Genomic DNA, 115,343 nt, shown 5'->3' with positions numbered 1-115,343 from the left:
AAGGTTACCACACCCTTTTCATCCGTCTTCGCACTTGCAATCACCTTGTCTCCTTGACGAAGTTCAAAGGTCACGCCTGCCAAGGCTTCACCCGTATCAAGGTCTGTCTTGGTAAGGACAACTGTTGAGCGTTTGAAGCCATTTTCTACCTCACCAAGGTCAATGGTGGCACCATCTTCTGTCACGCTGACTTCAAGCGGCTTGTCTAATAAAGCATAACTATCAAGGGTCTTGGTTTCAACGACTGTGTAGTCGCCATAAGCTACATCTTTAAAGGTCAACATTCCCTCTTCATCGGTCACTTGGGTGTCGATGACCTTGTCTCCTTGGCGGAGTTCAAAGGTTACACCTGCCAAGACTTGCTTACTGGTTGCATCAACCTTCTTCAAGACAACAGAAGATTTCTTCTGACGGTTGGTCATGGTCTTTTCAACTACTGCCTTGTCTTCTGTCACAGAAACAGAAATCGGATCAGCATCAAGAACATAACCTGCAAGCGTTTCGGTTTCAATCAATTGGTAGTCGCCATAAGCTACATCCTTAAAGGTTGCCATACCCTTTTCATCAGTCACTTGTGTGTCGATGACCTTGTCTCCTTGACGAAGTTCAAAGGTCACGCCTGCCAAGGCTTCACTCGTATCAACGTCTGTCTTGGTAAGGACAACTGTTGAGCGTTTGAAGTTGTTGACGACATTTACGCTGACTTCTGGTTTTTCAAGGCTGATGGTCACTTCTTTTTCCTTCGTATCAAGGACATAGGCATCACCTGTCTTGTCCTCGATCAAGGTATAGGTTCCGAAGTCCAGACCATCTGCGGTCGCTTCACCCTTGTCGTCAGTCGTCAATTTGACTGAAAAATCACCCTTCTTCAAGGTAAAGACAACATCTTTCAATGCTTGTTTGTTCTCATCTACCTTGACGACTTTGATACTACCTTTTGGTAGGATTCCGACATTGCGGGTTGCAAGAAGGCTGTTAGCTGTCTCTCTGACAAGTGTCGTAAACTCTTCTTTGCTGGTATCTGCTGTACGGTCTGGAATGTTGGTTGGATTAACACTTAAGCTGCGAGTTTTACCGATTGCGGCATTGTCTGCATCTTGGCTCGCATCATTTCCAACAAGCTGATCTTTTTCAAGACGAGTGCCTGTCTTATCATAAAGAACTGTAAACTCTTCATTTTTGTGTTTTTTCACAATTTGAACATAGTAATTACCACGTTTGTAAACATTCATATGATAGTAACCATTTTCATCTGTTTCAGCAGTAATCTTTTGTCCTTGCTGATCAAGCGCTTCTGTACCATCTTCGTTCATCAACTGAACTTGGTAGCCTTTTAACAAGGCCTCATCATCGCTGCGTTCACCATCACGGTTGGCATCGTAGAAGAAGGTTCCATCGACTTCATACTTGATGATTGGCGAACTTACTTGGTTTCCTTCGATGTAGTCTACCTTGTTGAGGCTGACTGCTTCGGAGTTGTTGGCAGCTGAGAAATTATCCAATTTCTCATCGTATGGTAATGTCCCATGGAGAATAAATTCAGCTTCTTCCTTGACGGATAGGACTTGTCCTGGTTTCAAGACAAGCTTGACAAGTTTGACTTGCGTAAAGTCCGCAATGCTAGCTGCCGGAACAAAGTTGGCATCACGAGCACTTGCTAAGGATGGTCCTTGTGCATCTGTCGAATAAAGGACGTCAAATTTTTGTAGCACAGCTGCATTTTCTGCAACAGCTTCGAGACTTTCTACCAACTGCACAGGGAAGACTGACTCACGCGGAAGGTAGTCGCCTGCATCGTTTGGTACAATCTTGTGGTCACCTACATATGGAAGTGCATCGAGAACGGACACATCATTCAAATCAATCAAGGAGTTGTTCAAGACGCTGAGCTTGTAATAGACATCTTGACCTAGATCCGCATACGGAGAAGTCAGGAGCCAATTGGATTTATCAAGTGACACAAACTTCTTAACGAGGACTTCGCGTGGCGGGATAAAGTTGATATTATTGGTAGCACGGAGGAATACTTCATCTGTATCTCCATCTCCATCCAAGTCGAGGTCATCTTTATACTCTCCTTTGCCGTACCATCTTTTGTATTCATCATTGTTATCCCAAGTGACAAAATGTTCAATTTCATTTGTCCCTGTCTGAGCATAGAGGGTCGTGTTAACATCAAAGTCAACTGCCTTACTATGATTGCGAATGACATCTCCGAAACCATAGATAACGGCTGTCTTGCCGGTATTCTTATAATTTGGAATTACTGTTGCCTTGTTTTTAAAATCAGACTGCTGCTCACTGCCTGGGACAAACTCAATTCCCGGCGGAAGGAGGGTAATATGCTTGACATTTTTCAAGACATAGTTAATCTCTGGATTTTGAGCAGTAATCGGAGCTAATTTCCCATCAATAGCTACTGAACCATAGAGACGTCGAACATTATTATCCGAATAAGGAACCGTATAATCACTTCCATTGTAACTAGTAATTCCTAATTGTTCGTCACGGAAGAAATTCGATCCATCTTCGAAATATGAGCTGAGCGCCCCATCTTTACTAGAAGAGGCACGAACCTCAAGAGAATTGAAAAGCCTGCGTGCTTGATCTTTTCCATAAGGCACATCATCTCGTCCTACACCTGTCTCCTGCCATTGCTTCCAGATGTCTTCCTTAACGATCGTCCCTAATTCAAATCGTATACCAGCATTATTCCTAGAGAGAGGAATCGCTTCGTTGAAGACGACCACAATCTTTTCATACTGATCTGCAGTGTCATTAATTTCTTGTTTAGTAGATACATCGCCATCAAAGAGGAAGTCTCTACTACCGTCTGCTTTTTCCCCATAGACCTTATAGCCCACTTTCGCAACTAGGTCTATGAGGCCAGAACTAGAATCATACCACTTGATGTAATTGTAGTACAGGCGATCATCTAGTCCATAGTCCACTACTTCTTTGACATAAGAAGTGTACTCTTGACCGTTATCATCTACTACACCATTTGTTCTATTGTAGAAACTTAAATAATATCTCACATTTACATCGGTATTCTGATTCTTTTTATTGAAAGCAGTCCCCCCAGAAGGATACTCCGCAAATCCTCCTTTAGAAATATCCAATCTTCCACTTGGTTCCTGCACTTTGACATTAAATTTAATTTTTTCTCTGACAGAAGCAAGAGTTACCTCATCGTCTGTTCCTGGCTCAGCTATAATAATCGCCTCATTAACATGCGTCATGTCATAGGATTGAGCTGGAAAGGCTAATTTAATTGGAACTGCTTGATAGATATTGCCATATTGTGAATATTCGCTTAGCGGTCCTTGATAGGTTGCTGTATGGGTCGCTTGATCATAGAGCCACTTCCCACTGTTATAATTATAAAATCCATTCGCATCAGGCTCACCAAACATCACCGCTCCTGCAGGGAGCTTCTCTGTGATTTTCACTTCAGTAGGGCTGTACTTCCCATAACTACCACTTCCATTTTGAACACCGATTAGGTATTCAACCCAGGGAGCCCTGTCTCCCGTAGCAGTCTGCTGAGTTGCTTCTTGACTAGCTACTGAAATGTCAGACATGATGACGGTTTCGCCATTTACATCGACCCGCATCTTATTGTTACCACTCATGCTAGAATCTACACCCGAATAGCCTCGAGAAGCATTGACAATCTTAACCGAATCTGCACCATTGGTCTTACCAATATAGGTATTTGAGGCTTCTTTTAAGAGCTTACCTTCTCCATCAAAGAGTTCATACTTGATTAGCACCTTAAAGCCGTCTGGCGTGGTTGGCTGCTTCATACGAAACGGCATTGGTACCGCAACAAGCTGGCCACCTGTAAGGTTGTCAAAGCTATACTCAACATACCAGTTGTCCGCGTCCTCTGTTATTTTCCAGCTAGAAGCCGACGCTGCCTTTGTAAACTGAGGTATTCCATCAATATTCTTTTTCGGGAAGGTTATCCGCGTCTTAGCATTTTTGATGTTGACACCCGTACCCGAAATTCGGAACTCGGCGTAAGGGTTAATCCCTTCACCAGTGAGGTATTCCAATTTTTCAGTTCCATCTGGATTTGTGTCTTCTGTAAAGACCCGCACTTCTGCCGCAAATGTTCCATCAACTGCTGGCTCTGCTGCGAGAGTCGTATCTGATGCTACACGAAAGGCTGCACTAGGAGCAGTTGATCTAGATGCTACTGAACTACTTGAGCTAGCAGTGCTTGTCGCTGCTGAAGCGCTATCCTCTGTAGTAGAAGAACTGCTACTCGTTGGTGTAGGCTCCTCTGCTACGCTACTAGAACTGGACGAGCTAGCGACTGTTTCACCTGTATCACTACTGGGTGCCACTACAGGTTCCTCCGATGATGTTACTGTTGTGACAGTATTATTTGTACCTTCTTGCGCAAGTACAGTTGCAGCTGGAAGGATATTTCCTGTAATCAACAGCACATACATGAAAGCATGAAATACCCGTAGGAATTTCTTTTTCATAATGATTTTCTCCTTTTTAAAATTACATATATACGATAGTTTGAAGAAGTATATATTTATCTTTTATGGTACCTCACCCTTAGCTATTTGTCAAGTATTCTATCCTTTAGAATATATATACATATATGGATAAGACGAAAAGATTTTGATTTTTGAGATTCTGTATCATCAAATCTTCAAATTGATAAATGAGATACCAAAAGCGAACAAAACAGGATTCTGAGTGTCAGAAAACTAGTTTTGTTCGCTTTTTATATTTAGGGTTGGACTTTCTCCCAGTATCATATATAAGCAAGCATTTACAAACGTTCATTCACCCGCCTTGAGGGCCTCTAGCATATCGAGTTTCCTTAAATGGTGATCGACATACCGGCCCAAGATGACTAGGATGCCGAGAATCGCACCAATTGGCACCAGATAGACACTGCTCGATACGGTCGGAGCAAAGAGGATAGCGGGAGAGGCAATGACGATGAGCAGCAGACGATGGAGGAAGAATCCTACCACTAAGCCTAGGATAATACCCAAGACGGATAACATCATGGTTTCTCGGTAGATATAAAAGGTCACTTCTCGGTCATAAAATCCGAGAACTTTAATGGTAGACAATTCCCGAACCCGTTCTGCCATATTGATATTGGTCAAGTTGTAGAGAATCACGATTCCAAGGAGAACTGACAGAACAATCAAGATAATCATGACAGACTGGAGCGACTGGACGATGGTTTCAAGCAAGGCTATCAAGGAGGTGTTTTGAACAACTGCTACCACTCCTTTCATGGCAAGAAAGTCTGTCGCAGCTGTCTCAAGCGCTCTTGTCTGGTCATCAGCCAAGACTACGAGAGCTGCGTTTGGCTGATAGGCCTTACCTGCTGCCTCTTGGTAAGCTGCGGCGGATAGGTAGATGAAATGCCCTGCATACATCTCTGCAATGCCTGCCACCTGAATGGTGATAGGCTCTTGATTGACCGTAACAGTCATCCTATCTCCAACTTCAACCTGGTAAAGTCGGGCTAATTTTTCAGAGACAATGGCTCCCTTTTCTGGAAGTGACAGGGATTGACCCGTTGCAGGATTGCGCAGGGCGACAAAGGAAGACAAATCCTTTTCTGGGCTGACAAAAAGACTAATGGCAAGGGCTTCTTCCTGCCCTTTAACCGTCTCATTTAAGCCATAGTAGGCGACAGGGAGGGTCTCTTTGATGTCTCTTGAATGGAGCGCTGCTTCTACCTCGGCCTTTTCTTCCTTGCTGGCTCTGGTCTGCTCGACCACGACCAGATGATAATGGAGGAGCTGTCCAAATTGCTGATCGATGACTCGCGAAATCGAGGAGCGAATCCCTAGACCTGCAAATAAGAGAGCAACCGAACCGGCTACGCCCACAATAGTCATCAGCATTCGTTTTTTATAACGCAGGATATTGCGTGCAGTCACCTTTTGAGTGAAGCTCAAGCGTCTCCAGATAAAAGGGAAAAATTCCAAGAAAATCTTGGCCCCTGACACAGGAGGTTTTGCTTGCAACAACTGGGCTGGCTTTTCTCTTAATTCCCGACGTGCTACCAAATAGGCTGGTAACACTGAAGAAAGAAGAGAAAAGAAGATGGCAAGAATCATCCAAAAAGGATAGAGATGCAACTGGCTCTGACCGATGACCGTTGTATCTGTCATAATCCGACTAATCATCGGAGCAAGGAGGAAATTCCCCAAGAGAATCCCCGCAATCGTCCCCGAAAGACCAGCAGTCAAGCCATAGATGACAAACTTCATCATAATCTGTTCATCGGTGTAGCCGAGCGCCTTGAAAATCCCTACGTTCGATCGTTCTTCATCCACAAAGCGGGTCATGGTCATAAAGGTCACAAGAGCGGCCACTAGATAGAGGACTGCTGGGAAAATATTCCCCACAGCTGAAATGCTCTTGGTGCTACTGTCATAATTGGCATAGCCATTTCCACCAGGTAGGCTATCCCTTGTATAACTCCTGTATTCTGGCGTATTGAGACGGGCTAGGTCAGCCTGTGCTACTTGGAGTTCTTTCCTTGCAGTCTTCACCTGTTTTTCGACTTCTACCCGCTTGGTCTCAAAATCTTTCCGACCTTGTTGCAGTTCTGTTTGACCTCTGGTTAATTCTGCCTCTTTCTCTGCCAAACTAGCTCGTGCATTCTCTAACTGCTCCTGCCCATTTTCATACGCAAGTCGACCAGATTCATACTCAGCAAGACCTGTTTCATAGGCGCTTTTCCCCTCCTGATAGCGATCTAAGGCTGTTTGGTACTGAGCCACGCCGTATTCATACTGCTCCTTAGCAACTCTGTAGGTAGCTTCCTGTTGCTGGTATTGAGCCTTTCCTGTCTCATAGGCGATTTGGCCTGTCTGATAGGCCTGTTGCAGGGTAGCAATGTCGGTTTCTAATTGCCTTAAGCGATGCTCGAGTTCAACCAGTTCTGGGATTTCACCTTCTTGGCCTGTAGTTGCTGCAAAGGCAATTTGATCCTGAATAGCCTGAATCGTTGCTGCATAATCGCTTCTTGCTTGATCGATTCTAGCAACGAATTGCGCTAATTCCTCTTCTTGGGCTTTTAAAGTGGAACGGGCTGAGAAAAGCTGCGCCTCTGCCTGCTCCAATTCCCGCTTGCTTTTGTCCAGACTAGCACGGTTACTATCTAGTTCTTTTTTGGCTACCTGCAATTGACTGTAGTGACTGTCCAATTCCTTTTTGGCAGTTGCCAGATCTGTTGCAGTCAACTCTAGGCTGATGGCTTGCAGTTCAAGCTCTTCCTGCCCTTTCTCCAGCTGCTCTTTGGCTTGCTGCAAACCTTCTTCATTGGCGGTGAGCTGGCTGGCTGCTTCTTCCAGTTGCTGCTGGGCATCCTGAAGCTTTTGCTCGCTCTCCTGAATCTTTGTGTTGCCGTCCTTTTTAATAGTTGCTAAGCGTTCCTTGCCGTTGTCTGCCAAGAGCTGATTGAGTTTGTCTTGGTGGGCAAGGATTTTTTGCTTATAGGCTGCTTGATAATAAGGAATGGTTGCCACATCATCATAGCGAATACGGGCGATCATATAGACTTCAGAATCAAAGGCCTCTTCTGGTACAAAGGCATAGGCGGTTAGCTGACCCGCCCCTGTACTGGCTGGTCCGAGATTGATTTTCCCCCAGATTTCAGACGAATCCGCAAAACCTGTCACGATAAACTCTGTCTCTTTTAAGACTGAGGCCTGTTTATTTCCTTCCTTGACCCTAATCTTGTCGCCGATATGGTACTCCCCGTCCAGATTGGTCGACAGAAGGATTTCCTTGGCGGATGTAGGGCCCTTGCCCCGCTTTAGCTGATACTGGGAAATGGTCTTAGGAATCGAAAATAGGCGAATAGCCTGCGTTCCCGTCCCAAGGGTCACATCCTTGAAATAGGCATATTCAATCGTGGCATCTGTTATGCCGTCCAATTCTGCCTTGTCTGCCTGACTGATACCGAGGTCCGACATGACTGCCAAATCCATCATCTGCCCTTGATCAATATAATGCTGGGCTGTTTTTTCCATATTCGGCGCTGTTGCTTTTAGTCCTATAAAGGCCATCGAGCCAATCAGCATTAGATTAAAAATAGAGAAAAAACGCCCCTTCGAGGACAGCAAGGATAGGCGAATGGTTTTCCAATAAATCCTCTTTTTCATCTTGTCTTCCTAATATTCTAAGGTCATGATGTCCTGTGGTTCGGGATTGACCTGAATGGAGTGTACACTGGCATCGCGCATCTGAATGACCTTGTCTGCGATGGGGGCTAGAGCTGCGTTGTGGGTCACAATCACAACGGTCGCCCCTTCTTTTTTGGACATATCCTGCAAGATTTGCAGGACCTGCTTGCCCGTCTGGTAATCAAGGGCGCCAGTCGGCTCATCACACAAGAGCATCTTGGGGCGTTTCGCTACTGCACGCGCTATCGCAACCCGCTGTTGTTCACCTCCTGACAGTTGTGCTGGGAAATTATCTAAGCGGTTCCCCAAGCCCACTTTTTCCAAGATCTCAATCGGATTCATGGCATCGCGCACGATTTCAGAAGCCAATTCCACATTTTCTTTTGCAGTAAGGTTTGCCACCAAGTTATAAAATTGAAAGACAAAGCCAACATCCTCTCTGCGGTACTTGGTCAACTGCCTGGCGCTAAACTGGGCAATATCCACCCCATCAATCTGAACCACTCCCTCATCATTGGTATCCATACCGCCCAAAATGTTGAGCAAGGTTGACTTCCCAGCACCAGAAGAGCCCAGAATGATGACCAATTCTCCCTTTTCAATCTCAAAGGAAATATCCTTGTTGGCCACAATGCGATTGTTGCCCATAGTATAGGATTTCGAACTGTTTCGTACTTCTATATAAGCCATAGCCTACCTCTTTTCTTCTTCCCTTTATTATACCATGTTTTCGTTGAAGATGTGACGACGTGTAAAAAACGAATGAAAATAGGAAGACAGCGCTGTGTGCGATGCACACAAGGTGGCTTATCCCTAAAGGGATTCTCAGCTGTAACTCACTAAAGCGAGAACAGCTGCCTACCCACTAAAGGGATTCTCAGCTGTAACTCACTAAAGCGAGAACAGCTGCCTATCTTTTTTCCGAAGTTTTTAGTCGGAACAAAGACTGTTAGCAGCTGCTAGAGCGGCATCGTAATTGGGATGTTCATTGACATTGTCCAGGTATTCCACATAGACAATCTCGTTGCGTTCATTGAGAACAAAGACTGCACGCGCTAGTAAATTCCATTCTCGCATCAGGAGCCCGTAGGATTTTCCAAAAGCATGGTCATAATAGTCCGATAGGGTCACTGCGCCATCCAGTCCTGCTGTGCCACACCAACGAGCCTGAGCAAAGGGCAAGTCTGCTGAAACAGTAATGACAACCATATTATCTGTATCTGCCAGATCTTGATTGAAGCGACGGGTCTGCGTGTCACAAATGCCTGTATCAATGGATGGAACGACACTGATTACCTTGCGTTTCTTCCCAAAATCATTGAGGCTTTTAAGAGTCAAATCATTTGCCATGAGGACAAAATCAGGGGCTTGATCTCCTACGCGTAAGTGAGGTCCGACAAGAGTCACTGGTTTTCCGATAAATGTTGTCATAGTAGGCTCCTTTTTCTAAGCGTTTTGATTTAGTACTAGGCAACGGTCCAAACATAAATGAAGTTAGGTAAAGCGCGTTAACGACGTAATAGACTAAAACAAAATGACTATACCTCTATTGTAAGCGTTTTGCCTCAAAAATGCTAGTGTTTTGATTGCGCTTTATGATTCTTTTGCAAAATGATCGTTCAAAACTGGCTCTGGTTGTTTTGTAGTGGATTGAGAAAGGAATAGGATAGGGCAAGAAGCTACAGGTAGAACCGGCGTTCAGCAAAGCGACTAAACGGTGCCCTAAGCTTTATTCCATCCACCATAGCTTGACAGACGGGAATGTTTCAAACGTAGGGCGTTGGCTAGGACCGATACCGAACTGAGCGACATGGCTGCTCCTGCCAGCATAGGATTGAGTAAGGGACCACCAAATAAGTGTAAAGCACCCATGGCAATCGGAATGCCAATGACATTATAGGCAAAAGCCCAGAACAGATTTTGCTTGATGACCCGCATAGTGGCCTGACTTAATTGAATCGTGCGCGCCACATCAAGCAGGTCGCTCCGCACCAGCACAATATCCGCTGATTCAATGGCAACATCTGTGCCAGATCCGATGGCAATACCGACATCGGCCTGTGCCAGCGCTGGGGCGTCATTGATCCCATCACCGACCATGGCAACCCTCCTGCCTGTTTTCTGCCACTCTTTGACAACAGCCGCCTTATCTTCTGGTAAGACCTGACTGATAACCTCTTGGATCCCAGCTTGAGCTGCAATGGCTTCCGCTGTCTCTTTGGTATCTCCCGTCAACATGACCACTTCGATTCCCTTGTCTTGTAGCTCCTTCATGGCTTGAGGACTGGTTTTCTTTATTCTATCCGCAATTCCAAGAACACCGACCACCTGTTTTTCCATGGCCAGAAAGACGGGTGTTTTCCCACTTTGAGAAAGAAGGCGGCTATCTTCTTCTGCCTGTCCCAACTCTACTTCATAGGCTGTCATTAAGGCCAGATTGCCAAGGAGCACGTCTTGTCCATCGACTGTTCCAACAACGCCCTGTCCAGAAAGAGACTGAAAATCAGCGACTGGGGAGAGAGCAAGTTCCTTTTCTTGAGCAAAAAAGCGAATAGCCTCCCCCAGCGGATGCTCCGAATAATACTCCAGACTCGCTGCTATTTGTAGGATAGTCTCCTCAGATTTTCCATGATAGCTTATCCTATCTGTCACCCGTGGCTTGCCTTCTGTCAACGTCCCTGTCTTATCGACAATAATCGTATCGAGCTTCTGCGCCCGCTCCAGGACCTCACCTGACTTGATAAGTATGCCGTGTTCCGCACCTTTTCCAGTTCCTACCATAATAGCTGTCGGTGTCGCAAGTCCCAAGGCGCAGGGACAGGCAATGATTAAGACCGCAATCATAATGGAGAGTGAAAAGGCCCATGATTCTCCTGCTATGAGCCAGAAAAGCCCCGCACTAAGAGCAAGGAGCATGACCACCGGAACAAAGACTGCTGCTACCTGATCAGCCAGCTTCGCAATTGGAGCCTTCGACCCTTGCGCTTCTTCGACCAAGCGGATAATCTGTGCCAGAGCTGTGTCCTTTCCAACCTTGGTAGCCCTCATGTGAAAGGTCCCATTTTTATTTATAGAGCCACCAAATACAGCATCACCTACTGCTTTTGACACAGGGAGACTTTCTCCCGTCAGCATAGACTCATCTACCGTTGATTGCCCCTCTAGCAACTCACCATCAACAGGAATTTTTTCCCCGGGACGTACCACTAACTGCTCCCCCACCATGACTAGGTCAAGCGCAACCTCCCTTTCTTGTCCATTTCGAATGACACGGGCTGTCGGAGGAGTCAAGGCCATCAAGTGCTGAATGGCTGCTGACGTCCGACTTTTTGATACGGTTTCGAGGTATTTTCCAAGCGTAATCAAGGTCAAAATGACTGCTACTGACTCCAAATACAGTTCCGCATGACCGCCGTGCGTTACCTCAACCCTGCCTGACCACAATAGACCTGCCATGACAATCCCCTGAATCAAGGCCGCACCTGTCCCAATCGCAATCAAGGAATCCATATTGGGATGTCCCCCCAACAAGGTTTTTGTCCCCTTTTGATAAAAGGAACGCCCCAGATAGACAATCGGCAGAACTAAGATCAGCTGAATCAGAGCAGACACAGACGCCTCATGGAAAATCGCTGGTAGAAGAACGTTCCCCCAAGGTAACATCGGAACCATGGCTAGATAGACCAAAGGAAGGGCAAAGACGGCTGACCAAATAAAGCGTTGCCACAATTTTTTAGCCTGTTCTTCTTGCTCCACAGCCCTATCTACCTGTTGCCCCGCCTCTTCTAAAAAGGCTTCGTAACCTGCTTTTGCCACCGCTTGCTGAATGGCGGAAGTAGACTGCATAGTAGCATCATAGCGAACATAGAGGCTTTCTCTTGCCAGATTGACCGTAGCTTCTTCTACTCCGTCAAGACCTGCAACACTACGCTCAACAGCCATGGCGCAAGAAGCACAGCTCATGCCTTTAATCTGATAGGTCTGCTCGATAGCAGTTGAGTGCAAACGATAGCCTGCTTTTGCTACGGCATCGATCAATTCCGCTTCTCCCACTTCTCCTGCCTCATAGGCAACTGTTGCCTGCTCCGTAGCTAGATTGACGCTGGCTGCTGTCACACCCGTTAGGGACTGGAGTGTTTTTTCAACTGTCATCGCACAGGAAGCGCAACTCATACCCTCTACCTCATAGGTTTTCTTCATATTCTTCTCTCCTTCCGTCTACATTTGTAATCTTCAACCCTAGTATATCGCTTTTGACTACATTTGTAAACAAATATGGTTTTAAAAAGCAGGAACATGCTCATTTTCCTGCTTCCTCTATCCTTATTTACGGGTTTACGGTTTACGGGCCAGCATGGTCGCAAAGCGAAACCGTAAGAAGTTCCCCTGCTCATCTCGACGATGAAGTTGACCAACATCCTCGTTGTACTTGATGAGCTCCCAATCCTTGTAGTAATGCTTTAGCTCGTCACGATCAAAAGTAAAGGAAAAGTTCATGGGACACGGCGCATCGTCTGTACTCATGGCAGCGACAATCAGATTGTAGCCACCGCTATTGGTCTGGGCTTGCATATTGTTTATAATCGCAGGAATCCGATCGCACTCTAAAAACATCAGAACCACCGTCGAAATAATCCAGTCATATCGCTGCTCAAGACTGGCCTGATTGATGTCGTACTGACCGACCTGCAAGTCCAAGTCTTCAGCTTCCATGACGGTTAATAGGGTCTCAAGACTCGGTAAATGATGATCTACAGCCGTCACATCAAAACCTTTTTGAGCCAGATAAAGCGCATTACGCCCCTGTCCACATCCTAGATCCAAGACCTTGCACGGCTCGGTAATAGTCTCAAGTGCCTCTATCACTTCCGAATGCGTTCTCGTAAAGCCATATTTTTTAGCCAAATAATCCTCTGGTCTACAAAAAAATTCCACAAAAAAACTGGTATCGTCTGTCATCAGGGTCACCCGATGCCAAGCCTGGGACTCGACCATGGGAATATCGTCTGTCGCTCGATAATAGTGGATGGCAGTAATCTCATTGTCACCTGAGATGGCTTCGTACTTGAGTTCACCATTCAAGACCTTAATCTTGCCCCACGTTCCAACCTTGGTATTGTGCTTATGAGTGATTTCTGTGGGGACCGTCTCCTTGGTCCAAACAGGCATCCGTTTGTAGGCTACTAAGTCTGACATATCTGTTCTCCTTTCTTTCTATTGTAGGAAATTATGGACATCCATGCAACTATTTCCAGTATTTTCAAAAGAAAAACGCCTAGAAATATTTTTCTAAGCGTCTAACGATAGAGTAAGAGGAATCGTCTATTCTTTGTCTTCTCTCTTACTTTTACCAAGTGCTAGGAAGCCTGCCAGACCAAGAGCTACTAAACCGTAAACTCCTTTAGTTGAAGTTTCCGTACCTGTCTTAGGAAGTGCTCCTTTAGATGGTTTTACAGTAGTTGAACCTGCTGGCCCTGACTGACCTGACATTGGAGGCTGACCAGCTCCTGGGTCGGTCGTTTGGTTTGGTTTAGCAACCGTTGAGCCTTTTGCAACATTTCCCTTGGCATCCTTACCGGTTGCTGTGACAGTTGACCCATCCTCAACTTTATTGGCTGGGATTGTAACTGTTCCATCCTTATCAACCGTGACGCCATCTGGAAGCGTGCCTTTTGGCGTCCATTCACCTGTCGTAGGGTCTTTCACAATTGTTACGGTTTGCTGAGAGCCGTCTTCACCAGTATAGTGAATCGTACCTGTTGTGTTATCCTCACCTACCTTGACAGTTACTGAACCGTCTTCATTAGCCGTCACACTTGGTTTGTCGGCTGTGGTATCTTTATCCGTATCAGAAGCCGGCTTGCTGTTTGGATCTTTCGAATCTGTTCCTGCATCCTTTTCTGCGTCATCAGTAAATCCATCATTGTCATCATCTGGATCCATGGCATCTGGCTGTCACACTACGGAAACCTATCCTCATAGGGAGAGGATTATGAATTTCTGTTGTTGAAGGAGTTGAAACTACTGTATCTAAATCATTTGCTGATACAGTTGTTGCCAAACTCACCATCATGGCTATTCCAAGAAGAACACTAGCAGCACCAAAATAATATTTGCGGATTGAAAAACGTTGGCTCAAACCATACCAGTCAAACTTGTTTTTCTTAGTCTTTCTCACAAATAAACACCCCTTTATCATTTTTAATATATAATACATGGATTCAGTACCTAAAATAAGCACAAAGTCTCAGCATTACTTCTTTTATTATACCCCCTTTCCTCCGTCTGCAATCTACGTTTTGTGTGTTAATTGTCTGTAGTGCCACTTGGTAACTACTATTTTCCTAAAAATAAAATAAGTTTGAAGCCAAAGGACTCCAAACTCACTAAATAAACCTTCCTACTATATGACTATGGAGATATACGATATCTCCTTAATAACCTAAAACAAGAGCTTGATAAGGTTCTAAGTATAGTTCCAAACCGCCTTGATTTATACTCTCAAGATTATTTACGAGAAGCTCGGTATATGCTTCCTCAAGAGTGATTCGTTGTTCTTGATTTGAGAAATTAATCAAAACTTGAACTCGCCTATCTCCCACCCGCTCATAAGCAATCAGATGATCAACAGATTCATAGACTGGACGAAACACTCCTGAACGAATGCTTTCACCATAAAGGGCATGGCGATACAAAGCCGTTAATTTCTTATAGTAAGATAGGACAGAGGTAGCATCGTTGATTTGTGAGGCAACATTTATCTGACGATTTGGATGACTAGATAAGAGCCATGGTTTCACTTGAGAAAAACCAAAATACTCCTGATCTGTCCACTGCATCGGGGTTCTTGCATTATCCCGACTATACTTTTGAACAGCATGTAAAGCATCTTCATCTGTCAATCCATCACTAATGGCCACATGGTACTCATTGATCGTATTGATATCATCATATTCTTGAATGGTATCAAAGGTTTGATTCTCCATTCCAATCTCTTGTCCCTGATAAATAAACGGGATTCCTTTACGCAAAATTTGAAGAGTTGCAAGGGCTTTTTTACTGGTATCAGATATATCTTCCGCAGGAATAAAACGGGTTGCTCCTCTAGCTTCATCATGATTTTCAATAATAGTAGAAAGAATTCCGATCGAATCCGTCAACTTGTGTGTTTTATAAATCGTTTCCTTCAAAGCATTTGCCGACGATTGCTCAAATGTATACCAACGCTTCCCTTTACGGTCAAGAAGAATAGGCCTAAAATCAAAAATTGAAGAAAACATTCCATTTTCACCAATCAAAAATTGCAATTCGTCCCCAGTTTCATCAAACACTTCGCCGACTGTGAATGCATTATACCGATCAAATGTTTTTTCTTTTAACTCTGTCAAAAAAGGCTCGATTGGCTGAGCATATGCCAATACCTCGTCAACTGTCACCAAACCATCTTCTTCACCATCTGAAGGCAAAGAAGACCATGACAAATCTTTTTTGATATTCATAATGGCATCCACCCGAAAACCAGCAATCCCCTTTTCCAACCACCAATTAACCATATTAAATAGTTTTTCACGAACGACTGGATTTTGCCAATTCAAGTCCGGCTGTGCCTTGTGAAATGAATGTAGGTAATATTTATTGGTTCCTGGAACTTTGTCCCACACACTCCCACCAAAGTAGCTACGCCAGTTATTTGGTACGCCATTCTCACTTTCAACAAAGTAGAAATACTCTGCATACTCCCCATTCGGATCGGCTAAAGCTTTCTGGAACCATTCATGCTGATCTGAACAGTGATTGATGACTAAGTCCATAATAATGGAAATCCCACGTTTTTTAGCCTCCATAATCAGCTCGTCCATATCATCCATGGTGCCAAAAATCGGATCAATTGCATAATAATCCGCAATGTCATACCCTTGATCGACAAAAGGACTCTTATAAACTGGCGATAACCACAAAATATCAATTCCTAGGTCTTGTAGATAATCTAATTTTTCTGTAATACCCTTTAAATCACCAACTCCATCGTTATTGCTATCATTAAAACTTTTAGGATAAATTTGGTATGCTACCTTACCCTTCCACCAATTTTTTTCCATTTTCACGCTACTTTCTATTGTATACTTTATAAAAATCAAAATCTGACTACCTTCCACAATTGAGAATTGTGGAAGGTAAGAAATAGAGCGATCATAGATCGTCTTCACTGAACCACTAGTTCGGACCAATGGTGGCTGACAGTCCACACTTTACACCAAGAAGAAAGCAAAGCTACACTTTGCCATATTTCCCGATTGAAATAGTTCCCCGAACTTCAACCTTCAACAGTCCACCGGACTAATGTTAAAGGTGAGTTAACGACATCAGGTTTTGATTTTTGACGAGTAGTAATCAAAATAAATTTGAAAACAACTTATGCCCCTTGCCACACTTCTTGGAGGTAGGAATACGTTAAATAACGAGTATCCGGTACAAGTGCAATCTCTCGGCCTAAATCTTCTGCTCTTCCAACACCAATAGGTAGGGCTCCTGCCGCTTGAATCGCTACGATACCAGCAACGGCATCTTCTATGCCGATAGCATCTTCAATTCTCACTCCTACTTGTTCTGCAGCAGCTAGAAATAGATCTGGTGCTGGCTTTGAAGCACCAACTTTCTCTGGATCAGCAACCGTATCAAAATAGGATTTCAGTCCCATCTGTTCTAATAAAAATAGTCCATTCTTAGAGGCAGAGGCCAACGCTATCTTGATACCATTGGCTTTTAAATCTTGTAAAAGTTCTAAAATCCCCGGATAGATGTCCTTCGGAGATATCGCTTGAATCATCTCTACATAGTGATCATTTTTTTTATTGGCCAAGGCTTCAAATTCTTGGTCTGTAACCTGGAGGTTACCCAGGGCAAGAATCTTACAAAGAGAATCGTTCCTCGATACTCCCTTTAACTGCTCGTTAAACGAACGATCCACACCTTTGATCCCCAATTCTTCCGCTAACGTTTTCCAAGCCAAGTAGTGATACTCAGCCGTATCTGTAATCACACCATCTAAGTCAAATAATACTGCTTTAAACATTTTTCACCCTCTTTTAAACTAACGAGATAGACTAAATAAACTCCCTAACTTCTTGCTCCAGCAACTATTGTTAAGATAGATAAACCAATAGCATCCAACTGCATATTTCCCTAAAATCAGTCGCTAAACACTGCATATTATTTCTTATTTTTCACCGTCCATACGAACCCCTTGAAGGAAATAACGGTTAAAGATAATATATAAAACAATAATTGGAAGAATGGTTAACACAGAAGCCGCCATCACTCGGTTCCACATTTGCCCCCCTTGATCAGCTTTTTGTAACAGCTGCAACCCAACCGTCAAAGTAAATTTGCTCTGTGTCTTCAAATAGAGCATCGGTGCCATAAAATTATTCCAAAATCCCATAAAGACAAAAACGGATTGCGTTGCAATAGAGGGGCGTGCCAGAGGCATCACAATACGGAAGAATGTCCCTGTACGACTTAAACCGTCGATACTAGCTGCCTCTTCTATATCTGTTGGGAAGCTCAGGAAAAATTGACGCATCATAAAAATATTCCCAATGTTAACCGCAGCAGGTAAAACCAGAGCCCAGTAAGAATCTAGCAATCCCAAATTTGAAATAATCAAATAGTTTGGAATCAAAAGTACTTGCGTCGGTACCATCATCATGGCTAAGATACCATAATAGATCCGAGAACGTCCTGGATATCGCAAGCGAGCTAGACTATACCCAGCCATTGTATTTAAAAAGAGATTAATAGCTGTTCCAATTGTTGAAATAATCAACGAATTGAGAAACCACTGTACAAACATAGAACCAGATTCAGGACTAAAAAGATAGCGGTATTGCTCTACTGTAAATTCTTTAGATAAGATGGATAAGTCACCACTAGTAATCTCTGACAAGGGTTTAAAGGATGCTGAAACTGCCCACATGAATGGGTAGAAAGTAACAAAGGCGTATCCGATAAGAATGACATATAACAGGACTTTAAAAGCCTGACTGGTTTTAGTTGTTTTCAATACCGTTACCTCCATTTATTTTTTCAGCAATCCGTGTGACAATAAAAATGATGATGGCTAGTAAGATTGCCAAAACAGATGCATAGCCCATTTGATTATTTTGTCCAAAGGCATATTGATAAATCAAGAGAGAAACTGTCAACGTTGAATTAACTGGACCACCTGTCCCTCCAGAGAAGATATAAGACTGGTCAAACATTTGAAACGTACCAATAATCCCAGATAAAATAACATAAGTCGTGATATGATGCAAATAAGGGATCGTCACAAAACGCAATTTTTGGAAAGCATTCGCACCATCAATTTCTGCCGCCTCATACAGAGAATAAGGCAAGTCCACTAGAGCTGCTAGATAGATGGTCATAAAGTAGGGAACAGTTGACCAAACATTCATAGCCATAATGACTTTTAAGGTCCACTTGGCATCATTTATAAAATTAATTGGTGCATCTGTCATGTGGGTTGCCATCAAGAAATGGTTGATTGGGCCATTTTGATTAAAAATAAACATAAAAATGAGAGTCAAGGCTGCCGAGCTAGTCAAGGTAGGTAAGAAATAAATTAAACGAAATAGTTTCTTACCTTTCACATTACGGCTAGCTAAGACATAGGCCATCACTAGCGAAATAATCGTTTGCGCCGGTACTACTACAAGAGCAAAGAAACCTGTATTTTGCAATGCACGAATCAACTGTTTATCGGTGAGAATACTTTTGAAATTTCGAAAATGATTCCATTCAAAGGTACGAGCGATTAGGTTCACGTTATGAAAGGTCAGATAAATCGCAAACAAGATGGACAGAATAAAGAAAACAAAAATGACAAGTAGAGCTGGTGCTAAAAAGCCATATCCCTGAATCATCTCTGCTAGTTGCCTTTTGGAAGGTTTGGTTTTTGCTACTGCCATAGAAAATCTCCAATTGAACTATTATTAAAAAGAGAGAGGTAATCCCCTCTCTAAACTACTTTTTACTTGCTGAGTTTACTATTTGCATCTTCATCAATTAATTGTAATGCCTTCACTAAATCAGCTTTAGTTGCTCCTTTTTTGAAGACATCTGAAATGAAGTTGCCGTATGAACTTACAAGTGTTGGTAGATTAGTACCATCTTGCCATGCAATCGCATATTCGATAGCATTTTGGTGGACTTGAAGGCGTGGATTATCTGCAAGGAATTGCGAACCTTCGGCAACGTCCGGACGAGTTGCAAGTGTACCCACTCCTTCTGTCCAAGAAGTCATTCCTTCTTTACCAGATACATATTGGATCCATTTATCTGCTAAATCTTTTGATTTTGTATGTTTATATTCTCCCCATCCAACAGTAAACTGCATGGTTGATTTGTTACCAAGGAACGTCATATTGGGAATAATATCAAAGTCAATGTCCTTGTATTCTTGTTGGAACACTTTATAGTTCCAGTTACCTGTCAGCGTAAGGGCAAATTTACCCGTACCGAAACCTGCTCCTTCATCACCCGCACCAATATCCTGTGGCACAGCAAAGGCACCTGTGTTAAACAAATCAATTGCAATTCCAAGATTTTTAAGAATCGTTTGATTTGACATATTTACTTTGCCATCTTTATCAATCGGATCTTGACCTTCTGCAACAACAAATGGCCAGTTACGTGGAAGGTCTGCATTGAAGTTCATCAAATAGACATTTCCAGCGCCATAAGCCGCATCAATTTTTGCCTGCGCTTCTGGTGCCCATTTGATTAATTCTTCGTATGAAGTTGGAATGTCTGCTACCTTCAAACCAGCTTTTTCAAAAATCTTTTTATTCACATATACTGCTAGTGTTGATACATCTTTTGGCGCTGCATAGATTTTTCCATCTGTTTCAAAGGCTTGTGCAATCGTTGAGTAGAAGTCATCTTTGTTAATGACATCAGATAAATCGTTCAAAACTCCTTCTTTTTGTAAATATGGATAAAAGCTTGAATCGATATAGAAAACATCCGGTGCCGTTCCGCCTGCTAAGTCTGTCGGCAATTGCGTCGTGATGTCTGTATAGACTTTTGACTCTACTTTTGCATCATGATCTTTTTCAAACTGCTTAATCAATTTATCAAGTGCTGCATTTTCAGTATCATTGCCTTTCCAATAACCAATGGTGATCGTTTTACTATCCGCTGATTTTGAAGAACTGCCTGAACAAGCAACAAGCGTGCTAGCTGTAAGAACAAGTGCTCCTGCACCTAAAACTTTTTTCCAAGTTTTCATAAGAAAATCCTCCAAGATTTATAAATTTATTGTAACCGAATTAATAAGTTTATGAGTTTGTTCTTTGTTGATAAACTCAATCACAGGTCCTTCCGATTTATCAATTGTAACAGAAGTTTGAGTAACATGAACAGATACTGATTGGCCTTGATAATCAAAACCAAAATCTAAACTCGTCCACTCTTTAGGCAAATGTGGCTCTATGCGGAGTTTTCCGTTTACGATGCGTACACCACCATATCCAAAGACAACCATCTGCCAAATACCACCAAGACTTGCCGCATGAATCCCCGGGTCCGATGATTTCATATATTCGCCCATATCAATATTGCTAGCTTGTTTAAAGAAATCATAAGATTGATCTAATCTCCCAAGGTCAGCCGCTAAAATGGCATGAGTTGATAAACTAAGAGAAGAATCATGAGTTGTTTTAGGCTCGTAATAATCAAAGTTCTTTTCTTTCAGTTCTTTTTCAAATAACCCTTCAAACAAGAGAAGTAAGAGAAGTACATCGGCTTGTTTGGTAATCTGCATCTCGTTAACTTGGTCTAAATTGTAATCATGAAAGAGCGAATCCACACCATCTGATTCTTTGTATTTGCGTAAATGAATCACGGCCTTTGACAAATACGAATCATCTTGAGGAAGAATACTCTCTTCTGTCGGTTGAGGTAAGAACATCTTTTGTGATTTTTCAGTTAACGTTTCCACTAAGTCTGCCAACTTAAATGTTGCATCCAACTTAGCATAAACATCTGCCTGATTGATTTTTAAATCCTCAATAAGAGTTAACACATAAGCCATATTCCAGTGAGCTGTGTAGTTGGTATAACTGTTATTATTTACATGTTCTTTATACTCATCGGGACCGATAATATCATTGATCTCGTAAACCTCTTTTTCAGGATTGTATTCCAATCGACTAGCCCAAAATTTAGCTGTATCAATGAGAATCTCATAGCCTTTTTCTCTAGCAAACTGGTCATCACCTGTCACATCCAGATATTGCTTCACGCCGAAAGCAACATCAGAGGTGATATGCTGTTCGATAAAGCCTGACCAAATTTTTGTTGCTTGACCAGTAACAATATCTGCAGCACCCCAAACAGGAGTAACTTCACCATCGGTTGGCCACGCAGCTTCCCATGGGTACTGAGCACCTTCATAACCATTGCTAGCAGCCTTTTTTCGAGCACCCTCCAGTCCAAGGTAGCGATAGGTCACTAAACTTTTAGCGATTTCAGGATGCGTAAAGTTGAAGTAAGGCAACATAAAAATTTCTGTATCCCAAAAAGTATGTCCTTTGTACCCCTCCCCAGAAAGCCCCTTGGCACCGATATTCATACGTTGATCATGAGCAGGGGTCATGACATGCAAGTGATATTGTGCAAAACGAATAGCCAACTGGTCTCTGTAATCTGAACTCTCAATACGAATCGGATGCTTGTTCCAAATTTTTTCCCATTCTTGAGCTGATTCCTGCAATAAATCATCAAAAGAGTTCGATTCAATTTGTTTCAGTTCTTCAACTGCTACCCGACGCATGGTGGCTGTATCATGATCTTCCAAGTCATTATCGATTGAAGTATAGATAGACCCTCGCTTTTCAATCTTGCATGATTTTCCAGCTTGCACATCAAAACGGTAATTCATGAAAAAACCACGTCGAGCAGTCTCAGGTCGATGTTCTGCCAGCTTTGCATCTAAAAACATATGTTCAACAGTTTGCACAAATTGAATATGAGATTGAGTCGTTTTCGGCATCATCTGGATGAAGCGCCCATCCATCAAGCCTTTTTCACCATCTGTAAAATGCTGGCTACCTTCATTACTAAGTTGACCATTGATTCCTGAACGAATCCTCGCTTTTATATCTTGCTGGCTCAGATTTTCTATCGTTACTTGACTTGCGAAAAAATGACGACGGGCTTTTGATATAAAGCGACGGAAGGTCAACTTGACATGGATGTCTTCCAACTGCCAAACAAATTGTCTAACCAATTCCCCCGTTTTAAGGTTCAAGGTTTTGGTATAGTCACTGACCTGCCCTTGTACCAGAGATAAATTGCGATTATTAAAGAGAAAACTCATTCCTAGCATATCAGGAACATTCGGTAATTCTGTTACCTCATTTTCATCAAAAGCGTTGAAAGTCCCTGCAACAAAAGTGTCACGAACTTCCCCGACATAAGATTCTTCTTCACTGCTACGCGAAGCCATATAGCCATTTCCCAAAACCATGATACTCTCTGTTTTGCCAAGAAATGTCTGATCGAACCCTTTTTGTTGAATTTGCCAGAGCCTATCTGGACTATAATGCATTAAAGTTTCCATAAGGTCCTTTCTATTTATCAAAATACGTTTGATTTCTAAAAATCAATACAATAAAACCAAATAGAAACAATCCAATTGACAATATCCAAGGAACCTGCCAAAAGATGCTTGCTATACAAATACAAGTAGCTATCACGGCATAGACTACTAATGGTTTTATCATGTCATACTGATGTCTAAAAAACCAAGCAACTCCATAAGCACACATCCACACCAGTAGAAAACTAATGAAGAGTGGTATTGTTTTCAGTTCTTCCAAACACTCTCACCTCACTTCTCCCAACGATATCATGCAGAAATCTCTGTTTCTTGCTATAAATAGCAAGGGAAATTACTATAAAGATTAGACCCACAAAGTGTGGTAAAAAATATAGTAGCTTTGCAGCTTCTCTTTGTCCCATTTCCGCAAATGAGTTAACATCTGGATACACTTGTAATTTCGCAAAATATTTGCCTAACGTTTGACCTTTGAATGTAGTCGTACAGACCACATTGTAAATCAAGAAAAGGACTTGAGCCATCCACAGGTAATGTCCCATTTGTCCTTTAAAAAGAACGAATAACACAAATTGTAGCGGAAGGTAAATCACAATCATATCAATTAAAGCTGCTAAAATTCGCTGGATAAATATCAAAACTGACATTGCTGAAATCTTTCTAAAACGTTTTAGTCAATCTCATTATATAGTAAGCGATTTCATTTGTCAATATAAAAATAACATTTTCTATCAGATGTAGCACATTTTTATGTTCACCTACTATCTGAGTATAGAACTCTCGCCACAGATAGCTTGAGTTCATAGGTGAAAGTTCCCTAGATATAGACATTTCGTTTACATTTAGTATCTTTTGGTATTTCCCGATTGAAATAGTTCCCCGAACTATTTCAACCTCCTACGGAGTTTCATCCCTCATTTTTGAGACAAAGGTCTCAAAAATCCCGTCCTAGACACGAACAACAGTATTGTCCAGGATACCACTATATCGGGAAATATCTTTAAAATGCTCGCTTCGCTCGCGTCTTATTTGATAGGTAACTACTTATTCAAATGTACTGTTTATGAACTAAAGTAGTATATAGAGTATAAAAAGAATAGAAACAAAAAAGAAGCTAGAACCAACGTACTAGCCTCTTCAGATTTTATTGAATGGAACATTTTAACCTAGTAACTATTAAATGTTAATCAGTCAACATGATACAAATAGTATCAACCTTGAATGATATACATTCAGATCATTCAGCAGACTATTTTAGTCCAAGATAAACGATAAGAGTGAAAGAGCACCATGTCTCTAGCATCACAGTCTGCATCCCATTTCCTTTTATATATCATTTCCTACTCTTTATCGCAAGTGAGGATTTCTTTAAATACATGCACTTTCTCTAATACAAATCCTATGCGGAATCAGACGGTGATGAATCTCCCCTGTTTCAATTTGAGTGAGAAGATCTTTGACAGCATTTTGTGAAATCAGCTTCATATCTTGCCGAACGGTAGTCAGACTTGGTGTCACATAACTCGCTAAAGCAATATCATCAAATCCAACAACAGAAATTTCATTTTGCAAGCCTCTTAACTTTAATGCATTAATAATCCCTATCGCCATCAAATCACTGGCTGCAAAAATGGCATCAAATCGCTCTAAGTCCTTTAAATTTAAAATTAAATTGAAAGCTTCTTCTTCTGAATATTGAGCATACAATACGGTAGCTTCTTTTACTTGAGACCGATAGCCCGCCTCGCGTTTTTGAGAGACCTCTGCTTCCTTTGTCCCATTGATAAAGAGGATATTGGGATGACCAGTTGCTATCAAACGTCTGGTTACCTCAGCAGCTGCTGCTTGATTGTCAATCGAAATCGTCCCAATGGCTCCATTATCCACTTTTAAATCAATCGCTACCGTTGGAAGCGTAATACTATCTAGCTCCTTGTAGTAGGGATCTGTTGTTTTCAATCCTTGAATGATAATACCGTCAATACTATGCTCCGAACAAAATTGTTCTAGAGATTTCTCACCTTGTTTTTTGGCTGTCGTCGCATAAAAAACAAATTCATAGTCTGTCTCATCTAGATAATTACTGACTTCACTCAAAATTTCAAAGGGCATCGTTAAACCTTTAACAACTTTAATTTCATTCAAGATCAGAGCGATAATTTTGGTGTTCTTACTGGACAGTTGCCTAGCCGCTTGACTAGGGATATAATTCAGTTTCTTTGCCGCCTCATAAACTTTTATTTTAGTCTCTTCACTAATATCACCGTAATGATTGAATACTTTGGAGACTGCACTGACTGAAACTTTTGCTACTCTAGCAACATCTCTAATGGTGATTGCTTTCTTGCCCATTTCTCTTCCTATTTCGTCTACATAATTTGTTACATATTTTACTATAAAGTAGCATCCATGTCTACATCCAAGCCGATAAAATCCCGTCTTCCCTCTATTTTTGAAAACTACGATGATAGCCATCACTATTAAAGATACTCTATAAAAATCGAATTCTGACTAGCTTCCACAATTGAGAATTGTGGAAGGTTGGAAATAGAACGAGCATAGCTCGCCCCTTACAATTGAGAATTGTGGAAGGTGAGAAATAGGGCGAGCTTAGCTCGTTTCCACTGAACCATTAGTGCGGACTGTTGCTGACAGTCCACACTCTACACCAAGAAGAAAGCAAAGCTACACTTTGCCGTATTTCCCGATTGAAATAGTTCCCCGAACTATTTCAACCTTCAACAGTCCACTGGACTGTTGAAGCAAGGTAAGTTAACAACGTCAGAGTTTGATTTTTGACGAGTATGAGAATTCGGATAATATGCTGTTTGTGCTTTTGAGTCCGTTCTACCTCGCATTCATTGCCTTCATCATGCGGGCAATGTCGCGGTTTTGTTCGCGGCGTTTGATGGACTCGCGCTTGTCGTAGTCGTGTTTTCCCTTGGCAAGGCCAATCAAAATCTTGGCAAAGCCGTCTTTGAGGTAGACCTTGAGAGGCACAAGGGTCATCCCTGTTCCCTTGACTTCCTGTTCAAGGCTTTCAATCTGCTTCTTACGTAGGAGCAATTTGCGCGTTCTGGTCGGATCTTGATTCCAGATATTGCCCTCATCGTAAGGGGAAATGTGGACATTATTGAGCCAGGCCTCGCCTTTTCGAATCTGGGCAAAGCCGTCTTTGAGATTGATTCGACCTGCTCGGATAGACTTAATTTCCGTCCCAGTCAAGACCAGCCCTGCTTCAATGGTATCCACAATGCTATAGTCATGACGGGCTTTCTTATTTTGTGCGAGGACCTTTCCTTCACCCTTTGCCATCTCTATCTCCTTTTTTTGCGTTTTGGTTTCGCCACTTCCTTATAAAATGACTTCTTTTTCTTGTCTTTTCTTTTTTTATTGGAAGCATGAAGCGCTCCCTCTTGCTTGTGTCCCTTGCCTTTACCACGACCTGTCCTATCTGAACGATCCCGATTGGCATGGCTCTTGCTTTTGCGGACTGCTTTGAGTGGCGACTCCAGTACATCCAGTTCAGACGGTACATGGGCAAAATCAATCTCACCTGTCAGCTTGTCTGCCCGCGTCAGCTTGATGCGAATGCTTTGACCCACACGAAAGACACGTCCTGATTTTTCCCCCTTTAGCGTCAAGGTTCTTTCATTGTAATGGTAAAATTCAGGCAGGTTTTGAATGTGAATCAAGCCCTCGACCGTATTTGGCAACTCGACAAAGAGACCAAACTTGACAATGCTGGACACCACACCGTCAAATTCCTGCTCCACAAATTCCTGCATGTATTCGGCTTTTTTCATGGCTTCCACTTCGCGCTCAGCCTCAATCGCACGGCGCTCCAAGCTCGATGTTTGCTTGGCAATGGCAGGAATGGTAGCTTCAAAATGCGCCACCACTTCTGGCGTAAGATTGCCATATTCCCGCACCATGCGGTGCACCAAGAGGTCAGGATAGCGCCGAATCGGGCTGGTAAAATGCGTGTAGTAATCCGCACCTAAGCCGTAGTGTCCGTGGTTATGCTCCGAATAGCGAGCCTGCTGCATCGAACGCAACAACATCATATTGAGGACATCGGCATAGGATTCCCCTGCCACACGCTCCATCAACTCCTGCAAGGCCTCGGAGCTAATGGAGCTAGCTGTCCCTCCAATTCCAAGACCAAAGCTGCTGGCGTAATCGATGAACTTCTGTAATTTATCTGCCTTTGGCTCCTCGTGAATTCGATAGATAAAAGGTAGGTCTAACTTGCTAAAATGCTCTGCAACCGTTTCATTTGCGACCAGCATAAAGGACTCAATCATTCGCTCTGCAATACCACGCTGGCGCAGTTGAATGTCGACTGGCAGACCGTCCTTATTGACGATGATCTTGGCTTCATGGGTATCAAAGTTGAGCGCACCACGCTTGACCCGCATCGCTTCCAGGGTTTCATGGAGCAAGACCATCTTCTCCACACTCGGCACGATTTTTGAAAATGCTTCTAATTTCGCCTTGTCCCCTGCAATCATCCAATTGACATCGGCATAGGTCATACGATAAGTCGTCTTGATGACGGTCTGTCCAATCCAATACTTCACCACGCGCCCCTTGCGGTCAATCTCCATAATAGCCGACTGGGTGAGGCGGTCCACATGAGGATTCAGAGAACAAATCCCATTTGACAAGCGCTCAGGCAACATAGGCACGACACGGTCTGTCACGTAGACCGATGTCCCACGATGGAGCGCTTCTTGATCAAGCGCTGAGCCTTCTGTCACATAGTGGGAGACATCTGCGATATGGACCCCGAGCTCTAGATGACCATTTTTTAGTTGCTTGATATGGACCGCATCGTCCAAGTCCTTGGCATCTGCCCCGTCAATGGTAAAAATAATCTCCTGACGCAAATCCAAGCGTCCTTCATAGTCCTTTTCTGATGGCTGATCTGGGATTTGATTGGCTTCCGCCAAGACCTCCTCTGGAAATTCAGAGAGAATATCCATGGATTCGAGCACTTCCAGAACATCAATCCCCACGTCGCCCTTGTGTCCGATGACGTCACGAATCGTCGCTACAAAATAATCCCGTTTTTTGTTAGGATATTGCTCGATATCGACCTTGACAATCTCTGTCCCATCTAAAACAAGAGCTGATTTTTTTAGGTAAATCGGCTGGTTAATCTTTTGATTTTTCGACTTGATGTAACCCGCGTATTCCTTTTTATCTTCATCAAAAATGACCTGACCGACAGCTGTCTTGAGACTATGCTCTAAGATGTCGATCACTTCTGCTTCGGCTACCGTCCCCTTGAGACGGTCCGCCACTTTTTTAATCGCTACTTCAACCCTATCGCCCTCAATGGCATGGTTGACATCATTGCGCCCAATAAAGAGGTCATCTTCTGCTTCATCCACCGTGACAAAGCCAAAGCCATTTTTATTGGCACGGAAAATACCTGTCAGGGTCACGCAATTCTTTTTCTTCTTTTCTGGCAAAGCAATTCTGCCCTGATCATCAAAACGTAATTGTCGGCGCCCCTCCATACTGGACACCTGCTTGACCAAAGCTGTGAATTCTTTGGCAGACCTTACTTGAAAATGGTCTGCTAGTTGATCCATGGTCACAGGACCAACTGTTTCAATATAGTCAATGATTTCTTTTTTCATGTTTCTCTTTTCGGTGTATATAATACTCAAAGAAAATCAAAAAGCAAACTAGGAAGCAAGCCGAAGGCTGTACTGGAGTACGGCAAGGCGACGCTGACAACGTTTGAATTTGATTTTCAAAGAGTAAAAGCTATTTGAATCTAGTCTGTTCCCTCTCCATGATAAAAAAGAGACCAAGAACAAGTCCCAGTCTTTTTACTTACTTGAAATAATTACCAAGGCCAGCGCAATCAACATCCAGCAAAAGACGAGAATAGCGGTCAAACGCTGCATCACAGCCTCGAAGCCCCGCGCCTTTGTACGTTCAAAGAGGGCTCCTGAACTGGCGTCAAATACGTTGCTCGATTGATTTTTAGCTGGTTGCATAAAGATTGCGATAATAATAATAGCAGATAAAATTAAAAGAATGGTCAATAAAACGTTATACATATTTTTTCTCTTTCTTTAAGAACTCCCAACAGTATACCATAAAACTCATTTCGTTTCAAGGTGCAACGTTACTTTTCTCTCTTTTGGACAATATTTTAACACTTCAATTTTCTGCGGATGCGTTTTGCTGTTCTTACTGGTCAAGTAATTTTTACTGCCACATTCTGAACATTGTAAATTGATTTTAACTCTCACTAAATTTCCCTTACTTTCAAGTAATTTCTAAAGCTAAAGAGAGACCAGATCAGATTGACCATGACAAGGCTACAGGTCACATAAAAGACCCAGCGATAACCTAGATAGGTGGCAACTCCTGACCCCAGCATAGGACCCAAGACAGAACCCATATACATAAAGGTTTGATTAAAGGAGAAAATCCGTGAAATACCCTCTTTAGGCGTTAATTTTGCCAGCAAGGAATTGACAGATGGCAGGAGCGCTCCTGTCCCAAAGCCATATAAAAAGCGCATGACACCTAGTTGTAAAGGCGTTGTAGCATGGGCATTGAACCAATTCATCACAAAACTGTAGAGCAAGGCTAGCAGTAACAAGCGATGATTTCCAACCTTATCCCCTAATTTTCCAAGCTGAGGAGAACTAACCATGGAAGAGACTCCCATAGCAGAAATAATCATTCCTGAAACAAATAAAAGATTTTCTGTTTGCCCCAAATGACGAATATAAAGGGTCAATATCGGCACCACTGACTGGGCCGCCATTTGAATAATCATGCTGGTCACAAACAAACTCAGTACAATCTGCTTGTCTTTAATCTGATGAAAGACCTCTCCTAAGCACATCTCCTGACCTGCCTTAATCGGTGTGAAATCTTCCTTGATGTAAAAGTAGGTCACAACGGTCACCAGTAATAATAGAACCCCTACAATCAAAAAGACCAGTCGCATGCCAACAACTTCTGCTAAAAAGCCTCCGAGCATGGGGCCAATCAAGGTTCCTGCGACCAGACCTGTGGATAGGGTTCCAAGAGCGTAACCTGTTTTCTCCTTGGGAACTTGACTAGCAATCAAGGCGGTCGAGTTAGGCACATAGCCTGCAAACACTCCAGTCATAATCCGCAAGAGAATCAACCAAAAGACATTGGGGACAAAAGCCAGTCCGCCCATACTGAGAACCATGACTGAACTCGCACGAACCATCATTGGTTTTCGGCCGTAGCGGTCCGCCAAACTCCCCCAAATCGGCGACATAATCGCTGACGCCAAGGCAGTGGTTGATACCGCTAGACCGGCATAAAACTCCACCTGATATTGCGGGGCTCCTAATTCCTCGACAAATACAGAGATAAAGGGCATGACCATGGAAAAGCTAGCCCCCATCAACACATTTCCGACCCAAGCAATTTTTAAATTCTGTTTCCAAATTTCCTTATTAAAAATATCATCATCTTCTTTCTATACGCTGTAAAAGCTGATCAACTTGTTCATAAGTTGCAAGCCTTTCTCCACCATTATCAATCTGATATGGGGTTCGCTTTTTCTTTTCTTCCAGAGGCATTTGCGCAGCTAACCGCTGTTTCGCTGCCTCCTGATCTAGGTGATTGCGCTTCATTAGCCGCTCCATTTGTAGCTCGGACTCAAGTACAACAAGCCAGATCTCGGACACGACCTCCTCATAGCCCAGTTCAAAGAGCAAGGGAATATCCATGAATAGTACCGCCTCATGCTCGGCTAGCCGATCACGCTCAGCTAATAAGGCCTGCCGAATAATCCTATCCTGCAAGTAGGAGAGACGCTCACGGACCTCTACTTGCTCAAATACCAAGCACCCCAGTTGCTGGCGATTCAGCTCCCCATCTTTGGCTAGAATGTCTGTACCAAATTCATCTACCAATACCTGATAGAGCTCGCCCCCCTTTTGTTGCAACTGGTGGACGATTTGATCCGCATCAATCACCTGATAGCCACGTTTTCGTAAGTAGCTGGTCACCGTGGATTTGCCCGAAGCAATCCCCCCTGTTATCCCGATTACTTGTGTCATGGCGCCACCTGACACTGGGGACAGACATGCGTTCCACGACCAGATAACTGGAACTTGACAATTTCTGTCTGACAGTTGGGGCAAGCCTGTCCCTGCTTTCCATAGACTTGTAGATAATCCTGCATGGTGCCGTCCATACCAAGCGCATTTTTGTAGGTCCGAATGGTCGAACCTCCTTTTTCAATGGCTAATTGCAGGACGGCAATAATGGCTTGGTGCAAGGCTTTGCTTTCCTTGACGGAAAGACTGTGGCTCGTCCGTGCAGGATGAACCCCAGCTTGAAACAAGGCTTCATCTACGTAGATATTCCCCAACCCCACGACCAATGTCTGATCTAAGAGATGCGCCTTAATCGGCTTTTTCGATTTGGCTAGCCGCTCCTTAAATCTGGCATAAGTGAAATCTTCTACGGTCGGCTCTGGCCCTAATTTTTTAGAGAGGAAATAATCCTCCACCTGCTCCTTGCCCAGCAATTCCAGCGTGCCGAATTTCCGCACATCTTGGTAGACCAAGTGGCTACCGTCGGTAAAGGTGAAAAAGGCGTGAAAATGCTTATTTTCTGGCACCTTATCGGGGAAATAATTGTACTTTCCCTCCATGCGCAAATGAGAAATCAGGACAAAATCTGTCATGTAAAACAGGAGGTATTTCCCCCGGCGCTTGATTTCACAACATTCTTGACCGACGAGTACCTCACAGAGGACATCTGCTCCTGTCAAGACCATGCGTGGATAAGCAATCTCCACTTTCTGAATTCTTTTTCCAACAACCAGTCTTTCTAGCCCTTGACGGACCGTCTCGACCTCTGGTAATTCTGGCATAGGGCTCCTTTCATATTTCTACGATATAATGAATACTTCGGCCTACTTCGCGAAAGCCAATCTTGTGATGAAATTCCTGACTGGTAGTATTGTTTAAGGCACAATCTGAAGCTAATTGAGAGCACCCCTGCTCTTTAGCCCATTGTTTGGCAAACGTGAGCAATTCTCGTGCGATTCCTTGCTTTCTAGCTTGCGGTAACACAGCAATTCCTTCCAAGTAGGCAATCGGTAGGCTAGAGCAGCCCTCCACATATTCTCTTCGGATAGATAAACTGAGCCAAGCAAGAGCTTTTCCTGACTTCCAGTATAGAAATTCATAGGGAAAGTCTTCTTTCAGAAAGCGCACTCGGAGTTGCTCTAGATTACTTGTCCATACTTTGCTGGCAAACGATAACCAAACATCCACTTCATCTGGCTGAACGCTTTTGATTTCTACCTGCACTCCTTACTCCTTCCTGATTCAAACTCAATGTCCCATGGCAAAGGAATCGTTTAGAAATTCATCTAACATTAGACGATGTTTTGCAGAAATTGTATCCAAACCAGTGATTTCTGCTGGCGAGAAAAAACGAAGTTCCAAGGTTTCCGCATTGCGAAAATCCGTAATCTCAACCGTTTTCTGAGCCGCAACTTCATAGAGAAAAACCACCGTCTGCACCTGATCCCCATTGGGATAAACTTCCTCAAAATTAGTATAGGCATTCAAAAAGCGAACGGGCTCTACCACGACGCCCGTCTCTTCTAAGAATTCACGCTTGAGGGTATCAACCGACGATTCGCCTAACTCCATGGCACCACCTGAAATCGCCCATGTTTTCTTATCCCCACGCAACTGCAGGAGAACTTCACCTGCGGAATTGGTCAAGATTCCTCCTGCAAAGGTGAGAATAATCTTCTCATGCCCAACTTTTGAACGGATATAGGAAATGTAATCCATCACTTTTCTCCTTAGGCCTCATTGATAAGTATTAATACTCTTTTTGATTATAGCCAAAGTCTGCGAGATCCAGTTTCTTGTCGCGCCAGTTCTTCTTGACCTTGACCCAAGTTTCTAAGAAGACCTTGTCTCCTAGCATCAACTCGATGTCACGGCGGGCCATGGATCCAATCTTCTTGAGCATGGAACCAGCCTTGCCAATGACAATCCCCTTCTGACTATCACGCTCCACCATAATAGTGGCACGAATATGGATCTTATCTGTGTCCTCGTCTCGCTTCATGCTGTCAATGACCACAGCGACTGAATGCGGAATTTCCTCTCGGGTCAGGTGAAGCACTTTCTCCCGAATCATCTCAGACACCAAAAAGCGCTCTGGGTGATCTGTAATCTGGTCTGCTGGAAAATATTGGAAGCCTTCGTCAAGGTTGTCTTTCAAGATTTCCATAAGACGGTTGACATTATTGCCCTGAGTGGCAGAAATTGGGACAATTTCCTTGAAGTTCATCTGCTGTCTAAAATCATCAATCTGCTCCAAAAGCTGGTCTGGATGCACCTTGTCAATCTTATTGACCACCAAGATAACAGGAACCTTAGCCGCTTTTAGGCGCTCGATAATCATATCGTCTCCCTTGCCTCTTGGCTCATCGGCAGGCACCATAAAGAGAACAGTGTCCACTTCGCGCAAGGTGCTGTAAGCAGATTCCACCATAAAATCCCCCAAGGCTGTCTTGGGCTTATGGATTCCCGGCGTATCAATAAAGACAATCTGCTCAGTCTCTGTCGTATAAATTCCCATGATTTTATTGCGCGTTGTCTGTGCCTTGTCACTCATAATGGCAATTTTTTGCCCCATTACATAGTTGAGAAAGGTTGATTTCCCAACATTTGGACGTCCTAAAATAGCTACAAAGCCTGATTTAAATGTCATACATACCTCTTAAAAAATCACATTCCAAATTTTTGGAAGAAAAATCAGTAGCCCCGTCAAAAGAGCAAAACCTGATACAAACAAAACCGCACCTGCTGCCATGTCCTTAGCATTTTTGGCCAACATGGAGAAGTGATAACCTGACGCCAAGTCCACCACATTTTCAATAGCAGAATTGACGATTTCAAAGGCGATAACCAGACTAATACTCAAGAGCAAAAACAGCCACTCGGTCATCGACACTTGAAAAATAAATCCCGCTATCACAACCAAAATCGCAGATACGAGATGTTTGCGCATATTACGCTCTTCCTTAAAAGCCGTAAAAAGACCTGTCACCGCAAATTCAAGGCTGGCAACCAGATCTCTATTTTTCCATTTTTTTTGTGAATTATTCTCGTGTAAGTCCATAAGCTGTCAGTATTTCTTCTTGTAATCCAAACATTTCTGCTTCCTCTTCGGGGGTATAGTGGTCATACCCGTTGATATGCAGAAAACCGTGCACAGCTAAAAAGCCCATTTCTCGTTCAAAACTATGGCCATACTCTTTTGCTTGCTCATGTGCCTTGTCAATTGAAATATACAATTCACCGATATAGGCGTCAAAATCCTCTAGCATCTTGCTCAGCTCAGGATTATCTAGCAGATCGTCCTCATCAAAGATAATCTGCGTTTCGGGCTTGTACTCTAGGCTTACCACATCTGTCGGACGGTCGATACCGCGGTATTTTAGATTCACCTCATGCACACGCGCATTGTCTACAAAGGTCACGACCATTTCTTTTTGCTCTTTGCCAATCTTTTGAGCTGCAAACTCAAGCAAGTCTCGGATCTGCGTTTGCATCTCCTCTGGCACCTGCTTTGTCTCATCTACCATTTCAATATACATGCATCACCACATTCTTTCTTGATTTTATTATATCACAAAGCAGAGAGAAAGGAAAAAGTGCTAGTCTATCTTTTGCAAGAAGAAGTTCAAAAGCCCTAACCGTACCACTGCGATACCAAGTGCTAGCCCTGCTATATTTAGGAGCATGTCCCCTGTATCGCAAATCCCAAGACTACAGGTATATTGGAGAAGTTCCACCCCTATCACGCCTAGACAGGAAAAGGCAAAGTGTTTCTTGCTGGTAAGCAGTGTCCCTAGAGGCACAAAGAGAAGAACATTCATCAAGGGAACAAAAACGCTTCCCGCCTGAATGTCTCGCAATGTTTCAACTGGATTTAGCCCAAACCCTCTAATGCCAATATTTTTAAAGAACAGTAGATAAGCTAAACAGGCAAAATAAAGAACGTAGAGCGCTCCAATCTTCTTCCTACTCACTCTTTCTCGATAGAAAAAGCTCAGCAAGACAAATACACTATAGCTCATGACGAGAATGACCAGCAATGGGCCCACAACATCAATCTCAGGCATACCTACTACTATCCGAGAATAATATTGGAAATAAAGATAGTGCATGAAGATGTAGCGACATACTAGAAATGAGACAAGGGCATTGACACTATCGAGTAGAAGCTCTCTTTTATCCCATCCACTTTCCTCCGTTGAAAAACTAAACCTTAACGACTGGCTAGCTTCTGAATCACACCGAGCAGATTTTGGCGTTTCTCAACGACCGCATCTGCTTGATAGGGACTGTCGGGAGCCTGACGTTTTCTGTGATTGAGCCAAATGACTTGCCAGCCTGCCCCTTTAGCACTGACAACATCATTTTCAAAGGCATCACCCACATAGCACATGTCCTCCGGTCGGAGCTGCAAGCGCTCTGCCGTCAAGTCAAAAATCGCCTTTGAGGGCTTAGCTATCCCTACTTGACCTGAAATAATGGTCGCATCCTCTGAAATCCAGTTGGTCATCTCCAAAGCCTGCAACTTACGCAACTGATGAAGGTGTGGACCATTGGTAATAATCCCCAGACGAATCTTCTTCTCGCGACAATAATCAAAAATAGCTGGTATTTCTGGACTGAGTTCGAGCTTTCCTTGGTTGTCCTGATACTCTTTTTGAATAGTCAGCGCCAATTCATCTGAAACAGCATACCCAAAGTCTGCCAAAGCCTCTTTCATACGGTAAATGTGGCTGGCTTCAAGGGTCATTTCCCCCGTACTTGCCGCCTCAAATACCTCATCGGCATGAAGTCGGAAAGCGATATAGAGGGCTTCCATTTGCTCGTCAGGGACGGAAAGGTAGAGCTGCACAGCACGCTTAAAGGGCTCTTCCTGATCATACAAGGTATCGTCTAAATCAAAAATCAATGCTTTCATGCTTCTATTCTAGCAAAAATCCAAATATATTGCTGAGATGAGACGATAATACTCACAGAAAATCAAAAATAGATGAAGAAACGCAATTGAAGATAGAACTGGGGTTCATCAAAATCAGTTGATGACTAGGTTGATAAAGTAACCTTTTGATGTTCAAAGAGTATAAAATGACAAAAGAAAGGAATCAGACACTAGGCTGGCATAAAGAAAAGCATAAAATCTTCTGGTGAAACACCTTGATTTTATGCTTTTTCGATTAGGTCACAGCCAGTGATAGTAGAAAGGTGAGAATGAGGCAAAACTCAGCCATTTCTTAGAGAGCGACTAAGCTCGCTTTCCTATTTATAGGCTCGGGCTAAAATCATCCACTGGATGATTTTAGTCCCCTACTTCTACCTTATTTGCTGCAATAACAAATGGCGTCCAGATGAGAAAGGCGATAAAGACATTAACTAAGGAAATGATACCTGCTAAGACATTCCCACCTGTTGCAAGGAAGGCATAAAGGCCTGGAGGGGTAATCCATGGGATGGATACGTAGACTGGTGGAATCAAGCCAAGAGCTGTCGCTGCATAGGCAATACCACAACAGATTGGCGGAACAATCAGCCACGGAATGACAAAGAGTGGATTCAAGACCATTGGAATACCAAAGGTAACTGGTTCATTGATATTGAAAATCCCCATCGGTGCTGATAATTTAGCAACAGCACGGTATTCTTGGCGTTTTGAAAAGAGGAAGACTGCAATGATAAAGGCAATGGTCACACCTGAACCACCCATTTGCCCGTAAGCATCGAAAGAGCCACGAGTCCAGATGTAAGGAAGGGCCTTGCCAGCTTCATGCGCTGCTGTATTTTCAAGGAGAGCAGGTAGGTAGATACCATCCAACACAGGTCCCAATACGTTGTGTCCATGAAGTCCGAAGAACCAGAACAATTGTACAAGGAAAGAAAGCAAGACAACGCTGAACCAACCTTGAGATAGACCAAGTAATGGTTTTTGAATGTAGGCTGATACCAAGTCGTTCAAGGATTGACCAGATAATTGTACTGCCATAAAGCCGATAAAGGCTGAAACGTAGATGGCTACAATCCCTGGAATCATGGAAGCAAATGCCTTGTTAACAGCTGGCGGTACCGTATCTGGCATCTTGATGATGATTTTCTTTTTCATCAAGAAGCAGTAAATTTCTGCTGAGAGTAGACCGATAATCATAGCAGTAAACAAGCCAGTCGCACCTGCATAGGCAACCTTGATGGCACCCCACTCAGAAGTTTCCAAACCGCTTTCTGAGATGGTCAAACCAAAATCTACCAAGGCTTTCACAACAGACTTATCAAGACCTGCCACATCTGTCACAATGGTCATGGTTTGTGGAATAGTCGAGATGAAGGCTGCAAAAGAAACCAAGCCTCCTGCAATCGGATTGAGCTTTTCATGTTGAGCTCGGTTGTAACCAAGGGCAAAGACGAAGGCAAACGCCATAATGGCAATCGTTCCAAAGTAAACACAACCATTTAAGGTGATGAGAGGTTGCATGCTTTCTGCAAAGCCGGTATTCCCCATGCTGTTTGGAATGTCACGCACCAAGACATTGATTAAGACTGCAATCGCCCCTGCCATGGTCAGTGGAAACATGGCGAGAAAGGCATCCCGAATGGCAACTAGGTGCTTCTGCGAGCCCAGTTTTCCTGAAATTTTCATAAATGTGTCCATTTAATGAACCTCCTTTTTTGTTGCAAATTCTGCAAATTTTTTAATTTGAAGAAGCATGCGCTTCTCTAAACTCCGTTTCATAAGAGGAAGCAATAATTTATAGTTGAGCTTGTTCCAGCGCCCTTCTGGCAGATAATCTTCGGTGTAGACAATTTCTACCTGATGATCTCCCACCTCTTCCAAGCGGTAGGTCAAAAACTGCACACCGCGGTTTGATTGAATCGCAACGGCGTAGCACTCCTTTTCCATCAACTGCTGCAAGGTCACTTTGACGGACTGACCCTCTTTTTTTCCGAAACGCTTGACGTAACTCAAGCCCTCTCTTATCTCAGACAGCGGAAGGGACTTGCCTGTTGCTCTTTGATAGTCCTCCTGAAACAATTCTAGGTATAAGGCATAAAAGGCTTCCAGTTGACCTGTTACTGTCAGACGAGCTTCCATCTACTGTCCTCCGATTTCCTCTATTCTGCGGTATAAATCAATCGTTTCCTTGGCCATATCCAAGAAGGTAATGGCATTCATCAAGTGGTCTTGACCATGGACCATTAAAAGGGAAACTTCGATTGACTGCCCAGCTGCTTCTTCTGCTAATAAGGCCGTTTGTGATTTATGGGCAATATTCAGAGCATGGTGGGCTTTTTCAAGGAAGCTTGCTGCTGCATCAAAATCCCCTTTTTTAGCTGCACGAATGGCTTCGACCGCATTGCCCTTAGCATCGCCCCCGTGCATAATGAGCCCCATAATCGCTTCAAGATTTGCTGGTTCTCCCATCGGCTACTCTCCTAATAATTTCAAGGCAAAGTCCAAGACGTTGGCTCCATTCATAGTGCCGTAGTCGACCATATTGATATCGCCAACCTTGATGTCTGGCTCGTAATTTTCCTTGTACTCGTCCAACATAAATTTGACCTGAGGTCCGACGAGCAAGACATCAATTGTTTTATTGGCTACCTCATCTGCAACTTCAGAAATCGGAACAGCCCAAATATTTACTTCTATGCCTTTGTCGCTTGCTGCTTTGAGCATTTTGGTTACTAACATACTAGTAGACATACCAGCATTACATACTAACATGATATTTTTCATTGTTTTCCTCCTTCCCTATAGTAAAGGGATAAATAGTTCTTTGAATTGTTGGACAGTTGGATTGTCCTGTAGTTTTTTCTGTAAATCAGGCGCATGTACAAAAGATGCGAGGGCTGGTGTGACCAGCTTCATCCGCTCATTTTTCCCTGTTGAGGGAGATAGCAGAAAGACAAAACGCACCTGGTCATACTCCTTATCCCAGTAAATCGGATAACGGCAAACAGCTATCACTACCTGTTCTTTTTGAGTCAGCGCCTTTGGCGGATGCGGAAAGGCGAGGACTTCCTCATAGACAACGGAGCTAAGATTTTCCCGAATCGCAATCTGCTTGCGGAAATCCTGTCGAAAGCGTGGGTCTCCTCCTTCTTCCAAGCAGTGAATCATCTGGGATAAGACCCTCTCCTTGTCCACCTGCTGATCAAAATACAAGAATTGCGATTCCTGAAATAATTGGGCTACATCTCCTAGCGGGCAAGCCTGTTTTTCTAGGCTCCTTTTGGTCACAGTTGGCTCTTCCCTCGTCCAGACCCTCTTGGTCATGTGGCTACGAATACGGGTAATGTCTTGCGGTTGCAACAAAACGCTGACCTTGACCACCGGAACGAGAAAGACCACACTACTCAAGTCCACCGAGGAGATGATAAAATCAATGCCTGTCAAGTCTTGCTCGGTCAAATCGAGATAACTCGCAACTTCTACAATGTCTAATTCTGCTGGAAATTCATTTTCCAGTCGCTGTTTCAACATCCTAGCACTTCCGTAGCCACTTGCACAAACGACTAGGACACGGTAGCGGACCTGTCCGCTCATTTTCTCCAAAGACGCCAAGACATGCAAACTAATATAGGCATATTCATCTTCTGTGATGGCTTGACCTTGTAATTCAGGCATAGAAGAGAACACTTCCTTGACTGCCGCAAGAACCTCGGGATACTGGGCTACAATCTCTTCTGTCAAGGGATTGACTAGCTGAATGCCATTGTGAATCCGATGCAGGAAGGGAATAAAATGCACCTTCAATGAATCGAGCAGATGTACATCCAGCTCTAAGGGAGTAGCTAGCTGCTGACCCAGTTTTTCCAAGCGCTCTCGTAGGTGTCTTGTCACGCTATCTGCTGTTTGATGGCTACCTGTTTCTTCTTTTCCTCCATGCAAGTGAATGGAGATATAGGCTGCTTCTTTCTCCGGAAATTCGATGGAAAAGCGTTCTGCTAAGCGTCCTAAAATCCTTGTTGCCACTTGGTATTCTGGACTCTTTCTATCTTCTTGATGGGAAACCAACTGGACTGGATTGCCCAGACGAATCCTGCTCATCATCAAAGCTAAGTGAACCACTAGATTATGCAAGACGAAGTCAGGCAATTGCAGCTGACCGTTTCGGCATTCATCGATGACAATCATGATAATATCCGAAAAATGACTTTCTTCAAGAACATCGTGCTGGAGTAGAGAAAAAACGGAATTTTGGAAGCTATCCATAAAGAAATAATCTTTGATAAAGTGGCGGATAGCAAGCTCGCTTCCTACGACCTGAATGCCTTTTCTGCTAATCTGAATCTCAAGTCTATAGGGGCGAACCAAGTCCTTTATTTCTGTCAACAGCTGAGACACGCTAGTCTTACTCAGGTATAACTCTTGGGATAGGGCCAAAATGGTCGGACTACCTGCCTCCAAAAAAAGTTTATGAATAATGTAGTGACGCCTATCTGTCGCTTCCTCCAGTTGGCTTACGTCCTTGACCAACTTATCCGACTGCTGCCACTCCTGCCAGTAGAGCTGAAACTGCTCCTCATCTCGAAAGGACAACTGGTAGCCATAGCCTGATTTGGAAATCAGCTCTACCCCTCTTTTAGCAATTTTATCCTTGATGATTTGCAGATACTTTCGGACGGTGCGGTCGCTCATGCCAATGGCTGCTGCAATCTTTTGACTGGAAATATAGGTTCCCTCATGCCGTAGCAAGACCTGCACAATCGCCGCCTCTTTTTTCGTTAGCATTTCTCACCTCCGATCTTTTTGTAAGCCTTTTCTTACTTTCTATTGTACCAAATATTCATCAAGCCTTCACACTCCTTTTTTCCGCAATACTGATGAAAATAGACGATACGAGTCCGTTAAAAACTCAAAGCGCACCCTGTTTGAAGAAACAATCCACTGGATTATTTCTTCTGTATCTGTAAAGCAGGCATAGCCTGCAACAGCTACAGCAAAATAGGAAATACGACGAGTGAAAAGCTCCAGTGGAGGTTTTCAGCCCAATCTCTAAAGGTAGCCACACCTGTAATCGGCTAAAGCTGGAACAGCTGCCTATCCACTAAAGGGATTCTCAGCTGTAACTCGCTAAAGCGAGAACAGCTGCCTATCTTTTTTACACAGCTCTTAGTCCGTGTTCAATTAAACAAATGAAATGTAGGGAATATCCAGCTAGCTACCGCCAACATGGAAGGATGACTTAACCAAGTTACGATAGCTTTTTCAAATGGACCTCGCTTTCTTATTTTTCACACAGTGCTTCGCTCGAGTTCAATTAAGTAGTGAGATTGTCCAAAAAAGTCCTAACGAAAATAGGAGATTGCTGCCGTGTTTAACGTAAACACAAGGCAAGCTATCTTTTTCATAGTGACTTTTAGCTCGAACACAATTCAGATTTCCACAAGATACGAGAGCGTTTGTCACAAGAATCGCTCGTTTTATTTCCAACCTTCAACAGTCTATTCCCAAACTGTTGAAGTGAGCAAGGCAAAAATAGGAGTTTTCACTCACCGAGGCGAGTTGACAAAGGAGCTGTTTGATTTTTGAAGAGTATTAAAAAACTAGGTCGGACAGACCTAGTTCTCACTCGTTTCTAAGCTAGCTTCTTTCAGCCGAAAGTCCTGCCACGGTTGCAGATACTCCAAAATCAGCAAGCTCCACGGTGTAAGTCGGGCGACAATATTGGCTTTCTCACTGACGGTAAAGGATTTGAGGGCAATCTGCAATTCCCCCTTGTAGCGCAGGTAGGCATCGTTATCAACGACAATTGTCCCTCTTGTGACCTCCTTGGACTGCGTACGTGGTGGAATACTGGCCTCCCGGTAGCGCACACGAGGCTCGATCGAGCGAATGACAAAGTCAGATACATCTCCCCGATACCGATGCGGAAAATCAAGGACAGCCTGTTCTACAGCGGTCAACTCTACCAAAAGCTCGTAGGCGAGCTCAATACTGTCTTGCTCCAAGACCTCAACTAGACCTGCCAGTTCTGTTTCTGTGATGAATTGATTGGAAATCAAGACCGTATCAAACAAGCCTGTTGCTTTCATCACCTCAGCCTGAACCGCCAAGGGCGCATGACGGATTTCTTCCAAGGTCGGAAGGCCTTCTGTCACAGGCCATGGGCCTTCTGTTGCAGTCGCTGCACTCAGAAAAACTGCGGTCTCAATCCCTCTTTCGTGATAGAAAGTGGACATGTCTAAGAAATGCTTGCGCGAAAGTCCTGTAAATTCATGGGGATAAAAATTGTGGCAGGCAATGATATTCTCCACATCTGCCCCTGCTTCTAATAACGCTGTCAGCAAGTGCTTATCCGTACTCATATTGAGTTCGATTTTGAGACCAGCCGTATTCTGCGTCAAGAGTACCATCTCAGCTAGTGGCAACGCCTCATCCAGACGAACACCTGCTAAGCCAAATTCTCGGCATTTTTCCACCAAACAATCGTGCCAGCCATTGGCCGCTAAAAAGGCTGGACTGATATCTGCAATCACTCGAATCCCCTTGCGATTCGCATAGGCAATAATGTCTTGATAGAGTTGGCCACAATCTGCCATGCCGTCTGACAGTTGCAAAAGGCTCATAAAAAGTCGCTTAGCCCCATACTTGGCAAGTAAATCAATATAAGCCAAGGACTGCTTGATGTCGTATTTCTCAGGATAGAGCGAAAATCCAAGTGCTAGCATAGCGCCTCCTATCTCTCAAAACCGTTGTTTTGACTTAGTTCTTTAAACCAATGACCTGATTTTTTGATCGTCCGCTCTTGGGTACCTAGATTCAGTTCAATTAGGCCATAGCGATTCTTATAGGCATTGAGCCAAGACCAGCAATCGATAAAGGTCCATAGCATATATCCCTTACAGTTAGTCCCAGCTTCTATCGCCCTGTGGAGCTCCACCAAATGGTCGGCGATAAAGTCAATGCGATAATCATCTTGAATCACGCCGTTCTCGCGGAATTTGTCCTCACCTTCCACTCCCATACCATTTTCCGTCACCAGCCATTCAATATTGCCATAATGCTCCTTGAGGTTCATGCCAATATCGTAAATGCCTTTTTCATAGATTTCCCAGCCACGGTGCGGATTGATTTTCTTGCCAGGCATATCGTAAGGCTCGTAGTAATAATGCGGTGTCAAAGGCTCGTCTTCACTTGGCTGACTGCTTCTAGCTTGCACACGCAGAGGTTGATAGTAGTTCACCCCTAGAAAATCAACCGTGTTTTCCTTGATGATGGTCAATTCTTCTTGCGTTGCTAACGGTAGGATGCCATGGTTCTCTAAGATGTCCACCAATTCAGGCGGGTAAACACCTAGAACAGATGGATCTAGGAAACTCTTGGTTTGGAACAGTTCGGCAATCCGTGCGGCATCTTGGTCTTCTTTGCTGTCACTGCGTGGATAGGCTGGAGTCAAATTCAAGACAATGCAAATCCGGTGGTCTGGATGCGCTTCATGACAGGCCTTGACAGCTAATGAACTTGCCAACTGCGTATGATAGGCAACCAAGGCGGCCGCCTTGGCATCGATCACACCTGGCAGATGAAAATCTCCCAAATACCCACATTCGACAGGAACAATCGGCTCATTGAAGGTTATCCAAGTGTCTACGATATCACCAAACAAGTCAAAACAGGTCCTTGCATAGCGCTCATAGGCATAGACCGTCTCCTTGTTTTCCCAGCCGCCACGCTCCTGAAGAGCGTATGGTAAATCAAAATGATAGAGATTGACAATCAGCTTGATTCCCTCATTCACAATGCTCTTAAAGACCTGATGGTAGAAGGCAACCGCTTGCTCATTGACTTCGCCTGTCCCGTCTGCAATCAAACGTGACCACTGAATGGAGGTCCGAAAAACCGTGTGCCCTGTTTCTTTCAGAAGCTGGATATCCTTTCGGAAATGCTGGTAAAAAGTAGAGGTCTTTTCAGGACCTACCTGATCAAAAAAACATTCTGGCTCCCTTTCATACCAAGCGTCCCAGTTGCTTTTGGTCTTACCATCTCCAGCCACAATCCCCTCACTCTGTGGGCCAGAAGTCGAACTCCCCCACAAAAATCCTTCTGGAAAACGATAGAGTGTTTTTACTGTTTCTGACATAGTGTCTCCTTTATGACTTGTTTTATTTCTAGTATAATCCTCCCACTTCCCTTTGTAAATGTTTTCAAAAAAGATATTTTTCCACATTCTTAAGGAAAGCAAACGAGTCATACTCGTCAAAAAAAGCTGAGTAAGCATTACTCAACTTCTCGCATTATTGATGAAAGACACCTTATTCGGATTCTTTTTTCTTGATTCCCATAAGACCAAGGGCTGTTACCAAGGCACCCATTCCAAGTACGGCTGTACCCGTATGCTCACTGCTACCTGTTTTCGGCAAGGTAGTCTTCGGCACAACTTTTTGCTGTCCTCCTTGAGGCTGTTCCTCATTCGTGTCCTTACCGTTAGCAACAACCTTGACGATCACAGCTTGCTACCGTCTGCGTAAGTCACGACAACAACTGCTGGCTTATCACCCACTGTGCTGGTATCGACTGGCTCTTTGTAAGCTACAGTTGCACCTGCAGGAACTGATACGAGAGATGCGCTGGCATCTGGAGTTGCTCCAAGATTTACCGTTTAGACTTGACCTGCTGGGTCGTTCTTGTCAGCGTCTGTTGAAGAATTTTTTCCTCTTCGGAGCGGTTATCTTCTACAATCACCTCAGCCGGAATTTCATCACTGTCGCCATTTGGATAGTTGATGACTACTACCACAGACTGCTGAATCGCCTGCATCTGGGCATAGATACCACCTAAGGCTAGTAGTTGCTCGTGGTTTCCTCGCTCGACAATTTCTCCCTTGTCCAGTACCAAAATCTGGTCTGCATTTTGAATCGTAGAAAGCCGATGGGCAATGATAAAGGTCGTCCGTCCCTCCTTGACCACTTCCATAGCGTGCTGGATCATTTCCTCGGTCTCTGTATCAATATGCGAGGTCGCTTCATCCAAAATCAAAATCTTGGGATCGGAGTAGAGGGTGCGAGCAAAGGCAATCAACTGCCGTTCCCCACTTGAAAAGGCGGCTCCCTTTTCGACTACAGGCTCATCGATCCCCTGCTCTAGTCGGCTCAGTAAATCGCTCGCTCCAACTTTTTCCAGAGATTCCAAAATCTTCTGACGATCCATTTCCTCGTCATTCATACTGACATTCGTTGCGATAGTACCGGTAAAGAGGTAGGGGTCTTGAAGGACAATCCCCATGTGACTACGGACACTTTCACGCGCATAGTCTCTGATATTTTGCCCATCAATAAAGACACCACCTTCTTGCGGATCATAAAAGCGATAAAGGAGGTTCATGATGGAGGTCTTACCTGATCCAGTATGACCAACAAGGGCAATGGTCTCACCTTTTTCTACCTCAAAGGAAATATCCTGCAAAATAGGCTTGCCTTCTTCATAGGCAAAGTGAACACGGTCAAAAACCACTCGACCGTCTGTCACGACCAACTCAGCCTCACCATCTTCTTCTACAGGCTCTTCCAACAAGGCCAACAAGCGTTTCCCTGTCTCCAAGGAACGCAGCATATTGGGAAATTGCTGGACTAGACGCCCCATCGCATCAAACACATCTGCGGTATAGTTGATATAGATAAAGAGAATCCCCGCTGTCAACTGCCACTGACCTGCTAGGAAACGCTGACCTGCAATGGTTAGGACTACGGTAATCACCAAGTACTTGATGAGCTCAGTCATGTTCCAAGTCGCAATAGACTGCGCCCAGATAATCCGATTTTCAGCCGCTCTCATCCTATTAGCAGTCTGTTCAAAATCCTGCATCACTGCTTCTTCTTGACCATAAAGCTGAATCAGGCTTGCTCCATTCATGGTTTCATTGACCTTGGTATTGATGTCACTTCTCGCATCATAAAACTCTTTCATGGGCTGGTCCGTCAAGCCTTTGTAAAAGACTTGCAAGGCATAAAATACCGGCAACAGTGCCAGTAACACCAAGCCTAAAATCAGATTCATATAGAAAATAATACCATAGGTAAAGACGAGACGTATCAGGCTATTAAAAATATAGACCAAGGTCGCATAAAATTGATTGCGCAGGGTTTCCGTATCATTGACAATCCGTGTCGCAATTTTTCCTGCTGGCTTATCATCAAAATAAGAAATGGGTAGCCGTTGCATTTGATCGTAGGCACGATTGCGCAAGATTTCCGCAATCCGATTGGCACAGTGCATCAAGATGCGCGTTGAAAGATAAAAGAAGAGGCCACCTATCACGTTTAAGCCCAGATAGGCTGCTAATTGCCAGAGAAAAGCTGCTTGATCAAAGGCCAAACCCTTGCTCAAATCTGTTATCGGTCCGTCAATGATGCGCTGCAAGAGAATCGGCGAAAGGCGTACCAAGGTTGACGCACCAAGATAGATGAGAACGCCAAAGCCAAACAAGCCCTTGACATGACGAATTTCTTTTAATAGGACAATGACTACTCTCATTCTTCATCTCCTTCCTGACTTTGCTGGCGTTGGTACTGCTCATAGTACCAACCCTCTTGGGCGATGAGTTGTGCGGGTGTTCCTTCTTCGACAATCCGACCGTCCTCTAGCACCAAGACCCAATCCGCATGATGCACCGCAGACAGGCGGTGGGTCACGATGATATTGGTCTTACCCTTGCGCTCCCGCTGGATATTTTCAATAATCTGACGTTCAGTTCTCGCATCAACCGCTGATAGGGAGTCATCTAAGATCAGCAGATCTGGATTTCGTAAGAAGGCTCGAGCAATGGAAATCCGTTGCTTCTGTCCACCCGAAATCGACACTCCGCGTTCTCCAATCATGGTCTCCATCCCCTCTGACATCCGCTCCAAATCCTTGGTAAAGTCTGCTGTTTCAATGGCTTGAACAATCTCCTCTAGTTGACTGCTGACCTTGCCGAGGGCGATATTTTCACGGACGCTTTTTGAAAACAGAACATGCTCCTGCGGTACATAGCCAATCTTTTGTTCGATAGATGACCGCTTAAATTCCAGTATTGATTGTCCATTGAGGGTGAAGTTGCCACTCCCGACTGGATATTGGCGTAAAAACTGGCGAATCAAGGTCGTTTTTCCAGAACCTGTCTTACCGACAATTCCGACTGTCTGACCTGCCTTCAAAGTCCAGGAAATGCCTGTCAAACTATTGCGCTCCGCCTGAGGATAGGAAAAATCGTAATTCTCAAAAACCAATTCCTCGAGGTCAGCAAGCAACACCCTGCCATCTTCTTCCATATCATCACCCGTGTCCACCAACTCCTGCAATTTCGCAAAAGAGGTCTTGCCTGTCTGATAGACCAAGATAAAGTCCGACAGCAGCCAAAAGGGTTCTAAGAGTGACACCGTGTAGAGTTGCAGGGCAATCACCTGACCGAGTGACACCTGTCCCCGCTCTAAAAAGATCGCTCCCATCCCTAAAATGGCTATGGTCGCAAGTCCCAGTAAAATGGTCGCTAGGGGATTGTACAAAGATTGCAACGCCATGATATTGTCGCCGCCACGAGCAAGCGCTCGGGTTCGCTCCTGAAACTTACGCTCCTGCCGTTCTTTCTTGCTGTAGGCGCGCGTGACACGAATTCCTTCAACCACTTCCAAGACCTCATCATTGAGACCAGCGACTGCTTCACGGTTGACTTCAACAGCCTTGTCCTGCTTTTGACCGACAAAGTAAATGGCTGCAACCAAGACAGTCATCGGAATCAAGGCCACAAGGCTAATCTGCCAAGAGATGAAAAACATGGTCGGAATGATAAAGGCAATCATCCCACCAGCATAGACGACAATCATGAGCCCGTAGCCCACCATGTCCATCAAGCCTTCCACATCCGTTGAAAAGCGGGTCATTACATCGCCCGAGCGAAATTTCTCATAAAATGGCGTCCGCATGACCACCAATTTCCGAAAAGAACGCTGCTGCATATCAAATTTAAACTGCACCGATGACTGGAACAACTTCAAATGCCAAATGTAGGCCATCACATAGGTCAAAATGGTCACTCCGAGCAACCGCAGCATATCCTGCATCAAGCCCGCTCCCGTCAAGCTCCCCTGACCAATCTTGTCCACCAAGCCCTGAATAATCTTGGTCGGTATCAACAAACACGCATCATAAACAATCAGCATAATCGCAACCAGTAAATACAGCCACTTGTGCTGCTTTACATAGCGAAAAATCAATCCTATCATTTTCTCCTCCTTAAAATCCCATCGTCTTTCCGTTTTGATTTTGTACAAGTCAAGACGCGTAAACGACATAGCAAATCAAAACGAAAAGACTCGAAAGCATACAAAAAAAACCGAGATAGAACAGCTCCATCCCGAGTCCCTCAAGTCCACAAAAAGACACTAAGACTGATACTTAGAAAGGAGGCTATTCTGAAAAACACAACTGTTCATTCCAACACTGTTGACCATTACAACATTACTCATCAATACTACATGGTTGTTCATTGTTTTTTCTCCTTTCACTAAGATACGAGGGCGTTTGAAAAATAGGAGACTGACGATGTGTCCCAGGACACAAGGACGTCTATCTTTTTTCCGAGCTTTTAGCCCGAGTTCAATTAATCGTTATATATCTACCATTCTAACAGAATATATAAGGATGTCAAGAATTACTTTGATTTTTTGGAAATAATTCGTATTCGGATAAGCCAGAAAAAGTCGGGAAGCTCACTCCCAACTTCTCTCTCGCTTATTTTTGTAAGGCTTTGATACGGCTCGTTACCCCTTTTAGATTGTAACACTCCGCATAATCCCGAATCGGACGCTTAATGTGGTCAATGACATAGCGTTTCCCGTCAATATGATAGGCTGCTAAATTGGTATATAGTTTCTCGATTTGTTCCTTGACTTCCACGTCATTAAAGGTATAATGACCTGCTATGTCTAGGATTTCTTCTTGCAACTCCTGATTGCCTCCTTCTAAGATTTGCTCAACCGTCAAATCTTTCTGGTCTCCCATCATCCACTTTCTCCATCGCTCACTTTGAATGGCATGTAGGAGAAGGGTTTGACGAATGGTTGACGGTTCAGAAATCAAGCCTTGCTCGACTAATATTTCTTCGACTTTTCCTAGATTGAGATAAGCCCGTGTCTCCTCTGTTCCATATTGAGGAGCTACATTGGTTGCGGTAATCGCCGATGGGATATGCTCTAGCAAGGTAACATCATCGAGATAATCCCCATTATGCTCCTTCAACCCAACACCATATTTCTTGGCCATCTGTGCCAAATCATAGGCATTTTGGAAATTAAAGTGGCCAACTTGTTCCGTCTTACGTGTCAAGGTCCCTGTCTGACCGACAATAAAGGTTGGCATCGGCAACTGGCGTTTGCCTAACTCTTCCTGCAACCGTTGAATGAAGGTTTCATAGGTCTCCGTAGAAGTCAAACCACCATTTGTTTCTTCTGTTCCAACCTCGTAGCCAATTTCTGGCAATCCGCGTTTTTTACGCTCCTCTTCACAGAAGGCAATCAAGTCAACCGTCCGATCCAATACGACATCAAGTGGAATCACCTTGCCAACCTCAAAAGGATCCTTAGTCGGGTCAATCATCAGCAAATCAAAGCCTGCTTCAATGTCTCCCACATAGGACTGCTGGCCTAGGCGCATGGCTTCCTCTACTGGTAAATGATCATTTCTTTCTTTATCCCGCTGCCAAGGACCACCATGGTCTCGGCAAAGATAATAGAGATTATCATAGCCAATTTCTTCTGCCACTTCTTCTACTGCTTTGGCAAAGCTAAACTGGTTCCAGCCATTGACATAGCCTCCACCTAATTCATCCAAATCGACCTGATTTCGGCTAGCGATAAACATGACCGGATAGTCATCTTCTTTTGACAATTCGAGCGTTGCCTGTACACAATTGCGTGACATAGGGCCAATCCCTAACAAGGTGGCAGATTCTCCCTGACTTTGCAAAGCTAGCAAGCCTTCGACGACTGATTTAATGGACAATTTCGACATAGTTTTCTCCTTATTTTACTTCTTCATCCGCTAGATTTGGTTTTGTGAAGTGGATGATTGCAACAGATACCAGCGTTCCAATCAACATGGCAAGGAAATACCACAACTTCCCGTTGACAACTGGCAAAATAATCAAGCCTCCGTGCGGTACCAGTGCTTCAACATTGTTCATCATGCCCAAGGCACCACCCACAGCACTTCCAATGATAATCGCTGGCAATACCCGTTTCATGTCTTTTACTGCAAAGGGAATCGCCCCTTCTGTAATACCGATAAGCCCCATAAAGAAGGCTGACATCCCCAAATCCCGATCCTCTTTGGTATATTTTTTCCGATCAATAAAGGTTGAGATGGCAACTGCAAGCGGAGGAATCGCAACCGCGATTCGGTGAGCGCCATTTGGTGCATAGATACCTTCTGCCATCAGAGCAAGTGTAAAAGCTGTCGCTGTCTTGTTGATTGGGCCTCCCATATCAACAGCAGTCATCGCTCCAATAATGAGCCCAAGTACAATGGCACTGCCCCCTTGCAATTCACCTAGAGTAGCGACCAGCCATGTCATCGCTGCACCAATCGGAACAGAAATGACATAAATGTAGAGCATTCCCAATAAAAAGACGGTTAGAATAGGGATGATTAAGATAGGCATCAAGGTACGAATGGTTGGGGTTACTTTCCAGGTTTTACACCACTTTACAAAGTAACCTGTCAGCACACCTAGCAACATCGCTCCTAAAAAACCAGTCTTAACTTGAGCAGAACCGATTGGATTATTGGCAACATAACCCAAAATCATGGCAGGTGCAAGAGCAGGTTTGCCTGCGATAGAATAGGCGATATAGCCTGCAAGTAGCGGAATCATGATGGAAAATCCTGCCACTCCCAAATCCAGCAAATCCTGCATGAATTGGCCGCTAACTTCCATTCCTCCTTCACCAGGCTTTCCGGTCGCTAAGGATAGGGCAATAAAGACCCCACCTACGACAACCGAGGGCAGCATATACGATACCCCAGTATTAAAGGCTTTTTGCAAGTCTTTCCACAATGTCTTCTCCATGGTTATTCTCCTTTTGTGTTTATAGTGCTTCTGCTTGGTCTAAGACCTGATCTGGATGACGGATGGCTTCGCCTGGATCAACCAGCAACACCTTGCCTTCCTCACGCTTTTCATCAAAGCGATCCTGACCTTCAATCTCAACGGCGATGGCTAAAATCACAACATCTGCTTGATCAATCTGATCTTGCTCCAATTCCTGCTCAATGCCCATGCCTCCTTGTGTCTCCACTTGAACCTCATACCCCCGCTTCCGACACTCTTTTTCAATTGCTTCTTGAGCCATATAAGTATGGGCGATGCCTGTCGGACAGGCTGTTACAGCAACGACTTTCATACTATTTCCTCCTAAATGTCTATCGAACGCAATCGTTCGAAGAGAGTTGTTTTGTTACCAATGCTTAGTAATTGATGACGAAAGTCTTCGTCTAGCAATTTTTTACTGACTTGCGAAATAAAGCGCAAGTGTAATTTTTCTGTTCCCGTCTGAGGAACTCCGATGAGAAAGATGAGCTGGACCGCTTCCTCGTGTCCTTGTGTCCACTCAAAGGGCGCTCCTGTCCTTAAAAAAGCAATGAAAGGTTTTGCAACTGCATCTGTTTTGCCATGAGGAATGGCAATCCCATATCCAATCGCTGTCGGCACCTCTTCTTCACGCGCCAGCACAGCATCCATAAATATAGTTCCGTCTGTCACATATCCCAGCTGATGTGCCTGAACTGTAATCGCTTGAATCACTCCTTTTTTCGTTGCCAACTCCTCATCCATAAAAATCAATTCTTCATGTAGAATACTATGCTCTTTCATACACAATTTTTAAAACCTCCGTTCTATTTTTCGCATGGCGCAAAGCAGTCAGCCTTTCATCTGTATGAATCAATTCATAAATACCAGAGATGATTGATTTGGTCTTGGACATATCACTGGGGCTAATCCCAATAATAAAAATCAAATCAACAAAATAATCTTTCCATTTAAATTTTTTTGAACTCTTTACAATCGCAACAAATGTCTGCTGTACCTCTTGCGGTTTTCCATGAGGAATCGCAACGCCAATCGGCAAATCTGTATTGCCAAATTCTTCTCGGTCTAACATGGTCTGTTGAAAGCCCTCTGTTACAAAGCCTCTATCTGCTAAGGTATGACTCAAGGCTTGAATGGCCTCTGCCGAAGAATGATAATGATCGTGATAAAAAATAAGATTCTCTGACAGATAGGCAGCTAAATTGGAAGGCTTTCTCTTTGAACTGAAAGATGTTCTAGTCGTGTGAGCATTCAGAAGCTTTGATAATTCCTGCTCACTGATTAAAGGCGAAACGAAATAAATATGCGATGCTTTCTGCTGTAAAGGAATCGTTGTCAGAATGATATCATAGGCTTCCAAGTCCAACTGGGCCGCCTCCATCGATGAAGCTACCTCCACCTTGTCAAGCGATGGTAGATTATTTTTGATCCGATGAATCAATAATTCAGAAGTGACAATTCCAGTTGAACAGACCACCAGGATTTTGCGACTCACTCCAATTTTTTCCAAGGCTAATTGGAAGTAAATGGTTAAAAAAGCAATCTCATCTTCATTAAATTCCTGACCAATCGTTTCACTAAAATCTGAAACAGCCAGCCATAAGACATTGAAGACAATCGAACATTCCAGTTTTATCTGCTCGGTAAAGGGATTTTTGACAAGGGTATGCGAGCGTAAGCGTGACAACATGGGTGGAATATGCACTGTCAATTGTTCTAGTAGAGTCGTATCGTTTGAAAAATCGACATGTAAAGCCTGAGAGACCCGTTCAATCAAGCCCGTCACTAGCTTACTATCTACATACTGCCTTGGCATGGGTTCAAAGCGATAGAGTAGCAATTTTTGAGAAAGATACTCCACATCTTCATTGGCATATTCTACATCCAACCTGAGAGAAATCTTATGGAGAATCCTCACTGCACTATCCATGTAAAAGGCATCTGCCTTCTGATGAAACAAGGAGGCTTTTCCTACACTATGCTCACCTTGGCTCAGTTGATAAACTTGAGCAATTAGAAAGGTTAGACAATGCTGGATATAAACTTCTGAGATGGCATGGACATTTTCCCTAACATAGGTATAGAGTACATTGGAACAAACCTGAATCATCTCTCTAGTATAATAAGGAAGCAGACTATTGATAATATCCGGCGTCTTCGTCCCATTTGCAAAGTCATTCTGTTCAATGATATATTGGTTAAAATTTACAAATGCTGTGATCTTGTCCTCTGTCGTTGGAAAGACCAATCGAGTTCCATGGTGATTACTTAACAGCTCGCCACTCGTTCCACGAAGTAGCATCAAGGTAATCGTTTCTAGATCTTGCTTGATGGAACTTTTACTGACAAAGTATCGCTCTGCTAAATCATTAAAGCTCGTTTGCTTGTTTTGAAATAACAAGTCTTGCATGATATCAATACGGCGCGTAACTTGACAATCATGAACATCTACTCCCTCCAGTAAATCTTCAGAGCTCACTAGGGAGATTCCTACGCCTCTCCGTTTTTCAAATACGATTCCCCTCTGTTCTAGATGACGAATCTCTTTATGGATTGTCCTCACCGAAACACCTAGCTTACTTGCAAAATAAGCTGCTTGCTTGGGACTTCGTTCTCCTTTCATCATTCTCACTAATTTTATCTGTCTTTGGGTAAGCATTTCTCACCTCCATCATCACTCAGCGCTGCTTGCTTATATACAAATTGTAACCGCTATCAATGTCTTTGTAAATAACAAAAAGCTGCAAGAACTTCTTGCAGCAAATCAGACACCGATTATAACATATGACTTGAGGTCTGTGATCAAAAAAACTCGTACAAAACGAGTCTGACGTTCAGTAGTCAAAATCATCTAAATTCACACACCTCATAGAAGTTAAAAACGGCAGTTGTCCGTTTTTTTTTTATCTATATTTTCTCTCAGAATAAGTATTCCATATAAAATTTATTAAGGTTATTGACGAATTAACAACTAAAGTATCGTATCTTGATGGTAGTTCTTTGAAAGCAACCCTCTTTCCGTGACCATCTCCCTTATCATTTCGAAGGTTATTTATACCACCTATTATTTGATTTAATCCGCTCAAAACTCGTTTTACGTCATCGTTATTCTTAGCAGAAATATTATGACTTGTATCAAGATTTAATAACTTGAATACTTTCTTTTGAAGAGTTGAAATATTAGTATGTTTAGTATTTATTTAGTATTTTTTGTTAGCATTTGTCTTAATGTAATGTAGGCGGAAGCGACCTCCTTCGGAGTTCCATTCCTTCCTGGCAAGCCTAGCTCTTGCCAAGCCTCTCACACTAAAACGTAATCGTTTTAGTGTTTTCACCACTGCGGAAAGTGCTAGCTGTGACGACTTCGCCGCCTGTAATCATTGCAGAAAATACCAGCAATGGGACATTATGAAGCAACCATATATGGAAGGCAAATGAATGGTAACACCGATACAATTTATCTTACTATTTTAAAACCAAATCATTATAGCAGAGTTACTATATTCAATATTTTCTCGATCTAATATATGTTTGAAACACAACTCCAACAGTTCCTTTGCTTTACCGATTGAATTTGAAGGAGATTCTTTTATCATACTCAGCATAATTGAAATTTGCTTATCTATATAAGAACTATCAAAGTAAGAAGACAAGTTTTGTGTAATCTCTGAAAAATATTCAGTAGCAATATCTGGATAATATAGAAGACGTTTCTTGAGTCTTTCGAATCGAGTATTTCTTTCGTCGTTTTTCTCCAATGATGATTCCGGAAGATTTTCATAGTATTGAAGTAAATCTAAAGATAATTTTAGGACTAAGTCATCGAGATCTTCATCTATAAATGTTTCAAAAGATTTTCCTTTCGATAATTGATATTTTCCTTGAATATCGATAACTATAGAGTCAAAAGTGAAACTGATAATAGTCGAATTAGAAAAATCAAGAACATACCCTCTTTGATTAAAAAATACCTTAATAAAAGATTTATCTTTAAAATCAATCTTCATTGCCATATAGCATCATGAGTTATTTCTTAAATAGTTCATATAAAAATTCCTCTTTCAGCATACTCAAGTTAAAAACATTTTGAATATGCCCAAAAGCTTCCGAGAGCGGTAAGCGAGCAGTTTTCCAACCTTGTCCGTCTGTTACCCAAACAAATTCAACATCATCTTTTGAGTTTTTAACAAACTGACTAAGTTCAGTAAATTCACCAGCAACAGCCTTAAGCTTGCTTCCACCACCGCCATAGTAATTTGTTTCAATAAGCCAAACTTTATGACGCTCCTTAGAATAAACAGCGACATCAAAGCGTCGCTCCGATTTATCAACAGGTACCTCAATATTCCAATTTGACTTAATGAATGGAGCGGTTGCTTGAGCTTTCCATTCAAGTCCTTGTTCTTTAGCTATCTTCGCAACATGCCGCTCTAAGATCCCCTCCATAGTTGTACCGCTACGATTTTTACGAGCGTTACTATCCAAGCCAGCTTCAACTCCATAAACATAATCTACTAGAGAGCGATTTGCTTTATTTTGGAGAAAGTTAAGCAAACCGGATTGTTCTGCAAAATCAACATAATCTACAATTCGGTCTTTAGTTATCTTAGAAAAGTTTAGCCTCTCAAAACTCATTTCATCACTATCATCAATACTTAATATATCCAAGATTGTATCTCGACTAGCAATCAAACTTGGAATAGCTTTTAATAACTCTGGTTGTTTAGTGAATAACATCAGGGCTTCATTATAGATGTCTTTTTTACCGATTAGATAATTTAGGGTATTTAATTCTATCTCAAATTTTCGTGTCTCTCGTTCAACTTTCGCCCAATTAACATAGTATTCTGGCGTTCGATTAGTAATCGATAATGAGTTTAGAAAGATAGATAATCTCTCATCTGGTGTCCTTGTTATATAATTTTGGAATGTCATTATTAGTTTTCCTCCTTTAATGGTAGCGGTAACCCAATTACATCCAGTGGAATAAAATTAAAATAGTATTTACAGCCAACACTTATTATATAGTCTAAAACATCTTTATATCTAGATTGCTCAAACCAATCTTTGTCTAATAAGTAGCTGTAGTTCGCCTCTTTGTTCAAGGGAGAAAACAATTTTTTATATTGCTTTAATTTAAAATCACAAGTTTGCAACTTCTCATCAACACTTCCGCCGCCACTTTGCGTTTTCTTTTCGATAATATAGACAGTGTTACTATTAATTACGAATATTGCTTCATCTGGTAGTAATTTAGCTGATATAATTTTAGTGTAATCGTAACCATCAATTTCATCAAAATACCTATAGAGGCCATCTTTTTGAAAAATTTGTCCGACCTCTTCACCTAAAAAGCTAATCTTCCACCGAAGAGGTTTCGAACGTAGTTTAGTGCCTCTAATAATTGTCCCGTCGTTTCTCCTTGTTGTATTATAGTCTATATTTTCAATACTATAACCTGATTGTTGATTTAAGAATGTTGGGAAGTCCGTCTTTAATTCGAAAGCTAATCCCGTTTTAGTATTTGCTCCTCCAATACCGCCTTTTTTCATATTTTCCTTTCCAATCTTAACTTAGCTATTTTTAAGTAATCTAGTTCAGCATCAATCCCAATAAATCTGCGACCTAATTTCTTTGCTACTACTCCTGTCGTTCCACTACCAACAAAAGGATCTAGAATATAGTCATTTTCTTTTGTGCTAGCTAAGATTATTCGCTCTAAAAGATATTCTGGTTTTTGGGTTGGATGCTTGCCAGCCCATTTTTCTGATTTTGCTGTTAATCCACCCGTCCAGACATCTTTCATCTGCTTTCCGCCATTCAGCTCTTTCATCAAATCATAATTATAGTAGTGACGAGCTTTTTTGTCATCTTTTCTTGCCCAAAGAATCGTCTCCGTAGAATGTGTGAAGTAGCGACACGAAAGATTAGGTGCGGGATTTGTTTTCTGCCATGTTATATTATTCAGTATCTTGAAACCTTCTTGCTCTAACGCCATTCCTACAGAATAGATATTGTGAAAACTTCCTGAAATCCAAATAGTTCCATTGGGTTTTAGAGCTTGTTTAGCTAATCGAATCCAGCGACGATTAAAGTTATGTTTTTCTTCAAGTGATGATATTTTATCCCAGTCCCCCTTATTAACAGAAACAACTCGTCCTCCCGAATTTGACATCCCTCCATTACTCAAAAAGTAAGGTGGGTCGGCAAATATCATATCCATGCTTTCGGACTTCATTTTTTCTAAAAATTCAAAGGTATCGGCATGAACGAGAATGGCATTTTCTTTATGGTAGTATGGCTTGGTCATTAAAATACCTCCATACTTATATTCGTTATTTGACATAGTTGGTTACAATAATTTCTGAAATTTTTCCACGACTGGAAGATTTAGCCCCATTAGTTCGAATAGCTTCAATTTTATGAATGTTAAAATCCTTATATAATTCTTCAACTATTGGACTTGAAGAATTAGAGAGCATTACGAATGCGCCTTTTTCGTTTAATTTCTTAAAGCAATCCCGTAATCTTATCTGGTCATCATAAGAAAAACCTTCGTGAGTATAGGACGTAAAAGAACTTGTCTCAGAAAGAGGAATGTACGGTGGGTCAAAATAGACAAAATCTCCACACTTTACAGCTTCAACTGACTTTTCAAAATCTCCTGTCAAAATCTTAATATTGTTACTATTTAGATATTGAGAAATAGACAAAATCAAATCACTGTCAACAATCTTAGGATTTTTGTACCTACCATAAGGTACATTGAACTGATTTTTTGAATTAACACGATATAAACCATTAAAGTCAACTCGCAACATATACATAATGCGAGCAGCACGTTCCACTTTGGTCATTGTATCAATCCTGCCATCCCTATCGACAGAGCGTAACTCTAAATAATATTCTTTAGAGTTATTCTCTTTGTGTCTAATCAATAATTCAATGAGCTTTTTAGGACTCTCCTTTATCTGCTGATAACAGTTGATAAGTTCATGGTTAAAATCATTAATAACTGCTTTTTCTGGAGAAAGTTCAAAAAATAGTGCCCCTCCACCAATAAATGGCTCAAAATAACTATTATAATTGTCTGGTATAAGAGGTTTAATAGCTGGAAGCAGTTGACGCTTCCCGCCAGTCCATTTCGTAAAAGGCTGTAAAGCCGTTTGATTTTTTTGTAATAATTTCATAATGACATTATACCACACCATAAACAAGGTTTGAAAAATTACCTTATTCCAGATCCTCTACATCATAAATCTCCGTAACAGTCCTATCCCCAGCAAAACATTCTTTATACTTATTCAACTTCAAAAATTACTTTTTGCTTCTTCCATGAAAAGTGCAGACGCAAGCAACCTCCTTCGGAGTTTCATTGCTACTTTTTGAGCCTAAGGTCTCAAAAAAAGTCCGTTCTTATCATAATGATAAGAATACCACTATAGCGAAAGAAGCGTTAGGAGGCTAATTTTGATTTTGAATGAGTCTTAAATGTATCCAGCAAATTTCGGAAGAAATCATCATTAGTTTCAATCTGTGGAATCTCTATTAAGACTTTGGCTACATCGGTTAAATAAAATGCACTATATTCAAAAGTTAAATCATCATCAGAATCAGTAGTAAAGCCAGACTGCCACCGAATCGAAATTGGTTTGAAGCCTATTTCCGCTAGCCGCAATGTGGAGAAACTGCCATATTTAAGGACAAAAGAACTATTGACCTTCCAAGAAAAGATTGGCTGATTTTCAAAAATATTCATGAAGCGATTATAGACCAAGAAACTTTCGATATTATCCAGAAAAAGCGAGTCAAACGGATTGACTCGCTACTATTAATCTCTACTGCTAGGTGTCAGCTCGTACGAAACGAGCTTTTTTCATTTATTTATCCAAATTCGTATCTGGTTTCCAGACAAAACTAGCTAGATAGCTAAAGAGGTAGGTCAAGCCCAAGATAAGAGCAACAAGGATTAGGACTGGCACACGGTAAATGAAGGTCCAGTAAGGCAAGCGTTTCTTGCCTGTCTGGGCAGAGCAGGCAAGGTCGTCCAAGCGATTAAATTCTGTCTCAATGCGGTTGGTGACTTCTGCGATACCTGCATCATCCAAGCGTTTAATATCTGAAATATCGATTGGATTTCCAAAAGCAACATCAATCCGATCTCCCAACAATAGATTTTTCAGGGACATTGGTCCAATGTAGGTTGCAGGCATAATCTTAACCTTGGCAGTCTTTGCAATGACAGCTACACCACCCTTTAATTCACTGGAATGGCGACTACCTGATGGGAACATCACCAAGGAACGATTGCTTTTTTTCAACATTTTGACGGGGTATTTAATAGCTGCAGTTCCCGGATTATCCCGGTCAATGGGAAAGGCACCACACTTACTAATCCACCAACCAAAGCCTCGATCCTTGAACAATTCTTTTTTAGCCATAAAAATAAACTGTTTAGGTGCTGAAGCATAGCCTAAAAAGACAGGATCCCAAAAGGTTCGATGGGGTGCTACCAAGATATAATTTTGATCTGGAGGCAAAATTTTCTCCCTATCATGATAATGAATATTGCCATTGACAGCCCATAGTAAAAAGACTAATAAACTTCGTAGGTAGGAATAAAACATCATACTCTCCTTTGCTAATTTCCCTCCTATTATACCATATTTTGGAAGCTAGCAAAGATTTTTCATCCGCCGTAACAATATGCTATAATAGATGAATGAACAAAGCACTATTACAAGCTGGAGAGAGGATTGATCAGCTCTTTTCCACCGATGTCAAGATTATACAAAATAAGGAAGTCTTTAGCTACTCTATTGATAGCGTTCTTTTATCGCGCTTTCCAAAATTGCCCCAAAAAGGGCTTATCGTGGATTTATGTAGCGGAAATGGGGCAGTCGGTCTCTTTGCTTCTACTCAAACCAAGGCCAAGATTACTCTGATTGAAATCCAAGGACGCTTGGCAGATATGGCAAGACGCTCGATCGCTCTCAATCAATTAGAGGAACAGGTCGAGATGGTGCATGACGATCTCAAACACCTGCTAGATTATGTGCCACGTTCGCAGGTCGACCTGATTCTCTGTAACCCACCCTATTTCAAGATTGAACAACAACCCAACCTAAAAGCCAGTGAGCATTATGTATTAGCCCGCCATGAAATCACCACCAATCTAGAAGAAATTTGTGCGGTCAGCCGTCATGCGCTCAAATCAAATGGACGCTTGGCTATGGTACATCGACCCGATCGCTTCCTTGAGATTATTGATACCATGAAGGCTTATAACCTAGCTCCCAAGCGGATTCAGTTTATCCACCCAAAGGCGAATAAGGATGCCAATATGCTCCTGATCGAGGCTATAAAAGACGGTTCTTTGGAGGGCTTAAAGATTTTACCGCCTCTGGTTGTTCATCAAGCAGATGGAAACTATACAGCAGAAATCGAGGAAATTTACTTTGGAAAAAGCTAGTCATTATATGTATGTCCTCACCTGCGCAGATGGTAGCCTCTACACCGGTTACACGACAGACCTTGATAAACGGATTGCGACCCACAACAGCGGAAAAGGCGCCAAGTACACCCGCATCAAAAGCCGCAGACCTGTTGAGCTTCTCTACTACGAACGTTTTCCCGATAAGCCCAGCGCCATGTCTGCTGAAGCCCTCTTCAAGCGCAAAACACGCCAGCAAAAATTGCACTATATTGCAGAAAACCTCACTCCCAATAAGGAGTGAGGCGTTTTTATAGTTGCATGAATGAGCCTATACTCGTCAAAAATCAAATTCTGACTAGGCAATGAAACCGCAGGTAGAACTGAAGTTCTCCAAGTTGAGCTGACAACCAATCGTTTTGATGTTTGAAGAGTATTAAGTCAAGGAACAGTGACACAGGCAGTACTTGGATACGGCAAGTCAAAACGGCACTGTATCCAAGTTCAGTCAATGATTAGATCATTTCAAATAGGTATAGGCTACGCAGTCTAGTTCATCAACTGCTCTAAATCCTAGGGATTCGTAAAAAGCCTTTGTCTTTTCTTCTTTTCCTGTCAAAAGATGTAGTTGATAGATATTCGGATAGATTGCTAGAAGCCTCTCCATGAGCTGGCGTCCAATGCCCATTCTCTGATAGTCTGGCAAAACCAGAATATCTTGCACGAATACGATCGAATAGCCATCACCGACAGCCCGTATCAGTCCCACGAGCCTTTCTTCATCAAAAGCAGCAATGACCTGTAAACTATTTTTCAGGGCCTGTTCTAACATCCCAGCTTGCTCGGTATAATTGCTCCATTCAACTGCTTCATAGAGGGCGAGCACTGCTTTCATATCCAATTTTCCTTGTGTCGTATAAGTAATCATCTTCTTCTCCTTTTTATTGGTAATCGTTTAGAGTGATGATGCTTTGTCCAAATTCCTGATTCCCATCTAAACCTCCTTATTTACTGATCTTCTTATCTATATCTGCTGTCTACTGCCCTATTCCTCTCTCATATAAAATGAGAGTACAGAAGAGGTTGAACACTGGTCTAAAGCCTATTGCTCGTGCTCCTATAACTCTTTAACCCCACACATATACTCCAGCTGATGACAAGAACTATAAAGACTATTCCCACCATCAGAGATACAATCGGGGCAAAAAAGAGGCTGAGAAGAAGAGCGAACGCTCCGCTTATAAACAGATAGGCTGTTTTCTTTCGATCCATCAATGTTTTGGAATCTGTCATACCTGCCACATCTTTTGGCAGATAGTTTCCCAGTAATAGATATATTAGTGCCAAAAGGGCTACAACTAGGCGCCGAACATCTATCTGATTGCCTGCATTATACACCAAAATCAGTCCCGTTTCAAGCGTTGTAAAGATAGGGATTACCCACTTCACCACCTTTGCGACAGGAAGTCTCCCACTCTTTGTCACATCAAGACCGATACACAAGGCAAGGTGGACGACAACTAACAAAATAGGAGTTAAAACGAGCGCTATCCATTTGTCACTCATCTCATTTGCCTGACTATCAATTCCAAAATGTGTGTATAAGACAGCTGGCAGCTGTCCGTAGTAGATAAGGATTAGAGCCAATGGTATCAAGAAGATACTGCTGGTTACAATAAGCAATTTCCAATCAATTTTTTTCATCTGTTCCTCCTCCAAAGCTGGCAATCCAAACCAGCACTTCTTCAAATACGGTATAGTTTAGTCGGTAATAGATAAAATTCTTCTGCCTTTCTTCTAAAATGAGACTTGCCTTCTTCAAGACAGATAAGTGGTGCGATACCGTAGCACCACTTAAGTGAAATAGCTCTACAATCTCACCTGCAGACTTGGGACCCGACTTCAAGCTATCCAAAATCTGTCTACGAATCGGGGCTGAAATTGCCTTTAAGGTTTCTGATAATGCCATATCGTCTCCTTTCATTTTCTATTTAGGAATATTTCTAAATATCATTCTACTCCCTTTGTTTGGTGATGTCAAGAACTATTTAGAAAAAAATAAAAATAGCTCTCGTACTCTATAAAAATCAAACAAAAAGAGAGTGGGACAGACACTCATGATGTCTATCCCACTCTCTAAAACTTCCTACTTATCTCCCTTATTGCGAATGACAAATCCTGCCTTTTTCTCGCTTGAAATACGTTTGCGTGGTTTTTTGTTGTCTTTTCCGAAATGGTCACGGTCGTTGAAACGACGCTTTTCCTTGTAATCATGACGACCACCACGACGATCCTCTCCGCGGCGATTATGTGATGATCTGTTGCTATTCTTGCCAGATCGACCACGACCGCCACCTTTATCACCTGGGACATACTTAAACGGCAATGGTTTTTCGCGCGCAATATCCACTTCTGGCATTGATTCTGGATCTTGTACGGTCAGACTTAAAATGTACATCGCCAACTCTTCTGGCGAGAATTCACTCGCAAGTTTCAGAGCATCCTTACCAAATTTAGCAAAGTTCTTGCGGATTGTTTCATCTGCAAAATCACGTTCGATTTTCTTCAGAGCAATTTTTTTCTTGGCTTGAAAGGCTTCTTCTGCTGTCGCAGGTTTCATGCCAGTCATGCGTTTCTTGGTCAAATCCTCAATAATCTTGAGGTAACCCATCTCATTAGGTGAGACAAAAGTAATGGATTGACCAGTTTTTCCTGCACGACCTGTTCGACCGATACGGTGAACATAGCTTTCAGGGTCTTGTGGAATATCGTAGTTGTAGACATGGGTCACCCCTGAAATATCCAAACCACGAGCCGCAACATCCGTTGCAACTAGGACATCTAGGCCACCTGTCTTGAAATCACGTAGCACACGTAGACGCTTACTTTGATCCAAGTCACCATGAATGCCTTCTGCACGGAAACCACGAATCTTTAAACCACGCGTTAATTCATCCACACGGCGCTTCGTCCGACCAAAGACGATTGCTAATTCTGGCTGAGCCACGTCCATAAGGCGGGTCATCGTATCAAACTTCTCCTGCTCTTTGACACGGATATAGTACTGATCGACCAGTTCCGTTGTTAGCTCCTTGGCCTCAATTTGCACATGCTCGGGATTATTCATAAACTGAACACCGATACGTTTTATCGGAGCTGGCATGGTCGCTGAAAAGAGGAGGGTTTGACGGGCTTCTGGAACTCGGGAGATGATCGCCTCAATGTCTTCTAAGAAGCCCATGTTGAGCATTTCGTCAGCTTCATCTAGGATAAGCGTCTCAACATGATGGAGTTTCAAAGCCTTACGTTTGATCAAGTCAAGGAGACGACCGGGTGTTCCAACGACGATATGAGCGCCTGACTTGAGCGCCTTGATTTGCTTTTCAATACTTGAGCCTCCGTAGACAGAGCGTACCTTGACACCCTTGCTACGCCCGAATCGAAAGAGCTCTTCCTGACTTTGAACCGCCAACTCCCGCGTTGGGGCAATGACCAAAGCTTGAATCGTCCCCTCGTCTGTACGGATTTTTTCAAGAGTAGGCAGACCAAAGGCCGCTGTTTTTCCTGTTCCTGTTTGAGCCTGACCAATCACATCCTTGCCTTCAAGGGCGAGTGGAATCGTCTTTTCTTGAATCGGACTTGCCTCTACAAAGCCCGCTGTTTCGATTTCTGCTAGTAAGTCAGCAGATAATTGGAATTCATTAAATTTCATATTCTTCTTTCTAAGTTGGGAACATCCCAACATCACCAATGGGACATCCGCCCTCGTCTAAAAATAAAAACCGTCTAACACTCTTCGAACATCAAAACGAAACTTTGTCAAGAGTCTTGATGGACAGTTTTTAGACATCATTCTGGTTCAAGAAGTGGAGCTTATTTCCCATATATACCATTCTGTTGCATGCAACCTACCTAGTATATCACAAAGCGGGGGCAAAAGATAGTGAAAGTTATTATTTTTCTTACAAATACATGTTCATCCTTCTCTCAACCTTCTCTAAGAACATTCTTAAAAATAAAAAAATGACCAAAAGATCATTTTTCATCGTTTATTCGCCACCCATTTTAAAATCTGGGCAAGGACAACCCACAAAACAGCACTGAGAATAATGATATAAATCCAGGCGCGGTTATCATCGGTCCAAGGAAGCGGGACATTCATGCCGAAAAAGCCTGTAATAACGGCAATAACAGCTAGTAAAATGGAAATAATAGTCAAGAGTGTCAAGTTATCATTCAAATTGTTGTTCAAGACATTGTTGTAAGAACTGGACAACTGCTGCAAGACCTGAGAAACCAAATCAGTCATGGCAACCAACTGCTTGGCTTCAATCATAGCATCGTCAAATTGTTCATTTTCAATCTCATCAAAGCCACGGTAAATAGCATGTCCTCTGATATGCTCAAGCAACATCAGATTTTGCTTGGCTGCTGCAAGCAGGTAGACCATACTGGTTTCCAAGTCAGACAGGGCAAACAAGTGCTTTTTGGTTGTCGTTTGGCGCAGCAGCATATTGATTTCATCCTTGGTCTTGTCCATTTTCTCAATGACAGGATAGTAGGAATTACTGATCAGCTCGATACTGGCAAAGAGGAATTTATAGACGGTGACAGGCTCATGGTGTTCGATGTAGCGAACCATATTACGCGTCACATAGGCATTATCCTGGTCGGTAATGGTAATGAGACGGTCTGTTTGGACAATGAAGGTCATGGGAATGGTTTCATAGTAGTCCTTTTCGCGCTCTAAATCAAGGACATTGTAGATAAAGACAACTGTCCCGTCTTCACGATTATAGTCCATGTGGGCACGTTCATTCTTATCCAGTGCATATTCGACTGTTTCCGTATCGATATGGTATTTTTTATATAATTCTGGCGTTTGGTGCAGACTCTCGGCATCGAGGTTAATCCAAGACATGCCATTCTTCAAGCTTTTTTCAATGAACATTCTCCACCTCCACTTTTTCTTCTGTCTTATTATACTATAAATCCACTCTAATCGTGCTTTCCAAAGACGATATTTGACAGAAAAAAGGGGATATGGTACAATATTCAAGTATCAAACAAAAGGAGTTTTTATGGAAAATCAACAGTTAGACCCTCTTGCAACAATGGTCGAAACCAACAAGAAAAAGCGTAAGCGTGTCTTGAAAATTGTTTTCGGAATTATCGGAAGCCTCTTTTTAGTAGCTGCCGTTGCTGGATTTATCTTCTATCGCAATGGAAATATTACAGGTGATTGGGAAAATCCAAAGCTTGCTGCGGAAATACGAAAATCCGCTATTCAGGAGATTGGAAGTGGTTTTGAGGGCTTGAAGCTTGACCCCGAAGAAGTTGTTGGAGACACAGGCGTAACATTTGAAGTCAAGGACAACAAAGCAGTCGCTACGACCTATTCCACCATTAATAAAGATGCTTTTCTAACTGCTTTTGATAAAGCTGTCCAAGAAGAATATACTAAAGTCATTACACAAGTCGAACAAGAAGCGCAAAAGTATGGAATCAGCAAAGAAGATTTGCTAAAAGAAGCATTTGGTGAAAACTATGAAGCGAAAATCAAGGAAGGCTTCCCTAAGCGTGAAGAAGTTGAAAAACAACTCGATGACATGATGACCAAAGAAATAGCAGATAGTAGCCAGGGCCAGTATGATTCTGCAACTGGTAAATTCTCTGCTGTCTACTTTGAAGGGGAAGTAAACCCACTCACTCACACCATCAAAGTCACCAAGGTCAATACTGGATCTGCATTTGCGTCATCTGCTTCCGATTTCCAAGTCGGAGACATTCTATTGTATACACATAGCGGTGATACCCTCACCTTTATCGGTGACGAAGAATACCCATTTAAAGCTATGAAATAAAAATGATTGAGAGAATTCTCTCAATCATTTTTATTGTATCGTCATTTCGTTTATACCTAAAGGTAACCACAGCTGTAATCGGCTAAAGCCGAAACAGCTGCCTATCTTTTTCGCTTTGAGTTTTTTACGCTCTCGTATCTTATTTAACTGAACTCGGGCTACGAGCTGTGCAAAAAAGATAGATTTCCTTGTGTTCATCGAACACCTCGTCAATCTCCTATTTTTGCTTTGCTCGCTTCACGCCCTCGTATCTTAATCCTACATCTTCTCTTCCAGTACTACATCTGGGTACTTGTCCGCAAACCAGCGCAGGGCAAAGTCATTTTCAAAGAGGAAAACAGGATGGTCGAAGCGGTCTTTAGCAAGGATATTGCGGCTAGAGGACATCCGCTCGTCCAACTGGTCTGGAGCAATCCAACGCACGGTCTTTTTCCCCATTGGCGTCATGACCACTTCTGCATTGTATTCATTTTCCATACGGTGTTTAAAGACCTCAAACTGGAGTTGTCCGACCGCTCCCAGCATATACTCGCCTGTCTGGTAGTTGGTGTAGAGCTGGATAGCCCCCTCTTGCACCAGCTGCTCAATGCCTTTGTGGAAAGATTTTTGTTTCATGACATTTTTAGCAGAAACTTTCATGAAAATTTCAGGAGTAAAGGTTGGTAGCGGTTCAAATTCAAACTTGTTCTTGCCAACAGTCAACGTGTCTCCGACTTGGTAGGTGCCTGTATCATAGACCCCGATAATATCTCCTGCCACGGCATTTTCGACATTCTCCCGCGCTTCCGCCATGAACTGGGTGACATTGGACAGCTTCACTTTCTTGCCTGTCCGCGTCAAATTGACATCCATTCCGCGCTCAAACTCGCCTGAAACGATACGAACAAAGGCAATACGGTCGCGGTGACGAGGGTCCATATTGGCTTGGATTTTAAAGACAAATCCTGAAAAATCATTGGATAAAGGCTCCACCACTTCCCCGTCTGTTTTCAAATGTCCATGCGGTTCTGGCGCAAATTGCAAGAAAGTTTCAAGGAAAGTCTGCACCCCAAAGTTGGTCAAGGCAGAGCCGAAGAAAACGGGTGTTAGTTTTCCTTCTAAAATCGCTTCTTCCGAAAATTCATTGCCCGCTTCGCTCAAAAGCTCAATGTCTTCTAAGACCTGCGCGTAGAAAGGATTGCTGCCAAAGAGGGCTTCGCCCTCATCAAAACTGGCAAAGCGCTCCTCACTGCGGTAGAGTTCCAAACGCTTGTTGTGCAAGTCATACAAACCTTCAAAGGATTTTCCCATACCGATTGGCCAGTTCATCGGAAAACTGGCAATGCCAAGGACTTCTTCTAATTCTTCCAAGAGGTCAAGTGGTTCCCGACCGTCTCGGTCTAGCTTGTTGATAAAGGTAAAGACTGGGATATTGCGGTGTTTGACAACCTCAAATAATTTCTTGGTCTGGGCTTCAATCCCCTTGGCTGAGTCGATTACCATGACCGCAGCATCAACCGCCATCAGCGTCCGATAGGTATCTTCTGAAAAATCCTCATGCCCTGGGGTATCAAGGATATTGACCCGCTTGCCATCATAGTCGAACTGCATCACCGAAGAAGTCACCGAAATTCCCCGTTGTTTCTCAATGTCCATCCAGTCAGACTTAGCAAAGTTTCCCGTCTTTTTCCCCTTGACCGTACCAGCCTCACGAATCTCCCCACCGAAGTAGAGCAACTGCTCTGTAATCGTGGTTTTCCCCGCATCCGGGTGGGAGATAATAGCAAAGGTGCGGCGTTTTATTATTTCATCTTGTAGTGTCATCTGTTTCTCCTTGTTTATTATTGGTTGCTTTCTTTGTTATTCACTTCCTACATCGGACAGCTCCTTTTTTCTCTAACCTATCTAGTATAGCTGATTTTAACCATTTTTTCAATGATTTGCTTGGGCACCTTTTCGCTTAGATATTTCTATGCTATACTAGAATATATATATAAACGAAAGGACTATCTTATGTATCCGGATTTTAGACTTCTTGCGCTGTTCACTGTCTATTCTTATATTTTTTTCATTCCCTTCCTCGTCTTTGGATTTTCCTTTCCGTGGGTCCAGAAACATCCCAAACTCGGACTCTTGCTTCTCTTCTTTATCACTCCACTACTTGGTTGCCCAATGTTGCTAATCTTGTTTTATAAACTATTTTCAGGAGATAGCTATTTCTTATACTACTTTGGGCTCCTTGCTATCATACTGATTATTTGGACTATTTTAAACTACAGTAAGTGGGGACGCAGCCATATCCGAAAAGTTGCACTTTATTGCTTGGTTACCATGCTGAGCATTGCCGCTATTCTCTTTGGACTTTACCACAATCCAACAGTCTATCTCCACAATGTATATTTTAAAACGAGTTCAGTAGAGAAAACTTACTGGAATAAGGATATCCTCAACCTCCTCAAACAGAATGAGGAACTCATTGCCTTAGATATTTTAGATAGAATTGACAAGGTGGAGTCCATTGACTTTCAAGATGTGAGGGAAGATCCTGAATCTCGACGCTTGGAATCAGGCAACTTACAATTCAACACTCGCATTCTCATCAATGGCCAACGGGAAATTTATTATTCATTTAATCTAGCTCCTAAACATACATTAAATGAGCCAGATATTGAATGAAACGATTGGTCACTCGAAAATACTGGATTGAAATTGCGTGAACCTACAACTGTCCATTCCTATACCTACCAATCCTTGGATTCAAAAGAAGTACAAGAAAAACTCACTACTATCCCGATTCGGTATTATTTAAAATCAGATATTTATAAAGATTCTTTCCACAAATAAAGAAAACCACTCTGATTAGGTGGTTTTTCTACTATTTCTTGCTTGCTTTTCAAACTACGAACGAGCCAGATTTTTCAAAACAGAGTGATACAAAAGAAGCTCGTCAGCTCCTTTTGTATTCTGGTTTTTCAACCTGTCGAGATTCCTGTAGCACTTAGAAGAGTTTTAAGAAAGCTGTTAGAATGGCTGTAAACAGGAGTGTTTCAATCACGTAATTCCATACCAAGCCATAATCGCCACCTGTCACCACATCGACCAGCAAGATGAAGGTATTGACCCCAAAGGTGATCGCCGCAATCCTTCCTGGACTTAACTGGTAAGACGGTTGACGCAAGAGGTAGTTCAGGGCATTTCCTAAAAGAGCCAAATGACCGACGATAAAGGAAAAGATGGTCACATGAAACCAAGGAAAGGGGTCAAAGACAGGATAGATCAAGGCGCACATGGACCCGAATACCCCTATCAAAGAAAAATACTCCTTGTACGCTGCATCATCTGGAGCCAGCAGTAGGACAAACATGGCCATGCGACAATGGTAGAGCGGTAGCGATTGGGAAATCGGTACCATAGTGGCAAGATACCAGCTGTAAAGCAGTATCAATTGGAGAACCTGCATTCCTTTAAAAGTCCGCTGCCAGGCCTTGTTTTCATGGTATTTGATTGCTCCAATCACTACCAATAGGAGGCTGAGCAGGAGCATACTATGCCCAACAAGCCCCAGAACAGGGGGAAAACTGGGCTGATTACTAAAAAATTCTTTCATTGTTTTTTCTTTTTATGCTACTTCTTACGCCATAGCTTCCAAAGTTGCGACCAGCTGGTCAAGGTGCATGGAATTGCTACCTTTTAGCAAAATCTGGTCTTGTGGCTCGACACAGGCTTTGACACGGGCAACTAGCTCCTCAAACTGATCTTCTGCATCATTTTTTCTAAAAAAATACACCTTTCCGATTGGGAACATCTGTGCAGCTAATTGGGCCAAGCCTTCAATATCCTGTCCGTAGAAGAATAGGGTGTCCAGACAATCGGGCGACAGGCTCGTAACCATCTCTTGATGGAGGGCAACCGATTGCTCTCCCAATTCTTTCATGTCCGCTAACACAACTAGTTTCTTACCATTTTCATTTGCGGGAATAGTGGAAAAGGTTTCTAATATCAGACGCATGGCTGTCGGATTGGCATTGTAGACATCACTTAATATATCCGCACCATTTCCTGCTTTTTTCCATTCCGTCCGATTGCGGGTCAGCTTCAGATTGGCAAGGGCTTCTCTAATCGCTGTATCTGAAACACCCAAGCATTTACCCACATAGCTGGCTAGCATGGCATTGGTCGCATTGTACTTGCCTGTAATAGGTAAGAAAATATCCCCGTCCATGAAGTTGACCTGAAAGGTCAGACTGTCCTTGCTCTCCACTAGGCTCGTCACTTGCAAATCCCCTCCCTCACCAAAGCGTACCAGTTGCTGTTGGCTAGGCAGATGAGCAGCTGCAATCGGATCATTGGGTACCAATAAGGTTGCTCCTTCTGGCATCCCATCTGCAATCTGTAATTTCCCTTGGGCAATCTGCTCCCGTGAGCCGAAAAATGCCAGATGGGCTTCACCAAACAGGGTAACCACAGCTAAACTTGGTTTTGCGATTTCTGACAGAAGATGAATGTCACCTAGGTGATCCTGCCCCATTTCAAGGACTAGCTTTTCTGTATCATCTGGCATGTGCAACGCCGTATAAGGCAGACCGATTTCATTATTGTAATTCCCTTGGGTCTTATAGGTAGCAAAGGTTGTGGCCAAAACATCGTGAATCATGTCCTTGGTGGTCGTCTTACCATTTGAACCCGTCACAGCGATGACCTCTACCTGCATTTTCTCTAGGTAATAGGTGGCCAAGGTCTGAAAGGCTAGCAGGCAGTCATCCACTAGGATATGGGGAACAGGCACTTTATTTTCTGATAGGGTGACCGCGCAACCATTTTCAAAAGCCACGGAAATAAACTCATGCCCATCTCGTGCCCCTTTGAGCGGGATAAAGAGGTCACCTTCTGCTATCAAACGGCTATCAAATTCTGCCTTTTGTAGGGCTTGATTCTCATATATGGTCACATCGTTTTTCGCTCCGACAACTTGAGCAACTTCATATAGTGTTAATCTCATCTTTTTCTCCAAAAACGCTCTTATCTATTAGGGGAGTCTTCATCTTTTAGCTTGAAGCAAAATAAAAAGAGCCTATGCTCTCTTTATTATATCATATTTTTTAACTAGTATCCTATCGAACCTGTGTCAAGACACCGTCTTTCATCTCATAGACCTTGTCACACTGCTCAATCATGCGGTGATCATGGGTAACCATGATAATAGCCTTGTTGCGTTCTTTACTTTCTTTGGCAAGAAGCGCTACCACTTCAAAGGCGCGTTCCGTGTCCAAACTCGCTGTCGGCTCATCGGCCAAAATAAGAGCCGGATCATTGTATAAGGCGCGAGCAATCGCCACTCGCTGGCGCTCTCCTCCAGATAAATCTTTGGGAAACTTGGTTTTTAAATGCGCCACATCTAGGTCTGCGAGCAACTCTTTCTGCTTTTCTTTGTTGGAGCGTCTGTTGACACGATCCACCAATTCCAACTGTTTTTCCACCGTTAAAAAAGGAATCAGATTCGAAGATTGTAGAATAAAACCAATATCCTTGTAGCGAAGCTGAGCCCGTTTCTTTTCAGGCAGGTCTGAATAATCCGCCTGATTGATGGTAATGCGGCCTGCTGACGGCGTTTGTAGTCCTCCAGCCAAGGTCAAAAAGGTGCTTTTCCCAGACCCAGACGGCCCGATAATAGCGACAAACTCTCCAGCTTCCACACTAAAATTGGTGGGCTTGAGTGCGGTAATCGTCTGGTCTCCGTCCTTGAATTGTTTACTGATATTTTCAAATACTAAGGTACTCATGTTCTTCCTCCTAGGACAAATTTTGTAAGGGGTCAACCTTGAAGATGGAGCGAACAGAGAAGCTCGCACCAAGCAGGGCAAAGACCACTAAGGCAAGGCTAACACCTCCATAGAAGAACCAGTTATTCTCAAACGGTACAGCACTTGGTAGGGCGAGAGAAGACAGATAGGTTAGCGAGAGACCTAAGAGCGTTCCAAGGCTAGAAAGCAGGAAGGTCTGTGCCACAACGCTAGCTGAAATAAAGCCATTTGACAAGCCATGAATCTTCATCAACCCAAAAATCGGCGCCTTCTGAGTAGTCAAAACATAGATGAAAATCGCAATCACAATGGCTGCAATCACCACTAAAAAGCCAATCATAAAGGCGAAGGTCAAGTTTTGTGCTTGATAGCCCGGCAAGTGTTCGATGAAATCAGCTACTGTTAATTTTTCCAACTCATCTTCAGGATAGCTTGTCACATCACCACGAACAATCACCCCGCTGATAGAGATGACATCGTCCTGGCCTGGAATCTTCGTGGTTGTATCCAAATCATCAAAGTCCATGTAGACAACAGGTGCTACGCCAAAAGCCGCATTTTCTGTATAGCCGACAATGGTCACTGGCCCATCAAAAACAGATAGATGAACGGTCTCTCCGATTTCAAATCCTTCTTTCTCACCGAGGGTTTTGTCAATTACCACCTCGTGTGCTTGTTCAAACAAACGTCCTTCGACAATATCCGGCTCTATAAACGTCCCTTTTTCAATGGCAAAAATAGTGATTTTTTCCTTGTCGTCAGACCCTGCATCCTCCTTTACCCAAGCCGCACCTGCTTGCTGCTTGAGAAGAGCCTTTTCCTTTGCACTCACCTCATCAGCTAGCTGCATATCTAGGTGGGACGCAGTAATCAATTTATTCGCTTCTGATGATAATAAAATCGAATCTGCCTGCCATTTATCAACCGCTGTTCGATTCTGCTGCATCAATCCATAAGCCAGCCCTGTCAAGAAAAAGACGAGGTAGGCAATCAATACCAATAAGCCCAAGACCAAGCCGTAACGAAGCTTACTCTGGCGCATTTCTTCAATTGCTAAAAACATAGATCCTCATTTCTATTCATTACAAATTCATTCTGATATTTTCTCTTTTTATCCTATATTGACGACTAGGTCGGTCTTTCAAATAACTACCACATCCTCCTATCCTCTCTTTTTAATTCTCATGAGAACTATTTTAGTTCTTATGAGAATAAATTGCAAGAATGTTGCTCATGGTATAAAAAATGAATGACCGTTCGTTCGGTCATTCATTCAGATTGAAGAAAAAATTATTTGTATACTTTTCTTAGGTGGTGCGGACGGTAGCGACTTCCTGCGGAGTAAAATAATCCAGTGGATTATTTTAGCCCGAGCCCAGAAACTAAAAAGCGAGGATAATCGATTTCAACGAAATCACGACTTCTGTCACACTCCCACTTTTACCACAGCGAAACGTATCTGATGAGGATTGCTCTGCTCGCAAAAATTGTCAAATGGAATCTTCCGTTAGCAGGGCTGTTTCACTTGTTTAAATAGTTCTTAGGTTTCTCAACGTTCTGAAATGAGGCTGGACAAAAGTACCCAACCTTCGTAGTTTTATCATTTGAACGACGTAACGCAGTTTAGCACCATAGGAAAACGTTAAACAGCGCAGCTCTAAACCGTAGAAAATTTTTCTGTGAGATTTCGGAATCGCGCCATTCGTTCCAACCGATTCCTTATATTCTATTTTATTAGACCATATGTTTAGTGATTAAGACAGCATCTTGTTGAGGAACGCAATGTTTCCTGTTCTAATAAGAACTCTAGGAAAAGGAAGAAAGCCAACTCCTCTCACTTCTATCTTCTACTCTATTAAATCAAATGTTGTTCGCGTTTGGCAAAGGTTTCCTTGGCTAGAGTTACCAAAGTTTCAATCAAATCAGGATAGGCAAGACCCATATTGTCCCACAAGAGAGGGTACATAGACCACTGGGTAAAGCCGGGCATGGTGTTTAACTCGTTGAGGAAGATGTCTCCTTCTTCTGTCAGGAAGAAATCACAACGCGACAGACCGCAACCACCAATTGCACGGAAGGCACTAGCTGCGTAAGATCGCATCTGCTCCGCAGTAGCAGATGGGATTTCCGCTGGAATCGCCATGGTAATTTTATTGTCAATGTATTTAGCGTCGTAATCATAGAAAGCAACGTCCTTGACGACTTCGCCTGGCAGGGTTGTCTGCACATCTGCATTGCCTAGTAGGCCAACTTCAATTTCACGAGCATTGACTCCCTGCTCCACCAAGAGACGACTATCGTAGTGGAAGGCAAGCTCAATGGCTGAGCGCAACTCAGCTTGATTTTCTGCTTTTGAAATCCCGACACTTGATCCCATATTGGCTGGTTTGACAAAGACTGGATAGGCTAAGTTGGCTTCTACTGCATGGATTTTTGCTTCGACATCTTCGCCCTCTATCACCGTTTCAAATGCTACTTGGGGAATCCCCTCTGAGGCCAGTACCTGCTTGGTTGTAATCTTATCCATGGCCACACTAGAAGCCAGAACATTTGTCCCTACATAAGGCAGACGCAACACTTCTAGGAAACCTTGGATAGAGCCATCCTCTCCCATGGGACCGTGAAGCACTGGAAATACCACCGCATTTCCCTCATAAATATCACTTGGACGGATCCGTTGGCTCAGCATCATCGTACTGTTGGTCATCAAGCGTTCATCTGCAGATGGTGTACTGTCAAATTCTTGCGTCTTGATAAAATCACCATTTTGCGCAATAAAGTAGGTTTTAACAAAAAACTTCTCATAGTTAATCGCCCGCATAATGCTTTCGGCAGACAAAACCGACACTTCACGCTCGGCAGAACGACCGCCATAAAGGAGGATAATGGTTTCTTTTGACATGGATGTTTCCTAACTTTCTATACTAATTCTTGATAATGCTTGTTTTACAGAACTATAGCTCGGTACGATTTTCAATCGCTCGCAGGAGCGTTACTTCATCTGCGTATTCAATGTCCGATCCGACTGCGAGTCCCCGCGCCAAACGAGTCACCTTGATTCCGGCAGGTTTTAGCACTCTTGAAATATACATAGAAGTTGCCTCACCATCAGCTGTTGCATTAGTTGCAATGATGACTTCTGTCACCTCATTTTCCATCAAGCGTGTCAACAAGGTCTTGAGATTGATGTCATCAGGACCCACCCCATTCATGGGGGAAATCAGACCGTGGAGAACATGGTACAAGCCGTGGTATTCCTGGATATTTTCCATGGCAGACACATCACGGCTATCTTCTACCACTAAAATGGTAGACAAGTCCCGCGTCTGATCTTGGCAGATAGCACAAGTCTCCTCTTCTGCAAGATTGCCACAAACTTGACAATAGGCCAAATCACGCTTGGCTGCTAGGAGATTTTTGGCAAATTCATTGACCACATCTTCTTCCATACCAATCGTATAAAAGGCTAGTCGAGTCGCTGTCTTAATACCAATTCCGGGGAGTTTTGTATAACTCTCAATCAATTTCGCAATGGGTGTTGGGTATAACAATGTTGGTTTCTATCTTTCTACTATATTCATTTCGTTTATACCTAAAGGTAGCACAGGGTTTAAGGTTTAGGGCGCGTTCAATTATAAGATACGAGGGCGTTAAGAGCACACAGTGTACTCAAGAGTATCCGTATCTGTAAAGCAGGCATAGCCTGCTTTACAGATACGGAAAAATAGGCGGCCGAAGTATTGAGGAGAGTTTGCTCCACAAACTCCTATTTCTCACCTTCAAAGGTATACTATACCTTTGAAGCTAGCAACTTCGTTGTGAGACCCCGGCGAGGATAGCTAGATTAGTCACAAATGAAATGCAGAGAATAACCAGCTAGCTACCGCCAACATAGAACTATACCTTAACCAAGCTGCGATAGCTTTTTCATAAGGAAATCTATCCACTAAAGGGATTCTCATCTGTAATCGGCTAAAGCCGAAACAGCTGCCTATCCACTAAAGGGATTCTCATCTGTAACTAGCTAAAGCGAGGACAGCTGCCTATCTATTTTCCGAGCTTTTAGCCCGAATTCAATTACTAAGATACAAAAGCCCATTGACACGAGCATTGCTCGTCTTATTTCCAACCTCCAACAGTCTTCTAGACTATTGGAGCGAGTCCTAAACGACTATATCCTTCAATTCGCTAGAAGCTCTAGGCTATTTCTATCCTCCATTATATCACAAAATGAATTTATCCAGCAAAAAAAGAACCAGCCTTCAAGGCTGGTTCTTTTCGGAGATTATGAAAAATTTTAGGATTGACTATAGTATACTCCAAACTAGATGTTCTGACATCGGTCTTAAGATGGAGATTTACAACGAATCACCTAAAACGGAACTATTTCTTCCTAATTCATCGGGTGAAGGGAGTGATAGAGATTGATAATCTCTGTCGTGATGGATTTACTTGTAGCTGAATTTAAGTCCGTCAAATTCGGTAGAATAACCGCTACTGCAATTTTAGGATTGGAGCTTGGTGCATAAGAAACAATGTTGGTATTAACTGCGTTCAAGACCTGTCCTGTCTCTGTTGTGACAAAAGTTTCGGCCGTACCAGTCTTGGCACTGATGGACACACTAGCACCTTCTGAAATGCCTCTTCCTGTCGTCAGACCGCTTCCGCCATTCACCACCATGTAAAATCCTTGCTGGATAAGCGCCATCTCTTCTGCTGAGAGATTAACCTGATTCACCTCTTTTCCAGAAATCGCCTCAATCTTCTCACCGAGCCCTCCCTCTGCACTATTGGCATAAATCCCTTCTGCTATATGCGGACTCACTCGCCGACCACCATTTGCCACTGTAGCTACATATTGGGCCATCTGCATCGGTGTATAGTTGTCAAACTGTCCAAAAGAATTGGTCAGATAGTTTGCAATTGAATACTCTTTCGGGATAAACCCAGTTGATTCAAGCGGTAGGTCAATTCCTGTTGGTGCACCGAGACCGTATTCTCCAAAGGTCGTGCGCAATTTTTCCATAGAAGTATTGAGGGAGTCATTTTCCTTTAAAAGCATACCAGGAACATAGGGTTGTCCTAGCATGTCAAGAGCAATCTGAACCATATAGGTATTGGAGGAATATTGCAGGGCTTCGACTGCGTTAATGTTGCGGTTGCCATACAGGGTAAACCAAGAAGTAATAGGAGCAGAACCTGCGAATTGAATCGGCTGGTCAAGTAGCACCTGATTGCCTGCAATCACTCCTTCCTCCCATCCTGCTGTCAGGGTCGCTCCCTTGACAATGGACCCCGGTACAAAGGTATTGGTGATGGTGCCCAAGGCATTTTCCTTGACTTCATTGGTCTTGGTATCATGGCTATAGCCTGCCATGGCAAGAACTGCCCCTGTCTCGGGCTCAAGCGCAACGGCATAGACCCCTTCTGAATAGCGGGCGCTGCCTGTCGCTAGCTCACTATCAAAATAACGCTTCAAAATAGCATTGACTCCGTCTTGAAAGGCTAAATCAATCGTTAATTTTACATTTTTTCCCTTGTTCCCTTCCTGAATGGTCGTAATACTTTCGACATTCCCATTGCGGTCGAGATTGATTTCTTTCTTCTCCCGTTGACCCTGCAACACTTCTTCGTATTGTTTTTCCAGATAGGCTGTTCCCACTCGGTCATTGAGCGAATAGCCTTTGGCCAAATACTCTTTGGCATCTTCTTCTGGCAAACCTACCTGTTGCGTCGTGACGGTTCCGATGATGGAAGCAAGCGAGGTTGGCGCTACCACCCGTTTCCAACTGCTTGCCGTAGAAATCCCTGGCAATTCAGCTTCATTTGCGGCAATCATGGCAATCTGCTCAGCTGTCAGCGGATCGGTAACGAGATTGACCGTTTCAAAATAGGCAGCAGCATTCATTTGCGAAAAGAGTTCTACGACCTTTAATTCATCTTCTGGATAAGCCGTCTGCTCTTCTGTCAAACTGGCAACAGCATTGTTATAAATGACCGCTTCATCTAAGCTGTTACCGTCTGTGTCCAAACGCTGGCCCTTGGGTAATGTTTTTACGACTTCCGCATAAACTTCTGGGTCTGCCAGATAATAATCCGCTCGCTCCCGCGGTGTGACATCTACATCAGTCAAGGTCACCCATTGCAAGAGTTTAGCTGCAATTTCTTTCATTTGACGGGCAGTCATTTTATTGGAACGGGTAAAGGTTGCGACCTGCTCGACCTGATTTTCCACCAAAGCAAGGCCCTTGGCATCATAAATCTGTCCACGAACGGAGCTATTAGTAATCACTTTTTGACTGGCTTTGGCGAGTTTATCAGTGTAAAAATCTTTGTTGATGATCTGCATATAGGCCAAGCGCGAAATCAAGACCGAAAACAGGACAATGACAATGGCAAATAAAATAGTCAATCGTTGAGGAATAAAGGCATCCTCGCGCCCCTTGCGGGAAGGTCGTTTTTTCGTCACTCTCAGCACCTCATTCTAGAAAATTCCTCTCTATTATATCATATCAAGATACGAGGGCGTGGAAAAAACTCAAAGCGAAAATAGGAAATTTTCGGACAGAGTTTAGAACGTGTTCAATTACACAAGATGTGAGAGCGTAAAAAGCATAAAGTGTACTCAAGAGTATCCGTATCTGTAAAGCAGGCATAGCCTGCAACAGCTACGGCAAAATAGGAAATCTGACGAAGAGTTTGTAGACTCTAGGAAGATTTGTCTTTTTCACACAGTGCTTAGCTCGAACTCAGTTAGACAAGATACGAGGGCGTTAAAAAAGCGACCGAAAAATAGGAGCCTAACGTAGTGTTCGATGAACACAAGGAGGGCCATCCCCAAGGGGATTCTCAGCTGTAATCGGCTAAAGCCGAAACAGCTGCCTATCTTTTTTCGCACAGAGTTTAGGGCGTGTTCAATTACACAAAATGTGAGAGCGTAAAAAGCACAAAGTGCACCCTGTTTGAAGAAACAATCCACTGGATTATTTCTTCTGTATCTGTAAAACGAGCAAGCTCGTAACAGCTACAGCAAAAAAAGGAAATTCAACGAGTGAAGAGCTCCAGTGGAGGTTTTCAGCCTAATCTCTAAAGGTACAGTCATTTCGTTTACATTTAGTCTCTTTTGCTATTTCCCGATTGAAATAGTTCCCCGAACTATTTCAACCTCCTACGGAGTTTCATCCCACATTTTTGAGCCAAAGGTCTCAAAAATCCCGTCCTAGACACGAACAACAGTATTGTCTAGGATACCACTATATCGGGAAATATCTTTTAAATGCTCGCTTCACTCGCGTCTTGTTTGATAGGTAACTACTTATTCAGACACACTATTTATAAACTAAAGGTAGTATATACTACCTTTAGAGCTAGAAGAATTTATACCTAAATGACAATATAATAAAAACCACACAGACTTTGCAAAGTCTATATGGTTCGCTTCGCTTTAAATAGTGGTGAGGGGTGTTGCAGTGTCTGGCGATGTATCATAGATTTGAAAATCAATTCCGACACCCAAGTCAGCTTGGGCTAGCTGATTAACCATGGTCATGTGGGCCAGCTCTTTGATATTATTTTCTTTGCTGAGATGGCCTAGATAGATCTTCTTGGTGCGATTTCCAAGAGAGCGAATCATGGCATCTGCCCCATCTTCATTACAAAGGTGCCCCTTATCAGACAAAATGCGCTGCTTGAGATTCCATGAGTAGGAACCTGACCGCAGAATCTCAACATCATGGTTGGATTCAATCAAGTATCCGTCAGCATTTTCGATAATCCCTGCTAGACGATCGCTGACATAGCCCGTATCCGTCAGCATGACAAAGCTCTTATCATCCTTCATAAAGCGATAAAATTGTGGACAAGCCGCATCATGGCTGACACCGAAGCTTTCAATATCCAAGTCCCCAAAGGTCTTGGTCACCCCCAACTCAAAAATATGCTTTTGCTCAAGGGCAATCTTCCCTAGCTTTCCCTCCATGGCCTGCCAAGTTGCCTCATTGGCATAGATGTCCATGCCATATTTGCGAGCTAAAACGCCAATGCCATGGATATGATCACTATGCTCGTGCGTCACTAAAATGGCATCCAACTCCTCGGGTCTGCGATCAATTTCTGCTAATAAACTCGTAATTTTCTTGCCGGACAAGCCAGCATCTACTAAAATCTTTTTCTTCTCTGTCTCCAAGTAAAAGGAATTTCCACTTGAACCAGAGGCTAAAATACTATATCGAAATCCTCTTTCTCCCATACACTCCTATTCTTCCTCTTCTGCGTCCTCCCACTCATCAGCTGTTATATCTTTAATGTATGGTAGCACAATGGTGAAGGTTGACCCATGTCCATATTCACTCTTCGCCCAGATAAAGCCCTTATGCTGCTTGACAATTTCTTTGGCAATGGCAAGACCAAGTCCTGTACCACCTTGCGCTCGTGAACGGGCCTTATCCACCCGATAAAAGCGGTCAAAAATCCGTGGTAAATCAGCCTTGGGAATGCCCAAACCCTCATCAGAAATGGAGACAACCAACTGAGTATCTGTCGTTTTCATGCTAAAGGTGATTTTCCCACCGTCTGGTGAATACTTAATGGCGTTATTTAAAATATTATCCATGACTTGCGTCATCTTATCCGTATCAATCTCAATCCAAATCGGTGTAATCTGGTAATCACGGACAATGGTATATTCCTTACCGTTTTCCTGCTGACTCTTCATCTGATCAAAGCGGTTTAAGATAAAGGTCACAAAGGCTGTAAAGTTAATCAACTCCACATCCGCTGAACTAACCTGATTGTCAATGCGTGACAGGCTCAACAAATCTGAAATCATCCGCATCATGCGGTTGGTCTCATCGAGCGACACCTTGACAAAGCTCGGTGCGACTGATTCGGTCAAGGCGCCATCATCAAGGGCTTCCAGATAGGATTTGACCGAAGTCAGCGGGGTCCGCAATTCGTGGCTGACGTTTGAAACAAACAAGCGCCGCTCCCGCTCTTCCTTTGCCTGCTCGGTCATATCATGCAAGACAACAACGAGTCCTGAAATCAAGCCACTTTCGCTACGAATGGTCGCAAAATTGGCCCGCAAGGTCAGAAATTCACCATTTTCATTATCGTGTTCGATGACGATTTCAGGCGTCTGCGCTAGCAAATCCCGAAAACTGTACTCCTCACGAATGCCTAGAATTTCCAACAAATCCCGCTGCTCAGCCGTTTTAGAAGCAAGCCCCAACTGCTTTTGGGCAGTTTCATTGACCATGATGACCCGCCCCATGCGGTCTGCCGCCATCACCCCATCACTCATATAGGCAAGAATGGAGGATAGACGCGTCTTTTCCTGCTCCAAATGGTCATGGGTCAGGCGAATCACCTCAGACAAATCGTTGAGCGAATTCGCCATCTCTGTGATTTCAGGGCTACCGCGCATATCTAGAACATCGGAGTAGTCCAGCTCAATTAACCGTTTGACCTTTTGATTGAGTTTTTTGATTTGCTGATTATCCCGGTAATTTTCAATCAGTAAGACTGTCAATGTAATGACAAAACCAATCAAGATGACTACAAACCAAAACTCAGGTGTCGTTATTAAATACCGTAATTGATTAATCATTTCCCTTTATATAATATCCTACACCACGCCGTGTCAAGATGTATTCTGGACGGCTCGGTGTATCTTCAATCTTCTCACGGAGACGACGAACCGTCACATCCACCGTCCGCACATCTCCGAAGTAGTCATATCCCCACACGGTTTCCAACAAATGCTCTCGCGTCATGACCTGTCCCAAGTGCTTAGACAAATGGTGGAGCAACTCAAATTCACGATGGGTCAACTCCAACTCCTTGCCATGCTTTTTAGCCACAAAGGCATCTGGAAGAATAACCAAATCTCGAATGGTCAACTCAGGCGTTCCAGTGGTTTCCATATCAATCTGGGTTTCAGACAACTCACTGCGGCGCAACAGGGCCCTGACCCGCGCTTGCAATTCCCGATTAGAGAAGGGCTTGGTCACGTAGTCATCTGCTCCAATCTCAAGACCGATGACCTTGTCAAATTCACTATCTTTGGCAGAGAGCATCAAAATCGGCACATTGCTGGTCTTGCGAATGGTCCGCGCTACTTCCAGCCCATCAATCTCTGGCAGCATCAAATCCAAAATCACGATATCTGGAAATTCGGCTTCAAATACCGCCAAGGCTTCCCGACCATCAAAAGCCGTCACCACTTCATACCCTTCTCGTGTCATATTAAATTTGATAATATCTGAAATCGGCTTCTCATCATCTACAATCAAGATTTTTTTCATCTTTTCTCACCTCGTCATTCTAATGCCCATTATACCAAAACTCCCCCGAATTCGCATGACAGAAGCGTGGAAAGTGGCTACAGAAGTCCTACTTGACAATCTTCAAAAAATAAGATAGTAAAAATAGTAGCCCCACACCTGATACAAATGACCAACAGATAGATGCTTGGGAACAGCGGGAGTTGGGGGATACTGGTACATTTTTATCGTCAAATTGACAAGATTCAGAAATTATTTTCAAATTTTTAGAAATAATGGTTAATTTTTGATTTTCTTTGAGTATTACTATATTTTTAAAGAAAACACAGAATCTCCCTACCAGTCGCTTTTTCCCTAACTATTAAAAAGCGACCCCCTAGGCAAAAACCGCTGAAGACATACAGTTCTTCAACGGCTTCTTTTTTTCAGTAATTGTTTAAACTCCCGCACGACCAGCTTGGTCTGTTGGTGATTGGAGAGACCTTTTTCTGCGTATAGTCCCTGCGGGTTAAAGTAGCTGCGGTCATATTCCGCCTCCCCTCGTCCACTTCGGTTGGGAGCCCGAAAGCCTTGCGTTACCTGATTGCGAAAGGCGGGGTCATGAGGTCTGACCGTATCGACATCCAAGTCCCAGTGGCGTTTGCCCGCTTTTCCATAGTTGAAACTAGCTCCATTGACGATGCCAATCTCGGTAACTTCTTGCGCATCCAGTTCATTGAGGAAATTCCCTCGACTGTCAAGGATAAACTCTGTATGAAAATGAATCAGAATCTTGATATTAAAAGAGGGATAGGCTGACGGATAGCGTTTAGTCCCCTGTTCAAACTTGAGTTTGTTGTGCAATCGCGCAGAACTTCCAATGGTGTAGTCCTTCTTCCAATGCCACCATGGATAGACTTTCCGTAGATAACGAGCCAGCGCCTGACGATCTGTCTCGCCCGATCGTTTAAACTGCTGACGGACATACTCTGCCTGCTGGCTGGAAATCACATAGCGGAGTTGGTGCAGTTGCCGTGCAAGCAAGTCCTGTTGGCTCATGGTCTGACAGGGAAAGGCTTGGTCAACCAGCTGGGAAAGTTCCCACCAAAAGGAATCGTGGGGAGCGAGATTTGGATAAAACCGTGCCACGAGTGCTTGATTCTCTGCTCGTTCTCCTGTGACATCCTCTGGCATACCGACTATAGCAACCAGCAAGTCCAAGAGCTGTCTGGGAGATTTGAACTGCTTCTCTAAGCGCCAAAGCGTGAAAAACAAGGGAGAGCCTATCCGACTGTCACTCAAGTCCAATTGTCTAGCGACTGCCCTGCCCAAGCTATCATCAGACCAACCCTGCTCCCTTAGCAATAGCAGTCGCTTGGCTACACGATAGCGTTCTACTATCCCTTTCTGCGTAAAAGGGTATCTGTGTTCAGACCAGAATTTCCCCATCTTTGCCTCCTTTTCCCTTCATCTACCCAACGAGATATCCCTCCTACTGATGGTTTTTTCACCTCGTCAGATAGTGATGTTTGAACGAGGGAGGGACAGGCGACCTGTTTCCCTTTCAAACATAGAAATCGATAGAAAATAGGAGCTTGATCCCAGCCCCTATCTTCATCCTTTTTAAAAGTCACTCCTATCAGCTAACTGCTACTTACACATCTTTTGGGGTACGTGAATAGTTAGCAATATCTGTAAGTATCTGATCGGTAAAGGCTGCGAGGCTGACTGTCTGTGTTTCCTTGTGTCCATAGCGGCGGACATTGACAGCACGGTCTTCTACTTCCTTATCTCCGACAATCAACTGATACGGGATTTTTCCTGTTTGACTTTGGCGAATCTTGTACTGCATTTTTTCATTGCGCTCATCCACAACGGCACGTACACCATGGTTTTGCAATTCTTTCGCCACTTCCCAAGCGTAGTCTACGTGTTTTTCATTGGACACTGGAATCACGGTTACTTGGGTTGGAGCGAGCCAGGTCGGGAAAGCACCTTTGTAGGTTTCAATCAGAATCGCGGTGAAGCGTTCCATGGTTGAAATCACGCCACGGTGAATCATGACAGGGCGGTGTTCCTCTCCATCAGCCCCGATATAATGGAGGTCAAAGCGCTCTGGCAAGAGGAAATCCAGCTGAATAGTAGATAGGGTCTCCTCATTTCCAAGGGCTGTTTTCACCTGAATATCCAATTTCGGACCGTAGAAGGCTGCTTCTCCCTCTGCCTCAAAGTAATCCAAGCCCATATCATCCATAGCACCTTTCAACATGGCTTGGGCATTTTCCCACATCTCGTCATTGTCATAATATTTATGCTTATCTTCTGGATCACGATAGGAGAGACGGAAACGGTAATCCGTCAAGTTGAAGTCCGCATATACGTCAATAATCAACTGAAGCGCACGTTTAAATTCTTCTTGAATTTGCTCTGGAGCAACGAAGATATGCCCGTCATTCAAGGTCATCTCACGCACCCGTTGAAGTCCTGAAAGTGCGCCTGATTTTTCATAGCGGTGCATCATGCCAAGCTCGGCAATACGGACTGGCAATTCGCGGTAAGAGCGCACATGGTTTTTGTAGACTTGAATGTGGTGCGGACAGTTCATTGGACGTAGGACAAATTCCTCCCCGTCCCCCATGTCCATTGGTGGGAACATATCCTCTGAATAATGCTCCCAGTGACCAGAGGTCTTGTACAACTCGACAGATGCGAGCGGCGGTGTATAAACGTGTTGATAGCCAGATGCCAGCTCCTTATCCGTAATGTAGCGCTCCAAGGTGCGACGGATAGTCGCGCCATTTGGCAACCAGAACGGCAAGCCTTGACCAACCTCTTGACTAATCATGAACAAATCAAGTTCTTTTCCAAGTTTACGGTGGTCACGTTCCTTGGCTTCTTCCCGCATTTGAATATAGTTTTTCAAATCTTTTTTGTCAAACCAAGCCGTACCATAGACCCGTTGCATCATGGCATTATCGCTATTTCCACGCCAGTAAGCACCCGCTACATTGAGCAACTGAAAGACTTGAATGCGACCTGTGGACGGCACATGGGGACCACGGCAGAGGTCTACATATTCACCTTGGCGATAAATGGTCAAGCCCCCCTCATCCTCGGAATGCTCTTCAATCAATTCCAATTTATAAGGGTCATTTTTGAAAATCTCCCGCGCTTCATCTTTGGACACTTCCTCGCGAATGCTTGGGAAATTCTCCTTGACAATCTTCCGCATCTCTTCTTCAATGGCTGCCAAATCTTCATTTGAAATCTGTCCTGCTTCATTATCCGTGTCATAGTAGAAACCGTCTTGAATCGCAGGACCAACTCCTAGGTGAATGTCTGGGAAATGGCGGCGAGCCGCTTGCGCAAACAAGTGGGCTGCTGAGTGGCGCAAGATGTCAAGCGCGTCTTCATGGTCTGGAGTGACAATTTCCAGTGACCCGTCCTCTGTAATCGCACGGGTTGTATCAATCAATTTGCCGTTCAATTTACCAGCAAGTGCCTTTTTGGCAAGAGAATTGCTAATGGATTGGGCAATCTCAAAAGTTGTTACACCAGATTCAAATTCGCGTACAGCGCCGTCTGGGAAAGTAATGTGAATCATATCGTTCTCCTTTTTTCTAATATCTTTATTTTGGGTTTAGGTGCATGCCACATCGCTTGGGGAGTAGCACTCACCCTATCTTACATCATACCAACTCATCAGGTGCCTGCCCGTCATGGGCTAGCCACTGACATTCACCGACAGACATATCGGTAAAACGGGCAGTGAAGGATGAAGCCTCTGGGCTACAAGCATATAGCCCAAATGAAATCCTTGCATTTGCCGCATGCAGATGACAAATCCGCATTTGTTGAAACTGCTTGCCGTCGGTTGAACATTCCAAACGGAAATCCTGCCCACGACGACTGAGACGGTACCACATTTCCTTGATACTGGCTGCAATCTCCGTCGTTGCCCAGTCTGAGTAGCCTTGATTGGTGACCACACTTCCCAGATGCTGTATCGTCTCATTTTCGTATTCAATAGAGGCCTTGAGCCAATTATCGCTATCCAGATAGACCACCACTCCGCACTGATCAAAACGATGCTTGCTGTCAAACTCCGTCTTGACCACAAAGGAAAAATACTCCTCCTCCGTCTCCAGTTGCAAAACGGGCGCATTGTCATTGCGGAAATGATAGTAGGTCCGCTGCCAAAGGTCCGTATGGGGAAGAGTTGTCATCGTGATTTCTTCATCCGACACGCTATAACGATCAGGCTCCCGCGTCCATTTAAGATTAGCCGCTATAAATTGTTCCATGATTGCCTCCTTTATCTGATATGCCAAAGCGGTCCTCCTTATCAGATAGGAATTGTTCCAATTCTGCCTCAAGGTCAATACCTAGACGCTGAGAAAGTTCCACCAGCCACCAAATGTTTTCAGCCAACTTCTGCTCCAAGTGATAGGGTGTTTCATCATAGTAGCGCCCCTGTTTGGTCATTACAAGGCGGTTGAGATTACCAATATCGTTAGACAAGCCCAGCAAATCCTCCTCAATCGTCCACTCACTTCCGTGGTGCGTGACTTCCAGTTCACGGTAGACCTCTCGAATTGCAAGGCTACGCTCCAGTAGTTCTTGAATAGTCATGCAGCCTCCCTTTCTGATACTTACTTCGTCAAAACAAAAGCGACCCCCTAAAAAGGACGTCGCAACGTGGTTCCACCTTCATTCGTGCCCTCTGTCTACTTCAAATCAGACCAGAGCAAGCACCTCGAATTAGCTATATCGTAGCAACCGTTTTATGTTTTCATAAAAATGCACAGAGGAGTATCTCATCAAGCTTTTTATGCGTTTGCAGCAACCACGCACTCTCTTGAAAAAAGTTCCTAAGAGACTTGTCTCTGATTGCTATTATAGCACCTTCAGACAAAATTTCAAGTATTTATTCTGATTTTCAGGAAGAAAGCGGGCATAACACCTAAATATATATTACATAACCTCTAATAGTTTCATAGCATATCACTCCTCAAAATAATTCCGAATAGACTTGACCTGCTCAACGGATTTTTTAACGATAGTAGCTGTTGTATCAGACGATTTGACAAAGGCGCGCTTAGGCAGGCTAATAGCCTCTTTCAGCAGCGTTTCAGCTGTGCTATCATCGTTGATATGTTCACGCCTAAAATCATAGGAAATTTTCAAGTCCAGATAGTATTCATAGACCCTACGACCAAAATTTTCAGCCGAGATGTCATACAACTTTTTCGCTAGGTGATGCGGGCTCATGTCAGGGGTCACTACAATGGCATCCAAAACAGCATCGGCTAGCTCCGCCTCATGCTTGTACAAGGTACCAAACATCTTGTCGGTCACGACATTTTCCAAGTAAGGATTCCACTCGGCAATGACAGGTGTGCCAGAAGCCAGACTTTCAAGATAGGTCAAGCCCTGCGTTTCACTGGTAGAGGCTGAGACGAAGAAATCCGCCGCCTTATAGTAGAGAGCCGTCTCGCTCGGTGCAATCATTCCCGTCATCACGACCCGCTCCTCCAGCTCCAAGTCTTTAATCTGCTGCGCCAATTCCTCAGCGTATGGTCCACCCCCTGCAATAATCAGCTTAACCTTCTCATTTTCGGCGAGAATGCGTGGCATAGCCGCGATAATGGCTTGAATATTTTTTTCATAGGAAATCCGCGACAGGCTGAGCAACATGGTCTCATCTGGCTGAATGCCCAACTGTCCTCGTAGTTCTAAGATGGTCTCGTTGGTAATCTCTGGGCGGTCAAACTTGGCTAGTTCAATCCCTGTCGGAATCACCCGTTTGGAAATCAGGACATTGTATTCTGTCAGGAGATTTTCGACAATTTCACTGGGACAAATCACCCCGTCCAAATCGTTTAAAAAGGCACGAACCAGATACTTGACCATGCTGGGACGAATCAATTTTCCCTTGGCAATATAGCGGACATAATCTTCATACTGGGTGTGGTAGGTATGCACCACGGGAATATCCAGCTCCCGCGCAATCATTTTCCCCAAAATCCCTAAGGAAAATTCTGTCTGGGTGTGGATAATATCCAAATCGTAACGCCCTGCAATTTTTAGGGCGTCAGCAAATCCACGATAGGCCACCCGACGATCCTTAAAGGCAAAAAAGGGCACGCTCGGAATCCGAATAATCTCCCAATCCTCATAGCGATTGACGTCCTTGTCAGTCGTCGTAAAGATAAAGACGCGGTGTCCCTGCTTTTCTAACTCGGTCTTGAGCGTCTTAATCGAGGTCGCTACACCTGATACTTGCGGAAAATAGGTATCTGTAAATAGTCCAATTCTCATCTATAACTCCATTACTTGACGGTAGGCATCGACCAATTGATGTGATACCTTATCCATTGAGCGACTTTCTGCTACCTTGTAACCAGCCTCTCTCTTGTCCACCTCTTTGTCCAAGATTTTCTGGATAGAGGCTACAAAGTCTTCAACGGTGTGCCCTAACTCAGCACTGGTCTCATTAATCCACCCCTCATAGACAGGAATATCACGGAGCACGACCTGTTGGTGACTAGCAAGAGCTTCTAGAACCACAATACCTTCTGTCTCCTCATACGAAGGGAAGAAAAAGGCATCTGCTCCACTCATCGCCCCTTGAAAGACAGCTCCCTTGAAATAGCCAGGAAAAGACACATTTGCTGGATGCTTGCCTTTGACAATTTTACGAATATACGAAGGGATAATCCACTTATTGACACTTCCCAGCCAAATAAAACGAACATGGGGCATACGCTCTGCTACCTTGACAAAGTCTTCAATCCCTTTGCGACGGAAATAAAGACCTGCACAGACCACCACAGGCTGGCCTTCTTCAATTCCAAAATGCTCGCGAAAAATAGCTTCTTTCCGAGGGTCTTTTTGATATTTTCTCAAGTCAATTCCATTTGAGACTGCAACAATCGGGGTTGTCACGCCATACCCTTGAATCAACTTCTTGGAGTATTCAGACGGCGTAATTACAAAATCAGCCTGTTGGTACATGCTGGCCAGGTATTTACCCACTAGTGGAGCTAAGAGATTGGATCCGATAAAGGAATTCCGAAAATCTTCCATAGTCGAATGTCCATGCAAAATCACCTTTTTCCCACGACGCTTGGCAGCCCGTAGCAAGAGCCAACTGCGCGGTCCATACGTATTGATATGGACAACATCGTAGTCTCCTAAGAGGTCCGTGGTATAGGGAATGCCTGCCAAATCAAGCGCCTCCATCTGATGGTAGAGTGCCCGCCCAATTCCTGATTTTTCTAAAACTGTCTTTCCTTCTAAATACAATAGCACTTTCATGCCCTTATTATACCACAAAATCTATTTTTTCCATGCTCCTAAACTGTAGAGAGAATAGAAAAAGAAGCCAAGGCTCGCTTAGCTTCTCTCTTCTGTTCTTATTTCGTTGATTTACGCTCTTTAATACCGTGGTTCAAGATGACTTCACGTGTATCCAATTCTTCCTTGTGCATGATTTTTGTCAACATCCGCATGGCAATCGCACCGATGTCATACAAAGGTTGACTCACAGAGGTCAAGTTTGGATTGGTGAATTTTGTGACCAATGAGTCATCACTTGTGATAATCTCAAAGTCTTCTGGCACCTTGATGCCCTTGTCAACAATCCCATTTAACAAGCCTGCAGCAATTTCATCTTCTGCTACATAGGCTGCAGTTGCACCTGCATTTAAGATGCGATCTGCGAGGGCATAGCCTTCTTCGTACTTGTATTTGGATTCAAAGACAAGGCCTTCGTTAAAGGTCAAGCCATTTTCTTTCAAGCCATCTTTGTAGCCTGCAAAACGGACTTTGCCATTGATGTCATCCACTAGTGGTCCTGAAACAAAAGCGATTTTTTCATTATGTTTCGCTAGCAAGTTCACCGCATCCTTGCTTGCCTTTGCATAATCGATGTTCACACTTGGCAACTGGTGCTCCAAATCAACCGTTCCTGCAAGCACAATCGGTGTCCGTGAACGAGAAAACTCGGCGCGAATCTTGTCTGTCAAGTGGTAGCCCATGAAAATGATCCCGTCCACCTGTTTTGAAAACAGGGTATTGACCACATTGATTTCTTTTTCATCATTTTCATCGCTGTTTGCTAGGACAATATTGTACTTATACATGTCTGCGATGTCGTCAATTCCTTTAGCCAAGGTTGCAAAATAAGCATTGGCAATATTTGGAATCACAACGCCAACGGTTGTGGTTTTCTTACTTGCCAAGCCACGCGCCACAGCATTTGGACGATAATCCAAGCGATCAATCACTTCCAATACTTTTTTACGCGTGTTTTCTTTCACATTCTTATTGCCATTCACCACTCGGCTGACCGTTGCCATCGAAACACCCGCTTCACGAGCAACGTCATAAATGGTTACTGTATCATCCGTATTCAACATATCGTAAATTCCTTTCAATTTCTTTTTTTATGAAAATTACGCTTTCACCCTCTTTGTAGTGTATCATTTTTTGAAATCCCTTTCAAGCGATATCCCACATTTTTTTGAAAAATTTTGAGAAATCAGAGAAAATGATTGCAAATCGAAAAAAAGACTGAACAGATACGCGGATTTTCTGCAATAAGCTCTTGATTTTTTCGCTCTTTTCTGACACAATGAAACAAATAGAAAGAAGGTATTTTTATGAGCAAAATCACAGCTATTCGCACACAGTTACAAACAGCAGAATTGGACATAGCCGTCTTTTCAGATCCTGTTTCCATTTCCTATCTCACAGGCTTTTACAGCGACCCGCACGAACGCCAGATGTTCCTCTTTGTCAGCCCAGAAGATGCACCGCTCCTCTTTGTGCCAGCCTTGGACGCAGAACGGGCGAAAAAGAGTGTCGACTTTGCGGTGGTAGGCTATGTCGACTCTGAAAATCCTTGGGAAAAAATCAAGTCAGCCCTGCCAGAGAAACACTACAGACGCATTGGGCTTGAGTTTGACAACCTCATCCTCACCAAATACCAAGGCTTGAAAACCGTCTTTGAACAGGCTACATTTGACAATCTTACACCTATCATCAACCACATGCGCTTGATTAAGTCCGCTGATGAAATTCAAAAAATGATGATTGCAGGAAAATGGGCAGACAAGGCTGTGCAGTTAGGTTTTGAGGCCATTTCGCTCGGCAAAACAGAAACCGACATTATTGCAGAGATTGAATTCGCCATGAAGCGCGAGGGGCTTGAAATGAGCTTTGAAACCATGGTCTTAACAGGCACTAACGCTGCTAACCCACACGGAATTCCTGGCCCTCACAAGGTCGAAAATGATGCGCTTCTCCTCTTTGACCTCGGGGTGATGGCAAATGGCTATGCCAGCGATATGACGAGAACCGTTGCGGTTGGTCAGCCTGACCAGTTCAAAAAAGACATCTACGCCCTAACCCTTGAAGCCCAGCAGGCAGCGCTTGGGATGATTAAACCTGGTGTGACAGCTCACGATGTGGACCGCGCAGCTCGTGAAGTGATTGAAAAAGCTGGCTACGGCGAGTATTTCAACCACCGCTTAGGACACGGAATCGGCATGGATGTTCATGAATTCCCATCCATCATGGAAGGAAACGACCTCGTCCTTGAAGAAGGCATGTGCTTCTCTGTAGAACCGGGTATCTATATCCCAGGAAAAGTCGGCGTGCGTATCGAAGACTGCGGTGTTGTAACCGAAAAGGGCTTTGAAGTCTTTACCGACACCAGCAAGGAGTTGTTGTATTTTGGATAGAACTATATTTGAAACACTGGACTGTTCTAGGCTCGGACCCGAGTTTTATATCGCCTAGGTCACCTTAGAGCAACTGAACGACGTCTTCGCCCTCTATCAGACCACTCCGCTCTATTTTCAGCATTGTCCACCAAAGCCTAGTCGGGAAAGTGTAAAAGAAGATATGACCAACTATCCAACCTCTAGTAGCCTTGATAAAAAATATTATCTCGGTTGCTGGAAGGGAAAAGAGCTAGTTGCTGTGATAGATGTGGTACTGGATTATCCGACAGATGAGACTGCCTGGATCGGCCTCTTTATGATTCATGGTCACTATCAGCAAACCGGCTTTGGCACTCAAGTATTTCACCTCTTGGAGGATTGCCTCGCAAGAGCTCATTATCATGAATTACAACTCGCCTACGTCAAAACCTACCCAGAAGCTGCCCATTTCTGGACTAAGATTGGTTTTCAACCAACAGGCCGCGAAGTCCAACAAGGACCACTTTGCTTAGTAATTGCTAGGAAAACCATATAAAACAAAACTCCGAACGAGAGCCGTCTCATTCGGAGTTTTTCATCTTGTGTCATTCTCTCACTTAGACCAATGACGGTTTTCCCTCGTGAGTGCCCATTACAATCTTGTCCACCCCCTATTCATATACTAGAAAGACAAGCATCAAACTCCTCATCCCCGTTTACATGTCCAAAAAGGCGAGCAATTCCTTTGAAAACTCATCGGCATATTGGAAAATCGAGCCATGACCTGCATTCGGATAGATCATCAGTTTACTTCCTTTGATTTTCTCATGCATATCATAAGAATTTTCAGTCGGCACCTGCATATCATTGTCCCCATTGACAATCAAGGTTGGTTGCGTGATATGGCTCAAGTCATCCGTAGCGTCTTTCCCCCAACGCTTAATGGCTTTTAGTTGTGTGAGGAAACCAGATACCTTCATCTCCTTATCGACATGTGCAGCACTTCTCATTCCCATACGCCCCAAGACCTTCTCTGCTTCGATACGACCTTGTTCATCATGATTGTAGAAAATATAACGCTTCGGATCTACACGTTCAAAAGCAGCTCTGAGCATATAGCGGAAGGTTTTCCCTGTCACCTTATCAACTTCTTTACCCCCACGAGGCCCTGTCCCTGCTAAAATCAAGCGATTGACCAAGTGGCTATCTAGACGAACCATTTCCTGCGCAATCATCCCGCCCATCGACAGGCCAAGTAGGTTGATTCGCTCGTAACCCAAGGCCTTCACAATGGCAATCGCCTGCTCTGCCATACCAGGAATGGTAGCTGCGACCTTGCCTTGACTAGCGCCGACACCAGGCAAATCAAGGACAATCAAGTGTTGCTTTTCCGCAATCAAATCGAGTAATGTTGGATCCCAATTGTCCAAGGTTGCTGCTAAATGCACCAACATGACGAGAGGCAAGTCTGATGTTCCCTTGCCAAGCTCTCGGTAAGCAATCTGATTGCCTGCTACCTGTATATAGTTATTTTTGGTTGTAATATAAGACATCATTTTCTCCTAAACTAACTCTTAAAAACTGAGAACTGTTTTTCCACGTGAGCGACCGTTGGCTACCTTATCAAGGGCCGCATTGACTTCTTCAAATGGATAAACGGTATCAATGGACGGCTTGATTTCGAGTTGACTAAAAATGTCCGCCACTTCTTGTAACTGCTGACCATTGCTTTCAACAAAGATGAAATGGTAATGCACACCGTATTTCGCAGCCATTTTGTCAAACTGACGACCAACTAATCCAAACAAGAACTGTTTCCATTTTGGCAAGTTCATGCGTTTCGCAAAAGCGCCATTTGGCATGGCACGAAGGGATACCAAGTGCCCACCTTTTTTCATAATAGACATTTGCTTTTCAGTCTCTGTCCCGCCAAGTGTGTCTAAGACATAATCCACGTCCTTGATAAGGTTGGTATAGTCTTCTGTTTTATAGTCAATAAACCGATCCGCCCCTAGAGCTAGAACACGCTCAGCATTGGCGCCGTCACCATTGGTCATGACGGTTAAGCCCTTGGCTTTTGCAATAGGAATCGCCATCCCACCGACACCACCAGTACCTCCTGAGATGAAAATGGTCTTGCCTGCTTGAGCTCCCATTAAATCAAGCGCCTGCATGATGGTAAGAGCCGTAAGAGGAACAGCAGCTGCCTCCACATCTGTCAAATACTCTGGAACCTTTGCAAGCGCTTCAGCGTCTACTGCGACATAGTCCGCAAAGGCACCGATATGATCAAGTGGCAAACGCCCAAAGACACGGTCGCCTACTGCAAATTGCTTGACGCCTGTTCCTACTTGTTCCACCATACCAACGACCTCATTTCCCGCAGTCTGTGGCAATTTATAAGGAACTATCATCCTCACCTCACCACGGCTAATCATATTATCAAGTGGATTAACCCCTACTGCCGTAACCTTAATCAGCACTTGCTGTTGGGCAATTGTTGGTTTTGCAATGTCTACCATTGTTAATGCGATATTGTTTTTGTTATAAGTTGTATGTTGCGCTACTTTCATGTTTCTTCCTTTTCTTTGTTTTGTTGTACTTGTATCTGTATCAAGTATATGTTTATTTTAAGAAAATCTGACGGATTGGTCAGATACGAGTTTGCTTGGCTGCATGATAGAGACGGTCAATCACCTGCTCTAAGGTTTGGTCTGCCAAAGCTTCTTCAAGTTGTTGCTCTACACTTGTAAAAATGGGGGCTACTGCGCCTTCAATATGCTGGCCAACAGGGCATTCCTGATTGGCATGTTGATGCATTTGAAAGAGATGGATGTGGTCAACTTCCTGCGTCGCATAGTAAATCTCTAGCAAAGATATTTCCTTGGGAGACTTGCTGAGCTGGTAGCCCGACTTCCCTTGGTGAGAGGTAATTAGTCCAGCATTTTTCAACAGGACAATGACTTTCCTAATGTAACTCGGATTTGTCCCAACGCTTGTCGCCAAGGCTTGAGAACTTAACACTTCCTTGCTTTCGCTAATCATCGTTAGAATATGAAGGGCAACAGAAAATTTTGTATCCATAGAAGACTCCTTTTTACTCCTGTATCCGATACAAGAACAAGCTTGTCATAAAAAATCCATGTGACAAGACTTTTGCTCATATTTTTCACAAACAAATCTTTCAAAGAGCTCTTTACATTAATCTTCCAGCAAACATCTCTGGCTATTTTCTACAAAAGCCAACGTTTTGTCTATATGATAGGCATGAACGGCTGAAGCATAATTTACAATTGTTTCGTTTAATTTCGGTGCACTATCGTTATAAAATGCTTGTCTTGCCGATTGATTGGCAAATCCAATTATCACAGAGGCATGTAGATGGCCAGTTTTTGGATTATCATGGGCAACATTTGGTGTATTCCATGTGGCTTTGTTCCAAGGCAAATACACTTGTGAACGGACTTCTGTAATCCCAGTCACATTTGCTAATTGACCAGCCAAACGATTATTTACGAAATCTTTAAATTGACCACCACTAACCTTCTCTTTTCTCCGAATATAGATGACATCACGGAGTTGAGTTTCAGATGAAGTGTCCGTATGATACCAGCGAGATGTATATGGAAAGCCCATGTGCATAAGCGTCCGTCGGAAAACATTCACTTCATCTTCGAATGCTATAGCCGTCTGCTTACGCCCACCCAAAGGTGCCAAGAGTGTTTCATAGGTTACTTCTGCAATACCATCTACACGACGATCTTCAGGAATATGAATCTCTAGACCTGAGGCTTCTGGCCAGAAACTGTGCTCCCTGTCACTTAAATGCTGCTGGCGATATTCTAAGAGGCCTGGCGATGCAGCAATGATTTGAGCATGCCCACCACTCCAATAATCCGTTCCTTCTTGACGCGGCTTGTCCTGACGCATCCAGAGTAAGATCGACAGTGAAAACCGTTTATCGTATGATTTAGTCATATTTCTCTCTTTTTTGTTCCTGTATCTGATACAAAAACAAGTTTATCATAAAAAAATCCACTTGACAAGACGTTTGATCAAAAATGCTCTGTTACTGTCTCTGTTGTACCGATAGATAAGAAAAACGCAACTCTCGTGTCATGAGAAATTGCGTTTTATCATTGGTTTGAATACTCAACAATTCAGATATCTATTCGTATATGACTACGGCAGGGATAACTCATACCAACCTACTTTCCAAGGACAGAAATCCGTGCTTGAGGGTGAGCAGCCGTTTCCATCTCATCCAGCATAGCAAGAGCATAGTCGGCATAGCTGATTTTGCTTTCACCTGCTTCGTTCACCGTAAAGACTTCGCCTGCAAGGATATAGTCACCTGTTTTTGGATAGGCCACTTCAAAGTCCGCTGCTGGACTGATATAGGTCCAGTTGACATCTTTGACATTTCGAAGTGCTGCTAGGCCCTTGCTCATGGCCTCTGCCAAGGGGAAATAGTCTGCTGGAAAATCTGGTGTCTGGTAGAGTTGAGTCGTTAGGCTCTCATCCACATACAAGCTTCCTGCTCCACCAACGACCAAGAGGCGTGTGCCGCTTCCTGCTAAAATGGCAGTCAAATGCTCCAAAGAAGTCGTGTGTTGCGGAAACGTTTCGGGGGTAAATGCTCCAAAGGCACTAACCACCGCATCAAATCCTGCCAAGTCAGCTGCTTCCAAGGCAAATAAATCTTTTTGCAAGACTTCTTGCGCCTGCGATTGATTGCTGGAGCGGACAATGGCTGTCACCTCGTGACCACGCGCCACCGCTTCTGCTACAATCGCTTGTCCTGTCTGTCCATTTGCACCAATTACTGCTAGTTTCATTTGTTTTCTCCAATCGTTGTAATTGTTTTTGTTACAACATAATTCTATCACTCATTCGTTGTAATGTCAATTATTACAACTTGGTTTTAAAAATGCCCCTCTGCACAAAAAAAGACTAGCTCAGCCAGTCCTTTCTATATAGCAAGCAATCGCTACACTTCATCTTTCTCATCCTGTTTTGACTTAGCAATGAGGCTAGCAATGATGATTCCAACTAGCATGCCAAGCCCTGTTCCCATTGCAAGACCTATTGGTATATCGCCTAACAAATGACCAATGATGGCTCCAATCATTGAACCAAAAGACAAGCCACGGCTGATTCCGATATACTCATTTAGTTCATCTTTTATTACTTCGGGAACTGAGGAAACTTCGTTTCCTTATTTCCAACTTCCAATAATCCACTGGGGTATTGGAACTCGCTTTGCAGTACTCCAGTACGTTAAGATACGAGGGCGTAAAAAAATCTGTATGAAAATAGGAATCTTGACGAAGTGCTAAGGCACTAGGAAAGATTATCTTTTTCACTAAGATTTTAGCCCGAGTTCAGTTATGCCTGCAGCTGTTGACACGAGTTACACTCGTTTTATTTCCAACCTCCAATAGTCTCCCAGACTATTGGAGCGAGTACTAAAAGTAAACTAAACGACTATAGCTAGGGAGTTACCAGTTGTTTTTTTCATATCTTATTTCCTCCTAAACGACTTTTTTCTTGTGCTTCACGGACTAAATCAGCCAGTGTCGTTTGACGAAGTTGATGTTCTAAAGCTTTTTGAGCTGCCTCCAAACGACCATCTAAGACAGCATGTATATTTCGTCCCACATTGCAATCAGGATTGGGATTGTCATGAAAACCAAAGAGCTGACTCGATTTTCCCAAACTATCGACCGCTTCATACACATCATAGAGGCTAATTTGAGCAAATGGCTGGACAATCTTTGCTCCTCCCGTCCCCCTAGCAACTGTGACTAGCTTTGCTGCCTTAAGCTGAGACAGGACATTACGAATAATCACAGGATTGACCCCTACGCTACCTGCTAAATAGTCGCTCGTCACCTTGAACGCCTCTCCCTCAAGACCCAAGACCACCAAGATATGGGTTGCAATGGTAAAACGGCTTGAAATCTGCATGTCATCCTCCTTTTTCTTTAGTATAACGAATTTCCATTGTAACATCAACTCCTCTGTCAATCTTTTTTTCATCCTTATCTCCAAATATATGTAACAAAACCTTACACAAAACTCTTTTTCTCATTGACGAATCCAGTTAGCCGATGTATAATAATTGTCAAAATTGGAAAAATATACGGAGGTATCGAGATGAAAAAGACCAGTAAATCGTCGTTCAATCATCGTGAATTTAGCTATTACAGTATCCGATATGCAGTAGAGCAAGAAGGAAAGGATATCACACACCTTCCCTATACAATCCGTATCTTGATTGAAAGTTTACTCAGGAATTATGACGAAGAAAATGTTACAAAACATCACATTTCAAACTTGATCAATTATGACGCACAAACGCCTCGTGGTGAAGTTCCCTTCAAACCGAGCCGCGTAATTCTCCAAGATTTTACTGGTGTCCCTGTTGTGGTCGACCTTGCTTCTATGCGTGAAGCAATGATTGCTCACGGTGGAGATCCTGATTTGATTAACCCTGAAATTCCAGTTGACTTGGTCATTGACCACAGTATACAGGTAGATGCCTACGGCTGCGATACAGCCTTGGAAGAGAATATCACATTAGAATTTGAGCGAAATAATGAGCGCTATGAATTTCTCAAATGGGCTGAAAACTCCTTTGACAATTACCGTGCTGTCCCCCCTGCAACTGGGATTATTCATCAGGTCAATATTGAGTTTTTGAGCGATGTCATCATCGAAAAAGAAGGGCTACTCTATCCTGATTCCATGTTTGGAACGGACAGTCATACCACTATGATCAACGGAATCGGTATCCTTGGTTGGGGGGTGGGCGGTATTGAAGCAGAAGCTGCTATGCTGGGAGAGGCTTCTTATTTCCCTGTACCAGAAGTCATCGGCGTGCGTTTCACAGGTCAGCTTCCCAAGATTGCAACGGCGACCGATTTGGCGCTCACCGTCACACAAGTCTTGCGCAAGGAGCAGGTGGTCGGAAAATTCGTCGAATACCTAGGCCCAGGGCTTGCTCATCTGAGCTTAGCAGACCGCGCAACCATTGCCAATATGGCACCTGAGTACGGTGCAACCTGCGGTTACTTCCCCATCGATCAGGAAACCTTAAACTACATGCGCCTGACCAATCGAGACAAAGACCACATTGCCTTGACTGAACACTATGCCAAACTCAACGACCTCTTCTACAATCCAAATATCGAACCTCACTACAGCAAGGTTATCGAGATTGACTTATCCACTATCCGTCCCAGTATCGCAGGTCCAAAACGACCGCAAGATTTGATTGACTTAGCAAATGCCAAGTCCACCTTTGAAGCAAGTATCCGTCGAGAAGCAGGGACACAGGGATTTGGTTTGACCCCAGAAGAACTGGACAAAACCGCTACCGTTAAGATTGATGGGCAGGCTTTCCCAATCAAAACAGGGCATGTGGCAATCGCTGCAATTACCTCTTGCACCAATACCTCCAATCCCTATGTCCTCATGGCTGCAGGACTTCTTGCCCGTAATGCAGTCGAAAAAGGGCTGAGGGTTGCGCCAACTGTCAAAACATCGCTCGCTCCAGGCTCCAAGGTCGTCTCTGCCTATCTGAAAGCGTCAGGTCTCCAAGACTACCTAGACAATCTGGGCTTTCAAGTGGTGGGCTACGGTTGCACCACCTGTATCGGAAACTCCGGAAATCTCCGTCCCGAAGTGGCACAAGTCATTACAGATAAAGACCTACTCGCTTCTGCTGTCCTCTCTGGCAATCGAAATTTTGAAGGACGCATCAATCCCCTTGTCAAAGCTAACTTCCTAGCGAGTCCACCGCTCGTGGTCGCCTACGCTCTCGCAGGAACGACTACCATTGACCTAACTCGTGACCCACTAGGATTTGACGCTGACAATCAGCCCGTTTATCTAGAAGATATCATGCCCAAAAGGCAGGAAATCGAAGCCTACGTTGACCAGTATGTCACCCGTGACCTCTTTCAAAAAGAGTACGAACACGTCTTTTCAGATAGCAAGAAGTGGAACGAGATTCCTGTCACCAAAAGCAGGAACTACCACTGGAAGGCTCAATCCACCTACATTCAAAATCCGCCCTATTTCGACCAGTTAGATGACGACTTAGCGATTCGCCCTCTGCTCAACCTTCAGCCTCTTGCAAAATTTGGGGACAGTGTCACGACAGACCACATTTCACCAGCTGGAAATATTGCTCGCATCAGCCCTGCTGCCCGCTACTTAAGCGAACACGGTGTGGACTATATGGACTTTAATTCCTACGGCAGCCGCAGAGGCAATCATGAAGTCATGATGCGTGGCACCTTTGCCAATATCCGTATCAAAAATGAATTGGCAAACGGCAGAGTAGGCGGCTATACTTCCTACAAGGGGGAGATTCTCCCGATTTATGATGCAGCTATGGCCTATCAGGCAGAAAAGGTCGGCACCTTGATCATCGCTGGAAAAGATTATGGTATGGGCTCAAGCCGTGACTGGGCCGCAAAGGGTTCTGCCCTGCTCGGTATCAAGGCAGTCTTAGCTGAAAGTTTTGAACGCATCCACCGCTCTAACCTCGTCATGATGGGGATTGCGCCACTCCAGTTTTTAGAAGGACAGACAGCAGACAGTCTTGGTTTGACTGGTTTGGAACGCTATGATATTCACCTTCCTGAAGCGCCCACTATTCAAGAAGTCGTGGACATTGTCGCACACGGAGAGCAAGGGGACATCATCTTTCAAGCCCTGTTGCGCTTTGATGCAGTTGCAGATATTCGCTACTACCAAAACGGGGGCATTCTCCCCATGGTCGTCCGCAAGAAACTGGCTGCATCTCATCACTAGTATAGAAAGGAAAGCCTATGGTAGCAGAAAATGGATTAAAGGATTTAATTGCTTGTCATACCCGCATCAGCTCGATTATCGATGATCATCTGGCCTATGCAGGCTATGATATCGCAGAATTGATGAACAACCAAGCTACGTTTGAAGAGACCATTTTTCTCCTTTGGAACTTGCGGCTACCAACTGCAAGAGAATACCAGAACTTCACAGACGAATTGCGGGCTAACTATGACATCAGCGATGCCGTCGAACAATGTATCCTCATTCAGTCGCGTAAGCACCTCCACCCTATGAGCGTCCTACGCTCCACCGTCAGCCTCTTAGGTGTCTACAATGTCAATGCAGAAGAACAGTCATTTGAGGCCACCTACGAGCAGTCGATTCAGTTAATGGCAAAGATTCCTACGATTATTGCCACCTTTGCTCGCTTGCGTAATGGACAGACACCAATTGCACCGCGCAAGGATTTAGGTTTTGCAGAAAATTTCCTCTACATGTTGACGGGAAAAAAACCTCCTGCACTTGAAATCGAAGCCCTCAACAAGGCCTTGATTTTACATGCCGATCACGAACTCAATGCTTCCACCTTTGCAGCTCGTGTCTGTGCTTCAACCCTGTCTGATATTTATTCCTGCGTTACGACCGCTATCGGTACCTTGAAAGGACCGCTCCACGGTGGAGCCAATGAACGTGTCTTTGATATGTTGCAGGAAATCCGTGAACACGGTAATACTAAATCCTATCTCCAACAAAAATTGGAATCACAGGAGAAAATCATGGGCTTTGGCCACCGCGTCTACAAGAGACAAGACCCTAGAGAAAGCTACCTCCGCCAAATGGCAAAAGAATTGACCCTCGGCACAGAACATGAAATCTGGTACCACCTCTCACGGGAAATCGAAGAATACATGAAACACAGCAAGGGCTTGATTCCAAATGTCGATTTCTACTCGGCAACGGTCTACCATGTTCTTGGTATTGATAGTTCCATCTTTACACTGATTTTTGCCATGAGTCGTGTCGCTGGCTGGATTGCCCATATTCAGGAACAACAGCGTTTTAATAAACTGATGCGCCCTCGTTCCCTTTATCTCGGACCCGAAAAACTGACCTATGTCCCCCTAGAAAGGAGAGCTCATGCCTGATTTTATTTCCCTAAAAAATGGCAAACTCATCGTGCCTGACCACCCTATCATCCCTTATATCGAAGGTGACGGAGTTGGACAAGACATCTGGCGACAGGCACAAGCTATCTTTGACCGTGCAGTGGAAGTAAGCTACCAAAGTCGCAGAAAAGTAAAATGGCTAGAAGTCTTGGCTGGTAAAAAAGCCTATGATACAACAGGACAGTGGCTACCAGAAGAAACCATGACCCGCATTAACGACCACTTGGTGGCTATCAAAGGGCCACTTGAGACCCCTGTCGGTGGCGGCATCCGCTCGCTCAACGTTGCCCTCAGGCAGGAGCTGGATCTCTATGCCTGCCTGCGACCGATTCGCTATTTTAAGGGAATCGATAGCCCCCTCAAAGCCCCAGAAAAGACCAATATTACCGTCTTTAGGGAAAATACGGAGGACATCTATGCAGGAATTGAATGGGAGGCCAAGACGGCAGACGTCAAACGCGTCATTGAGTTTCTTCAAACGAACATGAAGGTAGACAAAATTCGCTTCCCAGAAACCAGCAGTATCGGTATCAAGCCGATTTCAATCGAAGGAAGTGAACGGATTGTGCGTGCTGCAATTGACTACGCCCTTACAAACAAGCTATCTCAGGTGACCCTCGTCCACAAGGGAAATATCCAAAAGTTCACCGAAGGTGGCTTTCGCAAATGGAGCTACGAACTAGCCCAGCGCGAATACGGGTCATACTTGGAAAGTGGTCAACTGCAAATCAACGATATCATCGCAGATAATTTCTTCCAGCAGGCCCTGCTTCACCCTGAAAACTTTGACGTAGTCGTCCTGACTAACCTCAATGGTGACTATGCAAGTGACGCCCTTGCCGCTCAAGTAGGTGGCATCGGCATCTCACCCGGCGCTAACATCAATTACCAGACGGGGCACGCAATTTTTGAAGCTACTCATGGTACCGCGCCAGATATTGCAGGTCAAGACAAGGCAAACCCTTGCTCCATCCTTCTTTCTGGTGCCATGCTCTTTGCCTATATCGGCTGGCAAGAGGTTGCCGACCGCATTCAAGGAGCGATTGAAAAAGCCCTTAAAAACCAAGAAATGACCGCTGACTTAGCACAAACTTCTAAGGTAAAGGCCCTCAGCACCAGCCAGTTTGCTAAGCGTTTGGTCACTTATTTATAGGGAATCATGCACAATACATCATAAGCCAAAAATGCCTTTTGGGCATTTTTATGATTTTTCCGAAAAAACACTTGACATTGACGGAACGTCAACCTATATAATGACATTGTGAGTGAGAAACGAGCGTCATTCTCATTCCCTCTCTTGCAAGATGATTGAAAAAAGGAAGACAAACATGCTTTATTCGATTCGCCAATTGGCAAACCTATCAGGTGTCAGTACCCGCACCCTGCGCTATTATGAAGAGGTCGGATTACTCCTACCAGCTCATAAAAATGACAGCAGCTACCGCTTTTATAGTGAGCAGGAAGTAGACACCCTCCAGCAGATTCTCTTTTACAAGGAGCGGGGATTTGAGCTCAAACAAATCAAGGAACTCTTGAGCCAAACAAACCTTGATACCCTGACCCGCTTAGAAGAGCATTTAGCAGACCTCCATGCCAAAAAGGCGAAAATCGAAACCATGATTGAAAATCTGACGCGCACGATTCAAGCACAGAAAGGACAAATTACAATGACAACCGAAGAAAAATTCCAAGCATTTAAGGAAACACTCATTCAGGAAAACGAAGCAACATACGGAAAAGAAGTCCGCGAAAAATACGGAGACGAGACAGTAAATCAAGCCAATCAACAGTTTGCCAAGATAGGCGAGGAAAGCTACCAAGAATGGCAAGTATTGGATCAAAGGATTAAAAACTTGCTTCATCAAGCGGTGACAGAAAACTGGCAGCCAACAGATGACAAGAGCAAAGAAATCGTCCAACTCCACAAAAACTGGCTCCAAATCGCAGATAAGCATTACGCTGTCGAAAAACATATCGGCATCGCCCAGCTCTACACGGCTGATGAACATTTCACCACCTACTATGATAAAGACAAAGATGGTTGCGCAGCGTTTCTAACTGCAAGCATTGAGCACTGGGCGGGTTTGTTGTAATACTCGTCAAAAATCAAACTCTGATGTCGTTAACTCACCTTGCTGAACTGTTGAGAAAAGTAGTACTTTTCTTATTTCCAACTTGAAATAGTTCTCAACTATTTCAACTACCTGTGGCTGCGTTGCCTAATCAAACTTTGATTTTTATAGAGTATAAGAACGAAAAAAGAGGCGTTTGCCTCTTTTGGATTTTAAAAATTCCGTTTTGAACTATTGTATCCATACCGCTCTATAAAATCTTCCCGGAATTCTAAGAGATTGTCATCCATGATGGCTTGACGGATATTGCGTATCAGTTTGAGCAAGAAGTAGAGGTTGTGGTAGCTGGTCAAGCGGATCCCAAAGGTCTCATCAGCCTTGAGCAAGTGACGAAGATAGGCCCGCGTATAATTACGACAAGTGTAGCAATCACAATCATGGTCAAGCGGGGTAAAGTCTTCAGCAAACTGAGCATTTTTTACCACCAGACGCCCCTCGCTGGTCATACAGGTTCCGTTACGGGCAATGCGTGTCGGCAAGACACAGTCAAACATATCCACCCCGCGGATAACGCCATCAATCAAGCTGTCGGGCGCCCCAACCCCCATGAGGTAACGCGGTTTATTTTCTGGTAATAAAGGCGTTGTGAAATCAAGGACGGCATTCATCTCTTCGTGGGATTCTCCAACAGCCAAGCCTCCGATAGAGTAGCCCGGGAAATCCATACTAACCAAGTCATGTGCTGACTGGCGACGCAAATCCTCAAAACCAGCTCCTTGCACAATCCCAAACAGGCCTTGCTCATGCGGACGGCGATGAGCTTTCAAACCACGCTCTGCCCAGCGGCTGGTACGTTCAATTGATTTTTTAACATAGTCATAAGGCTGATAGAACTGTGGACATTCATCGAAGCTCATCATAATGTCACTTCCTAGATTGTTCTGAATGGAGATTGCCTTTTCAGGTGATAGGAACATTTTTGAACCGTTAAGGTGATTTTTAAAGGTCACACCCTCTTCTGTGATATTTCTACTATCTGCCAAAGAATAAACTTGAAAACCGCCACTATCCGTCAAAATAGCCTGGTCCCAGTTCATAAACTTGTGCAAACCACCCGCACGCGCAATCAGCTCGTCGCCTGGGCGAAGCCAGAGGTGATAGGTATTGGATAAAATAATCCCTGTGCCCATTTCTTTGAGCTCTTCTGGCGACTGGGTCTTGACCGTTGCTTGTGTCCCAACAGGCATAAACATGGGCGTTGGAAAGGTGCCGTGTGGCGTGATAATCTCACCCAAACGCGCACCCGTGTGCTTTTCTTTTTTGATCAATCGATAGTGAATCGGTGATGTCATCTTCTACCTCCCACTAGGAAAAACAGTCCTAGGTTTATTTGTCTTGACGAAAGGATTTCTCTTATAGCCAGTTCGTCTCTCGTCTTATCTAGTACGACATAAAAACTGAAAGACGGTTGTGCTCTATAAAATACAGCATTTCTGCAAAAAGAAACCGCGTAAGCCTCTCTAGTCTATCAAAAAAAGACTGGCTTGTCACCCCATATTATGCTACACTAGAGAAAGGAGGTTTTTATGTTTTCAATTCAACAAATTCGTGCTAAAGCACGCCAAAAACTTGCAGAAACGCCTGGGGCTTATCTGATTGCCCTCATTCCCGTTATTATCGGTGTCGTGATTCAAACGATGAACTACGCACAATCCAATAACCTAGCTCTTCAACTATTGAATAGCCCTACCCTCGATACATCTTACCTTGTCAACTCAACAGCCTTTCCAATTGTCTATGGAATCTTGGCTGATTTAATGGGCTTATCTATCTCGCTTGCCCTCTTTCAAGTTATTTACCACTACCGTGACAGTGTCAGCTTCAAAGACGCCTTTAGCCTGTTTAACCACGGACGTTTTGGTAGTATCCTAGCTACCTACTTGTTAAAGGCACTTTTTCTCTTCCTATGGGGCTTGATTGCAATGATTGGATTTTCCATCATGTTTGGTGGTGCTATAATGAGCACTGTAGCAACCCTTCTGAATCAAGCAACCGAAGATATTATGGTTGTAGCAGGTGTCATGATTCTTGTCGGACTCCTCATTGGAATCGCAGGAATCGCGCTCCTACTTCCGCAATTCTATGCTTATTTCCTCGTTGAACCACTTCTATTCGATCAATTGGCACAGGATACTTATACTGGACCACTAGCTGTTATTAAGGAGAGCCGTCGCTTGATGAAGGGCTACAAAATGAACGGGTTCGTCTTAAGCCTGTCCTTTATTGGTTGGACCATCCTTACAGCCCTCACCTTTGGCATTGTCGGAATCTACATGATCCCTTACTACCGTACTAGCCACATCTATTTCTACCAAGCAGTCCTTGAAGACCGCGCTATGAAAGAAAACTTTTTTAATGCAAACCAAAACGCATACCGCTGATCTCTATGGGAGATGACAGTAAACAGAAAAACTAGTATGAGGAATAATGTTTCACCACAATACTAGTTTTTTAACTTCGTTCCTATATTTCATTTCCAGATTTATCGAACCTGTAGCTAGTTGAGGGACTGCACAGAAAATAAGATGGTCAGTAGCACCGTTCAAGTGTTTCAGTTCACCTTTGACGGACTGGATTAATACTGACTTCATTATTCTGACTTATCGTCTATTTACTCTAGGAGAGAACTGAAAAATTTTATGAAACCTATCACTCAAAAACACATCATTGCAACAGGAGCCATAGCTATTTTGGCTCTTGGGGAAGCTCCAGTAAGTCTGAACAGTCATCCTCATACCGTTTATGCTCAACAAACAGCAAACACGAACACCAGTGAAACTGAAAACAAGCCTGATATCAGCCAAGAGGCTCAGGCTCCACAAGAAAATCCTCGACATTCACCAGAAGCATCTGCAATAACAGCTACTGATTCTTCAAATCAACAGGCTATTGAAAATGCTCAAGAAAATAATCCAAATCCTTCTGATGAGGGAGGAATTACGGAGATATACAGAGAAGCAGTTGGAAGCTCAGTGATGATTAATGGGGAGCTTGTGGTGTTAGAGCCAGCTCAAAAGGCTGGGAAGTATGAGGCAGATAATACTCAAGCACCTAGAGAATTAGGTGGCCCAAGCCGCCAAGAAAGTGCAGGTGATGTTGCAGACAAACCGACAAACCCAGTCTATCGACTCTACAACACCAGAAGTATGGAGCACCTCTATACTCAAGATGCTCATGAAAAAGACCAACTTCCCAAGTTATCAAAAGATTGGGTATATGAGGGTATCGCTTGGCAGGCTGCACAGTTATCTGAAAAACCAGTCTATCGCGTTTACAATCCTAAATCTGGGGAACATCTCTATACTCAGGATACTTATGAAATAAAAGTGCTCACCTCAAAACATGGTTGGAAAGCCGAAGGAATTGCTTATTATTCAAGTGGATCTAAGCCGGTCTATAGGCTATACAATCCAAAAGCAGGTGTCGGTTCTCATTTTGTGACACTTGATACGAATGAAAAAGATATACTCGTCAGTCAGCATGGCTGGAAGTATGAGGGAATTGCTTGGTATGCTGAAGGAGGAGCTACTCCTTCTACTGATAACTATCGATTACTTGGAGTAAAAAATTACAAACAGTACGCTTTTGGTGCTCCAAGTGGCTGTGAAGGTGCATCATTACTGCAAGCTTTACAGTACAAAGGGAAGCTAACTGACTGGGGGTTGGTACAATTTTTAAAGACCATCCCTAAATCTCCTAACGGAAATCCAAATAGTGGCTTTGTCGGTAGTCCATTTGAAGAACACCGCTATGTATACTCAGCCATTTATCCTGCTCCTTTAACCACTTGGGCGAAACAATACCACCCAAATGTTCAAGATATTTCAGGGAGTTCAGTAGATTCTCTTCTCGATGAGGTAAAAGCAGGGAATCCTGTGGTAACTTGGGTCACAATTAACTTCCAACCTGTTCGCCGGGGCTCATGGCCATTTGGTCCAGCAGTCAATAATAACCACGCCGTTACACTAGACGGATTTAATCAGTTGACGAATCAAGTTCATGTATCTGATCCAATAGGTGGTTCCTATTGGCTGAGTCGTTCAACATTTGAAAAAATCTATACGGCTCGAAAATACGCGGTCGTAGTCCGCTAAAGCAAGACAGATTGTCAAGTTTTTTAAAAGGTATGATGCCGTCAATAGTAACGCAAAAGAGACTGGTCTTGGGACAAAAGTCTGATTAAAAAACGAACAACGGATGCGTTAAAATCTTAAACTTCTCCCTTGTTCGTTTTTTGTATATCTTTTAGTAAAAGATGCTATATGAATTTATAGATTTTCGAATGTGAAAATCTTTTTGTCCCAAGCACGCTTCCTTATGTGCTATCTAAAAACAAATCTGTCTACATCTCTATTTCCAATTTTTAGCACCAACCGTTCACTATAAACGATTTTTTAAAAGCATTCCGAATAGCAACTGTTTTATCTATGACTTCAGTGATAAGCTCATCATAGTTTCCATAATTCTCTAATGTCTCCTTCTTTTAATTTCCCTAATTTCAACTTAGTCACCAGCCTTTAAATGCTTTTTCGTATTGCTATTAGACTCTTCCTTTGCTTTGAGGCAATACACCTCTATCCCTTCCGTTTTCCAAAGACCTCACTCCACCATACGCGATTTCAAATACACATCGACCATTTTCTCCGTTGCTTGAATGGAGTCGATATGGGTACGCTCGTAGGAATGGCTGGACTCAATTCCGGCACCAAGGAGGGCGTGTTTGACATCTGCTCCTGCGTGCATAGCAGCTGAAGCATCCGAACCATAATAAGGATAGATGTCTAGTTTGTAAGGAATGGCATGCTCTTTCGCAAGGGCAACCAGATGCTGGCGCAATTCATAGTGGTAAGGTCCTGAGGCATCTTTGACACAGATTGACACCGTGTATTCATCGGTCTGCTGGTCATCTCCCATTGCTCCCATATCCACTGCCAAGTATTCCACTACCTGCTCAGGCAAGCTGGAATTAGCCCCATAGCCGATTTCTTCGTTATTTGAAAAATAAAAATGTGTCGTATAGGGAAGGACAATCCCTTCTTCCTTGTAGACCTTGAGCAGGTTAATCAAAATGGATGCCGATACCTTATCATCCAAATGACGGCTCTTAATAAAGCCACTGTCTGTCATCACTGTCCGTGGATCAAAGGAAATGAAATCTCCTACCTCAATGCCCAAGGCACGTGTTTCGTCGGCAGAAGTCACCTTTTCATCGAGGCGAATTTCCATGTTGGTCTGATTGCGCTCTGCCGTTTTGGCATCAGCATAGACATGGACAGATGTCTGGTGCATGAGAATGGTCCCTGTATAGGTCTTGCCATTTTTAGCGACATGAATCAAGCAGTTTTCCCCTTCGATAGAAGGATAGCCAAAGCCACCGATGAGATCCATCTTCAAGCGCCCGTCTGGCTTAATAGCCCGCACCATAGCTCCCAAGGTATCCAAATGCGCTGTAACCACCCGATGTTTGCTCTCATCTGATCCTGCGACACTGACCATGACACCACCCTTTGCCGTTTTGACTGCTTGATAGCCAAAGCCTGCCAGCTCAGACTGGATATAGTCCATAATGGCTCTTGTATAGCCTGTTGGGGACGGGGTATTGGTTAATCTCACAAGATAATCAATTGTATTCATTTGCTACTCCTTTGCTTTGTATCCTTTTTTACTTTCTTTATTATACCATGATCGTCCGCTTTTTTTGTTATAATAACAATATGAAAACCTACGAAAAAATTTATACGATTCTATTGAAGGCAAGTGACTACGTTAGCGGAGAAGAATTGGCCCAGGAACTCGGCATCTCAAGGACCTCTGTCTGGAAAGGCATTCAGCAATTAGAAAAGCAAGGTCTTGTTATCAAGGCAGGACCCAATCGTGGCTATCGTTTGGAACAAGGCGATTTATTGCTTGTTGAAGAGATTGAACAGGCACTGAACATCCCTGTTCATTTAAACAAAGACAGCGCCTCGACCCAACTCGATGCTAAGCGTGGCATTGAGCGACAAGATGAGAGCCCTGCCCTCTACCTAGCACCGTCTCAAACCCAAGCACAGGGGCGGTTTGGCAGAGCCTTTTTTGCAGCTGAAACAGGGGGGATTTACATGACCCTGCACTTGCGTCCAGAAGCTAGCTTTCAAGACGTGAAGCCCTATACCCTCCTCGTTGCGGCAGCCATTGTCAAAGCGATTGACCAGCTTACTGGTATTGCTGTCGAGATTAAATGGGTCAATGACATCTACCTCAATGGCAAGAAATTCGCGGGTATTTTAACCGAAGCTGTCTCCTCTATTGAAGCTCGGGTGGTGACGGATATGATGATAGGGGTGGGACTGAATTTTCACCTACCTGATTTACCCGCAGGGCTAAAGCAAACCGCAACCAGCCTTTTTACAGAAAGACCTCCTATCACGCGCAGTCAGTTGATTACAGAAATCTGGCGTATCTTTTTCACCACCAGTGAAGAAGAATTGTTGGCTTTATACAAAGAAAAATCACTTGTCCTAGGAAAACAAGTGACCTTTTCACAACAACATCAACACTATTACGGAGTAGCTTACGCTATTACCGATAGCGGAGCCTTACAAGTCAAACTGGAAGACGGATCACTAAGAACTCTCTCCAGTGGCGAAATCAGTCTTTCTTCTTGGTCCGATGCTCCAAGACCTGAATCACCTTGCTCACCCGATAGCTAAACCGAAGATTCCGTAAGACAAAGAATCCATAAATAGTCGCCCAAAAATATTCACGCGCAAAAAGCGCCTCATTCATCCAGTAAGTCGCAAGGGCTGTGGTAATGGCAAGAAAGATAAATTGTGTTACTCTCATAGTTCTAGTATATCAAAAAATCAGCTCCAAGGCTGATTTTTTGTATGTTGGTCTGTCTGAAGGTTAATCTTCCACAATCGTGACCGTATCTGCTAGGAATTGGAAAGCTTCTGGGACGAGTGGCTCTTCTTCGACTGCTGGTGTCGCTTCTTTTTGTCCTTTTGCCTTGGCAGAAAATTCCGCCCGAATGGCTAGCCAATCTTCGTGTGCAATGGCTAAAATGTGGGGTGAAAAACCTGCTGCCTTACTCAGGATATTTCCAAACATGGCATCTAAATTTTCCCGTTTCATGGTTTGTTCAGCATTAAAGGCTGATTCAAAAGCAAGAATAGCATGGTGTTCATTGGCCGCAACAGGTTGAGAACCACCCAACAAGGCCTTGTCTGCCCCTGATAGACTTTCGATAATTTCTCCCCAAGCGTTTTGCAAGCGGGTCAAATTTTCCCGCGCCAGGCTTGGATTTTCCATGGCTTCTTGTAAAATAGCCTGAACCCTATTGGTATCTGGACGGTATTTTTTATTGGCTTGTGGTTTACGTGAAACTGGCTTGACCTCTAGTGGCTGTTTGCCAAGACTGGCTAGTTGTTGTTGCAGGGATTGGACCTGAGCTTGGAGGGCTTGAAGCTGTTCCCACAGATTGTCTGGAATAGCCACCTGTCCTTGCTTGACCTCTTGGCGCTTATCTTCTGCCAAGCGAATGGTCATCATTTCCGCATAAATCTTCGGCTGAGGACTAGTCTTGATATCCGCTAAAGCGCGGGTAACTGTCTCAATCATGGTGAAAATCCGTTCTTGCCCCATTTGGAGATTGTCTGCAAAAACTGTGCTGGTATGAGGATTTTCCCCACCTGTCTGCACAATCAAGAGGTCGCGCAAATAATAGAGAACATCTGTCGTAAAGCGAATCATACTCTTTCCATTATCAAAAATGGTCTGTAAATGCTGTAAGGCTGTCGGAGCATCCTCTTCACGGATACTTTCCATATAGGCATCGAGGGCCTTGAGACCAATCGAACCTGTAATCTCTTCTGCCACCTCAAGAGTCAAATCATGGTCTGCACTGAGGCTAAGGGCCTGATCCAAGATAGACAAGGCATCTCGCATCCCACCTTCAGCACGACGGGCAATCATGGCAAGTGCCTGATCATCAAAGCCGATTTCTTCTTGCTTAAGGATATTTGCCAAGTGGCGCGTGATGTCTCCTACCTTAATCGACTTAAATTCAAAGCGTTGTACCCGCGACAAAATCGTCGCTGGAATCTTATGAAGTTCTGTCGTCGCAAGGATAAAGACCACATTTTCAGTCGGCTCTTCCAAGGTTTTCAAGAGGGCGTTAAATGCCCCTGTTGAGAGCATGTGAACCTCATCAATAATGTATACCTTATAGCGAGCAAGGCTCGGCGCATAGGTAGACTTATCCCGAATATCACGGATTTCATCAACCCCGTTATTTGAAGCCGCATCAATCTCAATCACATCTTCCAAACTGCCTTCCGTAATGGCTTTACAGATGTAGCAGTCATTACAAGGCTCTCCACCTACTTGATTGGGGCAGTTCATGGCCTTGGCGAAAATTTTAGCAGCAGATGTCTTTCCTGTTCCACGAGGTCCAGAAAAGAGATAGGCATGGCTGATTTTTTCTTGTTCAATGGCCTGCTTGAGGGTGGTTGCAACCACTTCTTGCCCGACCATTTCGCCAAAGGTTTGGCTACGGTATTTCCGATAAAGGGCTTGATACATTAGTTTTTTTCTCCAAACATGGCAAAATTCCAATCCGTCCCCTCTACCAAGAGAGCTACGAATCGCTCGAGATATTCCTTGTCGATGGCATCGTAATCCGCCACCAAACGAGAGTCAAGGTCAAGCACTCCCAACAGTTGCCCATTTTTCATCATGGGCACAACAATCTCAGACAACGCTGCCGCATCGCAGGAAATATAGTTAGCGTGGGTCCGCACATCGTCTACGATGATGGTTCTGCTTTCTTGAGCAGACTGGCCACAGACACCCTTTCCAAGTGCAATATGAACACAGGAAACGCTGCCTTGAAAAGGCCCTAAAATCAATTCTGTCCCGTCAAAGAGATAATAGCCTGTAAAGACAGAATCAGGAAGCGTCTGATTAAGGAGGGCTGCGCTGTTGGACAGGTTGGCCAAAGCATTGCGTTCGCCGTCAAGAAGCCCTGCTAACTGGGCTAAGAGTAAGTCATAGGTTGATTTTTTTTCTTGTTCTAACATAGCTCTTATTATAGCATAAAAGCGGGCAAAAAGAGGGGCCTAGCCCCTCTTTTCTGATGAAATTCTTTCTTTTCCTGATGCTTTTTCTTCCTCGTCTTTTCTCCAATAGGCAGGGCGATTGCGTTCATAAGCAGCAATCAACTCCTCATATTGAAGGGTGATACCGATATCATCTAAGCCATTTAAAAGCTTGTATTTCCACTCGCTGTCAATGTCAAAGTGAAATTCGCCCACAGGTGAAAGGATAACCTGCTTTTCTAAATCAACGGTCACTTCATCAGCAGGGGAAAGATTTGCTAATTTCTCACGGACTTCCCTTGGCTGGACAATGGGCAAGATGCCATTGTTCAATTCATTATTGTAGTGAATATCTCCAAAAGAACCTGCAATCACGACCCTAAACCCATAATCAGACAGAGCCCAAGCCGCGTGTTCTCGGGAGGAACCTGCTCCAAAATTATCCCCTGTCACTAAAATGGTCGCCTGACGGTATTCGTCCCTGTTAAACACAAAATCAGGATTTTCTGTATAGGCATGGTCCAAGTAACGCCAAGCATACATGAGGTACTTGCCAAACCCTTTCTTATCAATCAGCTTGAGAAACTGCTTGGGGAGAATCTGGTCCGTATCAATATTATCATTCATCAGCGGAACCGTCGTTCCTGTATAAGTCGTAAAGGGTTCCATATCAGCCTACCTCCTCCAGTTTTCTGACATCAACGAAGCGACCAGCGATGGCGGCAGCTGCTGCCATGGCAGGACTGCACAGATGGGTCTTAGCGCCAAAACCTTGTCGATCTTCAAAATTTCGATTACTGGTCGAGGCACAGTGCACACCGTCTGGTACCTTGTCTGGATTCATGCCCAAGCACATGGAGCAGCCCGGATCTCGCCATTCAAAGCCGGCTTCGAGAAAAATCTTGTCCAAGCCCAATTTTTCAGCCGCTCGCTTGACAGGTCGGCTCCCCGGCACAACAATAGCTGTCACATGGGGAGCAATTTTCTTGCCCTTGACAAATTTGGCTGCCAGCTCCAAATCACTCAAGCGCGCATTGGTACAGGAGCCAATGAAGATATAGCCCAGTTCAATTTCTTCAATCTTCTGCCCTGGGCGGGTTCCCATGTATTGATAAGCCCGCTCGTCATTCATGTCCTTAATAGCTGGAAATGGTTCACCGACCGCAACCCCCATAGAGGGATTGGTTCCCCAAGTCACCATAGGTGCTAAGCTGGATACATCCATACGAATGACCTTGTCGTAAACCGCATCGTCATCTGAAACCAAGGTTTGCCAGTCAGCAATTGCTGCTTCCATATCACGCGGAGCATTTGCTGTCTGCCTTACATAGTCATAGGTTGTTTGGTCGGGATTCATCATACCAATTTTTGAACCAAATTCAATGGACATATTGCAAATGGTCATGCGTTCTTCCATGCTGAGGCATTCGATTGCATCACCGCAGTATTCCACTGCATAGCCAACTCCCACTCCAACCCCATGCTGTGCAATCAAGGCGAGAATAAAATCCTTGGCATAGACTCCTTTTTGGGGCTGACCGACAAATTCGACCAAGAGTTTTTTAGGCTTAACTTGCCAGATAGTCTGAGTCGCAAAGACATGCTCGACTTCACTCGTTCCAATTCCAAAAGCCAAGGCACCAAAGGCACCGTGCGTTGCCGTATGGCTATCTCCACAGACGATGAACTTCCCTGGTTGGGTACGCCCTGTTTCTGGCCCAATCATGTGGACAATACCTTGGAGTTCGGAGCCATGATCAGCGCAGTCAATGCCAAATTCGACCACATTTTCCGCTAATTTGTCCATCTGTGCTTTTGAAATCACATCCCGAATATCATAGATATTGACCGTGGGCACATTATGATCAAAGGTTCCGTAAGTCAAATCAGGCCTCCGCAGGCGTCTACCTGCATCACGCAAGCCTTGAAAAGCCTGAGGGCTCGTCACCTCATGAATATAATGTTGGTCAACGTACATGAGCTGGGGTTGCCCCTCTTTTCCTGTAATGACATGGCGCTCCCAGACCTTATCTAAAATCGATTTTCCAGCCATTCTACCCCCAAATCCAGTAAATGATTGCTCCGTCGATGATTAACCCGAGGAACC

104 protein-coding genes and 2 pseudogenes (2 of these 106 running past the window's edge) are annotated in these 115,343 nt (G+C 43.7%); 14 read left to right on the top strand and 92 right to left on the bottom strand.

Going from position 1 to position 115,343, the window contains the following annotated elements:
- The 53 genes and pseudogenes from E4T82_RS01090 to E4T82_RS12630 form a co-directional block, all read right to left on the bottom strand.
- Positions 1-4,499 carry the 5' portion of a SpaA isopeptide-forming pilin-related protein gene (locus tag E4T82_RS01090; protein WP_135181060.1) on the bottom strand. It extends 604 nt beyond the left edge of the window, so the window shows 4,499 of its 5,103 coding nt (coding positions 1-4,499); it begins with the start codon at positions 4,497-4,499; the stop codon falls past the left edge of the window.
- Between the two features lie 309 nt (positions 4,500-4,808).
- Positions 4,809-8,168 (bottom strand): FtsX-like permease family protein, encoded by a 3,360-nt coding sequence (locus E4T82_RS01085; protein WP_135181059.1) that lies wholly within the window; start codon positions 8,166-8,168, stop codon positions 4,809-4,811.
- A 9-nt stretch (positions 8,169-8,177) separates the two neighbouring features.
- A complete protein-coding gene (locus E4T82_RS01080; RefSeq protein WP_135181058.1) occupies positions 8,178-8,879 on the bottom strand; it encodes an ABC transporter ATP-binding protein in 702 nt (233 codons plus the stop codon).
- A 240-nt stretch (positions 8,880-9,119) separates the two neighbouring features.
- Positions 9,120-9,620: a thiol peroxidase gene (gene tpx, locus E4T82_RS01075; RefSeq protein ID WP_135181057.1), complete on the bottom strand. Its 501-nt coding sequence runs from the start codon at positions 9,618-9,620 to the stop codon at positions 9,120-9,122.
- 291 nt (positions 9,621-9,911) lie between these two features.
- Positions 9,912-12,389 (bottom strand): heavy metal translocating P-type ATPase, encoded by a 2,478-nt coding sequence (locus E4T82_RS01070; RefSeq protein WP_135181056.1) that lies wholly within the window; start codon positions 12,387-12,389, stop codon positions 9,912-9,914.
- Positions 12,390-12,524: 135 nt separating this feature from the next.
- Positions 12,525-13,385 (bottom strand): SAM-dependent methyltransferase TehB, encoded by an 861-nt coding sequence (gene tehB / locus E4T82_RS01065; RefSeq protein WP_135181055.1) that lies wholly within the window; start codon positions 13,383-13,385, stop codon positions 12,525-12,527.
- A 126-nt stretch (positions 13,386-13,511) separates the two neighbouring features.
- Positions 13,512-14,132 (bottom strand): LPXTG cell wall anchor domain-containing protein, encoded by a 621-nt coding sequence (locus E4T82_RS01060; protein WP_135181054.1) that lies wholly within the window; start codon positions 14,130-14,132, stop codon positions 13,512-13,514.
- The gene (locus E4T82_RS01055; RefSeq protein ID WP_228065008.1) at positions 14,119-14,406 is read right to left on the bottom strand and encodes a YSIRK-type signal peptide-containing protein; all 288 of its coding nucleotides are present in this window, start codon (positions 14,404-14,406) and stop codon (positions 14,119-14,121) included. The genes E4T82_RS01060 and E4T82_RS01055 overlap by 14 nt, the downstream gene beginning before the upstream one ends.
- A 217-nt stretch (positions 14,407-14,623) precedes the next feature.
- Positions 14,624-16,288, bottom strand: coding sequence for an alpha-glucosidase (locus E4T82_RS01050; RefSeq protein WP_135181053.1), 1,665 nt, complete (start codon positions 16,286-16,288; stop codon positions 14,624-14,626).
- A 314-nt stretch (positions 16,289-16,602) separates the two neighbouring features.
- On the bottom strand, positions 16,603-17,262 hold the full coding sequence (pgmB, locus tag E4T82_RS01045) for a beta-phosphoglucomutase (protein WP_135181052.1): 660 nt from the start codon (positions 17,260-17,262) through the stop codon (positions 16,603-16,605).
- A 144-nt stretch (positions 17,263-17,406) separates the two neighbouring features.
- Positions 17,407-18,267, bottom strand: a complete 861-nt coding sequence (locus E4T82_RS01040; RefSeq protein WP_135181051.1) for a carbohydrate ABC transporter permease — start codon at positions 18,265-18,267, stop codon at positions 17,407-17,409.
- A complete protein-coding gene (locus tag E4T82_RS01035; protein ID WP_135181050.1) occupies positions 18,239-19,159 on the bottom strand; it encodes a carbohydrate ABC transporter permease in 921 nt (306 codons plus the stop codon). The genes E4T82_RS01040 and E4T82_RS01035 overlap by 29 nt, the downstream gene beginning before the upstream one ends.
- 62 nt (positions 19,160-19,221) lie before the next feature.
- Positions 19,222-20,481, bottom strand: coding sequence for an ABC transporter substrate-binding protein (locus tag E4T82_RS01030; RefSeq protein ID WP_135181049.1), 1,260 nt, complete (start codon positions 20,479-20,481; stop codon positions 19,222-19,224).
- An 18-nt stretch (positions 20,482-20,499) separates the two neighbouring features.
- Positions 20,500-22,815 carry a glycoside hydrolase family 65 protein gene (locus tag E4T82_RS01025; RefSeq protein ID WP_135181048.1) on the bottom strand — a complete coding sequence of 772 codons (2,316 nt, stop codon included), beginning with the start codon at positions 22,813-22,815 and terminating at the stop codon, positions 20,500-20,502.
- A gap of 224 nt (positions 22,816-23,039) precedes the next feature.
- A complete protein-coding gene (locus E4T82_RS01020) occupies positions 23,040-23,459 on the bottom strand; it encodes an RDD family protein (protein WP_135181047.1) in 420 nt (139 codons plus the stop codon).
- Between the two features lie 721 nt (positions 23,460-24,180).
- Entirely contained in the window at positions 24,181-25,164 is a 984-nt protein-coding gene (locus tag E4T82_RS01015) for a LacI family DNA-binding transcriptional regulator (RefSeq protein WP_135181046.1), read from the bottom strand.
- Between the two features lie 495 nt (positions 25,165-25,659).
- Complete coding sequence (gene smpB / locus E4T82_RS01010; protein ID WP_135181045.1) at positions 25,660-26,127, bottom strand: SsrA-binding protein SmpB; 468 nt, start codon at positions 26,125-26,127, stop codon at positions 25,660-25,662.
- Between the two features lie 2 nt (positions 26,128-26,129).
- Positions 26,130-28,463: a ribonuclease R gene (gene rnr / locus E4T82_RS01005; protein WP_135181044.1), complete on the bottom strand. Its 2,334-nt coding sequence runs from the start codon at positions 28,461-28,463 to the stop codon at positions 26,130-26,132.
- A 195-nt stretch (positions 28,464-28,658) separates the two neighbouring features.
- The gene (secG, locus tag E4T82_RS01000; RefSeq protein WP_067088520.1) at positions 28,659-28,892 is read right to left on the bottom strand and encodes a preprotein translocase subunit SecG; all 234 of its coding nucleotides are present in this window, start codon (positions 28,890-28,892) and stop codon (positions 28,659-28,661) included.
- Between the two features lie 45 nt (positions 28,893-28,937).
- Positions 28,938-29,087, bottom strand: a complete 150-nt coding sequence (gene rpmG, locus E4T82_RS00995) for a 50S ribosomal protein L33 (protein WP_075099873.1) — start codon at positions 29,085-29,087, stop codon at positions 28,938-28,940.
- A complete protein-coding gene (locus E4T82_RS00990) occupies positions 29,087-30,289 on the bottom strand; it encodes a multidrug efflux MFS transporter (RefSeq protein WP_135181043.1) in 1,203 nt (400 codons plus the stop codon). The genes rpmG and E4T82_RS00990 overlap by 1 nt, the downstream gene beginning before the upstream one ends.
- Before the next feature lie 4 nt (positions 30,290-30,293).
- Positions 30,294-30,890 (bottom strand): dephospho-CoA kinase, encoded by a 597-nt coding sequence (gene coaE, locus E4T82_RS00985; protein WP_135181042.1) that lies wholly within the window; start codon positions 30,888-30,890, stop codon positions 30,294-30,296.
- Entirely contained in the window at positions 30,887-31,711 is an 825-nt protein-coding gene (gene mutM / locus E4T82_RS00980; protein WP_135181041.1) for a DNA-formamidopyrimidine glycosylase, read from the bottom strand. The genes coaE and mutM overlap by 4 nt, the downstream gene beginning before the upstream one ends.
- A 10-nt stretch (positions 31,712-31,721) precedes the next feature.
- The gene (locus E4T82_RS00975; protein ID WP_135181040.1) at positions 31,722-32,153 is read right to left on the bottom strand and encodes a GNAT family N-acetyltransferase; all 432 of its coding nucleotides are present in this window, start codon (positions 32,151-32,153) and stop codon (positions 31,722-31,724) included.
- Positions 32,154-32,177: 24 nt separating this feature from the next.
- Complete coding sequence (locus E4T82_RS00970; protein ID WP_135181039.1) at positions 32,178-32,648, bottom strand: NUDIX hydrolase; 471 nt, start codon at positions 32,646-32,648, stop codon at positions 32,178-32,180.
- Positions 32,649-32,679: 31 nt separating this feature from the next.
- Positions 32,680-33,579 carry a GTPase Era gene (gene era, locus E4T82_RS00965; RefSeq protein WP_135181038.1) on the bottom strand — a complete coding sequence of 300 codons (900 nt, stop codon included), beginning with the start codon at positions 33,577-33,579 and terminating at the stop codon, positions 32,680-32,682.
- Between the two features lie 9 nt (positions 33,580-33,588).
- Positions 33,589-33,990, bottom strand: coding sequence for a diacylglycerol kinase family protein (locus E4T82_RS00960; RefSeq protein WP_135181037.1), 402 nt, complete (start codon positions 33,988-33,990; stop codon positions 33,589-33,591).
- Positions 33,971-34,468, bottom strand: a complete 498-nt coding sequence (gene ybeY / locus E4T82_RS00955) for an rRNA maturation RNase YbeY (RefSeq protein WP_135181036.1) — start codon at positions 34,466-34,468, stop codon at positions 33,971-33,973. Before ybeY ends, E4T82_RS00960 begins: the two co-directional genes overlap by 20 nt.
- 60 nt (positions 34,469-34,528) lie before the next feature.
- Positions 34,529-34,996, bottom strand: coding sequence for a VanZ family protein (locus E4T82_RS00950; protein ID WP_167753529.1), 468 nt, complete (start codon positions 34,994-34,996; stop codon positions 34,529-34,531).
- 146 nt (positions 34,997-35,142) lie between these two features.
- Complete coding sequence (locus E4T82_RS00945) at positions 35,143-35,847, bottom strand: HAD family hydrolase (RefSeq protein ID WP_135181034.1); 705 nt, start codon at positions 35,845-35,847, stop codon at positions 35,143-35,145.
- A gap of 378 nt (positions 35,848-36,225) precedes the next feature.
- Positions 36,226-37,566, bottom strand: coding sequence for a PTS sugar transporter subunit IIC (locus tag E4T82_RS00940; RefSeq protein ID WP_228065007.1), 1,341 nt, complete (start codon positions 37,564-37,566; stop codon positions 36,226-36,228).
- Positions 37,567-38,007 carry a DUF3284 domain-containing protein gene (locus E4T82_RS00935; protein WP_135181033.1) on the bottom strand — a complete coding sequence of 147 codons (441 nt, stop codon included), beginning with the start codon at positions 38,005-38,007 and terminating at the stop codon, positions 37,567-37,569.
- On the bottom strand, positions 38,008-38,337 hold the full coding sequence (locus tag E4T82_RS00930) for a PTS lactose/cellobiose transporter subunit IIA (protein WP_135181032.1): 330 nt from the start codon (positions 38,335-38,337) through the stop codon (positions 38,008-38,010).
- A gap of 3 nt (positions 38,338-38,340) precedes the next feature.
- Positions 38,341-38,652: a PTS sugar transporter subunit IIB gene (locus tag E4T82_RS00925; RefSeq protein WP_135181031.1), complete on the bottom strand. Its 312-nt coding sequence runs from the start codon at positions 38,650-38,652 to the stop codon at positions 38,341-38,343.
- Between the two features lie 15 nt (positions 38,653-38,667).
- Positions 38,668-40,650, bottom strand: a complete 1,983-nt coding sequence (locus E4T82_RS00920; RefSeq protein ID WP_135181030.1) for a BglG family transcription antiterminator — start codon at positions 40,648-40,650, stop codon at positions 38,668-38,670.
- Between the two features lie 830 nt (positions 40,651-41,480).
- Positions 41,481-42,590, bottom strand: a complete 1,110-nt coding sequence (locus E4T82_RS00915) for a DUF871 domain-containing protein (protein WP_135181029.1) — start codon at positions 42,588-42,590, stop codon at positions 41,481-41,483.
- 8 nt (positions 42,591-42,598) lie between these two features.
- The gene (locus E4T82_RS00910) at positions 42,599-44,002 is read right to left on the bottom strand and encodes a glycoside hydrolase family 1 protein (protein ID WP_135181028.1); all 1,404 of its coding nucleotides are present in this window, start codon (positions 44,000-44,002) and stop codon (positions 42,599-42,601) included.
- A 172-nt stretch (positions 44,003-44,174) separates the two neighbouring features.
- On the bottom strand, positions 44,175-44,369 hold the full coding sequence (locus E4T82_RS12715; RefSeq protein ID WP_245167457.1) for an LPXTG cell wall anchor domain-containing protein: 195 nt from the start codon (positions 44,367-44,369) through the stop codon (positions 44,175-44,177).
- A pseudogene (locus E4T82_RS12710) lies at positions 44,366-44,461 on the bottom strand (Rib/alpha-like domain-containing protein); the annotation flags it as partial. The pseudogene E4T82_RS12710 and the gene E4T82_RS12715, both read right to left, overlap by 4 nt.
- Positions 44,462-44,652: 191 nt before the next feature.
- Positions 44,653-46,392, bottom strand: a pseudogene (locus E4T82_RS00900) (ABC transporter ATP-binding protein); the annotation flags it as partial.
- Positions 46,389-48,119, bottom strand: a complete 1,731-nt coding sequence (locus E4T82_RS00895) for an ABC transporter ATP-binding protein (RefSeq protein ID WP_135181027.1) — start codon at positions 48,117-48,119, stop codon at positions 46,389-46,391. The gene E4T82_RS00895 and the pseudogene E4T82_RS00900, both read right to left, overlap by 4 nt.
- 508 nt (positions 48,120-48,627) lie before the next feature.
- Positions 48,628-49,905, bottom strand: a complete 1,278-nt coding sequence (locus tag E4T82_RS00890) for a class II D-tagatose-bisphosphate aldolase non-catalytic subunit (RefSeq protein WP_135181026.1) — start codon at positions 49,903-49,905, stop codon at positions 48,628-48,630.
- Between the two features lie 10 nt (positions 49,906-49,915).
- Positions 49,916-50,962 (bottom strand): PTS fructose transporter subunit IIC, encoded by a 1,047-nt coding sequence (locus tag E4T82_RS00885; protein WP_135181025.1) that lies wholly within the window; start codon positions 50,960-50,962, stop codon positions 49,916-49,918.
- Positions 50,963-50,981: 19 nt separating this feature from the next.
- Entirely contained in the window at positions 50,982-51,296 is a 315-nt protein-coding gene (locus E4T82_RS00880) for a PTS fructose transporter subunit IIB (RefSeq protein WP_135181024.1), read from the bottom strand.
- Positions 51,297-51,307: 11 nt separating this feature from the next.
- Positions 51,308-51,766, bottom strand: a complete 459-nt coding sequence (locus E4T82_RS00875) for a PTS sugar transporter subunit IIA (RefSeq protein ID WP_135181023.1) — start codon at positions 51,764-51,766, stop codon at positions 51,308-51,310.
- Positions 51,753-53,642 (bottom strand): BglG family transcription antiterminator, encoded by a 1,890-nt coding sequence (locus E4T82_RS00870; RefSeq protein ID WP_135181022.1) that lies wholly within the window; start codon positions 53,640-53,642, stop codon positions 51,753-51,755. The genes E4T82_RS00875 and E4T82_RS00870 overlap by 14 nt, the downstream gene beginning before the upstream one ends.
- Positions 53,643-53,886: 244 nt before the next feature.
- Positions 53,887-54,162, bottom strand: a complete 276-nt coding sequence (locus E4T82_RS00865) for an abortive infection family protein (protein ID WP_280842403.1) — start codon at positions 54,160-54,162, stop codon at positions 53,887-53,889.
- Between the two features lie 291 nt (positions 54,163-54,453).
- On the bottom strand, positions 54,454-54,996 hold the full coding sequence (locus E4T82_RS00860) for a hypothetical protein (RefSeq protein WP_135181021.1): 543 nt from the start codon (positions 54,994-54,996) through the stop codon (positions 54,454-54,456).
- A 13-nt stretch (positions 54,997-55,009) separates the two neighbouring features.
- Positions 55,010-55,918 carry a type II restriction endonuclease gene (locus E4T82_RS00855; RefSeq protein ID WP_135181020.1) on the bottom strand — a complete coding sequence of 303 codons (909 nt, stop codon included), beginning with the start codon at positions 55,916-55,918 and terminating at the stop codon, positions 55,010-55,012.
- A 2-nt stretch (positions 55,919-55,920) separates the two neighbouring features.
- Positions 55,921-56,535: a hypothetical protein gene (locus E4T82_RS00850; RefSeq protein WP_135181019.1), complete on the bottom strand. Its 615-nt coding sequence runs from the start codon at positions 56,533-56,535 to the stop codon at positions 55,921-55,923.
- Positions 56,532-57,329, bottom strand: coding sequence for a DNA-methyltransferase (locus E4T82_RS00845; protein WP_135181018.1), 798 nt, complete (start codon positions 57,327-57,329; stop codon positions 56,532-56,534). The genes E4T82_RS00850 and E4T82_RS00845 overlap by 4 nt, the downstream gene beginning before the upstream one ends.
- On the bottom strand, positions 57,319-58,173 hold the full coding sequence (locus tag E4T82_RS00840) for a DNA adenine methylase (protein ID WP_135181017.1): 855 nt from the start codon (positions 58,171-58,173) through the stop codon (positions 57,319-57,321). The genes E4T82_RS00845 and E4T82_RS00840 overlap by 11 nt, the downstream gene beginning before the upstream one ends.
- A gap of 266 nt (positions 58,174-58,439) precedes the next feature.
- The gene (locus tag E4T82_RS12630) at positions 58,440-58,760 is read right to left on the bottom strand and encodes a hypothetical protein (RefSeq protein WP_209304570.1); all 321 of its coding nucleotides are present in this window, start codon (positions 58,758-58,760) and stop codon (positions 58,440-58,442) included.
- Here E4T82_RS12630 and E4T82_RS00835 point away from each other — a divergent pair.
- Positions 58,677-58,904, top strand: a complete 228-nt coding sequence (locus tag E4T82_RS00835) for a recombinase family protein (RefSeq protein ID WP_209304569.1) — start codon at positions 58,677-58,679, stop codon at positions 58,902-58,904. The two genes, E4T82_RS12630 and E4T82_RS00835, sit on opposite strands and share 84 nt — an antisense overlap.
- On the opposite strand, the gene E4T82_RS00830 is transcribed toward E4T82_RS00835, so the two are convergent.
- Positions 58,864-59,610, bottom strand: coding sequence for a lysophospholipid acyltransferase family protein (locus E4T82_RS00830; RefSeq protein WP_135181155.1), 747 nt, complete (start codon positions 59,608-59,610; stop codon positions 58,864-58,866). The genes E4T82_RS00835 and E4T82_RS00830 overlap by 41 nt on opposite strands.
- 95 nt (positions 59,611-59,705) lie before the next feature.
- Between E4T82_RS00830 and E4T82_RS00825 the strand changes: the two genes are divergently transcribed.
- Both E4T82_RS00825 and E4T82_RS00820 read left to right on the top strand, forming a co-directional pair.
- Positions 59,706-60,455: a tRNA1(Val) (adenine(37)-N6)-methyltransferase gene (locus tag E4T82_RS00825; protein WP_135181016.1), complete on the top strand. Its 750-nt coding sequence runs from the start codon at positions 59,706-59,708 to the stop codon at positions 60,453-60,455.
- A gap of 7 nt (positions 60,456-60,462) precedes the next feature.
- A complete protein-coding gene (locus E4T82_RS00820; protein ID WP_322783534.1) occupies positions 60,463-60,720 on the top strand; it encodes a GIY-YIG nuclease family protein in 258 nt (85 codons plus the stop codon).
- A gap of 216 nt (positions 60,721-60,936) precedes the next feature.
- Here the strand turns inward: E4T82_RS00820 and E4T82_RS00815 are convergent, their stop codons facing one another.
- The 5 genes from E4T82_RS00815 to E4T82_RS00795 all read right to left on the bottom strand — a co-directional run bounded on the left by E4T82_RS00815 (position 60,937) and on the right by E4T82_RS00795 (position 65,367).
- Positions 60,937-61,344 carry a GNAT family N-acetyltransferase gene (locus E4T82_RS00815; protein ID WP_135181015.1) on the bottom strand — a complete coding sequence of 136 codons (408 nt, stop codon included), beginning with the start codon at positions 61,342-61,344 and terminating at the stop codon, positions 60,937-60,939.
- Positions 61,345-61,511: 167 nt separating this feature from the next.
- Positions 61,512-62,120, bottom strand: coding sequence for a DUF1648 domain-containing protein (locus E4T82_RS00810; RefSeq protein WP_135181014.1), 609 nt, complete (start codon positions 62,118-62,120; stop codon positions 61,512-61,514).
- The gene (locus E4T82_RS00805; RefSeq protein ID WP_075098880.1) at positions 62,107-62,385 is read right to left on the bottom strand and encodes an autorepressor SdpR family transcription factor; all 279 of its coding nucleotides are present in this window, start codon (positions 62,383-62,385) and stop codon (positions 62,107-62,109) included. Before E4T82_RS00805 ends, E4T82_RS00810 begins: the two co-directional genes overlap by 14 nt.
- A 177-nt stretch (positions 62,386-62,562) precedes the next feature.
- Complete coding sequence (locus E4T82_RS00800) at positions 62,563-64,128, bottom strand: DEAD/DEAH box helicase (protein ID WP_135181013.1); 1,566 nt, start codon at positions 64,126-64,128, stop codon at positions 62,563-62,565.
- Positions 64,129-64,458: 330 nt separating this feature from the next.
- Positions 64,459-65,367 carry a magnesium transporter CorA family protein gene (locus E4T82_RS00795; protein ID WP_135181012.1) on the bottom strand — a complete coding sequence of 303 codons (909 nt, stop codon included), beginning with the start codon at positions 65,365-65,367 and terminating at the stop codon, positions 64,459-64,461.
- 130 nt (positions 65,368-65,497) lie between these two features.
- On the opposite strand from E4T82_RS00795, the gene E4T82_RS00790 reads away from it, so the two are divergent.
- Entirely contained in the window at positions 65,498-66,280 is a 783-nt protein-coding gene (locus tag E4T82_RS00790) for a hypothetical protein (RefSeq protein WP_135181011.1), read from the top strand.
- A 258-nt stretch (positions 66,281-66,538) separates the two neighbouring features.
- Here E4T82_RS00790 and E4T82_RS00785 read toward each other — a convergent pair whose 3' ends face one another.
- Positions 66,539-68,083, bottom strand: coding sequence for a peptide chain release factor 3 (locus E4T82_RS00785; protein ID WP_135181010.1), 1,545 nt, complete (start codon positions 68,081-68,083; stop codon positions 66,539-66,541).
- A gap of 189 nt (positions 68,084-68,272) precedes the next feature.
- Here E4T82_RS00785 and E4T82_RS00780 point away from each other — a divergent pair, with 189 nt between their 5' ends.
- A complete protein-coding gene (locus E4T82_RS00780) occupies positions 68,273-68,935 on the top strand; it encodes a hypothetical protein (protein ID WP_135181009.1) in 663 nt (220 codons plus the stop codon).
- 322 nt (positions 68,936-69,257) lie between these two features.
- On the opposite strand, the gene E4T82_RS00775 is transcribed toward E4T82_RS00780, so the two are convergent.
- The 17 genes from E4T82_RS00775 to ccpA form a co-directional block, all read right to left on the bottom strand.
- Positions 69,258-69,866 carry a TMEM164 family acyltransferase gene (locus E4T82_RS00775; RefSeq protein ID WP_135181008.1) on the bottom strand — a complete coding sequence of 203 codons (609 nt, stop codon included), beginning with the start codon at positions 69,864-69,866 and terminating at the stop codon, positions 69,258-69,260.
- A 24-nt stretch (positions 69,867-69,890) separates the two neighbouring features.
- Positions 69,891-71,258: a UDP-N-acetylmuramoyl-tripeptide--D-alanyl-D-alanine ligase gene (locus E4T82_RS00770; RefSeq protein ID WP_135181007.1), complete on the bottom strand. Its 1,368-nt coding sequence runs from the start codon at positions 71,256-71,258 to the stop codon at positions 69,891-69,893.
- Positions 71,259-71,370: 112 nt separating this feature from the next.
- The gene (locus tag E4T82_RS00765) at positions 71,371-72,039 is read right to left on the bottom strand and encodes an ABC transporter ATP-binding protein (protein ID WP_135181006.1); all 669 of its coding nucleotides are present in this window, start codon (positions 72,037-72,039) and stop codon (positions 71,371-71,373) included.
- 10 nt (positions 72,040-72,049) lie between these two features.
- Positions 72,050-73,123 (bottom strand): FtsX-like permease family protein, encoded by a 1,074-nt coding sequence (locus tag E4T82_RS00760; protein ID WP_135181005.1) that lies wholly within the window; start codon positions 73,121-73,123, stop codon positions 72,050-72,052.
- A gap of 792 nt (positions 73,124-73,915) precedes the next feature.
- On the bottom strand, positions 73,916-74,962 hold the full coding sequence (locus tag E4T82_RS00755) for a D-alanine--D-alanine ligase (RefSeq protein WP_135181004.1): 1,047 nt from the start codon (positions 74,960-74,962) through the stop codon (positions 73,916-73,918).
- Positions 74,963-75,014: 52 nt separating this feature from the next.
- Positions 75,015-75,611, bottom strand: coding sequence for a recombination mediator RecR (gene recR, locus E4T82_RS00750; protein ID WP_135181003.1), 597 nt, complete (start codon positions 75,609-75,611; stop codon positions 75,015-75,017).
- An 842-nt stretch (positions 75,612-76,453) separates the two neighbouring features.
- On the bottom strand, positions 76,454-78,529 hold the full coding sequence (pbp2b, locus tag E4T82_RS00745) for a penicillin-binding protein PBP2B (RefSeq protein WP_209304568.1): 2,076 nt from the start codon (positions 78,527-78,529) through the stop codon (positions 76,454-76,456).
- A 975-nt stretch (positions 78,530-79,504) separates the two neighbouring features.
- Positions 79,505-80,308 carry an MBL fold metallo-hydrolase gene (locus tag E4T82_RS00740; protein WP_135181002.1) on the bottom strand — a complete coding sequence of 268 codons (804 nt, stop codon included), beginning with the start codon at positions 80,306-80,308 and terminating at the stop codon, positions 79,505-79,507.
- 6 nt (positions 80,309-80,314) lie between these two features.
- Entirely contained in the window at positions 80,315-81,667 is a 1,353-nt protein-coding gene (gene vicK / locus E4T82_RS00735) for a cell wall metabolism sensor histidine kinase VicK (RefSeq protein WP_135181001.1), read from the bottom strand.
- Positions 81,660-82,364: a response regulator YycF gene (gene yycF / locus E4T82_RS00730; protein WP_135181000.1), complete on the bottom strand. Its 705-nt coding sequence runs from the start codon at positions 82,362-82,364 to the stop codon at positions 81,660-81,662. The genes vicK and yycF overlap by 8 nt, the downstream gene beginning before the upstream one ends.
- 387 nt (positions 82,365-82,751) lie before the next feature.
- Complete coding sequence (locus E4T82_RS00725) at positions 82,752-83,771, bottom strand: DUF3114 domain-containing protein (RefSeq protein ID WP_135180999.1); 1,020 nt, start codon at positions 83,769-83,771, stop codon at positions 82,752-82,754.
- Between the two features lie 205 nt (positions 83,772-83,976).
- Complete coding sequence (thrS, locus tag E4T82_RS00720) at positions 83,977-85,926, bottom strand: threonine--tRNA ligase (protein ID WP_135180998.1); 1,950 nt, start codon at positions 85,924-85,926, stop codon at positions 83,977-83,979.
- Between the two features lie 85 nt (positions 85,927-86,011).
- Positions 86,012-86,626, bottom strand: a complete 615-nt coding sequence (locus tag E4T82_RS00715) for a DUF1349 domain-containing protein (RefSeq protein WP_135180997.1) — start codon at positions 86,624-86,626, stop codon at positions 86,012-86,014.
- Positions 86,604-86,954, bottom strand: coding sequence for a MazG-like protein (locus tag E4T82_RS00710; RefSeq protein WP_135180996.1), 351 nt, complete (start codon positions 86,952-86,954; stop codon positions 86,604-86,606). The genes E4T82_RS00715 and E4T82_RS00710 overlap by 23 nt, the downstream gene beginning before the upstream one ends.
- A 372-nt stretch (positions 86,955-87,326) precedes the next feature.
- Positions 87,327-88,643: a glycosyltransferase family 4 protein gene (locus E4T82_RS00705; RefSeq protein ID WP_135180995.1), complete on the bottom strand. Its 1,317-nt coding sequence runs from the start codon at positions 88,641-88,643 to the stop codon at positions 87,327-87,329.
- Positions 88,644-89,642, bottom strand: coding sequence for a glycosyltransferase family 4 protein (locus E4T82_RS00700; RefSeq protein WP_135181153.1), 999 nt, complete (start codon positions 89,640-89,642; stop codon positions 88,644-88,646).
- 98 nt (positions 89,643-89,740) lie between these two features.
- Complete coding sequence (ccpA, locus tag E4T82_RS00695) at positions 89,741-90,742, bottom strand: catabolite control protein A (protein WP_075104667.1); 1,002 nt, start codon at positions 90,740-90,742, stop codon at positions 89,741-89,743.
- Between the two features lie 246 nt (positions 90,743-90,988).
- Here ccpA and E4T82_RS00690 point away from each other — a divergent pair, with 246 nt between their 5' ends.
- Both E4T82_RS00690 and E4T82_RS00685 read left to right on the top strand, forming a co-directional pair.
- Positions 90,989-92,071, top strand: coding sequence for a M24 family metallopeptidase (locus E4T82_RS00690; RefSeq protein ID WP_135180994.1), 1,083 nt, complete (start codon positions 90,989-90,991; stop codon positions 92,069-92,071).
- Between the two features lie 163 nt (positions 92,072-92,234).
- Entirely contained in the window at positions 92,235-92,588 is a 354-nt protein-coding gene (locus E4T82_RS00685; protein ID WP_135180993.1) for a GNAT family N-acetyltransferase, read from the top strand.
- Positions 92,589-92,748: 160 nt separating this feature from the next.
- Here E4T82_RS00685 and E4T82_RS00680 read toward each other — a convergent pair whose 3' ends face one another.
- The 7 genes from E4T82_RS00680 to E4T82_RS00655 form a co-directional block, all read right to left on the bottom strand.
- Positions 92,749-93,585, bottom strand: coding sequence for an alpha/beta fold hydrolase (locus E4T82_RS00680; protein WP_135180992.1), 837 nt, complete (start codon positions 93,583-93,585; stop codon positions 92,749-92,751).
- A 21-nt stretch (positions 93,586-93,606) separates the two neighbouring features.
- Positions 93,607-94,605 (bottom strand): NADP-dependent oxidoreductase, encoded by a 999-nt coding sequence (locus tag E4T82_RS00675; protein WP_135180991.1) that lies wholly within the window; start codon positions 94,603-94,605, stop codon positions 93,607-93,609.
- Positions 94,606-94,684: 79 nt separating this feature from the next.
- A complete protein-coding gene (locus E4T82_RS00670; RefSeq protein WP_135180990.1) occupies positions 94,685-95,116 on the bottom strand; it encodes an Rrf2 family transcriptional regulator in 432 nt (143 codons plus the stop codon).
- A gap of 117 nt (positions 95,117-95,233) precedes the next feature.
- Positions 95,234-96,010, bottom strand: a complete 777-nt coding sequence (locus tag E4T82_RS00665; protein ID WP_135180989.1) for a hypothetical protein — start codon at positions 96,008-96,010, stop codon at positions 95,234-95,236.
- A 230-nt stretch (positions 96,011-96,240) separates the two neighbouring features.
- Positions 96,241-96,870, bottom strand: a complete 630-nt coding sequence (locus tag E4T82_RS00660; protein ID WP_135180988.1) for an NAD(P)-dependent oxidoreductase — start codon at positions 96,868-96,870, stop codon at positions 96,241-96,243.
- 152 nt (positions 96,871-97,022) lie between these two features.
- Positions 97,023-97,178 (bottom strand): hypothetical protein, encoded by a 156-nt coding sequence (locus tag E4T82_RS12405; protein ID WP_167753528.1) that lies wholly within the window; start codon positions 97,176-97,178, stop codon positions 97,023-97,025.
- Between the two features lie 371 nt (positions 97,179-97,549).
- On the bottom strand, positions 97,550-98,002 hold the full coding sequence (locus E4T82_RS00655; RefSeq protein WP_135181152.1) for an Rrf2 family transcriptional regulator: 453 nt from the start codon (positions 98,000-98,002) through the stop codon (positions 97,550-97,552).
- A 189-nt stretch (positions 98,003-98,191) separates the two neighbouring features.
- On the opposite strand from E4T82_RS00655, the gene acnA reads away from it, so the two are divergent.
- From acnA to E4T82_RS00635, 4 genes are all read left to right on the top strand, one after another.
- Positions 98,192-100,858, top strand: coding sequence for an aconitate hydratase AcnA (gene acnA, locus E4T82_RS00650; protein WP_135180987.1), 2,667 nt, complete (start codon positions 98,192-98,194; stop codon positions 100,856-100,858).
- Between the two features lie 17 nt (positions 100,859-100,875).
- On the top strand, positions 100,876-102,003 hold the full coding sequence (locus E4T82_RS00645) for a citrate synthase (protein ID WP_135180986.1): 1,128 nt from the start codon (positions 100,876-100,878) through the stop codon (positions 102,001-102,003).
- Positions 101,996-103,177, top strand: a complete 1,182-nt coding sequence (icd, locus tag E4T82_RS00640; protein ID WP_135180985.1) for an NADP-dependent isocitrate dehydrogenase — start codon at positions 101,996-101,998, stop codon at positions 103,175-103,177. The genes E4T82_RS00645 and icd overlap by 8 nt, the downstream gene beginning before the upstream one ends.
- Before the next feature lie 175 nt (positions 103,178-103,352).
- The gene (locus E4T82_RS00635; RefSeq protein ID WP_135180984.1) at positions 103,353-104,117 is read left to right on the top strand and encodes a MerR family transcriptional regulator; all 765 of its coding nucleotides are present in this window, start codon (positions 103,353-103,355) and stop codon (positions 104,115-104,117) included.
- A 191-nt stretch (positions 104,118-104,308) separates the two neighbouring features.
- On the opposite strand, the gene tgt is transcribed toward E4T82_RS00635, so the two are convergent.
- Positions 104,309-105,448, bottom strand: coding sequence for a tRNA guanosine(34) transglycosylase Tgt (tgt, locus tag E4T82_RS00630; protein ID WP_135180983.1), 1,140 nt, complete (start codon positions 105,446-105,448; stop codon positions 104,309-104,311).
- Between the two features lie 234 nt (positions 105,449-105,682).
- On the opposite strand from tgt, the gene E4T82_RS00625 reads away from it, so the two are divergent.
- Positions 105,683-106,537: a DUF975 family protein gene (locus E4T82_RS00625; protein WP_135180982.1), complete on the top strand. Its 855-nt coding sequence runs from the start codon at positions 105,683-105,685 to the stop codon at positions 106,535-106,537.
- A 258-nt stretch (positions 106,538-106,795) separates the two neighbouring features.
- A complete protein-coding gene (locus E4T82_RS00620) occupies positions 106,796-108,250 on the top strand; it encodes a C39 family peptidase (RefSeq protein WP_228065004.1) in 1,455 nt (484 codons plus the stop codon).
- A gap of 505 nt (positions 108,251-108,755) precedes the next feature.
- Here E4T82_RS00620 and E4T82_RS00615 read toward each other — a convergent pair.
- Entirely contained in the window at positions 108,756-109,790 is a 1,035-nt protein-coding gene (locus E4T82_RS00615) for a M42 family metallopeptidase (protein ID WP_135180981.1), read from the bottom strand.
- 80 nt (positions 109,791-109,870) lie between these two features.
- On the opposite strand from E4T82_RS00615, the gene birA reads away from it, so the two are divergent.
- Positions 109,871-110,848: a bifunctional biotin--[acetyl-CoA-carboxylase] ligase/biotin operon repressor BirA gene (gene birA / locus E4T82_RS00610; RefSeq protein ID WP_135180980.1), complete on the top strand. Its 978-nt coding sequence runs from the start codon at positions 109,871-109,873 to the stop codon at positions 110,846-110,848.
- Here the strand turns inward: birA and E4T82_RS00605 are convergent.
- From E4T82_RS00605 to E4T82_RS00580, 6 genes are all read right to left on the bottom strand, one after another.
- A complete protein-coding gene (locus tag E4T82_RS00605; RefSeq protein ID WP_135180979.1) occupies positions 110,787-110,981 on the bottom strand; it encodes a DUF3272 family protein in 195 nt (64 codons plus the stop codon). The genes birA and E4T82_RS00605 overlap by 62 nt on opposite strands.
- 63 nt (positions 110,982-111,044) lie before the next feature.
- Positions 111,045-112,721 (bottom strand): DNA polymerase III subunit gamma/tau, encoded by a 1,677-nt coding sequence (gene dnaX / locus E4T82_RS00600; RefSeq protein ID WP_135180978.1) that lies wholly within the window; start codon positions 112,719-112,721, stop codon positions 111,045-111,047.
- The gene (locus E4T82_RS00595; protein ID WP_135180977.1) at positions 112,721-113,218 is read right to left on the bottom strand and encodes a GAF domain-containing protein; all 498 of its coding nucleotides are present in this window, start codon (positions 113,216-113,218) and stop codon (positions 112,721-112,723) included. The genes dnaX and E4T82_RS00595 overlap by 1 nt, the downstream gene beginning before the upstream one ends.
- A 39-nt stretch (positions 113,219-113,257) precedes the next feature.
- The gene (leuD, locus tag E4T82_RS00590) at positions 113,258-113,905 is read right to left on the bottom strand and encodes a 3-isopropylmalate dehydratase small subunit (protein WP_135180976.1); all 648 of its coding nucleotides are present in this window, start codon (positions 113,903-113,905) and stop codon (positions 113,258-113,260) included.
- Between the two features lies 1 nt (position 113,906).
- A complete protein-coding gene (leuC, locus tag E4T82_RS00585) occupies positions 113,907-115,289 on the bottom strand; it encodes a 3-isopropylmalate dehydratase large subunit (protein ID WP_135180975.1) in 1,383 nt (460 codons plus the stop codon).
- 1 nt (position 115,290) lies between these two features.
- Positions 115,291-115,343: the final stretch of a DUF1294 domain-containing protein gene (locus E4T82_RS00580; RefSeq protein ID WP_135180974.1), read on the bottom strand. It continues 217 nt past the right edge of the window; 53 of the gene's 270 nt are visible here — the last part of the coding sequence; the start codon falls outside the window, past its right edge — the gene reads right to left on this strand; its stop codon occupies positions 115,291-115,293.

Origin of the sequence: Streptococcus cuniculi, from assembly GCF_004570575.1 — a bacterium.
Taxonomy (GTDB): Bacteria; Bacillota; Bacilli; order Lactobacillales; family Streptococcaceae; genus Streptococcus; species Streptococcus cuniculi_A.
The sequence above is the reverse complement of the archived record's forward strand: the minus strand, read 5'-3'. Positions and strand labels throughout refer to the sequence as shown.

What these genes read in the sequence shown, in the direction of transcription:
- E4T82_RS01085 (WP_135181059.1), bottom strand. Translation starts at nt 8,168, where the DNA reads ATGAAAAAGAGGATTTATTGGAAAACCATTCGCCTATCCTTGCTGTCC.
- E4T82_RS01080 (WP_135181058.1), bottom strand. Translation starts at nt 8,879, where the DNA reads ATGGCTTATATAGAAGTACGAAACAGTTCGAAATCCTATACTATGGGC.
- tpx (WP_135181057.1), bottom strand. Translation starts at nt 9,620, where the DNA reads ATGACAACATTTATCGGAAAACCAGTGACTCTTGTCGGACCTCACTTA.
- E4T82_RS01070 (WP_135181056.1), bottom strand. Translation starts at nt 12,389, where the DNA reads ATGAAGAAAACCTATGAGGTAGAGGGTATGAGTTGCGCTTCCTGTGCG.
- tehB (WP_135181055.1), bottom strand. Translation starts at nt 13,385, where the DNA reads ATGTCAGACTTAGTAGCCTACAAACGGATGCCTGTTTGGACCAAGGAG.
- E4T82_RS01060 (WP_135181054.1), bottom strand. Translation starts at nt 14,132, where the DNA reads ATGGATCCAGATGATGACAATGATGGATTTACTGATGACGCAGAAAAG.
- E4T82_RS01055 (WP_228065008.1), bottom strand. Translation starts at nt 14,406, where the DNA reads ATGTATTATATATTAAAAATGATAAAGGGGTGTTTATTTGTGAGAAAG.
- E4T82_RS01050 (WP_135181053.1), bottom strand. Translation starts at nt 16,288, where the DNA reads ATGGAAAAAAATTGGTGGAAGGGTAAGGTAGCATACCAAATTTATCCT.
- pgmB (WP_135181052.1), bottom strand. Translation starts at nt 17,262, where the DNA reads ATGTTTAAAGCAGTATTATTTGACTTAGATGGTGTGATTACAGATACG.
- E4T82_RS01040 (WP_135181051.1), bottom strand. Translation starts at nt 18,267, where the DNA reads ATGGAGGTAACGGTATTGAAAACAACTAAAACCAGTCAGGCTTTTAAA.
- E4T82_RS01035 (WP_135181050.1), bottom strand. Translation starts at nt 19,159, where the DNA reads ATGGCAGTAGCAAAAACCAAACCTTCCAAAAGGCAACTAGCAGAGATG.
- E4T82_RS01030 (WP_135181049.1), bottom strand. Translation starts at nt 20,481, where the DNA reads ATGAAAACTTGGAAAAAAGTTTTAGGTGCAGGAGCACTTGTTCTTACA.
- E4T82_RS01025 (WP_135181048.1), bottom strand. Translation starts at nt 22,815, where the DNA reads ATGGAAACTTTAATGCATTATAGTCCAGATAGGCTCTGGCAAATTCAA.
- E4T82_RS01020 (WP_135181047.1), bottom strand. Translation starts at nt 23,459, where the DNA reads ATGTCAGTTTTGATATTTATCCAGCGAATTTTAGCAGCTTTAATTGAT.
- E4T82_RS01015 (WP_135181046.1), bottom strand. Translation starts at nt 25,164, where the DNA reads ATGGGCAAGAAAGCAATCACCATTAGAGATGTTGCTAGAGTAGCAAAA.
- smpB (WP_135181045.1), bottom strand. Translation starts at nt 26,127, where the DNA reads ATGGCAAAGGGTGAAGGAAAGGTCCTCGCACAAAATAAGAAAGCCCGT.
- rnr (WP_135181044.1), bottom strand. Translation starts at nt 28,463, where the DNA reads ATGAAAAAAGAAATCATTGACTATATTGAAACAGTTGGTCCTGTGACC.
- secG (WP_067088520.1), bottom strand. Translation starts at nt 28,892, where the DNA reads ATGTATAACGTTTTATTGACCATTCTTTTAATTTTATCTGCTATTATT.
- coaE (WP_135181042.1), bottom strand. Translation starts at nt 30,890, where the DNA reads ATGACACAAGTAATCGGGATAACAGGGGGGATTGCTTCGGGCAAATCC.
- mutM (WP_135181041.1), bottom strand. Translation starts at nt 31,711, where the DNA reads ATGCCAGAATTACCAGAGGTCGAGACGGTCCGTCAAGGGCTAGAAAGA.
- E4T82_RS00970 (WP_135181039.1), bottom strand. Translation starts at nt 32,648, where the DNA reads ATGGATTACATTTCCTATATCCGTTCAAAAGTTGGGCATGAGAAGATT.
- era (WP_135181038.1), bottom strand. Translation starts at nt 33,579, where the DNA reads ATGACATTTAAATCAGGCTTTGTAGCTATTTTAGGACGTCCAAATGTT.
- E4T82_RS00960 (WP_135181037.1), bottom strand. Translation starts at nt 33,990, where the DNA reads ATGGACTTACACGAGAATAATTCACAAAAAAAATGGAAAAATAGAGAT.
- ybeY (WP_135181036.1), bottom strand. Translation starts at nt 34,468, where the DNA reads ATGTATATTGAAATGGTAGATGAGACAAAGCAGGTGCCAGAGGAGATG.
- E4T82_RS00950 (WP_167753529.1), bottom strand. Translation starts at nt 34,996, where the DNA reads ATGCCTGAGATTGATGTTGTGGGCCCATTGCTGGTCATTCTCGTCATG.
- E4T82_RS00945 (WP_135181034.1), bottom strand. Translation starts at nt 35,847, where the DNA reads ATGAAAGCATTGATTTTTGATTTAGACGATACCTTGTATGATCAGGAA.
- E4T82_RS00940 (WP_228065007.1), bottom strand. Translation starts at nt 37,566, where the DNA reads ATGGACACATTTATGAAAATTTCAGGAAAACTGGGCTCGCAGAAGCAC.
- E4T82_RS00935 (WP_135181033.1), bottom strand. Translation starts at nt 38,007, where the DNA reads ATGGAAGCTCGTCTGACAGTAACAGGTCAACTGGAAGCCTTTTATGCC.
- E4T82_RS00930 (WP_135181032.1), bottom strand. Translation starts at nt 38,337, where the DNA reads ATGGGAGAACCAGCAAATCTTGAAGCGATTATGGGGCTCATTATGCAC.
- E4T82_RS00925 (WP_135181031.1), bottom strand. Translation starts at nt 38,652, where the DNA reads ATGAAAAATATCATGTTAGTATGTAATGCTGGTATGTCTACTAGTATG.
- E4T82_RS00920 (WP_135181030.1), bottom strand. Translation starts at nt 40,650, where the DNA reads ATGCTAACGAAAAAAGAGGCGGCGATTGTGCAGGTCTTGCTACGGCAT.
- E4T82_RS00915 (WP_135181029.1), bottom strand. Translation starts at nt 42,590, where the DNA reads ATGCTAGCACTTGGATTTTCGCTCTATCCTGAGAAATACGACATCAAG.
- E4T82_RS00910 (WP_135181028.1), bottom strand. Translation starts at nt 44,002, where the DNA reads ATGTCAGAAACAGTAAAAACACTCTATCGTTTTCCAGAAGGATTTTTG.
- E4T82_RS00895 (WP_135181027.1), bottom strand. Translation starts at nt 48,119, where the DNA reads ATGATAGGATTGATTTTTCGCTATGTAAAGCAGCACAAGTGGCTGTAT.
- E4T82_RS00890 (WP_135181026.1), bottom strand. Translation starts at nt 49,905, where the DNA reads ATGTCGAAATTGTCCATTAAATCAGTCGTCGAAGGCTTGCTAGCTTTG.
- E4T82_RS00885 (WP_135181025.1), bottom strand. Translation starts at nt 50,962, where the DNA reads ATGGAGAAGACATTGTGGAAAGACTTGCAAAAAGCCTTTAATACTGGG.
- E4T82_RS00880 (WP_135181024.1), bottom strand. Translation starts at nt 51,296, where the DNA reads ATGAAAGTCGTTGCTGTAACAGCCTGTCCGACAGGCATCGCCCATACT.
- E4T82_RS00875 (WP_135181023.1), bottom strand. Translation starts at nt 51,766, where the DNA reads ATGAAAGAGCATAGTATTCTACATGAAGAATTGATTTTTATGGATGAG.
- E4T82_RS00870 (WP_135181022.1), bottom strand. Translation starts at nt 53,642, where the DNA reads ATGCTTACCCAAAGACAGATAAAATTAGTGAGAATGATGAAAGGAGAA.
- E4T82_RS00860 (WP_135181021.1), bottom strand. Translation starts at nt 54,996, where the DNA reads ATGGCAATGAAGATTGATTTTAAAGATAAATCTTTTATTAAGGTATTT.
- E4T82_RS00855 (WP_135181020.1), bottom strand. Translation starts at nt 55,918, where the DNA reads ATGACATTCCAAAATTATATAACAAGGACACCAGATGAGAGATTATCT.
- E4T82_RS00850 (WP_135181019.1), bottom strand. Translation starts at nt 56,535, where the DNA reads ATGAAAAAAGGCGGTATTGGAGGAGCAAATACTAAAACGGGATTAGCT.
- E4T82_RS00845 (WP_135181018.1), bottom strand. Translation starts at nt 57,329, where the DNA reads ATGTCAAATAACGAATATAAGTATGGAGGTATTTTAATGACCAAGCCA.
- E4T82_RS00840 (WP_135181017.1), bottom strand. Translation starts at nt 58,173, where the DNA reads ATGAAATTATTACAAAAAAATCAAACGGCTTTACAGCCTTTTACGAAA.
- E4T82_RS00830 (WP_135181155.1), bottom strand. Translation starts at nt 59,610, where the DNA reads ATGTTTTATTCCTACCTACGAAGTTTATTAGTCTTTTTACTATGGGCT.
- E4T82_RS00825 (WP_135181016.1), top strand. Translation starts at nt 59,706, where the DNA reads ATGAACAAAGCACTATTACAAGCTGGAGAGAGGATTGATCAGCTCTTT.
- E4T82_RS00820 (WP_322783534.1), top strand. Translation starts at nt 60,463, where the DNA reads ATGTATGTCCTCACCTGCGCAGATGGTAGCCTCTACACCGGTTACACG.
- E4T82_RS00815 (WP_135181015.1), bottom strand. Translation starts at nt 61,344, where the DNA reads ATGATTACTTATACGACACAAGGAAAATTGGATATGAAAGCAGTGCTC.
- E4T82_RS00810 (WP_135181014.1), bottom strand. Translation starts at nt 62,120, where the DNA reads ATGAAAAAAATTGATTGGAAATTGCTTATTGTAACCAGCAGTATCTTC.
- E4T82_RS00805 (WP_075098880.1), bottom strand. Translation starts at nt 62,385, where the DNA reads ATGGCATTATCAGAAACCTTAAAGGCAATTTCAGCCCCGATTCGTAGA.
- E4T82_RS00800 (WP_135181013.1), bottom strand. Translation starts at nt 64,128, where the DNA reads ATGAAATTTAATGAATTCCAATTATCTGCTGACTTACTAGCAGAAATC.
- E4T82_RS00795 (WP_135181012.1), bottom strand. Translation starts at nt 65,367, where the DNA reads ATGTTCATTGAAAAAAGCTTGAAGAATGGCATGTCTTGGATTAACCTC.
- E4T82_RS00790 (WP_135181011.1), top strand. Translation starts at nt 65,498, where the DNA reads ATGGAAAATCAACAGTTAGACCCTCTTGCAACAATGGTCGAAACCAAC.
- E4T82_RS00785 (WP_135181010.1), bottom strand. Translation starts at nt 68,083, where the DNA reads ATGACACTACAAGATGAAATAATAAAACGCCGCACCTTTGCTATTATC.
- E4T82_RS00780 (WP_135181009.1), top strand. Translation starts at nt 68,273, where the DNA reads ATGTATCCGGATTTTAGACTTCTTGCGCTGTTCACTGTCTATTCTTAT.
- E4T82_RS00775 (WP_135181008.1), bottom strand. Translation starts at nt 69,866, where the DNA reads ATGAAAGAATTTTTTAGTAATCAGCCCAGTTTTCCCCCTGTTCTGGGG.
- E4T82_RS00770 (WP_135181007.1), bottom strand. Translation starts at nt 71,258, where the DNA reads ATGAGATTAACACTATATGAAGTTGCTCAAGTTGTCGGAGCGAAAAAC.
- E4T82_RS00765 (WP_135181006.1), bottom strand. Translation starts at nt 72,039, where the DNA reads ATGAGTACCTTAGTATTTGAAAATATCAGTAAACAATTCAAGGACGGA.
- E4T82_RS00760 (WP_135181005.1), bottom strand. Translation starts at nt 73,123, where the DNA reads ATGTTTTTAGCAATTGAAGAAATGCGCCAGAGTAAGCTTCGTTACGGC.
- E4T82_RS00755 (WP_135181004.1), bottom strand. Translation starts at nt 74,962, where the DNA reads ATGTCAAAAGAAACCATTATCCTCCTTTATGGCGGTCGTTCTGCCGAG.
- E4T82_RS00740 (WP_135181002.1), bottom strand. Translation starts at nt 80,308, where the DNA reads ATGGGAGAAAGAGGATTTCGATATAGTATTTTAGCCTCTGGTTCAAGT.
- vicK (WP_135181001.1), bottom strand. Translation starts at nt 81,667, where the DNA reads ATGATTAATCAATTACGGTATTTAATAACGACACCTGAGTTTTGGTTT.
- yycF (WP_135181000.1), bottom strand. Translation starts at nt 82,364, where the DNA reads ATGAAAAAAATCTTGATTGTAGATGATGAGAAGCCGATTTCAGATATT.
- E4T82_RS00725 (WP_135180999.1), bottom strand. Translation starts at nt 83,771, where the DNA reads ATGGGGAAATTCTGGTCTGAACACAGATACCCTTTTACGCAGAAAGGG.
- thrS (WP_135180998.1), bottom strand. Translation starts at nt 85,926, where the DNA reads ATGATTCACATTACTTTCCCAGACGGCGCTGTACGCGAATTTGAATCT.
- E4T82_RS00715 (WP_135180997.1), bottom strand. Translation starts at nt 86,626, where the DNA reads ATGGAACAATTTATAGCGGCTAATCTTAAATGGACGCGGGAGCCTGAT.
- E4T82_RS00710 (WP_135180996.1), bottom strand. Translation starts at nt 86,954, where the DNA reads ATGACTATTCAAGAACTACTGGAGCGTAGCCTTGCAATTCGAGAGGTC.
- E4T82_RS00705 (WP_135180995.1), bottom strand. Translation starts at nt 88,643, where the DNA reads ATGAGAATTGGACTATTTACAGATACCTATTTTCCGCAAGTATCAGGT.
- E4T82_RS00700 (WP_135181153.1), bottom strand. Translation starts at nt 89,642, where the DNA reads ATGAAAGTGCTATTGTATTTAGAAGGAAAGACAGTTTTAGAAAAATCA.
- E4T82_RS00690 (WP_135180994.1), top strand. Translation starts at nt 90,989, where the DNA reads ATGAGCAAAATCACAGCTATTCGCACACAGTTACAAACAGCAGAATTG.
- E4T82_RS00685 (WP_135180993.1), top strand. Translation starts at nt 92,235, where the DNA reads ATGACCAACTATCCAACCTCTAGTAGCCTTGATAAAAAATATTATCTC.
- E4T82_RS00680 (WP_135180992.1), bottom strand. Translation starts at nt 93,585, where the DNA reads ATGTCTTATATTACAACCAAAAATAACTATATACAGGTAGCAGGCAAT.
- E4T82_RS00675 (WP_135180991.1), bottom strand. Translation starts at nt 94,605, where the DNA reads ATGAAAGTAGCGCAACATACAACTTATAACAAAAACAATATCGCATTA.
- E4T82_RS00670 (WP_135180990.1), bottom strand. Translation starts at nt 95,116, where the DNA reads ATGGATACAAAATTTTCTGTTGCCCTTCATATTCTAACGATGATTAGC.
- E4T82_RS00665 (WP_135180989.1), bottom strand. Translation starts at nt 96,010, where the DNA reads ATGACTAAATCATACGATAAACGGTTTTCACTGTCGATCTTACTCTGG.
- E4T82_RS00660 (WP_135180988.1), bottom strand. Translation starts at nt 96,870, where the DNA reads ATGAAACTAGCAGTAATTGGTGCAAATGGACAGACAGGACAAGCGATT.
- E4T82_RS00655 (WP_135181152.1), bottom strand. Translation starts at nt 98,002, where the DNA reads ATGCAGATTTCAAGCCGTTTTACCATTGCAACCCATATCTTGGTGGTC.
- acnA (WP_135180987.1), top strand. Translation starts at nt 98,192, where the DNA reads ATGAAAAAGACCAGTAAATCGTCGTTCAATCATCGTGAATTTAGCTAT.
- E4T82_RS00645 (WP_135180986.1), top strand. Translation starts at nt 100,876, where the DNA reads ATGGTAGCAGAAAATGGATTAAAGGATTTAATTGCTTGTCATACCCGC.
- icd (WP_135180985.1), top strand. Translation starts at nt 101,996, where the DNA reads ATGCCTGATTTTATTTCCCTAAAAAATGGCAAACTCATCGTGCCTGAC.
- E4T82_RS00635 (WP_135180984.1), top strand. Translation starts at nt 103,353, where the DNA reads ATGCTTTATTCGATTCGCCAATTGGCAAACCTATCAGGTGTCAGTACC.
- tgt (WP_135180983.1), bottom strand. Translation starts at nt 105,448, where the DNA reads ATGACATCACCGATTCACTATCGATTGATCAAAAAAGAAAAGCACACG.
- E4T82_RS00625 (WP_135180982.1), top strand. Translation starts at nt 105,683, where the DNA reads ATGTTTTCAATTCAACAAATTCGTGCTAAAGCACGCCAAAAACTTGCA.
- E4T82_RS00620 (WP_228065004.1), top strand. Translation starts at nt 106,796, where the DNA reads ATGAAACCTATCACTCAAAAACACATCATTGCAACAGGAGCCATAGCT.
- E4T82_RS00615 (WP_135180981.1), bottom strand. Translation starts at nt 109,790, where the DNA reads ATGAATACAATTGATTATCTTGTGAGATTAACCAATACCCCGTCCCCA.
- birA (WP_135180980.1), top strand. Translation starts at nt 109,871, where the DNA reads ATGAAAACCTACGAAAAAATTTATACGATTCTATTGAAGGCAAGTGAC.
- E4T82_RS00605 (WP_135180979.1), bottom strand. Translation starts at nt 110,981, where the DNA reads ATGAGAGTAACACAATTTATCTTTCTTGCCATTACCACAGCCCTTGCG.
- dnaX (WP_135180978.1), bottom strand. Translation starts at nt 112,721, where the DNA reads ATGTATCAAGCCCTTTATCGGAAATACCGTAGCCAAACCTTTGGCGAA.
- E4T82_RS00595 (WP_135180977.1), bottom strand. Translation starts at nt 113,218, where the DNA reads ATGTTAGAACAAGAAAAAAAATCAACCTATGACTTACTCTTAGCCCAG.
- leuD (WP_135180976.1), bottom strand. Translation starts at nt 113,905, where the DNA reads ATGGAACCCTTTACGACTTATACAGGAACGACGGTTCCGCTGATGAAT.
- leuC (WP_135180975.1), bottom strand. Translation starts at nt 115,289, where the DNA reads ATGGCTGGAAAATCGATTTTAGATAAGGTCTGGGAGCGCCATGTCATT.